The sequence below is a fragment of the Streptomyces sp. NPDC002076 genome (assembly GCF_053593835.1).
Genome location: NZ_JBSFDI010000009.1, coordinates 1 through 112,709, shown reverse-complemented (window position 1 = coordinate 112,709; position 112,709 = coordinate 1). Strand labels below are relative to the sequence as shown.

General features: G+C 71.4%; 104 protein-coding genes and 2 pseudogenes. 43 read left to right on the top strand and 63 right to left on the bottom strand.

Going from position 1 to position 112,709, the window contains the following annotated elements:
- Positions 1–435 precede the first annotated feature (435 nt).
- The 3 genes from ACWCQS_RS20610 to ACWCQS_RS20600 all read left to right on the top strand — a co-directional run bounded on the left by ACWCQS_RS20610 (position 436) and on the right by ACWCQS_RS20600 (position 3,254).
- Positions 436–2,232, top strand: coding sequence for a thiamine pyrophosphate-requiring protein (locus ACWCQS_RS20610; RefSeq protein ID WP_451005746.1), 1,797 nt, complete (start codon positions 436–438; stop codon positions 2,230–2,232).
- An 18-nt stretch (positions 2,233–2,250) separates the two neighbouring features.
- A complete protein-coding gene (locus ACWCQS_RS20605; protein ID WP_451005745.1) occupies positions 2,251–2,628 on the top strand; it encodes a DUF2795 domain-containing protein in 378 nt (125 codons plus the stop codon).
- Positions 2,629–2,711: 83 nt separating this feature from the next.
- Positions 2,712–3,254, top strand: coding sequence for a type 1 glutamine amidotransferase domain-containing protein (locus ACWCQS_RS20600; RefSeq protein ID WP_451005744.1), 543 nt, complete (start codon positions 2,712–2,714; stop codon positions 3,252–3,254).
- A gap of 94 nt (positions 3,255–3,348) precedes the next feature.
- Here the strand turns inward: ACWCQS_RS20600 and ACWCQS_RS20595 are convergent, their stop codons facing one another.
- Positions 3,349–3,606 carry a DUF6158 family protein gene (locus ACWCQS_RS20595; RefSeq protein WP_450984331.1) on the bottom strand — a complete coding sequence of 86 codons (258 nt, stop codon included), beginning with the start codon at positions 3,604–3,606 and terminating at the stop codon, positions 3,349–3,351.
- Positions 3,607–3,699: 93 nt separating this feature from the next.
- Between ACWCQS_RS20595 and ACWCQS_RS20590 the strand changes: the two are divergent.
- Positions 3,700–4,818 (top strand): annotated as a pseudogene (locus tag ACWCQS_RS20590) (baeRF2 domain-containing protein).
- Between the two features lie 352 nt (positions 4,819–5,170).
- Here ACWCQS_RS20590 and ACWCQS_RS20585 read toward each other — a convergent pair.
- Together ACWCQS_RS20585 and ACWCQS_RS20580 are read right to left on the bottom strand one after the other, a co-directional pair.
- Positions 5,171–6,790: an ABC-F family ATP-binding cassette domain-containing protein gene (locus ACWCQS_RS20585; RefSeq protein WP_451005743.1), complete on the bottom strand. Its 1,620-nt coding sequence runs from the start codon at positions 6,788–6,790 to the stop codon at positions 5,171–5,173.
- A gap of 53 nt (positions 6,791–6,843) precedes the next feature.
- The gene (locus ACWCQS_RS20580; protein ID WP_451005742.1) at positions 6,844–7,500 is read right to left on the bottom strand and encodes a histidine phosphatase family protein; all 657 of its coding nucleotides are present in this window, start codon (positions 7,498–7,500) and stop codon (positions 6,844–6,846) included.
- A gap of 79 nt (positions 7,501–7,579) precedes the next feature.
- Between ACWCQS_RS20580 and ACWCQS_RS20575 the strand changes: the two genes are divergently transcribed.
- The 3 genes from ACWCQS_RS20575 to ACWCQS_RS20565 all read left to right on the top strand — a co-directional run bounded on the left by ACWCQS_RS20575 (position 7,580) and on the right by ACWCQS_RS20565 (position 10,250).
- Positions 7,580–9,088 carry a phosphatase PAP2 family protein gene (locus tag ACWCQS_RS20575; protein WP_451005741.1) on the top strand — a complete coding sequence of 503 codons (1,509 nt, stop codon included), beginning with the start codon at positions 7,580–7,582 and terminating at the stop codon, positions 9,086–9,088.
- Between the two features lie 126 nt (positions 9,089–9,214).
- Positions 9,215–10,036 carry a class I SAM-dependent methyltransferase gene (locus ACWCQS_RS20570; RefSeq protein WP_451005740.1) on the top strand — a complete coding sequence of 274 codons (822 nt, stop codon included), beginning with the start codon at positions 9,215–9,217 and terminating at the stop codon, positions 10,034–10,036.
- 43 nt (positions 10,037–10,079) lie between these two features.
- Entirely contained in the window at positions 10,080–10,250 is a 171-nt protein-coding gene (locus ACWCQS_RS20565) for a hydrophobic protein (RefSeq protein WP_451005739.1), read from the top strand.
- Position 10,251: 1 nt separating this feature from the next.
- Here the strand turns inward: ACWCQS_RS20565 and ACWCQS_RS20560 are convergent, their stop codons facing one another.
- The 13 genes from ACWCQS_RS20560 to ACWCQS_RS20500 form a co-directional block, all read right to left on the bottom strand.
- The gene (locus ACWCQS_RS20560) at positions 10,252–10,533 is read right to left on the bottom strand and encodes a gas vesicle protein K (RefSeq protein WP_069777790.1); all 282 of its coding nucleotides are present in this window, start codon (positions 10,531–10,533) and stop codon (positions 10,252–10,254) included.
- Entirely contained in the window at positions 10,530–10,718 is a 189-nt protein-coding gene (locus ACWCQS_RS20555) for a gas vesicle protein (protein ID WP_451005738.1), read from the bottom strand. Before ACWCQS_RS20555 ends, ACWCQS_RS20560 begins: the two co-directional genes overlap by 4 nt.
- Complete coding sequence (locus ACWCQS_RS20550; protein WP_451005737.1) at positions 10,715–11,470, bottom strand: GvpL/GvpF family gas vesicle protein; 756 nt, start codon at positions 11,468–11,470, stop codon at positions 10,715–10,717. The genes ACWCQS_RS20555 and ACWCQS_RS20550 overlap by 4 nt, the downstream gene beginning before the upstream one ends.
- Positions 11,467–11,802, bottom strand: a complete 336-nt coding sequence (locus ACWCQS_RS20545) for a gas vesicle protein (RefSeq protein ID WP_451005736.1) — start codon at positions 11,800–11,802, stop codon at positions 11,467–11,469. Before ACWCQS_RS20545 ends, ACWCQS_RS20550 begins: the two co-directional genes overlap by 4 nt.
- Positions 11,799–12,884 carry an SRPBCC family protein gene (locus ACWCQS_RS20540; protein WP_451005735.1) on the bottom strand — a complete coding sequence of 362 codons (1,086 nt, stop codon included), beginning with the start codon at positions 12,882–12,884 and terminating at the stop codon, positions 11,799–11,801. The genes ACWCQS_RS20545 and ACWCQS_RS20540 overlap by 4 nt, the downstream gene beginning before the upstream one ends.
- Positions 12,881–13,489 carry a DNA primase gene (locus ACWCQS_RS20535; protein WP_451005916.1) on the bottom strand — a complete coding sequence of 203 codons (609 nt, stop codon included), beginning with the start codon at positions 13,487–13,489 and terminating at the stop codon, positions 12,881–12,883. Before ACWCQS_RS20535 ends, ACWCQS_RS20540 begins: the two co-directional genes overlap by 4 nt.
- On the bottom strand, positions 13,489–13,749 hold the full coding sequence (locus ACWCQS_RS20530) for a gas vesicle protein GvpG (protein WP_451005734.1): 261 nt from the start codon (positions 13,747–13,749) through the stop codon (positions 13,489–13,491). Before ACWCQS_RS20530 ends, ACWCQS_RS20535 begins: the two co-directional genes overlap by 1 nt.
- Before the next feature lie 29 nt (positions 13,750–13,778).
- Positions 13,779–14,549, bottom strand: a complete 771-nt coding sequence (locus ACWCQS_RS20525; RefSeq protein WP_451005733.1) for a GvpL/GvpF family gas vesicle protein — start codon at positions 14,547–14,549, stop codon at positions 13,779–13,781.
- A complete protein-coding gene (locus ACWCQS_RS20520; protein WP_451005732.1) occupies positions 14,546–14,959 on the bottom strand; it encodes a gas vesicle structural protein GvpA in 414 nt (137 codons plus the stop codon). Before ACWCQS_RS20520 ends, ACWCQS_RS20525 begins: the two co-directional genes overlap by 4 nt.
- Positions 14,960–15,026: 67 nt before the next feature.
- Entirely contained in the window at positions 15,027–15,401 is a 375-nt protein-coding gene (locus ACWCQS_RS20515) for a gas vesicle protein GvpO (protein ID WP_451005915.1), read from the bottom strand.
- 45 nt (positions 15,402–15,446) lie between these two features.
- A complete protein-coding gene (gene ligD, locus ACWCQS_RS20510; protein ID WP_451005731.1) occupies positions 15,447–16,382 on the bottom strand; it encodes a non-homologous end-joining DNA ligase in 936 nt (311 codons plus the stop codon).
- Complete coding sequence (locus ACWCQS_RS20505) at positions 16,379–18,226, bottom strand: transketolase (RefSeq protein WP_451005730.1); 1,848 nt, start codon at positions 18,224–18,226, stop codon at positions 16,379–16,381. The genes ligD and ACWCQS_RS20505 overlap by 4 nt, the downstream gene beginning before the upstream one ends.
- 40 nt (positions 18,227–18,266) lie before the next feature.
- Positions 18,267–19,859: an FAD-dependent oxidoreductase gene (locus ACWCQS_RS20500; protein ID WP_451005729.1), complete on the bottom strand. Its 1,593-nt coding sequence runs from the start codon at positions 19,857–19,859 to the stop codon at positions 18,267–18,269.
- Positions 19,860–20,062: 203 nt separating this feature from the next.
- Here ACWCQS_RS20500 and ACWCQS_RS20495 point away from each other — a divergent pair.
- Positions 20,063–20,408, top strand: a pseudogene (locus ACWCQS_RS20495) (LLM class flavin-dependent oxidoreductase); the annotation flags it as partial.
- Positions 20,409–20,484: 76 nt separating this feature from the next.
- Here ACWCQS_RS20495 and ACWCQS_RS20490 read toward each other — a convergent pair.
- Entirely contained in the window at positions 20,485–20,925 is a 441-nt protein-coding gene (locus ACWCQS_RS20490) for a phage holin family protein (RefSeq protein ID WP_451005728.1), read from the bottom strand.
- 81 nt (positions 20,926–21,006) lie between these two features.
- Here ACWCQS_RS20490 and ACWCQS_RS20485 point away from each other — a divergent pair, with 81 nt between their 5' ends.
- Positions 21,007–21,354, top strand: coding sequence for a VOC family protein (locus ACWCQS_RS20485; protein WP_451005727.1), 348 nt, complete (start codon positions 21,007–21,009; stop codon positions 21,352–21,354).
- Positions 21,355–21,359: 5 nt separating this feature from the next.
- On the opposite strand, the gene ACWCQS_RS20480 is transcribed toward ACWCQS_RS20485, so the two are convergent.
- From ACWCQS_RS20480 to ACWCQS_RS20420, 13 genes are all read right to left on the bottom strand, one after another.
- Complete coding sequence (locus ACWCQS_RS20480) at positions 21,360–23,321, bottom strand: DUF5107 domain-containing protein (protein WP_451005726.1); 1,962 nt, start codon at positions 23,319–23,321, stop codon at positions 21,360–21,362.
- Positions 23,322–23,390: 69 nt separating this feature from the next.
- Positions 23,391–23,942, bottom strand: a complete 552-nt coding sequence (locus ACWCQS_RS20475) for a GNAT family N-acetyltransferase (RefSeq protein ID WP_388633772.1) — start codon at positions 23,940–23,942, stop codon at positions 23,391–23,393.
- Positions 23,943–24,405: 463 nt separating this feature from the next.
- Positions 24,406–25,329 (bottom strand): S66 peptidase family protein, encoded by a 924-nt coding sequence (locus ACWCQS_RS20470; RefSeq protein ID WP_451005725.1) that lies wholly within the window; start codon positions 25,327–25,329, stop codon positions 24,406–24,408.
- A complete protein-coding gene (locus ACWCQS_RS20465; RefSeq protein ID WP_451005724.1) occupies positions 25,326–27,290 on the bottom strand; it encodes a prolyl oligopeptidase family serine peptidase in 1,965 nt (654 codons plus the stop codon). Before ACWCQS_RS20465 ends, ACWCQS_RS20470 begins: the two co-directional genes overlap by 4 nt.
- Positions 27,291–27,293: 3 nt before the next feature.
- Entirely contained in the window at positions 27,294–28,610 is a 1,317-nt protein-coding gene (locus tag ACWCQS_RS20460) for a M20/M25/M40 family metallo-hydrolase (RefSeq protein WP_451005723.1), read from the bottom strand.
- On the bottom strand, positions 28,603–29,436 hold the full coding sequence (locus ACWCQS_RS20455; protein ID WP_451005722.1) for a M55 family metallopeptidase: 834 nt from the start codon (positions 29,434–29,436) through the stop codon (positions 28,603–28,605). Before ACWCQS_RS20455 ends, ACWCQS_RS20460 begins: the two co-directional genes overlap by 8 nt.
- A 53-nt stretch (positions 29,437–29,489) precedes the next feature.
- On the bottom strand, positions 29,490–31,157 hold the full coding sequence (locus tag ACWCQS_RS20450; protein ID WP_451005721.1) for an ArnT family glycosyltransferase: 1,668 nt from the start codon (positions 31,155–31,157) through the stop codon (positions 29,490–29,492).
- A 13-nt stretch (positions 31,158–31,170) separates the two neighbouring features.
- Positions 31,171–32,187 carry a glycoside hydrolase family 26 protein gene (locus ACWCQS_RS20445; RefSeq protein ID WP_451005720.1) on the bottom strand — a complete coding sequence of 339 codons (1,017 nt, stop codon included), beginning with the start codon at positions 32,185–32,187 and terminating at the stop codon, positions 31,171–31,173.
- A complete protein-coding gene (locus ACWCQS_RS20440; protein WP_451005719.1) occupies positions 32,184–33,782 on the bottom strand; it encodes a glycosyltransferase family 2 protein in 1,599 nt (532 codons plus the stop codon). Before ACWCQS_RS20440 ends, ACWCQS_RS20445 begins: the two co-directional genes overlap by 4 nt.
- Before the next feature lie 173 nt (positions 33,783–33,955).
- Positions 33,956–34,678, bottom strand: coding sequence for a class I SAM-dependent methyltransferase (locus tag ACWCQS_RS20435; protein ID WP_451005718.1), 723 nt, complete (start codon positions 34,676–34,678; stop codon positions 33,956–33,958).
- A 139-nt stretch (positions 34,679–34,817) separates the two neighbouring features.
- On the bottom strand, positions 34,818–37,274 hold the full coding sequence (locus ACWCQS_RS20430) for a SpoIIE family protein phosphatase (protein ID WP_451005717.1): 2,457 nt from the start codon (positions 37,272–37,274) through the stop codon (positions 34,818–34,820).
- A gap of 167 nt (positions 37,275–37,441) precedes the next feature.
- Positions 37,442–39,838 carry an MFS transporter gene (locus ACWCQS_RS20425; protein WP_451005716.1) on the bottom strand — a complete coding sequence of 799 codons (2,397 nt, stop codon included), beginning with the start codon at positions 39,836–39,838 and terminating at the stop codon, positions 37,442–37,444.
- A gap of 152 nt (positions 39,839–39,990) precedes the next feature.
- Positions 39,991–40,434, bottom strand: coding sequence for an SRPBCC family protein (locus ACWCQS_RS20420; protein WP_451005715.1), 444 nt, complete (start codon positions 40,432–40,434; stop codon positions 39,991–39,993).
- A gap of 161 nt (positions 40,435–40,595) precedes the next feature.
- On the opposite strand from ACWCQS_RS20420, the gene ACWCQS_RS20415 reads away from it, so the two are divergent.
- The 4 genes from ACWCQS_RS20415 (at position 40,596) to ACWCQS_RS20400 (ending at position 44,533) form a co-directional block, all read left to right on the top strand.
- Positions 40,596–41,636, top strand: coding sequence for an Rv2578c family radical SAM protein (locus ACWCQS_RS20415; RefSeq protein WP_451005714.1), 1,041 nt, complete (start codon positions 40,596–40,598; stop codon positions 41,634–41,636).
- A 172-nt stretch (positions 41,637–41,808) separates the two neighbouring features.
- Positions 41,809–43,362, top strand: coding sequence for an alpha/beta fold hydrolase (locus ACWCQS_RS20410; RefSeq protein WP_451005713.1), 1,554 nt, complete (start codon positions 41,809–41,811; stop codon positions 43,360–43,362).
- A gap of 73 nt (positions 43,363–43,435) precedes the next feature.
- The gene (locus ACWCQS_RS20405) at positions 43,436–43,852 is read left to right on the top strand and encodes a RidA family protein (RefSeq protein WP_451005712.1); all 417 of its coding nucleotides are present in this window, start codon (positions 43,436–43,438) and stop codon (positions 43,850–43,852) included.
- A gap of 156 nt (positions 43,853–44,008) precedes the next feature.
- Complete coding sequence (locus ACWCQS_RS20400; RefSeq protein ID WP_451005711.1) at positions 44,009–44,533, top strand: N-acetyltransferase family protein; 525 nt, start codon at positions 44,009–44,011, stop codon at positions 44,531–44,533.
- A gap of 7 nt (positions 44,534–44,540) precedes the next feature.
- Here the strand turns inward: ACWCQS_RS20400 and ACWCQS_RS20395 are convergent, their stop codons facing one another.
- On the bottom strand, positions 44,541–45,125 hold the full coding sequence (locus tag ACWCQS_RS20395) for an adenylosuccinate lyase (protein ID WP_451005710.1): 585 nt from the start codon (positions 45,123–45,125) through the stop codon (positions 44,541–44,543).
- Positions 45,126–45,517: 392 nt separating this feature from the next.
- Between ACWCQS_RS20395 and ACWCQS_RS20390 the strand changes: the two genes are divergently transcribed.
- From ACWCQS_RS20390 to pssA, 9 genes are all read left to right on the top strand, one after another.
- A complete protein-coding gene (locus ACWCQS_RS20390; RefSeq protein WP_451005709.1) occupies positions 45,518–47,323 on the top strand; it encodes a 3-hydroxyacyl-CoA dehydrogenase family protein in 1,806 nt (601 codons plus the stop codon).
- A 154-nt stretch (positions 47,324–47,477) separates the two neighbouring features.
- A complete protein-coding gene (locus ACWCQS_RS20385; protein WP_451005708.1) occupies positions 47,478–48,296 on the top strand; it encodes a TetR family transcriptional regulator in 819 nt (272 codons plus the stop codon).
- A gap of 455 nt (positions 48,297–48,751) precedes the next feature.
- Positions 48,752–50,089, top strand: coding sequence for a crotonyl-CoA carboxylase/reductase (gene ccrA, locus ACWCQS_RS20380; protein ID WP_451005914.1), 1,338 nt, complete (start codon positions 48,752–48,754; stop codon positions 50,087–50,089).
- Between the two features lie 9 nt (positions 50,090–50,098).
- Positions 50,099–52,126 (top strand): protein meaA, encoded by a 2,028-nt coding sequence (locus ACWCQS_RS20375; RefSeq protein WP_451005707.1) that lies wholly within the window; start codon positions 50,099–50,101, stop codon positions 52,124–52,126.
- Entirely contained in the window at positions 52,123–53,088 is a 966-nt protein-coding gene (locus ACWCQS_RS20370; protein WP_388633718.1) for an HpcH/HpaI aldolase/citrate lyase family protein, read from the top strand. Before ACWCQS_RS20375 ends, ACWCQS_RS20370 begins: the two co-directional genes overlap by 4 nt.
- Before the next feature lie 15 nt (positions 53,089–53,103).
- Positions 53,104–53,616: a MaoC family dehydratase gene (locus ACWCQS_RS20365; protein ID WP_019757884.1), complete on the top strand. Its 513-nt coding sequence runs from the start codon at positions 53,104–53,106 to the stop codon at positions 53,614–53,616.
- A complete protein-coding gene (locus ACWCQS_RS20360; RefSeq protein ID WP_450985162.1) occupies positions 53,616–54,821 on the top strand; it encodes an acyl-CoA dehydrogenase family protein in 1,206 nt (401 codons plus the stop codon). The genes ACWCQS_RS20365 and ACWCQS_RS20360 overlap by 1 nt, the downstream gene beginning before the upstream one ends.
- A gap of 169 nt (positions 54,822–54,990) precedes the next feature.
- Positions 54,991–55,647: a phosphatidylserine decarboxylase gene (locus tag ACWCQS_RS20355; RefSeq protein ID WP_228620641.1), complete on the top strand. Its 657-nt coding sequence runs from the start codon at positions 54,991–54,993 to the stop codon at positions 55,645–55,647.
- Between the two features lie 22 nt (positions 55,648–55,669).
- Positions 55,670–56,491 carry a CDP-diacylglycerol--serine O-phosphatidyltransferase gene (gene pssA / locus ACWCQS_RS20350; protein ID WP_323377294.1) on the top strand — a complete coding sequence of 274 codons (822 nt, stop codon included), beginning with the start codon at positions 55,670–55,672 and terminating at the stop codon, positions 56,489–56,491.
- Between the two features lie 87 nt (positions 56,492–56,578).
- Here pssA and ACWCQS_RS20345 read toward each other — a convergent pair whose 3' ends face one another.
- Positions 56,579–57,715 carry a glycerate kinase gene (locus tag ACWCQS_RS20345; RefSeq protein ID WP_451005706.1) on the bottom strand — a complete coding sequence of 379 codons (1,137 nt, stop codon included), beginning with the start codon at positions 57,713–57,715 and terminating at the stop codon, positions 56,579–56,581.
- 165 nt (positions 57,716–57,880) lie between these two features.
- Here ACWCQS_RS20345 and ACWCQS_RS20340 point away from each other — a divergent pair, with 165 nt between their 5' ends.
- Both ACWCQS_RS20340 and ACWCQS_RS20335 read left to right on the top strand, forming a co-directional pair.
- Positions 57,881–58,966, top strand: coding sequence for an ADP-ribosylglycohydrolase family protein (locus tag ACWCQS_RS20340; RefSeq protein ID WP_451005705.1), 1,086 nt, complete (start codon positions 57,881–57,883; stop codon positions 58,964–58,966).
- 28 nt (positions 58,967–58,994) lie between these two features.
- Entirely contained in the window at positions 58,995–59,486 is a 492-nt protein-coding gene (locus ACWCQS_RS20335; protein WP_451005704.1) for an NUDIX domain-containing protein, read from the top strand.
- A 59-nt stretch (positions 59,487–59,545) separates the two neighbouring features.
- On the opposite strand, the gene ACWCQS_RS20330 is transcribed toward ACWCQS_RS20335, so the two are convergent.
- Entirely contained in the window at positions 59,546–60,064 is a 519-nt protein-coding gene (locus ACWCQS_RS20330; protein WP_451005703.1) for an ATP-binding protein, read from the bottom strand.
- A gap of 148 nt (positions 60,065–60,212) precedes the next feature.
- Between ACWCQS_RS20330 and ACWCQS_RS20325 the strand changes: the two genes are divergently transcribed.
- Both ACWCQS_RS20325 and ACWCQS_RS20320 read left to right on the top strand, forming a co-directional pair.
- Positions 60,213–60,812 (top strand): TetR/AcrR family transcriptional regulator, encoded by a 600-nt coding sequence (locus tag ACWCQS_RS20325; protein ID WP_451005702.1) that lies wholly within the window; start codon positions 60,213–60,215, stop codon positions 60,810–60,812.
- Between the two features lie 55 nt (positions 60,813–60,867).
- Entirely contained in the window at positions 60,868–61,605 is a 738-nt protein-coding gene (locus ACWCQS_RS20320; RefSeq protein ID WP_451005701.1) for an SIR2 family NAD-dependent protein deacylase, read from the top strand.
- 76 nt (positions 61,606–61,681) lie between these two features.
- Here the strand turns inward: ACWCQS_RS20320 and ACWCQS_RS20315 are convergent, their stop codons facing one another.
- From ACWCQS_RS20315 to ACWCQS_RS20305, 3 genes are all read right to left on the bottom strand, one after another.
- Entirely contained in the window at positions 61,682–62,170 is a 489-nt protein-coding gene (locus ACWCQS_RS20315; RefSeq protein ID WP_451005700.1) for a methylated-DNA--[protein]-cysteine S-methyltransferase, read from the bottom strand.
- Between the two features lie 12 nt (positions 62,171–62,182).
- On the bottom strand, positions 62,183–63,694 hold the full coding sequence (locus tag ACWCQS_RS20310; RefSeq protein ID WP_451005699.1) for an AlkA N-terminal domain-containing protein: 1,512 nt from the start codon (positions 63,692–63,694) through the stop codon (positions 62,183–62,185).
- Between the two features lie 106 nt (positions 63,695–63,800).
- A complete protein-coding gene (locus ACWCQS_RS20305) occupies positions 63,801–64,688 on the bottom strand; it encodes a methylenetetrahydrofolate reductase (protein WP_451005698.1) in 888 nt (295 codons plus the stop codon).
- A 176-nt stretch (positions 64,689–64,864) separates the two neighbouring features.
- On the opposite strand from ACWCQS_RS20305, the gene ACWCQS_RS20300 reads away from it, so the two are divergent.
- Both ACWCQS_RS20300 and ACWCQS_RS20295 read left to right on the top strand, forming a co-directional pair.
- On the top strand, positions 64,865–65,566 hold the full coding sequence (locus ACWCQS_RS20300; RefSeq protein WP_451005697.1) for a B3/B4 domain-containing protein: 702 nt from the start codon (positions 64,865–64,867) through the stop codon (positions 65,564–65,566).
- 17 nt (positions 65,567–65,583) lie between these two features.
- Complete coding sequence (locus ACWCQS_RS20295) at positions 65,584–67,233, top strand: aminotransferase-like domain-containing protein (protein WP_451005696.1); 1,650 nt, start codon at positions 65,584–65,586, stop codon at positions 67,231–67,233.
- A 41-nt stretch (positions 67,234–67,274) separates the two neighbouring features.
- Here ACWCQS_RS20295 and ACWCQS_RS20290 read toward each other — a convergent pair whose 3' ends face one another.
- The 4 genes from ACWCQS_RS20290 to ACWCQS_RS20275 form a co-directional block, all read right to left on the bottom strand.
- Complete coding sequence (locus ACWCQS_RS20290; RefSeq protein ID WP_451005695.1) at positions 67,275–67,784, bottom strand: O-acetyl-ADP-ribose deacetylase; 510 nt, start codon at positions 67,782–67,784, stop codon at positions 67,275–67,277.
- The gene (locus tag ACWCQS_RS20285; RefSeq protein WP_451005694.1) at positions 67,781–69,202 is read right to left on the bottom strand and encodes a phytoene desaturase family protein; all 1,422 of its coding nucleotides are present in this window, start codon (positions 69,200–69,202) and stop codon (positions 67,781–67,783) included. The genes ACWCQS_RS20290 and ACWCQS_RS20285 overlap by 4 nt, the downstream gene beginning before the upstream one ends.
- A 125-nt stretch (positions 69,203–69,327) precedes the next feature.
- Entirely contained in the window at positions 69,328–70,176 is an 849-nt protein-coding gene (locus ACWCQS_RS20280; protein ID WP_451005693.1) for an inositol monophosphatase family protein, read from the bottom strand.
- A gap of 91 nt (positions 70,177–70,267) precedes the next feature.
- Positions 70,268–72,085, bottom strand: a complete 1,818-nt coding sequence (locus ACWCQS_RS20275) for a gamma-glutamyltransferase family protein (protein WP_451005692.1) — start codon at positions 72,083–72,085, stop codon at positions 70,268–70,270.
- Positions 72,086–72,214: 129 nt separating this feature from the next.
- On the opposite strand from ACWCQS_RS20275, the gene ACWCQS_RS20270 reads away from it, so the two are divergent.
- From ACWCQS_RS20270 to ACWCQS_RS20240, 7 genes are all read left to right on the top strand, one after another.
- Positions 72,215–73,279 carry a lipoate--protein ligase family protein gene (locus ACWCQS_RS20270; RefSeq protein ID WP_451005691.1) on the top strand — a complete coding sequence of 355 codons (1,065 nt, stop codon included), beginning with the start codon at positions 72,215–72,217 and terminating at the stop codon, positions 73,277–73,279.
- Positions 73,280–73,467: 188 nt separating this feature from the next.
- Positions 73,468–73,974 (top strand): SAV_915 family protein, encoded by a 507-nt coding sequence (locus ACWCQS_RS20265; RefSeq protein ID WP_451005690.1) that lies wholly within the window; start codon positions 73,468–73,470, stop codon positions 73,972–73,974.
- Positions 73,971–74,261, top strand: coding sequence for a DUF6317 family protein (locus tag ACWCQS_RS20260; protein ID WP_451005689.1), 291 nt, complete (start codon positions 73,971–73,973; stop codon positions 74,259–74,261). Before ACWCQS_RS20265 ends, ACWCQS_RS20260 begins: the two co-directional genes overlap by 4 nt.
- A 6-nt stretch (positions 74,262–74,267) precedes the next feature.
- Entirely contained in the window at positions 74,268–75,566 is a 1,299-nt protein-coding gene (locus ACWCQS_RS20255) for a WXG100 family type VII secretion target (protein ID WP_451005688.1), read from the top strand.
- Complete coding sequence (locus ACWCQS_RS20250) at positions 75,544–76,080, top strand: hypothetical protein (protein ID WP_451005687.1); 537 nt, start codon at positions 75,544–75,546, stop codon at positions 76,078–76,080. Before ACWCQS_RS20255 ends, ACWCQS_RS20250 begins: the two co-directional genes overlap by 23 nt.
- Complete coding sequence (locus ACWCQS_RS20245; protein ID WP_451005686.1) at positions 76,077–76,667, top strand: hypothetical protein; 591 nt, start codon at positions 76,077–76,079, stop codon at positions 76,665–76,667. Before ACWCQS_RS20250 ends, ACWCQS_RS20245 begins: the two co-directional genes overlap by 4 nt.
- Before the next feature lie 64 nt (positions 76,668–76,731).
- On the top strand, positions 76,732–77,415 hold the full coding sequence (locus ACWCQS_RS20240) for a hypothetical protein (protein WP_451005685.1): 684 nt from the start codon (positions 76,732–76,734) through the stop codon (positions 77,413–77,415).
- 16 nt (positions 77,416–77,431) lie between these two features.
- Here the strand turns inward: ACWCQS_RS20240 and ACWCQS_RS20235 are convergent, their stop codons facing one another.
- The 9 genes from ACWCQS_RS20235 to ACWCQS_RS20195 all read right to left on the bottom strand — a co-directional run bounded on the left by ACWCQS_RS20235 (position 77,432) and on the right by ACWCQS_RS20195 (position 88,323).
- Positions 77,432–78,958 (bottom strand): NCS1 family nucleobase:cation symporter-1, encoded by a 1,527-nt coding sequence (locus ACWCQS_RS20235; RefSeq protein WP_451005684.1) that lies wholly within the window; start codon positions 78,956–78,958, stop codon positions 77,432–77,434.
- A gap of 116 nt (positions 78,959–79,074) precedes the next feature.
- The gene (locus ACWCQS_RS20230) at positions 79,075–80,097 is read right to left on the bottom strand and encodes a TIGR03842 family LLM class F420-dependent oxidoreductase (protein WP_451005683.1); all 1,023 of its coding nucleotides are present in this window, start codon (positions 80,095–80,097) and stop codon (positions 79,075–79,077) included.
- Between the two features lie 12 nt (positions 80,098–80,109).
- Positions 80,110–81,513, bottom strand: a complete 1,404-nt coding sequence (gene hydA / locus ACWCQS_RS20225; protein WP_451005682.1) for a dihydropyrimidinase — start codon at positions 81,511–81,513, stop codon at positions 80,110–80,112.
- 28 nt (positions 81,514–81,541) lie between these two features.
- Positions 81,542–82,384 carry a nitrilase-related carbon-nitrogen hydrolase gene (locus ACWCQS_RS20220; RefSeq protein ID WP_153545729.1) on the bottom strand — a complete coding sequence of 281 codons (843 nt, stop codon included), beginning with the start codon at positions 82,382–82,384 and terminating at the stop codon, positions 81,542–81,544.
- Between the two features lie 155 nt (positions 82,385–82,539).
- Complete coding sequence (locus ACWCQS_RS20215) at positions 82,540–84,105, bottom strand: PucR family transcriptional regulator (RefSeq protein ID WP_451005681.1); 1,566 nt, start codon at positions 84,103–84,105, stop codon at positions 82,540–82,542.
- 17 nt (positions 84,106–84,122) lie between these two features.
- Positions 84,123–85,406 carry an aspartate aminotransferase family protein gene (locus ACWCQS_RS20210; RefSeq protein WP_451005680.1) on the bottom strand — a complete coding sequence of 428 codons (1,284 nt, stop codon included), beginning with the start codon at positions 85,404–85,406 and terminating at the stop codon, positions 84,123–84,125.
- The gene (locus ACWCQS_RS20205; RefSeq protein ID WP_388633640.1) at positions 85,403–86,245 is read right to left on the bottom strand and encodes a nitrilase-related carbon-nitrogen hydrolase; all 843 of its coding nucleotides are present in this window, start codon (positions 86,243–86,245) and stop codon (positions 85,403–85,405) included. Before ACWCQS_RS20205 ends, ACWCQS_RS20210 begins: the two co-directional genes overlap by 4 nt.
- Before the next feature lie 205 nt (positions 86,246–86,450).
- Positions 86,451–87,971 (bottom strand): hypothetical protein, encoded by a 1,521-nt coding sequence (locus tag ACWCQS_RS20200; protein WP_451005679.1) that lies wholly within the window; start codon positions 87,969–87,971, stop codon positions 86,451–86,453.
- A gap of 100 nt (positions 87,972–88,071) precedes the next feature.
- Positions 88,072–88,323, bottom strand: a complete 252-nt coding sequence (locus ACWCQS_RS20195) for a helix-turn-helix domain-containing protein (RefSeq protein WP_451005678.1) — start codon at positions 88,321–88,323, stop codon at positions 88,072–88,074.
- 64 nt (positions 88,324–88,387) lie between these two features.
- Here ACWCQS_RS20195 and map point away from each other — a divergent pair, with 64 nt between their 5' ends.
- The gene (gene map, locus ACWCQS_RS20190; protein WP_451005677.1) at positions 88,388–89,164 is read left to right on the top strand and encodes a type I methionyl aminopeptidase; all 777 of its coding nucleotides are present in this window, start codon (positions 88,388–88,390) and stop codon (positions 89,162–89,164) included.
- A 117-nt stretch (positions 89,165–89,281) separates the two neighbouring features.
- Positions 89,282–91,846, top strand: a complete 2,565-nt coding sequence (locus tag ACWCQS_RS20185; protein WP_451005676.1) for an ATP-dependent Clp protease ATP-binding subunit — start codon at positions 89,282–89,284, stop codon at positions 91,844–91,846.
- 44 nt (positions 91,847–91,890) lie between these two features.
- Here the strand turns inward: ACWCQS_RS20185 and ggt are convergent, their stop codons facing one another.
- A complete protein-coding gene (ggt, locus tag ACWCQS_RS20180) occupies positions 91,891–93,693 on the bottom strand; it encodes a gamma-glutamyltransferase (RefSeq protein WP_451005675.1) in 1,803 nt (600 codons plus the stop codon).
- A gap of 142 nt (positions 93,694–93,835) precedes the next feature.
- On the opposite strand from ggt, the gene ACWCQS_RS20175 reads away from it, so the two are divergent.
- Both ACWCQS_RS20175 and ACWCQS_RS20170 read left to right on the top strand, forming a co-directional pair.
- Entirely contained in the window at positions 93,836–94,579 is a 744-nt protein-coding gene (locus ACWCQS_RS20175; protein WP_451005674.1) for a hypothetical protein, read from the top strand.
- Between the two features lie 108 nt (positions 94,580–94,687).
- Positions 94,688–96,256: a CocE/NonD family hydrolase gene (locus ACWCQS_RS20170; RefSeq protein WP_451005673.1), complete on the top strand. Its 1,569-nt coding sequence runs from the start codon at positions 94,688–94,690 to the stop codon at positions 96,254–96,256.
- Positions 96,257–96,448: 192 nt separating this feature from the next.
- Here ACWCQS_RS20170 and ACWCQS_RS20165 read toward each other — a convergent pair whose 3' ends face one another.
- The 5 genes from ACWCQS_RS20165 to ACWCQS_RS20145 are packed head-to-tail and all read right to left on the bottom strand — an operon-like array spanning position 96,449 to position 100,814.
- On the bottom strand, positions 96,449–96,868 hold the full coding sequence (locus ACWCQS_RS20165; protein WP_451005672.1) for a DUF6278 family protein: 420 nt from the start codon (positions 96,866–96,868) through the stop codon (positions 96,449–96,451).
- Between the two features lie 15 nt (positions 96,869–96,883).
- Positions 96,884–97,663, bottom strand: coding sequence for an exodeoxyribonuclease III (locus ACWCQS_RS20160; RefSeq protein ID WP_451005671.1), 780 nt, complete (start codon positions 97,661–97,663; stop codon positions 96,884–96,886).
- A gap of 35 nt (positions 97,664–97,698) precedes the next feature.
- The gene (locus ACWCQS_RS20155) at positions 97,699–98,334 is read right to left on the bottom strand and encodes an MBL fold metallo-hydrolase (RefSeq protein WP_451005670.1); all 636 of its coding nucleotides are present in this window, start codon (positions 98,332–98,334) and stop codon (positions 97,699–97,701) included.
- A gap of 51 nt (positions 98,335–98,385) precedes the next feature.
- Positions 98,386–99,675 (bottom strand): bifunctional 3-oxoadipate enol-lactonase/4-carboxymuconolactone decarboxylase PcaDC, encoded by a 1,290-nt coding sequence (gene pcaDC, locus ACWCQS_RS20150; RefSeq protein ID WP_451005669.1) that lies wholly within the window; start codon positions 99,673–99,675, stop codon positions 98,386–98,388.
- Positions 99,676–99,707: 32 nt separating this feature from the next.
- Positions 99,708–100,814, bottom strand: coding sequence for an IS110 family transposase (locus tag ACWCQS_RS20145; protein WP_451005668.1), 1,107 nt, complete (start codon positions 100,812–100,814; stop codon positions 99,708–99,710).
- 675 nt (positions 100,815–101,489) lie between these two features.
- Here ACWCQS_RS20145 and ACWCQS_RS20140 point away from each other — a divergent pair.
- Complete coding sequence (locus ACWCQS_RS20140) at positions 101,490–102,017, top strand: hypothetical protein (RefSeq protein ID WP_451005667.1); 528 nt, start codon at positions 101,490–101,492, stop codon at positions 102,015–102,017.
- A gap of 19 nt (positions 102,018–102,036) precedes the next feature.
- On the opposite strand, the gene ACWCQS_RS20135 is transcribed toward ACWCQS_RS20140, so the two are convergent.
- The 8 genes from ACWCQS_RS20135 to ACWCQS_RS20100 form a co-directional block, all read right to left on the bottom strand.
- Positions 102,037–103,131: a hypothetical protein gene (locus ACWCQS_RS20135; RefSeq protein WP_451005666.1), complete on the bottom strand. Its 1,095-nt coding sequence runs from the start codon at positions 103,129–103,131 to the stop codon at positions 102,037–102,039.
- A 64-nt stretch (positions 103,132–103,195) separates the two neighbouring features.
- On the bottom strand, positions 103,196–104,398 hold the full coding sequence (locus ACWCQS_RS20130) for an NAD(P)-dependent malic enzyme (RefSeq protein ID WP_451005665.1): 1,203 nt from the start codon (positions 104,396–104,398) through the stop codon (positions 103,196–103,198).
- 189 nt (positions 104,399–104,587) lie between these two features.
- Positions 104,588–105,376, bottom strand: coding sequence for an enoyl-CoA hydratase/isomerase family protein (locus tag ACWCQS_RS20125; RefSeq protein WP_451005664.1), 789 nt, complete (start codon positions 105,374–105,376; stop codon positions 104,588–104,590).
- A gap of 61 nt (positions 105,377–105,437) precedes the next feature.
- Positions 105,438–106,331 carry an alpha/beta hydrolase gene (locus tag ACWCQS_RS20120; protein ID WP_451005663.1) on the bottom strand — a complete coding sequence of 298 codons (894 nt, stop codon included), beginning with the start codon at positions 106,329–106,331 and terminating at the stop codon, positions 105,438–105,440.
- 27 nt (positions 106,332–106,358) lie between these two features.
- Positions 106,359–107,567, bottom strand: coding sequence for an alpha/beta fold hydrolase (locus ACWCQS_RS20115; RefSeq protein ID WP_451005662.1), 1,209 nt, complete (start codon positions 107,565–107,567; stop codon positions 106,359–106,361).
- 8 nt (positions 107,568–107,575) lie between these two features.
- Positions 107,576–108,301: a flavin reductase family protein gene (locus ACWCQS_RS20110; RefSeq protein ID WP_451005661.1), complete on the bottom strand. Its 726-nt coding sequence runs from the start codon at positions 108,299–108,301 to the stop codon at positions 107,576–107,578.
- A gap of 522 nt (positions 108,302–108,823) precedes the next feature.
- Positions 108,824–109,345 carry a hypothetical protein gene (locus tag ACWCQS_RS20105; RefSeq protein ID WP_451005660.1) on the bottom strand — a complete coding sequence of 174 codons (522 nt, stop codon included), beginning with the start codon at positions 109,343–109,345 and terminating at the stop codon, positions 108,824–108,826.
- A 45-nt stretch (positions 109,346–109,390) separates the two neighbouring features.
- On the bottom strand, positions 109,391–109,681 hold the full coding sequence (locus ACWCQS_RS20100) for an MBL fold metallo-hydrolase (protein ID WP_451005659.1): 291 nt from the start codon (positions 109,679–109,681) through the stop codon (positions 109,391–109,393).
- A gap of 264 nt (positions 109,682–109,945) precedes the next feature.
- On the opposite strand from ACWCQS_RS20100, the gene ACWCQS_RS20095 reads away from it, so the two are divergent.
- The 3 genes from ACWCQS_RS20095 (at position 109,946) to ACWCQS_RS20085 (ending at position 112,235) form a co-directional block, all read left to right on the top strand.
- Positions 109,946–110,794, top strand: coding sequence for an MBL fold metallo-hydrolase (locus ACWCQS_RS20095; protein ID WP_451005658.1), 849 nt, complete (start codon positions 109,946–109,948; stop codon positions 110,792–110,794).
- Between the two features lie 251 nt (positions 110,795–111,045).
- Positions 111,046–111,651: a CGNR zinc finger domain-containing protein gene (locus ACWCQS_RS20090; RefSeq protein ID WP_451005657.1), complete on the top strand. Its 606-nt coding sequence runs from the start codon at positions 111,046–111,048 to the stop codon at positions 111,649–111,651.
- Between the two features lie 29 nt (positions 111,652–111,680).
- Complete coding sequence (locus ACWCQS_RS20085) at positions 111,681–112,235, top strand: CGNR zinc finger domain-containing protein (RefSeq protein ID WP_451005656.1); 555 nt, start codon at positions 111,681–111,683, stop codon at positions 112,233–112,235.
- The last annotated feature ends 474 nt before the right edge of the window (positions 112,236–112,709 follow it).

The following is a 112,709-nucleotide window of genomic DNA, read 5'->3' as shown; positions in this document are numbered from 1 at the left end:
CGAGCACGGCCCCGGCGACGAAGGCGACGGACAGGGCACGGGCGGTGCGGCACATGGGACGGACTCCTCGGCGGGCGCGGCGGATCGGTCGGCGGTGGTACGCCGGACGCCGGTGCAGCGGGTGGTACGTCGAGCACCGGTACGGCGGTGCGGGGGCGCTGCCCTGCGGCGTCACGGGTACGGGGCACGGGCATGCCCTCGCTGCCATGACAGCCCGTGCGGCGCCGCGGCGCGCGCGGCCGGACCCCATTCGCGGGACGGGCGCGCCCGGCCGGGTGACAGAACCGGCCCCCGGTTTCGGCACCGCCGGCCTCGGCTGCCACCGCGGCGGGTATCGCGTCCGCACCGCCGGGGAGGTTTTCCGTCCCCGGTGCAGGTGACTCGGCAGGTGCAGACCGGATCGTCCGCTTCGCACCCCACCGGGGAGGTCCCTTCATGAGCACCAAGGTCTCCGACCACATCCTCGAGCGCCTGCGCGCCTGGGGCGTGGAACAGGTCTTCGGGTATCCGGGCGACGGGATCAACGGGCTGCTCGCCGCGTGGGGCCGGGCCGAGGACCGGCCGCGGTTCATCCAGTCCCGGCACGAGGAGATGTCCGCGTTCGAGGCGGTCGGATACGCGAAGTTCAGCGGCCGTATCGGGGTGTGCGCGGCGACGTCGGGACCGGGCGCCATCCATCTGCTCAACGGCCTGTACGACGCCAAGCTCGACCATGTGCCGGTGCTGGCGATCGTCGGCCAGACCGACCGGTCCGCGATGGGCGGCTCCTACCAGCAGGAAGTCGATCTGCACACGCTGTTCAAGGACGTCGCCTCGGACTTCCTGGAGACGGTGACGGTGCCCGAGCAACTGCCGAACGTGCTGGACCGGGCCATGCGCACCGCCCACGCCCGGCGCTGCCCGACCGCCCTGATCATCCCCGGTGACGTGCAGGAACTGGACTACTCGCCGCCGACGCACGAGTTCAAGATGGTGCCCTCCAGCATGGGCATGAGCGACTACACGGCGACCCCCACGGACGAGGCGCTGCGCCGCGCGGCGGACGTGCTGAACGCGGGCGACAAGGTGGCGATCCTGGTGGGCCAGGGCGCGGCCGCCGCGGTCGCGGAGGTGCGGGAGATCGCCGAGCTGCTCGGCGCCGGGGTCGCCAAGGCGCTGCTCGGCAAGGACGTCCTCAGCGACGAACTGCCTTACGTCACCGGGCCGATCGGCCTGCTGGGCAGCCGGCCGTCGTACGAGCTGATGCGGGACTGCGACACCCTGCTGACGATCGGGTCGTCGTTCCCGTACACGCAGTTCATGCCGGACTTCGGCAAGGCGCGGGGGGTGCAGATCGACATCGACCCGCACATGATCGGGATGCGCTTCCCCTACGAGGTGAATCTCGTCGGTGACGCGAGGGCGACGCTGCGTCGGCTGATCCCGCTGCTGACCAGCGACCGGGGCGGGCGCGAGTGGTACGACACGGTGTGCGCGAACGTGCGGCGCTGGCACGAGACGATGGAGCGGCGGGCCGGTCTGTCGGCCGATCCGATCAATCCCGAGTACGTGGCCCGGGCGCTGGATCCGCTGCTGCCGGAGAACGCGATCCTGACCTCCGACTCCGGTTCGGTGGCCAACTGGTACGCGCGGCACATCACGATGCGGCCGGGCATGCGCGGCTCGCTGTCCGGGACGCTGGCCACGATGGGGCCGGGCGTGCCGTACGCGATCGGCGCGAAGTTCGCGCATCCGGACCGGCCGGTGTTCGCGCTGGTCGGCGACGGCGCGATGCAGATGAACGGCCTGGCGGAGATGATCACGGCGGCGAAGTACCGGGACCGCTGGTCGGATCCGCGGCTGGTGGTCGGCGTGTGGAACAACCAGGACCTGAACCAGGTGACCTGGGAGATGCGCGCCATGGAGGGCGCCCCGTCGTTCCTGCCGTCGCAGTCGATACCGGACGTGCAGTACGCGGCGTTCGCCCGCTCGCTGGGTCTGACGGGCGTCCGGGTGGAGAAGCCGGAGGACGTGGAGGCGGGCTGGCGGGCGGCTCTGCAGGCCGACGGGCCGTGCGTGATCGAGTTCCTCACCGATCCCGCCGTGCCGCCGATCCCGCCGCACGCGACCTGGGAGCAGATGGAGGCGACAGCGGCGTCGATCCTGAAGGGGGACACCGACCGCAGGTCGGTGGTCAAGCAGGGCTTCAAGGCCAAGGTGCAGGAGTTCCTGCCCGGCAAGGACAAGGGCTAGCCCCCTGTGGAGGTTGACATGCAGCGAGGCAGTGACCGGCTGAACGTCCACCGGGACGATGAGATGAAACACGAGCTGAAGGGTCTGCTGAGGTCCGGCCACCCGACACGGGTGGAGGAGTGGCACGATCCGGAACCGGCCGCGGACGACGACCCCGAGGTGTGGAGCGGGCCCGTGGGCGGCCTGGGCTCACCGGCGTCGCTGGAGCGGGTGCGGTCGGAGCTGGCCCGCACCCTGAGCCGTGGCTCGTTCCCGGCGACCGCCCGTGACCTGGCCCGGATACTGCGCCGGCACAACGCGCCGGCCGCACTGGTCGACGCGGTGGCCGGGCTGCCCCACTCGGCGCGCTACGAGAACGTGCAGCAGCTGGCCGAGGCGCTGGCGAGCGGCGCATGAGCCGGGGTCGGGTGAGCCGGGGCCGGGCGGCCGATGTCGCGAGGGGTGCCGGCGAGAAGAGCACGAAAGGAGAGTGAGCAGTCATGCGCATCGCGTTTCTCGCGGCGCCCCAGGGTGTGGAGCAGGTCGAGCTGACCGAGCCGTGGAAGGCGGCCTCCGACGCCGGGCACGAGCCGGTGCTGGTGTCCACGAAGCCGGGGAAGATCCAGGCGTTCGACCATCTCGACAAGGGCGACACGTTCGACGTGGACGAGGTGGTGGGCGAGTCGTCGGCGGGGTCGTTCGGCGGTCTCGTCCTGCCCGGCGGGGTGGCCAATCCCGACTTCCTGCGGATGGATGACAAGGCCGTGGCGTTCGTGAAGGACTTCTTCGAGCAGGGCCGCCCGGTCGCCGCGATCTGCCACGCGCCGTGGACGCTGGTGGAGGCGGACGTCGTACGGGGCCGGGTGCTGACGTCCTGGCCGAGTCTGCGGACGGACATCCGCAACGCGGGCGGCACCTGGGTGGACGAGCAGGTGAAGATCTGCGACCACGGCTCCAACCAGCTGGTGACCAGCCGCAAGCCGGATGATCTGAAGGCGTTCTGCGACGCGTTCCTGCATGTGTTCGCCGGTGAGGCCGGCTGAGCCGCCGCCCGACCGTGAGGGCCGGCCTCGCGCGGGCCGGCCCTTTTCGTGTGCCGGCTTTCGTGTGCCGGCCCCGGTGGGCCGGTCCGGCCGCTCAGGTGCCGGACGCCTCCGGAGTCGCCGCCTCGCCGCACCGCCGTTCCCTGGCGCCCTCACGGGTGCGGCCCGCGCTGATCAGACGGCGCGGGTTGCGGCGCAGATACTCGCCCTCCAGCTGCGCCATACGCTCGTTGTGGGTCCGCAGCGCGTCGTTCGAGCCGTACAGGAGGGTGTCGTGGCGCGTGCGGTGGATCGTCTCCAGCTCCTTCATGAGCTGCTGGTCGTCCAGTCGGCTGGGCTCGACTCCGGTCATGTGGTGCCCCGCTCGTCGTATCCGTGTCCTTGGGTTCTGGCCCGGGTACCCGCCCCGCAGGCACTGCCCCCGAGGAGTTTCCGGGAGGAATCCATGGAGCTCGCGTTCCTGAATCCACTGTACGAACATCCGGGGTCCTGGGCCTCCGCATACATCGACACCTCTTTGCACACGGAGGACCAGCAGCAACGCGTCATCTGATCGCGGAAGCGGTCACCCGGGAGCTGGCCCGGCAGGGGGCGGACGAACCGACCTGCCGGGCGGTGCACGACGCTCTGGAGGCTCTGCGGCACGCCCCGGAGCCGTACGGCCGGGCCGTGTTCGCCCGGGACGGCGAGGTGGTCCTGGAGGTGCCGCTGACGCGGGGTCCCCAGGACGGCGAGGCGTACTGGGGTGCGCTGCCGCGGGTGACACCGCTGCTCGACCTCGCCGGTGAGGACCCGCTGTCGCTGGTGGCCTACATCGACCGGACCGGAGCCCGCATCGAACTGCGCAGCGCGCTGCTGCACGAGGAGGCCGGGCAGGTGACGGGCCAGCCGGCAGTGGCCGATGCACCGGTCGAAGGCTTCCGACTGGTCCGAGCGGCACTTCCAGCTGAAGGTGGAGGACACCTGGGAACACAACGCGCGTGAAGTCGCCGAGGCGCTGGCCGCGTGTCAGGCGGAGACCGGCGCCGATCTGCTGATCCTGTGCGGGGACGACCGGGGGCGCAGGTCGGTGCACGAGCAGCTGCCGAAGGCACTGCGGAGCCGTGCGGTGGAGACGTCGCGCGGCAAGGACAGCGAGCTGCTGCCGCAGGAAGTGGAGGAGATACGCGCCGAGCACGTACGGCAGCGCATCCTGGCGGAGGTGGACCGGTTCTGTGCGGCGCGTTCGCCGGACGAGGAGCGGCGGTCCGCGGCCGTCGAGGGGGTGCCGCAGCTGATCGAGGCGGCGCGCGAGCACCGGCTCGCCGAGCTGCTGATCCGCCCGGACGCGCCCGACACCGGCCGCGAGGTGTGGATCGGCGAGGACCCGGACCAGCTGGCGGCCCGCCGCGACGAGCTGCGGACCGTCGGCGAGCAGCAGGCGTGGCCGGCCCGGGCCGACGACGCGCTGGTACGGGCGGCCATGGTGACCGACGCACCGGTGGTGTCGCTGACCCCGGTGCTCCAGGACACCGGCGAGGAGATCGCCCCGGGCGGCATGGGCGCCCTGCTGCGCTGGAAGTGACGGCGAGAAGCCCTTGAGGGGCGCAGGCACACGCAGGACGACCCGAGCCCCTACAGCGAGACGCGCCTGATCCGGCGCCTCTAGGTCCTGTCGTCAAACTCCCTCCCCCAGCCTTCGGCCGGGCGGTGCCCCCAGCCCCACGACGCCATGCACGCTCCCCCAAAGGGGGCACCCCCACTCGCCGCACCGGGCCCGGGCCCAAGTACATCCAGTACGAGGGCCAGAGCCCGGCACTCCCCCAGCCTTCGGCCGGGGGGACCCCCAGAGCACGCACCTACTGCATACATCAGCCGCTCCGCGGCGGGCGCGAGGCCCGCCCTCCGGGCGGACGGCGGGAGTTTGACGACAGGGCCTAGCGCACGCGCTCCACCCGGCGCTCGTCCCAGACCGGCGCCGGCGTCTCGCGGACGCGGCCGTCGGCGCCGAAGACCAGGTAGCGGTCGAAGGAGCGGGCGAACCAGCGGTCGTGGGTGACCGCGAGGACCGTGCCCGCGAAGGCTTCCAGGCCCTCCTGCAGGGCCTCGGCCGACTCCAGGTCGAGGTTGTCGGTCGGCTCGTCCAGCAGCAGCGCGGTCGCGCCCGCCAGCTCCAGCAGCAGGATCTGGAAGCGGGCCTGCTGGCCGCCGGAGAGCCGGTCGAAGGACTGTTCGGCCTGCTGGGTCAGCTCGTAGCGGCGCAGCCGGGACATGGCGGCGCCGCGGTCCTGGGAGTGCTCCTTCCACAGGATGTCGAGGAGGGTACGGCCTTGGAGTTCGGGGTGCGCGTGGGTCTGTGCGAAGTGGCCGGGGACGACACGTGCGCCGAGCTTCCACTCCCCGGTGTGCGCGACGTCCTCGCCGGCCAGCAGGCGCAGGAAGTGCGACTTGCCGGAGCCGTTGGAGCCGAGGACGGCGACCCGTTCGCCGTAGAACACCTCCAGGTCGAACGGGCGCATGAGACCGGTCAGTTCGAGTTGCTTGCAGGTGACGGCCCGTACGCCGGTACGGCCGCCCTTCAGCCGCATGGTGATGTCCTGCTCGCGCGGCGGCTCCGGCGGCGGGCCGGCCTCCTCGAACTTGCGCAGCCTGGTCTGCGCGGCGCGATAGCGGGAGGCCATGTCGGCGCTGTTCTCGGCCGCCTGACGCAGCGTCAGCACGAGCTTCTTCAGCTGGGCGTGCTTCTCGTCCCAGCGACGGCGCAGTTCCTCGAAGCGGGCGAAGCGTTCCCGGCGCGCCTCGTGGTAGGTGGCGAAGCCGCCGCCGTGCACCCAGGCGTCGGCGCCCGCCGGGCCCGGCTCCACGGAGACGATCTTCTCGGCGGCGCGGGCGAGGAGTTCACGGTCGTGGGAGACGAACAGGACCGTCTTGCGGGTCTCCTTGAGCTGTTCCTCCAGCCAGCGTTTGCCGGGCACGTCGAGGTAGTTGTCCGGCTCGTCGAGCAGCAGCACCTCGTCGGTGCCGCGCAGCAGCGCCTCCAGCACGAGGCGTTTCTGCTCGCCGCCGGAGAGGGTGCGCACCTGGCGCCACTGGGCGCGCTCGTAGGGCGTGCCGAGGGCCGCCGTGGTGCAGATGTCCCACAGCGTCTCGGCCTCGTAGCCGCGCGCCTCGGCCCAGTCGGCGAGGGCCTGGGCGTAGGCCAGCTGGGCGGCCTCGTCGTCGACGGTCATGATGGCGTGCTCGGCCTCGTCGACCGCCCTGGCCGCCTCCCGGATGCGGGGCGGGGCGACGGACACGAGCAGGTCCCGTACGGTCGTCTCGTCCCGTACGGAGCCCACGAACTGGCGCATCACACCGAGGCCGCCGCTGACGGTGACGGTGCCGGCGTGCGGCTTCAGCTCGCCGGAGATCAGCCGGAGGAGGGTCGTCTTGCCGGCGCCGTTCGGGCCGACCAGGGCGACGGCGGCGCCTTCGCCGACCCGGAAGGACACGTCCCCGAGCAGGGTCCTCCCGTCGGGGAGGTGGTATTCGAGGTGCGCGGCTTCCAGATGTCCCATGGGCAGGCATTCTCCGGGGCGGCCCACGGCGGCGGCAAACGCTTATCCGGGCACTACCCCGCCGTGTCCACCGGCTCCCCCGCCGGGCCCGCCTCTCCAGCCGGCTCCACCGTGGCGCCCTCCCAGGACAGGGCCTTCCAGCCGTCGGACGGGGAGCCCTCCAGGACGACCACGCCGGTGTTGCCCAGGGGGCGGGCGGCGGCGAACGGGACGTCGACGTTGCCGGCGCGGGCGGAGGTCCACAGGCGGATCACGGCGCCGTGGCTGACCAGGGCGACCGTGCCGGCACCGCTCGCGGCGGCTTCGGCCACCACGGCGTCGTACCGGGCCAGGGCCTCCTCGCCGCTCTCCCCGCCGGGGATGCGCGGCGCGGTGTCGCCGGCCGCCCAGGCGAAGATCGTGCGCATGTACTCCCGGCCCTCGGCAGACTCGCCGGGCAGCATCTCCAGGTCGCCGGCGGACACCTCGCGGATGCCGTCGCGGACGATCATCTGAAGGCCCCGGGCGGCGGCCAGCGGGGCCGCGGTGAGCCGGGTGCGCAGCAGTGTGGAGGCGTAGACGGCCTCGATGTCCTCGTCGGCGAGCGCCTCGGGCAGTGCGGCGGCCTGCGCCTCGCCGAGCGGCGTCAGCCCCGGTCCGGGCACGGCGGTGTCCAGCAGGTGGTTCACGTTGGACGGGGTCTCACCGTGACGGACGAGGAGCAGGCGCATCCGGGGGACTCCTTACGCGCGGGCCGGCGCCCGGCGCGGACAGGCACAAGAAACGGGCACTTCAGGGTAACCGGACCCCATGAGCCCAGACCTGGACCTGACCGACCTGGACCCGGGGGCCCGCTCGGCCGCCCGGAGCGCGCTGTGCCGGCTGCTGGATCTCGACGGCCGGCTGTTCGAGACGGCGGCCGCCTGGCACTGGCCCGGCGCCGAGCGGGTGCTGCCCCGCCTCAGCCACAGCGCGAACCACGGGGTGCTGTGGTTCACGACGGCCGCCGCGATGGCCGCGAGCCGCACCCCGAGGGCCCGCCGGGCGGCCGCCCGGGGCCTGGCCTCCCTCAGCGTGGCCTCCCTGACCATCAACACGATCGGCAAGCGCTCGGTGCGCCGGGCCCGCCCGGTACTGGACCCGGTGCCGCTGGTGCGGCAGCTCAAGCGGCAGCCGATCACCACGTCGTTCCCGTCCGGGCACTCCGCGTCGGCCGCCGCGTTCGCGACCGGGGTCGCGCTGGAGTCCCCGGCCTGGGGCGCGGCGCTGGCACCGCTGGCGTTCTCGGTGGCGGCCTCCCGGGTGTACACGGGCGTGCACTTCCCGAGCGATGTGCTGGCCGGGGCGGCCCTCGGCGCGGGTGCGGCCTTCCTTGTACGGCGGCTGATGCCGACCCGCGCCCAGATGCGGCGGCGGCCCCGGCCGCGCGCGCAGGCGCCGGCGCTGCCGGAGGGCGAGGGTCTGGTGGTGGTCGCCAACCGGGGCTCGGGGACGGCCGACCGGGTCCGTGCGCTGCACGCCGCGCTGCCGCAGGCGGAGATCGTCGAGTGCGCGCCGGAGGAGATCGGCGACGAACTGGCGAAGGCGGCGGCCCGTGCCCGGGTGCTCGGCGTGTGCGGCGGCGACGGCACCGTGAACGCGGCCGCGAGCATCGCGCTCGGCCACGGGCTGCCGCTCGCGGTGCTGCCGGGGGGCACCCTCAACCACTTCGCCCTCGACCTGGGCGTGGAGGACGAACGCGATCTGGCCCGTGCGGTCCGGCACGGCGAGGCGGTGCGGGTGGACGCGGTCCGCTATGTCGCCGGTGAGCACGAGGGCCTGTTCCTGAACACGCTGAGCCTGGGTGTCTACCCGGAGCTGGTGCGCGTGCGGGACCGCTGGGCGCCCCGGATCGGCGGGTGGCCGGCCGGGCTGCTGGGCGCGCTGCGGGTGCTGCGCGCGGACCGGCATCCGCTGGAGGTGGAGCTGGGCGGTGAACGGCGGCCGCTGTGGCTGCTGTTCGTCGGCAACGGCGTCTACCACCGCATGGGGCTCGCGCCCGGCCGCCGTACCGATCTCGCGGACGGGCTGCTGGACGTGCGGGTGGTGCACGGCAGCCGCCGGCCCGCCCTGCGGCTGCTGGCCGCTGCCGCCGCGGGCCCCCTCACCCGCTCCCCCGCCCATTCGGCGGTGCAGGTGAACCGGCTCCGGCTGACCGGTGTCACGCCGGGCACCCCGATGGCGTACGACGGCGAGGTCAGAGCCGTGTCGGGCGAGGTGACCCTGGAGAAGCTGCCGGAGGCTCTGACGGTCTACCGCCCGCTGACCGCAGCTCCCTGACGAGCCGTCAGGACGGCATGCCCGGATCCCCTGTGAGGTCCAATATATGGAACCCCAGTCTCATCATTCGGCATGCGCGCGTACCGTGATGCGTACCAGCGGTGACGAAGGTGAAGGGGAACAGCCATGCCGAAAGCGCAGGAGACCGCCGTCTACACGCACGGGCACCACGAGTCGGTGCTGCGGTCGCACATCTGGCGGACCGCCGAGAACTCCGCGGCCTATCTGCTCGCTTCGCTGAAGCCCCACATGAAGATCCTGGATATCGGCTGCGGGCCGGGCACCATCACGGCCGACCTGGCGGAACGGGTGCCGGACGGCCAGGTCACCGGCGTCGACCACGCGCCGGGCATCCTGGAGCAGGCCCGGGCCACCGCCGCCGGGCGCGGCCTGACCAACGTGGACTTCGCGGTCGCCGACGTCCACGCCCTGGACTACGCGGACGACACCTTCTGCGTGGTCCACGCCCACCAGGTGCTGCAGCACGTCGGCGACCCGGTGCAGGCGCTGCGCGAGATGCGGCGCGTGACGAAGCCCGGCGGGTTCATCGCCGTACGCGACGCGGACTACGCGGCGATGACCTGGTACCCGGCGGTGCCCGGCCTGGAGGACTGGCTGGACCTGTACGAGCGGGTGGCCCGCGCCAACGGCGGGGAGCCCGACGCCGGTCGCCGGCTGAAGACGTGGGCGCTGGCCGCCGGGCTCACCGACATCACCGCCACGTCCAGCACCTGGACCTTCGCCACACCCGAGGAGCGGGCCTGGTGGAGCGGCCTGTGGGCGGACCGCACCCTGGCCTCCGGCTACGCGGAACGAGCCACACGGGGCGGTCACACGACGGAGGGCCAACTGCGGGCGGTGTCCGAGGCGTGGCGGGAATGGGGCCGCCGGGACGACGGCTGGTTCGCGGTGCTGCACGGAGAAATTCTGTGCCGTAAAGAAGCCTGATCCGCCGATTTCGGGAAACCCGGATCACAGGAGGTTTCACATTATGGTTCCCATCCTGCTGGTACTACTTCTGGCACTGATACTGTTCGGCGTCGGATTCGCGGTGAAAGTTCTCTGGTGGATTGCCCTGGTAGTTCTGGTCGTCTGGCTGCTGGGCTTTCTGGTACGCAGCACGACTGCCGCCGGCGGCAGGGGCCGCTGGTACCGGTGGTGAGCTAATCCCGGGGAAGCAGCGGTCCGAGCGGCCCGAGGTCCAGATTGAGGTCCTCGGGCCGCAGTCCGTAGCGCTCGCGCAGCTCGGCCATGCGCTCCTCCAGGAGCATCAGGGTGAGCCCGATGCGCTCCTCCTGCTCCTCGGTGAGCTCACCGGTGTCGAAGCGGCGCACGGCCTGGCGTTCCATCAGCTGACGGAGCAGTTCCACCACCGTGAGCACCAGTTTCACCAGGTCGCGCTCGACCGTGTCGGGTTCCAGGTCGAGCCGGTTGCGCGGGGTCACAGGATCTCCTCGAAGGGCGAGGGAACCGACTCGTTCACGGAGCTGATCAGCGCGTTCAGATCGATGCGGACGAGGTCGACGTCCGCGATCCGCAGGGTGACGTCTCCGGTGACGACGACTCCGCCGGCCAGCAGTCGGTCGAGCAGATCGACGAGGGCGATCTCGCGCCGTTCGACGACGGTCACGGCGTCGCCTCCCCCGTGAACGAATATGCGGCCCAGGGTCCGGTGAGTTCCACCCGGATTCCGGAAGTCTCGTCTTTCGTACGGTCCACTAGTTCCACGAATTCCTCAGAATGCGCACGGGGCACGAGATAAGCGGCGTTGAGAACGTTCCGGCCGGGTTCGGCGGAAAGTGCGGAAGTCTGCGGGGCATGCAGCCGGGAGTCCTCGGCGAGCCGGGAAAGACGCTCGTGCAGCGACCGGGCGAACGCCTCGGCCCGCTGCCACCGCTCCTCGGTCGCGTGGGTGCTCTCACGCCGCAGGCGCAGATAGTCCCTGCCACTCGCGGGCTGCGCGGCGGGGGCGGGCTCGGCGGGCTCGGCCTCGAGGTACACCTTCACTCCCCATTCCACCCGGCCCTCCAGCCGGTCCAGGATGCGCCCGAAGTCCTCCTCACGGGCCTCGATCATCATCCGCACCCCGCAGTCGTCCCGGAAGACGGTCGCGAGCCTCAGCGGCAGCGGGGTGGTGACCGTGGTGAGCGCGTCGATCACGCCCTGGTGCGCTCGGGCGGTGGCGGCCAGCCAGTCCAGGTTCTCCAGGTGCGCCTTCAGGGCCTCCTCGCTGAAGTCCGCCGCCGGGACCTGACTGACGACCGCGACAAGCCCGTGGTGGCGCAGCAGCGCCGGCGGGGCACCCCCGACGCCGGTGAGCTGCGATTGCAGGGGTGTCCCGAAGGGGCGGCAGACGGCGTAGACGTAGCGCAGTCCTGTCACGGTGCCTCCTTCGGCACGCGGCCCGGCTCCAGCTCCTCCAGCCGGGCCAGCCGCTCTCTGAGCTCGACGTTCTCCCGGGTCAGCGCGTCGCGGCGGGCCCGGGAGGAGAGCGCCGGGTCGCTCTCCCACCAGTCGATGCCCATCTCCTTGGCCTTGTCGACCGAGGCGACGATGAGCCGCAGCTTGACGGTCAGCAGTTCGATGTCGAGCAGATTGATCCGGATGTCACCCGCGATCACCACACCCTTGTCGAGCACGCGCTCCAGGATGTCGGCGAGGTTGGCCCCACCGCCCGAACCGTAGGGCTCGGGGAACCGGTTGGGCGTCGTCATCGACGGCTCCCGCGCTCGGCATAGTCGGGCTCCTCTTCCTCGTACTCCTCGGCACCCTCGGCTTCGTCCTCGTAAGGCCCTTCCTCCTCGTCCTCGTACTCCTCAGGCTCCTCCTCGCCTTCTTCCACCTCCTCATCCTCGTACTCCTCCGGCTCCCCCTCGCCCTCGTCCTCGTCACGGGGCTCTTCGGCCTCCTCCTCCGCCACCGCATCCTCGTGGCTGCGGGCCACCTCGCCGTCGCGGATCTCGCCGCGCCAGCCGTCCTCGGCCTCTCCCTTCAGGGTGATGAACCGGACGTAGTTCTTCAGATCCAGCCTCACCCGTCGGCCCTGTGCGCGCCACAGATTGCCGGTCTTCTCGAACAGGCCGCTCGGGTAGTACTCGATGACCAGCAGGATCCGGGTGAGACTCTCGCCCAGGGGGTGGAAGGTCACGACCCCCTTCGTGGTGCCCTTGGCTCCCTCCGAGGTCCACTGGATGCGCTGGTCGGGAAGCTGCTCGGTGGTGTGCGCCTTCCAGCTGCGGTTGGACCAGAAGATCTTCGCCTGCCAGTCGCTGTGGGTGTCGTCGGCGCGGTTCGCGCTCTTGACGCCCTTGGCGAAGGTGGAGAAGTCCTGGTACTGCGTCCACTGGTCATAGGCGGTGCGCAGCGGCACGCCGACGTCGACCGACTCCATGATGACCGTGGGCTTGTTGCCGCCCCTGCTCTTCTTCCTGCCCTTGCCGCCCCCGAGGTTCTTGACCGCTTGCGTGACGTTGTCCTTGACTCGCGAGGCGCCCAGCTCCAGGGCGGAGCGCAGCGGTCCCTTGCCCTCGGCGATCTTGCGGCCTGCGTCGAGCGCCAGCTTGGCGAAGCCGGGGCTGTTGCCCTCCGCGATGTCGTTGAGCTTGACGGTCGTCTCGCCGAGCTTGTGCCCGAGGCCGCTGAGCAGCCGTTCGGCCTGGGCGGCCAGGTATTCCTGTGCCTCTGCCTTCAGCCGGTCGGCGGCCTCGCTGTGGGCGAGCTCGGTGAGCGGGTTGTCCTGCGCGGCCTTCGTGGCCCGGCCGGCCGTGGACGCTGCGGATCCGAGTGTGTCGGTCATCGGTCATCGCCGCCCTTCGACGATCCGGCGCCACGGGCGTCGGCCGCCTTCTTCCCGGCCGTGCCGGTCTTCCTGCCCACCGCCCTTTTCGCGGGTGCCGTCTTCTTCGCCATGGCCTTCCGGCCGGCGGAGGCCTTCGTCGCGGCCTTCCCGGCCGCCTTCTTGCCGGAGGACTGCCGCCGGCGGGCCCGGCGGTCGTCGTCCTCCCGCTCCTTGCCGCCGCCCCGCCGCGCCTCGAGGTCCCGGTCGTCGTCCTCGGGCTCCTCGTCCGAGCCGACCGCGGGCAGCGCCCCGGACAGCTCGTCGCGGACGTGGGTGGTACGGTCGTGCAGCCGGTCGGCGAGCGCGCCCATCTGCCGCTCGACCATGGCCCCGGAAGCGGCCTTGCCGACGCCCCGCAGGTCCTCGCGCAGCTGATCGCCGATCTCCTTGAACTGCGGGTTGTCACGCAGCTGCTGCCGCGCCATGGTGGCGAGCGCGCCGGGGCCGAGGTTCAGCTTCTTGCCCGCGACCAGGGAGCCGACCGCGAGCGCCATTTTCAGCTTCTTCGTACGCCCCAAGAGATACCCGGCCCCTATGGCGAGGCCCAGTGCCGTTCGGTTCATCATTCCATCCCCTCGCCTGTGGTGGGGCCGGAGCGCAGTCCTGTCTCCAGCCGGTCGAGCAGTTCGTCCTCACACCGGTCGAACTCCTCCTCGGTGATCTCGCCCGCCTCCAGCCGCTCTTCCAGCCGCGCCAGTTCGGCCCGTACGGTGGCGGGGTCGTAGTAGATCCGTTCCGCCTCGCGGAGCACCTGGCCGATCGCCCACTTGGTGCCACGCACCGGTGCGAACGGCAGCAGCAGCACCTCACCGATCAGTCCCATGAACTCCTCCTTCCGTCCGGGCCGCCCGGTCAGTGCGCCCCGCTGTCCATGCCGACCGGCTCGGCCGCCGGCTGGGCGGGACCGGGCTCGACGAAGCTGTACGGGGGCAGCGGGCCGTTGACGCGCAGTTCGAGGTGGGGGTGGTCGGCGCGGACCCGGTCGACGGCCGCCAGGAAGTCGGTGGCGCCGTCCCGGGCGACCAGGAACGAGACGTTGAGCAGCCAGCCCGTGGACTGCGGGCCGGCGCTGACCGCGGCGGCGGCCGGCTCCAGCCAGGCCTGCACCGAGGCGGCGTCCTCGGCCTCCTTGGCCTTGACGGCGTTCGCGACCAGCTCGCCGAGGCGCAGCTTGTCGTCGTAGCTGCCGCCGCCCGCGCGCCGGTTGGCCTCGGCGAGGCTGCGCAAGTCCGTGTTCTCGGCCATCACGCGATGCAGCACGGCCTCTTCGACGTGGCTGGCCTTGACGTTGTACTCGACCTTGCCGTCGAGGGCCTTGAGCCGCTCCAGGTAGTGATCGGCGCGCTCCTCGAGCACATGGGCGACGGCATTGTCGTCGGGGGCCACGCTTCCGAACCGCATGGGGAGCACACATCCGGCCGCGCCGGCCTCGGCGAGGACGTTCTGGTGCGCGAGCAGGTCCCGGCGCTTGGCCCGCAGGTCCTCAGGGGCGTCGCTGACCACGGCGGCCAGCTCGCCGACCGTGAGGACCCGCACCGGGCGCGGTGGCTCCCCCACACCGGTCATGCCCTCGGGCAGGGCCTGGTGCGTCCGGGCGGTGATCCCGTAGACGTAGGTGCTCACTCCCGCTCCTCCTTCCGGTGGGCCGTGGCCTTACGGGGCCGGGTCCGTTCCTCGCCCTCCTCGCGGGCCTGCCTGAAGGCTTCGGAGATGGTCTCCGCGGCGCCGGTCAAGGCGCCCTTGGACTTGCCGCGCGCGCCGGACTCGGTGACCTCGCCGACGAGGTCGGGCAGCCCCGGGGTCTTGTGGGGTCCTGCCTCCAGGTCGAGACGGTTGCACGCCTCGGCGAAGCGCAGGTATGTGTCGACGCTGGCCACGACGACCCGCACGTCGATCTTCAGAATCTCGATGCCGACCAGGGAGACCCGCACGAACGCGTCGATCACGAGCCCCCTGTCCAGAACGAGTTCGAGTACGTCGTAGAGGCCGCTGGTGCCGCCTCCGCTTCCGGTCTGTGCCGGGACAACGGTCATGCCGGCCGTTCCTCCTCGTAATAGGTCGGTGTCACGGTGGTTCCGCGGGCGCGGCAAGTGAGGCGACCTAGCGGCCGCCGGGTCGGCGCGTGTCGGACCGCCCCCGTTCGTACCGGTGAACGCGCCGGTAGCCGGTGAGCCGGCCCTCCTGGTCGAGATCGACCTGGTAGCTCGCCATCAAGCTCATGGTGTCCGGGACCCGTGCGAGTTCAAGTACCTCCATCTCGAGCGCCCATCCGTCCTCGGTCTGCTCGAAAGAGGTCACCGATTCGGGAGCGAGCCCGGTGAGTTCTGCGAGCTGGGCACGCGCCTCGCGCAGCACCTCCATGGGTGCCGGCCGGCGCTCCTCCGCATTGCTCCGCTTCTCTTCCTTGTGCGACTCCTGTGAGTTCTGAGGTTTCTGTGAGCTCTGTGAACGGGATGTGTTGCCTGTGTTCAATATGGTCACCTCTTCCTGCGGGTGGCCGTTCGTCCCATGGCCAAACCTTCAGGAGCGAATCTCCGCGAGACGCCGCCGGGCCGGCCCCAGGGCGCGGCCCCGGCCCGGCAGTCCGGACCAGGGGTCGGTGCCGGCCTGGTCGACCGCGTCGGCGATGGTCCAGCGGCGCGCGTCGAGCCCGGGGGCGTCCAGCTGCTCCCAGGCGAGGGGTACGGCGACCGGGGCGCCGGGGCGGGCGCGGACGGTGTAGGGGGCGACGGCGGTCTGCGCGTAGGCGTTGCGCTGCACATCGAGGTAGAGACGATCGCCGCGGTCCTCCTTGCGGGCGGCGGTGGTGAGCCGGTCCGGATGCCGGGAGGCCAGCAACTCGGCCACATCGCGGGCGAATTCGCGGACCTCGTCGAAGTCGCTGCGGCCGTCGAGACGGACGATGAGATGGACTCCGCGCGATCCGGTGGTCATGGGGGCGGCGGGCAGTTCCAGTTCGTCCAGCAGCTCCCGCAGCAGGCCGGCCGCCTCGCACACGGGGGCGAAGTCGTCGCCGGGAGGATCGAGGTCGAAGACGAGCTGGTCGGGGTGGTCGGGGCCGCCGGAGCGGTCGGTGCGGGAGAGCCAGCGGTGCAGGGTGAGGCAGGCCTGGTCGGCGAGGTAGAGAAGGGTGGCGGTGTCGTCGCAGACGGCATGCGTGACCGTGCCGCCCTCCTTGGGGACCTCGACGCGGGTGATCCAGTCCGGATAGTGCTTCGGGACGTTCTTCTGCATGAACCGCTCCCCGTCGACGCCGTCCGGATACCGCTCCAGCATCAGCGGACGGCCCCGCAGGTGCGGCAGCATGTACGGCGCGACGGACCGGTAGTAGTCGGCGAGATCGCCCTTGGTGTACTCCTCGGCGCCGGCGCCGCCCGGGAAGAGCACCTTCCCGGGCCGCTGTATGTCCACCGTGCGGCGGCCCGCCCGTACGGTCCGGGCGTCCGTGTCGTTCATCGCACGACCGCCTCCTCCACCAGCAGCTTGGCCGCCGCCGCGATGCCCACGGCGTCGATGCCGGCCGCGTTCAGCTGCTCGTCGGGTGCGGCCGAGCCCGGCATGGTGCGCACCGCGAGCCGGACCAGCGGGGGCACGGGCCGGCCGTCGGCGAAGGCCTCCGCGACGGCGTCGCCGAGGCCGCCCTCGGCGTGGTGGTCCTCCACGGTGAGCAGACAGCCGGTCTCCTCGGCGGCCCGGTGCAGCGTCCGGGTGTCGACGGGCTTGACGGAGTACAGGTCGATCACCCGTACCCGGATGCCGTCCGCGGCGAGCCGGTCGGCCGCGGCGAGCGCCTCGGGCACGGTGACCCCGGCGGCGACGACCGTCAGCCGGTCCTCCTCACTGGAGAGGAGCGTCTTGCTGCCGCCCACCGGGAACTCCTCGTCGGGGCCGTAGATCACCGGCGTCTTGCCGCGCGAGGTGCGCAGATAGCGGATCCCTTCGAGGCCGGCCATGGCCGCGACCAGCCGGGCGGTCTGGTTGCCGTCGCACGGGTACAGCACGGTCGAGCCGTGCGCCGCGCGGAACATCGCCAGGTCCTCCAGGCCCATCTGCGAGGGCCCGTCCTGGCCGATGGCGACACCGGCGTGCGAGCCGACCAGGTTGATGCCGGAGCCGCTGATGGACGCCATCCGCACGAAATCGTGGGCACGGGTGAGGAACGCGGCGAACGTCGAGGCGTACGGCAGCCAGCCCCGCGCGGCCATGCCGACGGCCGCGGCGACCATCTGCTGCTCGGCGATGTAGCACTCGAAGAACCGGTCGGGGTGGGCCTTGGCGAACTCCTCGGTGCGGGTGGAGTCGCCGACCTCGCCGTCCAGGGCGACGACATCGCCCCGGGCGCTGCCGAGCGCGGCGAGGGCGGCGCCGAAGGCGTCCCGGGTCGCGACCTCGTCGCCCTCGTCGTAGCGCGGCAGCTGGAGCACCTCGGTCGTCAGGTCGCGCAGCGCGGCGGCGGCCGGCGGCTCGTGGACCCGGACGTGCAGCGAGCGCGGCCCGCCGAGCTCGGCGACGGCCTCCTTCGCGTCCGGCACCGGCTTTCCGTGATGGCCCTCCAGGTCCTCGACGGCGGCGACACCCTTGCCCTTGAGGGTGCGGGCGAGGATCGCCACGGGCTGCCCGGTCGTGGACAGCGCCTCGCCGTAGGCCCGGTCGATCTTGTCGACGTCGTGGCCGTCGATCTCGACCGTGTGCCAGTCGAAGGCCTGGAAGCGGCGGGCGTAGGCGTCCAGGTCGTGGCCGTGCCGGGTGGGGCCGCGCTGGCCGAGCCGGTTGACGTCCACGATCGCGATCAGATTGTCCAGGTGCTCATGTCCGGCGTGTTCGGCCGCCTCCCACACCGAGCCCTCCGCCAGCTCGCTGTCCCCGCACAGCACCCACACCCGGTATCCGGTGCGCTCAAGGCGCTTGCCGGCGAGGGCGATGCCGACCCCGACCGGCAGGCCCTGGCCGAGGGATCCGGTGGCCGTCTCCACCCAGGGCAGCCGCCGGGGCGTCGGGTGTCCTTCGAGCCGGCTGCCGAGCTTGCGGAAGGTGAGCAGCTCGCCGTCCTCGATGGCACCGGCCGCCTTGTACGCGGCGTACAGCAGGGGCGAGGCGTGTCCCTTGGACAGCACGAAGCGGTCGTTGGCGGGGTGCTCGGGACGTTCGAAGTCGTAGCGCAGATGGTTGGCGAGCAGCACGGCCATCAGATCGGCGGCGGACATCGAGGACGTGGGGTGCCCGGATCCCGCGGCGGCGGACGCCCGCACGCTGTCCACGCGCAACTGCTGTCCCAGTTCGGCGAGTTCGGCGGTGTTCATGAGTCTCCTTGCGGTGAGTGGAGGGGTACGGCCCGCGGGGTCACCCGGCGGCGGGGTCCGGGGGGGCGGTGCGCTTGACGGGGCCGGGGGCGGGGTGGTCCGGAGCGTCGGTGCGCTTGACGGGGCCGGGGGCCGGGTGGTCCCCGCGCCCGGCGGCCGGCGGTGCGCCGCCGGGTTCCGCTGCACCGGCCTGCTCGGCTGCTTCGGCTCGCTCCGGTCCGTCCGCCCGTTCCGCTGCTTCAGCTCGCTCCGGTCCGTCCGCCGGTTTCGCTGCTTCAGCTCGCTCCGGTCCGTCCGCCCGTTCCGGTGCACGCGCCCGCTCCGGCCCGCCCGGTACGCGTGCCAGCTCCGGGGAGGCCGTGTCCAGGGGGACCGACCAGGACCGTACGAGGCCCAACTGGACGCCCTGGCGTGGCAGAACGGCGTCCAGCATCCAGTCGGCGGCCACCCGCACGCGGTTGCCGGGCAGCGCCGCCAGGTGGTAGCCGCGGGTGACCGCACCGGCCGCCGGCCCGGACAGCGGGATGCCGAACGGGTTGGCGGCGGCCTGGATTCCGCCGAGGTCGACGGCGAAACCCAGGTCGCGGTGGCGGTAGGCCCGCCGGCGCCGACCGAGGCCGAGCGAGGCCGCCACGTTCTCCCCGGCCACCCGGCCCTGCCGCCACGCGTGCTGGGCCGTCATCGGCGTGAACTTCCCCGGGTGCTCCAGGTCCGGTACGGCGGCCGCGTCCCCGCAGCCGAACACCTCCGGCCGGCCCGGCACCTGGAGATACGGGTCGACGATCAGCCGGCCCCGCTCCAGCGGCTGTCCGACCGCCTCCACCAGCGGGTCGGGCCGTACTCCGACACACCACACCAGCGACCGGGACGCGACGAACTCGCCATTGGTGAGCAGCACCCCGTCATGGGTGGCCTCCTTCACCGACGTGCCCATCCGTACGTCGACACCGCGCGCCCGCAGCACCCGGTCGGCCGTGCGGGACAGCCGCTCGTCCATCTCCGGCAGTACGCGCGGCGCCACGTCCAGCAGGATCCAGCGCGGCCGGAACCCGGCGCACAGCGGATGCCGGCGGGCCAGCCGGTCGGTGAGCAGCTGCATCTGCGCGGCCACCTCGGTGCCGGTATAGCCGGCGCCGACCACGACGAAGGTGCAGCGGGCCGCGCAGGCCTTCGGGTCGTCCTCGCCGGCCGCCAGCTCCACCTGCCGGGTCACGTGGTCGCGCAGGTACAGCGCCTCGGGCAGCCCGCGGAAGCCGTGCGCGTGCTCGGCCACCCCGGGGACGGGCAGCAGCTTGTTCACGCTGCCGACACACAGCACCAGCCGGTCGTAGTTGAGGGTGCCGATGCCGCCCTCGGGGTCGGAGTAGTGGACCGTACGGCCGTCGAGGTCGACATGGTCCGCCTCGCCGAGCACCATCCGGACCCCGTGCAGGGTGCCCGGCAGCGACACGGTGACCCTGCGGGCCTCAAGGATGCCTGCGGCGACCTGGGGCAGCAGCGGCAGATACAGGAAGTAGTCGGTCGGGTTCAGCAAGGTGACGTCGGCCCGGTTCCGGGTCAGCCGGGCCACTGTGCGGGCAGCCCGGTACCCGGCGAAACCGGCGCCGACGATCACTACGTGAGGTCGGCTCACGGTGCGCCTCCGGCGGTGTGGCTCGTCCGAGGTTTTCCGCGTAACCGGGGCCGCGGCACCCAAACGCAGGGCCGGTCACCCGTACGCCGGTCGGAGCACCCGAACGCCGCGCCGCGCCCCCGCCGTTTCGCGCGCCCGGCGCCGGTTACCCGGCCCCGGACCGGATCACACGGCATCAGCGCCGCCCGCGCGGAGGTTCTCCCATGCCCGAGTACGGCTATTTCCTGGCGAGCGAGGAGCACGGCCCCGCCGACCTCGTCGAACAGGCCCGGATGGCCGAGCAGGCCGGATTCCGGGCGCTGTGGATCTCCGACCACTTCCACCCGTGGAACGACGCCCAGGGGCAGAGCGCCTTCGTGTGGGTCGGTGATCGGCGCCCTGTCGGAGGCGGTCTCGCGGCCCATCGAGACGGCGGTGACCTGCCCGACCGTGCGGATGCACCCGGCGGTGACGGCGCAGGCCGCGGCGACGAGCGCGGTGATGACCGAGGGCCGTTTCCGGCTGGGCGTCGGCACGGGTGAGGCGCTCAACGAGCACATCCTCGGCGACCGCTGATCGGGACCGAGCAGAGGGGGTTCTTCGACTTCTGCCGGACCAAGGTGCTGCCGCGGCTCGGCGGGTGAGGTCAGGGCTGGTTCGGTGGGTTGCCGGGTTCCTGGTGGCCGGTGCCCGGGGGCTCCTTCGGGACAGGGGGGTACGGCACGCCCAGGCCGCTCGGCGGGCCGGCCGGCGGGGTGCCGCCGATGACGTGGGACGGAGGCGAGGGGTGGCTGTGCCTCGGGTGGGCGGCGCCGCGCAGGGCGTAGGCCACCATGCCCATGATCGCCGCTGTGATCAGGGCGGCGCCCCAGCCGGGCAGGCCGGTTGCCAGGGCCAGGCCCACCGCGAGGGCCAGCGCGGCGCCCGCGTACAGGGCGGCGGCGCCGGACGCGGCGTAGAGCGTGGCGGTGCGGCGCTGCTTGCGGGTCTGCTCGCGCAGTTCGTCGCGTACCGTCTCGCGTGCCACCTGTGCCAGCTCTTCGACCAGCTGTTTGTCCAGATGTTCCAGGTGATCCAAACGGTCCATACGCTCCGAGTACCCGTCGGACACGGCGGGTAACGCGGGCGCCCCTGCACTCCCCCGTCCGCCCCAACTAGGCTCGGGCGCATGGAGATTCTGGGCGCCTCGCTGCGCATCTGCGTCGACGACCTCGAGACCGCGATCCCCTTCTACGAGCGGCTGGCCGGCGGCAGAGCCCTGCGCTTCGAGCGCGGCGGCGTCCAGGTCGCCGCGATCGGCTCCTTTCTGCTGATGAGCGGCCCGGAGGCGGAACTGGACATCCTGCGCAAAGTGGCGGCGACCATCGCCGTGGAGGACGTGGACGAGGCGCACCGGCTGCTGACCGACCTCGGCGCCCGGATCATCGCGGGTCCGGTGCCGACCCCGGTGGGCCGGAACCTGCTCGCGATGCATCCGGACGGGTCGGTGTTCGAGTACGTCGACCAGCGGGGCTGAGCCGGTCAGACCGCGTCGGGCCGCATCCGGAAGTCGTACCGGTCGGGCAGCGGCTCGTCGGTGAGCCGGGCCCAGAGGCGGCCCAGCGCCTCCTCTCCCTCCCGCAGGTCGGCGACCTCGAAACCCGCGTCGAAGACGGCTCGCGCCTCGGCGGTCCGTCCCTCGGCGAGCAGCAGCTCGGCCTCCAGCAGCCGGAAGCGTCCGCGCGCGCGGACGGCGGGCAGCAGCCGGTCCCAGACCGCCCGGGCGTCCGCCGTCCGCCGCACCGTCAGCAGTGCCCGCAGGGTCTCCCGGCCGAGCGCGGCCACGGCGGCGGTCCAGGTCTCGCCGTCGTCGCGCCGCTCGCGGCACAAGTCGTCGAAGGCGTCCGCGTACCGTTCGGCGGCCCGCTCGTGATGGCCGGACTCCTGGTCGGCGACGGCGAGGCAGCGCAGCAACGGCCAGAGCGACGGGGCGAGTTCGAGGCCGCGTTCCCAGCTGCGGACGGCCTGGGCCCGGTCTCCGGCGTGCCACTGGGCGACGCCGAGGTGGTACTCGGTGTGCGGGTCGGCGGGCGCGGTCTCCAGCATGTCCCGCCAGTGCGGGGCGACGAGGGTCTCGCCGGGCGGCCGTACCCGGCGCGGCTCGGGCAGGGAGCCGGTCCGCAGCAGTTCCCGCCAGGGTGCCTGCTCCGCGCCGAGGGTGGACTCGGGGAACGGGGTGCCGGGCAGTTTCCAGTCGGCGCGCAGCACTTCGAGCGCGCCCCAGCCGGATCCGGCGGCCAGGCTCTCGCCGGGCTCGGTGTCGGCGCACGGCTGCCATGCCGCGTACGCCTCCTCCACCCGGGCCCGCGGCAGGACCGACTCCAGGCGCTCCTCGGCGCCCCGGACCACCTGGGTCCACTCCCCCTCGGGCGGTGCGTCGAGCGGTCCGTACGCCTCCAGCCAGGACACCTCGCTCTCGGCCTCCAGCCGGACGTGTTCCAGCTGGGTGCGGGCGAGGCCGGCCTGGATCTCGCAGTAGCCGCCGGTGCCGGGTTCGGTCAGCCACTCCTGCCAGCGCCGGCCGCCGGGCAGGTGGCCCCACACGAAGAGCTTGCGGCCGCGCAGGGCGTCGGTGGAGGTCTGCACCAGTCCGTGGCCGTCTGCGTCCAGCGCGGCGATCCAGCGGCGGTGGCCGTCCGGCACCTCGTAGAAGTAGTCGGCGGCATAAGGGCTGTTGAGGGGGTGGGTGCGGTCGATGCCGTCGTACGACGGGACGGGCACCCGGCGCAGCCGGCGCTCGTAGCTGAAGTGCCAGGCCTCCTCAGCGGGGGCCAGGACCCGGCACTCCTCCGGCACCGCGATGTTGGACCACCAGTAGGTGGGTACCGGGCGCTCGTGGGGGTTGCGGACGCGGACGCCGACGTAGAGGAAGTCGGAGCCGTCGGGCAGCCACAGGTCGACCTGGAAGGGCAGGTCGCGCAGCCGCTCCCACTCCCACAGACGCAGCATCTCTCCGCCGTCCGGGGCGGGGACGCGGGCGGCGTGCAGGGGGGCGCAGGAGAGGGTGGTGTGGCCGGTGGCGCCGATGTTCCATTCGATGCCGCCGGAGTACCAGGCGCCGTTGAGGGCGAAGTTGGCGGGCTGGAACACCGGGTTGCGGTAGAGGAGTTCGCGCCCGGTGGGCAGGTGGAGCAGGGAGGCGATGCGACCGCCGAGGCCGGGCAGGACGGTGGCGCGCAGCCGGTCGTTCTCGATCACCAGGGCGTCGACGGCGCGAGGCTCGCGGGTTCTGTCGTAGCCGTCGCGGATGCGGACCGGGAGCAGGCTGCGCACTGGCTCGTACCCGAGCTGGCGGGCCATGTCCCGGGGCATGCCGTCCCGGTCGCGGTCGTCGATCCGGTGGACCTCGTCGAGCGGGCGCAGTGGGGGCAGGGGGTTGTCCGGGCCCAACCGCCCGGCGGGCAGCGTCAGTACCTCACGTCGGATCCTCGTCACGATCACCATGGAACCCGGCGGCGCGGCACTCGGCCAGGGGACCTGCTGGTCAGGATTGCGCAAAGGCGGCCGCGGCGGTCAGCGGGCAGGGCGCATCTCGGCGGTGAGCGCCCAGCGTTCGTGGTCGCGCCAGGCGCCGTCGATGTAGAGCATGGCCGGGGAGAACCCCTCCAGCCGGAAGCCGGCGCCGCGGGCCAGCGCGATGGACGCGGTGTTCTCGGGCTGCACGTTGATCTCCAGCCGGTGCAGCCCGAGCGGTCCGAAGGCGTACCCGATGACCAGGTCGAGGCCCTCGCGCATCAGTCCGCGCCCGGCGGCGTGCGCGAAGGCACCGTAGCCGAGGGCGCCGCACTGGAAGCCGCCGCGCACGATGTTGTTGATGTTGATGTACCCGGCGATGTCCCCGCTGTCCTTCTCGCACACCAGGAAGCCGGCCTTCGTCGGGTCCTCGATCAGCCGGCGCGCGTAGGCGGCGTAGGCCTCGTCGTTGTCCGGCGGGAACAGCCAGGGCCGGTGCAGGTCCTTGCTCTCCCGGGTCCGCGCGGTGAACTCGGGCCCGTCTTCGAGGGTGAAGTGACGGATGGCCACGCGGGGGCCCTCGGCGAGGTAGTGGGGTGCGGTGTGCGGCATCGGGCCAGGTTACGGCGTCCCCGCCGCTGCCGCCTCCGGAAATCCATCCGCGCCGCCTCCACGAACCCACCGGCGCCGACACCTCGCGCTCCCCGCCCCGGTGCCTGGCATCCGCTCCGGCCCGGCTCCAGCGGATCCGCCGGGACCGCCTCCAGCTGATCCGCCCGGGCCGCCTCCAGCTGATCCGCCCGGGCCGACACCTCGAACTCGCCCGGACCAGTACCTGGCATCCGCTCGGCCCGCCCCCAGCCGATCCGCCCGGCCCGCCTTCTCGACACCACCCCGACCAGCTCCGGAATCCACCCGACCCGCCCCCTCGACACCACCCCGACCAGCCCCGAAAGCCACCCAGCCGGGCGGAGCCGCCCACGACCGGCAATCGCCGCACCCCCGGTGCCCCCGGGCGCGCTCGCCACGGTCACCGGCCAATCCCACGGTTGCCGGAGGGAGTCGGTGGGCGGGCTCAGCGCAGCGCGGGCTCGTACAGGGTCAAGGTGCCCGCGTCCGCGTCGAGTTCGGCTGCCACCCCGAACGGGACGGTCAGCGCGCCCGCGCAGTGGCCGAACCCGAACTCCTCCACCACCGGTACGCGAAGCGCGCCGAGCCGGTCGGTCAGCAGTGGCCGTACCTCGGCGTAGTCCGGGCAGCGCTCCCAGGAGCCGAGCAGCACCCCGTGCACCCCCTCCAGCCAGCCCGCGCGCAGGAGCTGGGTGAGGTACCGGTCCAGCCGGTAGGTCTCCTCCCCCACGTCCTCCAGGCACAGCAACCCGCCCGCCGCCGAGGGACGCACGTGCGGCGTGCCGAGTTCCGCGGCGAGCAGGGACAGGCAACCGCCGAGGGTGACCCCGCGGGCCCGGCCGGGCACCAGGGCACGGCCGCCGGAGGCGATGGCGCGGACCGTCTCCGGGGCGAACAGCGTGGCCCGCAGATGCTCCTGAGCCCGGGCGTTCTTGATGAAGTCGATGCCGGCCGCCATCGGCCCGTGCAGCGTGGCGAGCCCAAGACGGCTGGCGAAGGCCTCGTGCAGGACCGTGATGTCGCTGAAGCCGACGAAGATCTTCGGCCCGGCCGCCCGCATGGCCGCCCAGTCCAGCAGGTCGACCATGCGTTGGGCGCCGTACCCGCCGCGGGCGCACAGCACCGCGGCGACGGACGGGTCGCACCAGGCGTTCTGCAGGTCGGCCGCGCGGTCGGCGTCCCGGCCGGCCAGATAGCCGAACTCCCCGTGCCGGTCCAGCACATGGGGCGCCACGACCGGATCCAGGTCCCAGCCGCGCAGCACGTCGAGCCCCGCCTGGAGCCGCTCCTCGGGCACCGGCCCGCTCGGGGCGACGACCGCCACCCGGGCGCCCGGGGCCAGCCGCTCCGGGCGCGTCAGCTCCTTCACGTGTGCAGCTCCAGTCTCGGGACACCGGGCACGTCCAGCTTGAACACCTGGGCGTACAGGGAGAGTTCGGCCTCCAGGGCACGCACCATGGTCTCGGCCCGCCGGAACCCGTGCCCCTCTCCCTCGAAGGTGAGGTAGGCGTGCGGCACGTCCCGGCCGGCGATCCGGGCGAGGAAGCGTTCGCACTGGGTGGGCGGGCAGATGACGTCGTCCAGGCCCTGGAGGAGCAGGAACGGCGCGGTGAGCCGGTCGGCATGGGTGGTCGGCGAGCGCTCGGCGTACCGGGCGGGCACCTCGGCGAGCGGGCCGATCAGCGACTCCAGGTAACGGGACTCGAAGTCGTGGGTCTCCCCCGGCCCCCAGGTGGCCAGGTCCAGGACGGGATAGATGATGGTGCCGCAGGCGTAGATGTCGGTCGTGGTCAGGGACGCGGCGGTGGTCCAGCCGCCCGCGCTGCCGCCCCGGATCGCGAGCCGGGCGGGATCGGCGGTGCCCTCGTCGGCGAGGGCGCGGGCGACGGCCGCGCAGTCCTCGACGTCGACCACGCCCCACTGCTCGCGCAGCCGCTCGCGGTAGGCCCGGCCGTATCCGGTGGAGCCGCCGTAGTTCACCTCGGCGACGCCGATGCCGCGCGAGGTGAAGTAGGCGATCTCCAGGTCCAGCACGAGCGGAACCCGGCCGGTGGGGCCGCCGTGCGCCCAGATGACGTAGGGCGGCAACTCGCCGTCGGGCGCGGTGTGCAGGGGGTGGTGCGGCGGGTAGACGTGGGCGTGCACCTCGCGGCCGTCGGGGCCGGTGAAGACGCGGATCTGCGGCTCCGGGTAGTACGCGGGGTCCACGGCGTCCCGGTGCCGGGCGCCGATCGCACGGGCCCGGCCGGTGACGGTGTCCAGCTCGACCACCTCACAGGCGGTGCGCGGGCTGGCGCCGACCGCGACCACCCGCGCGCCGTGGGCCGCGAGATGGGCCGAGAACTCGGTCCACGGTCCGGCGGCGTCGACGATCTCTCCGGATTCCGGATCCAGGATGCCGAGCACGGTCGACCCCTTGCCGTGCACGACCGCGATCAGACCGTTGTCCAGCGGCGCGAACCAGCGCAGGCCGAGCTGCCACAGGGGCCCGCCGAACTCCTCGTCGCGCGGGCACAGCGGGGTGCCGTCGCGGTAGAGGTTCCACCAGCCGCTGCGGTCGCTGCTGTACAGGAGCCTGCCGTCCGCGGCCCACTCCACCTGCGCGACGGCCTCGCCCGGTCCGCCGGCGACGGTTCGCGCGTCCCGCAGCGTGCCGTCGTCGGCGACGTCGGCCACGAGCAGTTCGGTGCCGTCCCACGGCATGCGCGGATGGTCCCAGGCGAGCCAGGCGGCGCGGCGGCCGTCGGGGGCGAGGCGCGCCCCGGTGACGAACCGGTGCCGGCCGTCGCTGAGGTCCCGGACGGCGCCGCGGTCCTCGGCGGCCGAGCCGTCCAGCGGTACGGCGGCGATCACGCGCCGCACGTCACCGGGACCGTCCCCGGTGAACTCCTCCAGCACGCACCACACTTCACCGCGCTCCAGGTCCACGCGCGGTTCGGCCCACCGCAGCCCGCCACCCACGGGCGACACCGGGGTCAGCGGGCGCGGCTCGCCGCCGGGTTCGTACCGGTAGAGCCGCTGGTCGGTGAAGTCCACGAAGACGACGAGGGGTTGCCCGTCGCTTACCACCCCGGCCCAGGGCCGGCCGCCGTACTCGATGACCCGGCTGCGCACGTTCCAGGGCGCGGGCAGCACGGACTCCTCGGTTCCGTCGGCGTGGCGCCGTATCAGGGCGCGACGGCCGCCCTCGGTCGGCCGGGGCTCGGTCCACCAGGTCTCGTCCCCGACGAAGCCCGGCCACTCCGCGCGGCCGTCGTGCGCGGCGGCCAGGGCCGCGTCGACGGGTGACGGCCAGGATCCGTACGGCGTCTTGAGCATCTCGTCCCCCATCGCCTACGCCGTCCGCAGGAACCGGTCGAGCACCCGGACGCCGAAGTGCAGCGCCTCGACCGGCACGCGTTCGTCCACGCCGTGGAACAGCGCCTGGTAGTCGAGGCCCTCGGGCAGCTTCAGCGGGGCGAAACCGTAGCCGGTGATGCCCAGCCGGGAGAACTGCTTGGCGTCCGTGCCGCCCGACATGCAGTACGGCACCACGTGTCCTTCGGGCGCGAACTCCTCGACGGCGGCCCGCATCCTCGCGTAGGTCGGCGAGTCCACCGGCGCCTGAAGGGCCACCTCGCGGTGCGCGAACTCCCAGCTCACGTCCGGGCCGGTGAGATGGTCGAGGGTGGCGGCGAACTCCTCCTCGCCGCCCGGCAGATAGCGCCCGTCGACGTAGGCGACGGCCTCGCCGGGGATCACGTTCAGCTTGTAACCGGCGTTCAGCATGGTCGGGTTGGCGCTGTTGCGCAGGGTGGCCTCGACCAGCTTGGCCGCCGGGCCGAGTTTCTCCAGCAGCAGGTCCACGTCCGTGAAGTCGGGCTCGACGCCGTACAGGGCGGCGAGTTCGGTGAGCGCGGCCCGTACGGTCGGGGTGAGTCTCAGGCGCCACTCGTGCTCGCCGATGCGGGTGACGGCGGCGGCCAGCCGGGTCACCGCGTTCTCCTTGTTCACCTTGGAGCCGTGCCCGGCCCGGCCGCGCGCGGTGAGCTTGAGCCAGCCGGTGCCCCGCTCCCCCGCCGCGATCGGGTAGAGCTGCCGGCCGGCGCCGTCGTGGAAGGTGAACGCGCCGGACTCGCTGATGCCCTCGGTGCAGCCCTCGAACAGCTCGGGATGCCGGTCGGCGAGGAACCCGGAGCCGTCCTCGGCGCTGGCCTCCTCGTCGGCGGTGAACGCGATGACGAGGTCCCGGCGCGGCCGTACGCCCTGCCGGGCCCAGGAACGGACGACCGCGAGGATCATCGCGTCCATGTTCTTCATGTCGACGGCGCCCCGCCCCCACACCACACCGTCGCGGATCTCGCCGGAGAAGGGGTGCACGCTCCAGTCGGCGGCCTCCGCGGGTACGACGTCGAGGTGACCGTGGACCAGCAGGGCGTCGGCGGAGGGGTCGGTGCCCTCGATCCGGGCGACCACATTGGTGCGGCCCGGCGTCCGCTCCAGCAGCAGGGGTTCCAGTCCGGCCCCGGCCAGCCGCTCGGCCGCGTACTCCGCGGCGGGGCGCTCCCGGCAGTCCCCGCCGCCTCGGTTGGTGGTGTCGATACGGATCAGACCGGAGGTGAACTCCACGACCTCGTCCAGCGCCTGCTGGTCGGCCGGCCTCTCACCCATACTGCTCCTCCACGGCGGCGGAGACGATCGTGGTGACCGCCTTGAACGTCCGGATCCCCTCGTACATCGTGGCGCTGGTGTACGCCACCTTCCGCTCCCCGATCCGGGCGACCCCGGGCACGACGGTCGCGGCCATCGCCAGGTGCTCGGCGTCGAACTCCACGGCGACCGTGAACGGCCCCGCGTCGACGGGCTCGTGGCGCACCGCCAGCCGAGCCGCCTCCTTGGCGGCGGCCCGGATGTCACCGGCCGTACGCGCGGGCGTCCGACATACCGCCGCATACCGGGACACATGGTCCTTCACCGCGACCTTCAGTGCCTCCGGCGCGTACCCGAGCGCGTCCTCGCAGGCCACGTCGTCGCCGGTGACCAGGACGACGGGGACGCCGTACTCGGCCACGACCCGCGCGTTGAGCAGGCCCTCGCTGGCGCGGACGTCGTTCAGCCACACCCCGGTGATCTGGTTGGCGAGGTAGGTGTGGGCGAGGACGCCCTCCATGCCGGCGCCCGCGTGGTAGCCGACGAACGCGATGCCGTCGACGTCGCCGTGCTGCACCCCGTCCACCATCGACAGCGACTTGTGCCGCCCGGTGAGCATCTCGACCCGCTCGTCGAGCCGCTCCAGCAGCAGGTTGCGCATGCTCCAGTGGGCCTCGTTGACGAGCACCTGGTCGGCGCCGCCGTCGAAGAAGCCCTCGACTGCGGCGTTCACGTCCGAGGTGAACATCGACCTGCACCGCTCCCACTGCGGCGTCCCCGGCAGCACGTCGGCCGGCCAGGTGACGCCCGTGGCCCCCTCCATGTCGGCACTGATGAGGATCTTCATGCTGGGTCACGTTACGCGCCGGAGAGCGGCCAGGCTACGACTGGAGCGACCGGTCACTGAGTGCTCTTCTGCCGGACCCAGATCTCGAAGTGCCCGGCGCCCGTGGAGGTGCGGTACGGCAGCGAGCTGGTGAGGCGGTAGCGGCCGGTGAGGCGCATCTCCTGGCGGACGGCCTCCTCGGCCGGGGCGAGGCCGCCGGAGTAGTCCAGCACCACGCCGTCGAAGTAGCCCTCGCGGACCGCCGCGCGATAGCCGGGGACGCCCGTCAGGTGGCGGCCGTCCTTGGTCTTGTAGTCGATGAAGAAGAAGGACAGCCAGTCCTGGTAGTGGGTCCTCCGCGCGCGGCTGAGGTAGTACACCGGGCCCTCCTTCGGATCGCCCAGCCAGTGCTGGCCGGGGCGCACGGTGTAGGAGAGCTGCGGGATCAGATAGCGGGTGTCGGGCCAGCTGCCGAAGGAGGACGCGGACTGCGACAGGCCCAGGGTGAGGGCGAACACACCGACCGCGATGACCCACTGGGGGAACTTGAAGTGGGCGCCCATCAGCCGGGTCACGCCGACGCCCGCCATCGGCGCGGCGAAGAACAGGCCGAAGCCGATGTGCTTCTGCAGGGAGGTCTCGGTCTGCAGATGGATCTGGTAGGCGGGCGCGAGCAGCGCGGTGCCGGTGAGCAGCACGCCCAGGCAGGTGCGCCAGCGGCGGCCCGGCACGGCCCGGCGCCAGCCGGGTACCTCGGCGAGCCGGGCGGTACGGGCGTAGGTGACCGTGCCGACCAGGGCGACGGCGACCAGCAGCCCCGCCCAGCGCGTGGAGTCCTGCAGGATCTGCCAGGCGGGGGTGTCGCCGTGCGCGCGGGCGGTGGTGGTGCTCTGGATCGCCGACAGATAGCCGCCGGCCACCAGTCCGCCGCCGAGCAGGGCGAGGGTGGCCGCGCTGAGCAGCGCGCCGCGCAGCAGGGCCCGGCGCATGTAGTGGTGCCGGTAGGCGGCGAGCACGTACAGCAGTACCAGGGTGGGCAGGAAGAGCGCGGAGGCGTACTTCACGCCGACGGCGAGCGCGGCGACCGGGGCGACGGCCGCGGCCCACGCCCAGTGCCGGGCCGCGATCACCATCAGCAGCCAGGCGGTCAGGGCCAGCAGGCAGACCGCCATCGCGTCGTAGGTGGCGAAGTGGCCGAGGAACAGCGTGGGCATGGAGACGGCGAACAGGGCGCTCGCGCACAGTCCCGCACGCTCGTTGAACAGCCGGCGGGTGAGCCCGTACAGACAGGCGGTGGCCGTCAGCATGAACAGCAGGCTGAGCGCGCGCACCCCGGCGAGGCCGAGCACGGAGTCCACGGCGGCGGCGAGCACCGGGTACAGCACGGGCGCACCGGAGAAGTAGCTGCCGAAACCGCCGTAGTTCGGCGCTCCGTGGAAGAGGCTGCCGATCTCCACGTGCCCGGCCCAGATGTACAGTGCCTCGTCCTCGAAGGCGGAGTTGGCGAGCCGCAGCGACAGGGCGGCCTGGACGACCAGGATGGCGGCGAGCATGGCGAGGGCGACCATGCGGCGGCGCCGGCCGGTGTCGGCGGCCCAGCCCATCAGGGCGGGCGGCGGCAGCGTCCAGCCCGGCAGCGGCTGTTCGACGAAGGAGAAGCCGGGGTCGGCCTCCGGCGGTGGCGGCGGCAGAACCCGCAGTTGCAGGGTCTCCTCGTGCACCGGGGGGTGCGTGTGGCTCATCGGCGTGTCTTGTCTACTTCAGGGCGGCGAGGTCGAGGTCGTAACGGGGGTTCCGGGCGGCCCGTCTGAACGCGGCGAGCGTCTCCGGGCTGCTGTCGACCCGCCAGTCCGTCTCCTTGTTCAGGTCGAACCAGATGAAGCCCACGACGTCCGTGCGGGAGGCGACGGTCTTCAGCAGCTCGGTGATCTGGGCGCTCTTGCGCGGGCCCGGCTGGGCACCGGTCTCGGCGAGCAGGAAGGGACGCCGGGTGAAGGTCCGGATCCGCCGGAAGGTGGGCCCGAACAGCGTCGCGAAGTCCTGGGCGCCGGTGCGGGCGTAGTAGCCGACCACGCCGACCCAGTCGACGTACCCGTCGCCGGGCCAGTACGGCTCGAGGGCCACCTGGGGCACGGGGTTGACGATGTTCGGGCTCCACACCCAGATGACCGTCGAGACGCCCTCGTCCTGGAAGACATCGTGCACATGGCGCCAGGCCTTGACGAACTGGGCGGCGGTGGCCTTGTTGTGGCCCCACGGGTACCAGTTGCCGTTCATCTCGTGCGCGAGGCTGATCGCGACGGGCACGTTGAGGGCGCGCAGGGCGTGGGCGGTGTCCTTGATGTACGCGTCCTGGCTGCCGTCGGCGATCTGGGCGAGGGTGGCCTTGTGCGGCTCCCAGGCGATGTAGGGCAGCTGGCCGTTCTCCCACACCGCGCGGGTCTGGTCGGTCTGCAGCTCGTCGCCCCAGCCGAGGTAGTACTCCAGCATGGTCGGAGTGCGGCCGACCTGGGAGGCGTACCGCCGCACGGGGCCGAGGTCCTTGGGGACGCCGTCGAAGGTGGCGCCGAAGTACTTGTTCCTCGGGTGCAGCAGCGGGGTGACGTCGTAGGGCTGTGCGGGGATGTACGTCGTGCCGCCGCCGGACGCGGACGCGGCGGGCTGGGCGCCGTTCCCGCCGGCGCCGATGGGGGCCGGGCCGGTGCTCGCGCAGCCGGCGAGACAGAGGACGGCGGCCGGCAGGACCGTCCACATCCTCATCAGGGCCTTCACGCGGTCACCTCCTTCGGCTGGAGCAGCACCCGGACGACCGCGACCGCGTAGAACAGGCCGGAGGCCAGCATCAGGGCGAAGTTCTCGGGGTGGGCACCGCTCATCCGCCACACGGCGAGGGCCGGCCACAGCACGGCCGTCGGCGCGCTCCACAGCCACATGCCGCCCCAGAAGCGGCGCGTCTTGTTCTTCTTCGCGCCGCTCGATCCGGTGGGCTGCCAGCCCATGGGGCGGCGGCGTACGACGTCCCAGATGGCGAAGACGTGCGCCCAGCCGTACAGCACGCGGGTCGCCCAGGCCTCCAGCCGGTACGGGTTGCGGTGCCACAGCGGGTAGACCACGGTCAGGTACAGCACGCTGGGCAGGACCATCCAGTAGTTGGTCGCCTGGAGCTGGTCGGGGTAGTGGATCAGCAGGGTCAGCGCGATCAGCGGGGTGGTGAAGGTGAGCAGGGCCGTCTCGATGTAGTAGACGAAGCCGGAGATGTAGCACAGGCGGCTGGCGAAGCGCATCTTCACCTGCCAGAAGTCCCGCAGGCTGCCGAGCATGCTCATCGAGGCCATGCACCAGCGGTACTGCTGGTTGTAGTAGGCGCCGATGGTGTCGGGGCAGATGCCGGTGGACAGCGCGAGGGGGACATAGCGCAGGTCCCAGCCGCGGGCGCGCAGGTCGAAGCCGGTGTGCATGTCCTCGGAGTGCTCGATGAGGCTGGTGCCGCCGATCTCGTCCAGGGCCGCGCGCCGGTACACCGCGCAGGAGCCGACGCAGATCGAGCCGTCGCTGCGCTGCCGGGAGACCTGCACCGAGCGGTAGAACAGCTCCTGCACGGCACCGGCGCCGCGCTCGATCCAGTTCTGCTGGTCCAGGACGCGGAAGTACTGCGGGGACTGGACGATGGCGCAGCGCGGGTCGTCGTCCAGGTACGGCAGCAGCTCGTGCAGCAGGTCGGAGCGCGGCACGAAGTCGGCGTCGAGGATGAGGATGGCCTCGCCGGAGGAGTTCTCGAAGCCGTGCCGGAGGTTGCCGGCCTTCTTCATCCAGCCCCGGTTGGGGCGGACCAGATGCCGGAAGCCGAAGTCGGCGGCCATGGCCGCGGCTTCCGCGCTGTCGCCGTCGTCCAGCACGAGGACCTCTACCTCGCCCGGGTAGGTGTCGGCGAGGATGCGCACATACCGCCAGGTGTTGTGAAGCACCTCGATGGGCTCGCCGCAGACGGGCAGGAAGACGTCGACGCTCGGGTAGTGGTCCGGCTGCCAGCGGCGCACGACACGGCGATGCGCCTTCAGGTCGAAACTGGGGGCGAACGCCTCCAGACGCATCGATATCAGAAAGCCGACCACGGCCAGCAGCAGGGTGGGCGCGAACACCCAGATCCAGGCACTGTGCCGGGCCGTGTCGGCCTGGCTGAGCAGCACACACACGAAACCGATGAAGGAGCTGGACGTCAGCACCCAGGTGTGGCGCTTGACGTAGCTGTACTTCTCGCGTTCGTCGGGCGGAGTGGGGAGCAGCCCTTCGGGAACCGCCTGCGGACGCCCCGAGCGCGGGGCACGCCGCCGCCCTCGGCTGCGTACTTCCGCCGTACGAACGGACACGGCTGAGGGCCCCCCTTGCACACCTTCGGGTGATCGAGCGAGGGGAATGCTATAGGAAGGATGTTCACGCGACGCACACAGCTTCGCCATATCCGGACCGTCCCGCTCCGGTGACGGCGACGGGGTGCGCGGGACGGCGGTCCCACGCACCCCGGAAAACTGCAAAAGGGCCCTTACTGCCCACCGGCGAGGACGAACCAGCGGGCCGGCAGGTCGATGCGGGTGCCGTCGGTCAGGTACTCGGTCTGCGGCAGGGTGGTCTCGCCCTCGGCGAGGATCTTCAGACCGGCCTCGCCGAGCAGGCGCGGGATCTCGGCGTCGTCGGCGTCGGCAGGCTTGAGCCCGTGGTGGAACACGCGCTGGAGCTTGGGCCCGGGGCCGCCGTCCTGGGTCGCGGCGCGCCGGAGCACGTCCCGGGAACCGGAGGTGAGTTCGACGACGAACGCGCGGCCCTCGGTGCCGAGGATAGCGGCGACGGCGGCGGCGATCGCGGGCCGCGCCTCGGGCTCGCTCTGGTGGATGACGGCCCGCATGTAGACGTTGACGTCGCCGAGGCGCTCGTGCAGGGCGCCCACGGCGTCCGCGTCGGTGAGGTCGAGCTGCTGGAACTCCACGGCGTCGTCCTGCGTGGCACGGCGGGCGTGCTCGACGGCGGCGTGCGAGAGGTCGACGCCGACCGCGCGCGCGAACCGGGTGGCGAGGTAGCGGGTCTGGGTGCCGTTGCCGCAGCCGAGGTCGACGATGGTGCGCGCCGGGTCCGCGTGGGGCAGGAGGAGGGCGGTGTACGGTTCGGCGGACAGGGCGGGATCGCAGTCCCAGATGGCGTCGCCCGTTTCGTCGGAGGTCTCGCTCCAGTAACTCTCCCAGTTGCTGCGGTACTTGTCCGAGACGTTCATGCGTTCTCCCCACGGTTCGGTTCCGTGATCGGGATATCGCGAGGGCCTGGAACGGGGCAAGGGGCAGGAGGCCACCTTCACCGGATGGACGGCCCCGGACAACCTGCAGGGGGCCCGCCGGCAGAGTGCCCGTCCCTTGTCATCCCCGTCCGGCGAGAGCCTGTTCGAACCACACGGTCTTGCGGTGCCCGCTGCCGCTGGCGCCCCACTCCCGGGCCAGCCGGCTGACCACGCGCAGTCCGCGGCCCGACTCGTCGTACGGCTCGGCGGCGAGCATCTCGGGCAGCCCGGGCTCGTCGTCGGTGACCTCGAACAGCAGGGCGTCGGTGCGGACCACGCGCAGCCCGACCGGCTCGCTCACGGCGTGCCGTACGGCATTGGTGACGACCTCGCTGACCAGCAATTCGGCGGTCTCCACGGCCTGCGGCAGACCCCAGGCGAGGAGCCGCTCGCGGACCAGGCGGCGGGCCCGGCCGACCTCCCGCGGGTCGGCGTCCAGCCGCCATTCGGCGACGTGGTCTTCGGGGATGCCGTTCAGCCGGGCCATCAGCAGGGCGACGTCGTCCTTGCGGCCGCCGCGCGTGTTCAGGGCGCGGATGATGGTGTCGCAGGCGTCGTCCATGGAGGCCGCGGGATGTGCGGCGGACTCGCAGAGCGCGGCGAGTCCCTCGCCGATGTCGGAACCGCGCACCTCGACCAGTCCGTCGGTGCACAGCACCAGCCGGTCGCCGGGCGAGACCTTGACCCGGGTGGCCTCGAAGGGCACGCCGCCGACGCCTATGGGGGCGCCGGTGGGCAGGTCGAGGAGTTCGCTGGAGCCGTCCTCGGCGCGGACCAGCACGGGCGGGATGTGTCCGGCGTTGGCGAGGTGCAGTTCGCCGCGGATCGGGTCGTAGACGGCGTACAGGCAGGTGGCGAGGTAGGTGTCGCCGAGCCGACGGGCCAGGTCGTCGAGATTGCGCAGCAGTTGGGCGGGCGGGGTCTCCATGGTGGCCATGGTCTGTACGGCGGTGCGCAACTGGCCCATCATCGCAGCCGAGTTGAGGCCGTGGCCCATGACGTCGCCGACCACGAGGGCGGTGCGCGAGCCGGGCAGTTTGATGGTGTCGAACCAGTCGCCGCCGATCCGCCCGAGCCGGGTGCCCGGCAGATAGCGGGTGGCGATGTCGCAGCCGGCCATCCGCGGGGTGACCTGCGGGAGCATGCTGTCCTGCAGGGTGTCGGCGACGTTCTCCTGGTAGGTGTACATACGGGCGTTGTCCAGCACGAGGCCCGCGCGGGCGGCGAGTTCGGCTCCGGTGGTGCGGTCCATGTCGTCGAAGGCCGGGCGGTCCGGGCGGCGCATCAGCACCATGAAGCCCAGCACGACGTTACGGGCCTTGAGCGGCACGATCAGCAGGGAGCGCCCGCCGATGAGGGGCCTGAGGTCCCGCTTCTCGAACTCGCCGGCGATGCGCTCGCTCAGCTCCTCGGTGACCCTGGGGACGAGGACCGGCTCGCCGGTGACCATGCACTTGTAGAACGGGGTGTGTTCGGGGAAGGCGAAGGCCTCGCCGACGGGCACGGTGTCGTCCCAGCGGCCCGGTTCGTCGTTGTGCTCGACCCACACCCGGAACATCACGGTCTGCGCGTCCGGCGGGCCGTCCGGAAAGCCCTCGCCCGCGAGGACGGCCGCGCGCAGATGGGTGCCGGCGAAGTCCGCGAACCGGGGTACGGCGGCGCTGGTGACCTCGCGGATGGTCTCGCCGAGGTCGAGGGAGGTGCCGATGGCGGAGCTGACCTCGTTGAGGAACTCCAGCCGCTCGCGCACGGCGGCGTACTCCAGGTCCTGCTCGGCGCCCTGCGGGACCAAGACGGCCGACGTGGTCCGCTGCCGGGGCACGACGGCCTCGGTGCGCTTGCGTCCGGGACGGCGGGGCACGCCCCAGTACGGGGTGACGGGCACCCGGTCGGACTGGCTGAACTCCAGGACCGGATAGCCCAGTTCCAGCATCTGGGAGACGATTCGGCCGCTCAGGCCCGGGCCCATGTTGGGCAGGATCTCGGGCAGCCGGCGTTCGAGTTCGTCGGAGGCGGGCAGCTCTGTGTGGCGGGCGAAACCGGGCGAGATGCGTTCGGCGGTCTCGTCGTCGTAGCCGCGTTCGTCGCGCAGCCGGGTGGCGTCGGCGGCGAGCACCAGCAGCCGGGACGGGCCCGGGCCGACCAGCGGATAGGCCCACCACAGCACGTCGAGCCGCTTGCCGTCGGGGGCCGGCTCGTGCGGGAAGAGCCGGGCGCGGCCGGCGGTGGCGTAGGCGGTGTGCCCGCCGAGGGAGGTCTCCAGGTCGGGGCCGAGCCCGTCGTACTCCTCGTGGGCGTCCGGCAGCGCGTCGCCGTGCAGGTCCTCTGGGAGGGCACCCGCGACGGGCAGCAGATCGGCGGCGGCGCGCCCGACGGCTTCCTCCCTGCCGACGCCGAACAGTCGCCGCGCGCCGCTGCTCCAGTGGGACACCATGCCGTCGCGGTCGACGACGACCACGGCCAGCGGAATCCGGCCCGCCGCCGCGTCGCCGACGCCGCGCCCGGGAGGTGTGTCCCGCTCGCTGCCACGGTCCATGGCCCAGGCCCTCTCTCCCCACGGCTGTACGCAAACGATCTGTGCCGCCCGCCACTACGGTACGGCGGCGGCCGGTCGCGATGTGTGGCAATCCTGGAATTGGTTTCACCGGATCGCACCGGCGCGCAGCTCAGCGGCCTGCGGGCGTCCCCGCCCCGCGCCCTCGCTCAGTCCTCGTGTCCCAACTGCAGGTCCCGCTCGGTACGGCCGCCGCCCGCGACCTGCAGCACGGTGGCGACCGGCGGGTAACCGGCGGCGATGACGGTGTACTCGCCGGAGGAGAGGTCGACGAACCGGAACGTTCCGTCCGCCCCGGTCGTGAGGGTGTCGACGACGTTCCCGGCGGCGTCGAGGAGCGTCACGCGCGCGTCCTCCACGGGCCGGCCGCCGCTCGCCCGGACCGTGCCCTTCAGCACGGCGCCGCCCGCGAGTTCGACGTCCTGCCGGGTCTCCCGGGCGGCCTGCACGGTGACCGGGAGCGCGGCCGGGCGGAAGGCGGGGGCGCTGGCGGCGAGGGTGTACTCGCCGGCGACCAGCTCGGTGATGACATAGCCGCCCTCGCGGCCGCTGCGGGTGGCGGCGACGACCTCGCCGTGCACGTTGGTGAGGGTGACGGTGGCCTCGCGCACGGGGCTGCCGTCGGCGGTGAGCACGCTGCCTGCGAGGCGTCCGGCGCCGCCGAGGACGACGTCGAGTTCGACGGGCCGTTCGCCGACGGTGACGGAGACGGCCTGCGGCTGGTGGCCGCCGGCGGCGGCGATCAGCACGTACGACCCGGAGCCGGGCGTGCTGAGCGCGTACCGTCCGTCCTCGCCGCTCGCGCCGCGCCCGATCTGCTGCCCGGCGACGTCGATGAGGGTGAGCGCCGCGCGGGGCACCACGGTGCCGTCGGGGTGCTGGACCGTGCCGCAGACGGGGATTCCGGCGGCGTAGGGCGAACGGGCCTGCGGGATCGGGGTGTTCATGGTCTCGGGTTCGGTTTCGGCGGTGGGGTGGGACACCAGGGGTTTCTCCTTGAGGAAGAAGGCGATGAGCAGGCCGAGGGCGAGCACCGGGACGAGGTAGAGGAAGATCCGGGGCATCGCGTCGGCGTAGGCGCGGATGTAGGCGTCACGCAGCGCCGGGGGCAGCGCGTGGACGAGCTGCGGGGTGATGGACTCGGGGTCGGGCAGCGCCGCGCCCGCGCGCGGGGGCAGCTCCTTGTGCAGCGAGGAGGTGAGCCGGCTGGCGAAGAGGGTGCCGAAGACCGCCGCGCCGACGCTGCCGCCGATCTGCCGGAAGTAGTTGTTGGCGCTGGTGGCGGTGCCGAGGTCGGCGGGCCGTACCGAGTTCTGAACGGCGAGGACGAGGACGGGCATCACCATGCCGATGCCGGCGCCGAGGACGGCCATCCAGATGCTGTACTGCAGCCGGGGCGTGTCCGCTTGGAGGCGGGACAGCAGCCACATGCCGGCGGCGGAGACGGCTCCGCCGAGCACGGGGAAGATCTTGTAGTGGCCGGTGTGGCTGATGAGCTGCCCGCCGATGATGGAGGCGCCGACGATCCCGGCCATCATGGGCAGCATCAGCAGCCCGGACTCGGTGGCGCTGGCCCCGTCGACCATCTGCAGGAAGGTCGGCAGATAGCTGGCGGCGCCGAACAGGGCGACGCCGATCACGAGGCCCACCAGGCCGCTGACGTTGAAGACGGAGTCGCGGAACAGCCTGAGCGGGATGAGGGGTTCGGCGGCGAACCGCTCGGCGACGAGGAAGAGGACGACGGAGGCGAACGCGCCGGCGCCGAGGGCGAGGATCTGCCGGGAGCCCCAGGCGTACTCGGTGCCGCCCCAGCTGGTCAGCAGGACCAGACAGGTGGAGGCGGCGGCGAGCAGCAGCGCGCCGAGGACGTCGAGGCGGCCGCGGCTCACCGGCTTGGGGAGTTTCAGGACGACGGTGACGACCGCGAGGGTGACCAGTCCGAAGGGGACGTTGGCATAGAAGCACCAGCGCCAGGAGAGGTGGTCGGTGAAGTAGCCGCCGAGCAGGGGTCCGGCCACGGAGGCGAGCCCGAAGGCGGCGCCGATCAGGCCCATGTAACGGCCGCGCTGCCGGGGCGGCACGATGTCGGCGATGATCGCCTGCACACCGATCATGAGCCCGCCCGCGCCGACGCCCTGGACCGCGCGGAAGGCGATCAGCTGGTCCATGGACTGCGCCCGGCCGGCGAGCGCGGAGCCGAGGACGAAGACGGCGATGGCGAACTGGAACACGCCTTTGCGGCCGAAGAGGTCACCGAGCTTGCCGTACAGCGGCAGGCCGATGGTGGAGGTGAGCAGATAGGCGGTGATGGCCCAGGACATCCGGTCCAGGCCGCGCAGTTCGCCGACGATCCTGGGCAGCGCGGTCGCGACGATCATCTGGTCGAGCGCCGCGAGCAGCAGGGCGAGCATCAGCCCGAAGAACACCAACCGCACGCGCTGTGCGCCGAGTTCGGCGGCCGGTGCGGGGGCCTGCGGCGCGGCAGCGGTCACTTTCCGGGCCGGTGTCACCACCGGCTCCTGCTCCACGAGTGTCGTGCCGCCCACGTACCGCTCCCCTCGTCACACCTGTCACAAATCCCGCGTAAAGCGTCAACTGTGAACAACTGCGGTGAGTTACGGCATCGTTCCGGACGAAGGGGAGATCCACCCGAACCGGTGAAGGGGCACAACACCCCTTCACCGGTGGAGCCTTGGCCCTACTTCTCGACCTCGGCGGCGAGCCTGGCGAGCACGGCGTCGTAGATCCGGCCGAGGCCCTTGGGGGCGAACGTCTTCTCGAAGAAGCCGCCGATGCCGCCGGCGCCCTTCCAGGTAGCGGTGACGACGACCCGGGACTTCCCCTCGCCGGCGGGGGTGACGCGCCAGGTGGTGACCATGGAGGAGTTGCGGTCCTTCTCGACCAGTTCGCCGTCGGTGGGCTCGCTGACCTCCAGGAGGCAGTCGCGCACCCGCTTGCTGGTGGCCTGCAGCTTCCAGTGGACGAGGGTGCCCTCGCCGTCGCCGCCTTCGCGGACCTCGTACTCACTGAAGTGCTCGGGCAGCAGCTTCTGCCGCGTGTCGCGGTAGTCGGCGAGGGCGTCGAACACCTTCTCCGCGTCCGCCGCGACGACCCGCTCCGTAGTGGCCTCGACCTGCGCCATTGCGTTCCTCCAGGACCTGGTTTCTCGGGGTTGGGGAAAGCCAACCACCCCGGTGCCCGGCCACCCAAATTGGGGGGGTGCCGTCAAGGCTTCTCACCAGCGGCCGCACGATCATGGGAACACATGTTCTATTGTGTGCGCAGTGCTAGCGAGGAGGCGTCATGCGCTGGGAGAACCTCACGGGCGAGGGCGAACACGGCCGGGCCGAGACCGCGCTGTTCGGCGCCGACGCCGTCACCACCCGCACCTTCGACATGCCGGAATTCCGCGGGATCACCTTCCACGAGGTCCGGGCGCGCTCGGTGCTCAACCGGGTGCCGGGCGCCTCGCGCATGCCGTTCGAGTGGACCGTCAACCCGTACCGGGGCTGCACACACGCGTGCGTCTACTGTTTCGCGAGGAAGACGCACAGCTATCTGGACCTCGACACCGGCATCGGCTTCGACACCCAGATCGTCGTCAAGGTGAACGCGCCCGAGGTGCTGCGCCGCCAGCTCGCTTCCCGCCGCTGGCAGGGCGATCACGTGGCGATGGGCACGAACGTCGACTGCTACCAGCGCGCCGAGGGCCGCTACCGCCTGATGCCGGGCATCATCTCCGCCCTGACCGAACACGCCAACCCGTTCTCGATCCTCACCAAGGGCACCCTGATCCTGCGCGACCTGGACCTGCTGGTGCGCGCGGCCGAGGTGACGGACATCGGCATCTCGGTCTCCGTCGGCTTCCTCGACGCCGAGCTGTGGCGCACGGTGGAGCCGGGCACGCCCGCACCGGAGCGCCGCCTGGACGTCGTGCGCATCCTGGGCGAGCACGGCATCGGCTGCGGGGTGCTGATGGCGCCGGTCATCCCGTTCCTGAGCGACCATCCGGACCGGCTGCGGGCCACGGTACGGGCGATCGCGGCGGCCGGGGCCACCTCCGTCACCCCGTTGGTGCTGCATCTGCGGCCCGGCGCCCGGGAGTGGTTCATGGCGTGGCTCGCGCAGCACCATCCGTACCTGGTGCGGCGCTACGAGCGGCTGTACGCGGAGGGTGCCTACGCACCCAAGTGGTACCAGCGCCGGATTACCCGTCAGGTGCACGAGCTGGCACAGGAGTACGGCATCGGGCCCAGCCGTCCGGGCCTGGCCCGCCGGATCCGCCCGGAGCAGCCGGCCGAGCCCGAGGCCGTGGCCGAACCGACCCAGCTCACCCTCATGTGAGGGCTCACCGGGGGGCGTTGCCCACCCTCGCGTGAGGGCGTTCGACGGCTTCGCTCGACCCAATCGGGTCATCTCTGCCTATAACGTGTTCTTCTGAGCGCCGATTCCGGGACGATACGGCGGAAGATGTGGACCTTCGCAGTCCACCGACACCGCCGTCCCGGGAGGACGCATGAGAACACGCGCAGCCGTGCTGTGCGCGGCCGCCGCCGTGCTGGCGGGCTCGGTCACCGCCGTTCCCGCGCACGCCGCCCCCTCGGCACACCTCAGCTGGAAGGAGTGCGGCACCGGCAGATATCCGACGCTCCAGTGCGCCTCCCTGAAGGTGCCGTTGGACCATGCGAACCCGTCCGGCCGGCAGATCACGCTCGCCCTCTCGCGCGTCCCGCACACCGCGCAGACCTCCCAGGGACCGCTGCTGGTCAACCCCGGCGGGCCCGGCGGCAGCGGACTGACCCTCGCCGGCTTCGTCGCCTCGGCCCTCCCCCGGAGCGTGGCCGCGCAGTACGACATCGTCGGCTTCGACCCGCGCGGGGTGGGCCGTAGCAGCCCGTCCCTGAACTGCGCGCCGGGCCACTTCAGGACGGTGCGCCCGGACACCGTGCCCGCCACGGCCGCGCTGGAGCGAACCAACCTCGTACGCGCCAGGTCCTTCGCCGCCGCCTGCGGTCGCAAGTACGCCGACGTGCTGCCGTACATCGACACCGTCAGCGCCGCACGAGACATGGACTTCATCCGCCGGGCGCTCGGCGCGCCGAGGATCAGCTACTTCGGCTACTCCTACGGCACCTACCTCGGCGCTGTCTACGCGAAGCTGTACCCGGAGCGGGTCCGCCGCCTGGTGCTGGACTCGGTCGTCGACCCGGTCGGCGTCTGGTACGAGGACAACCTCGCCCAGGACTACGCGTTCAACGACCGCCATCGCGCGCTGATGGCCTGGATCGCCCGGTACGACTCCACGTACCACCTCGGCAAGGACCCCGAGAAGATCGAGGCCGAGTGGTACGCGATGCGGGCGGCCCTGGCGAAGAAGCCGGCCGGCGGCAAGGTGGGCGCCTCCGAGTTGGAGGACACCTTCATCCCCGGCGGCTACTACGACGGTTACTGGCCCTACCTCGCCAGGGCGTTCGCGGCGTACACGCGCGCGAAGAACACCGGGCCGCTGGTGGAGGCCTACCAGAACTTCGCGGCCGTGGGCGGCTCCGGGGAGAACGGCTACAGCGTCTACTCGGCGGTGCAGTGCCATGACGCCTCCTGGCCGGACAGCTGGAACCGGTGGCGCGCGGAGACCTGGGACGTGTACGACAAGGCGCCCTTCATGGCCTGGAACAACGCCTGGTACAACGCGCCGTGCGCGTTCTGGCCGACCGCGCGGCGCACGCGGCTGAACATCGCCAACGCCGAGCTGCCGCCGGTGCTGCTGTTCCAGGCGACGGACGACGCGGCCACGCCGTACCCCGGCGGTGTCACGGTCCACCAGCTGCTCGCCCGATCCAGCCTGGTGGTCGAGGAGGGCGGCGGCAACCACGGCATCACGCTGAGCGGCAACGCCTGCCTGGACAAGTACCTGGCCGCGTATCTGACGAACGGCCGGGTGCCGCGCGGCGCGGGTGTCGCCGACGCGGTCTGCGCGAAGTCGCCCGACCCGAAACCACTGGCGGCGAAGGCGGCGTCGACGTCGTCAGGCGGCTCGGCGCTGCACGGCCTGCTGGGCTTCCGACGGTAGGGACGGCGTCCGCCGGCAGGGCGAATCCGCGACCGGTCGGGGCGTTGTCAGTGGCGTGCGCCACCATGGAGCCATGACCGAACCGACCCGTATCACCGCCCCCGAGGGCGTGGCCCCCGCGACCCAGTACAGCCATGTCGTCTCGGCGACCGGCCGCTTCGTCGCCGTCTCCGGCCAGCTCGCCCTGGACGGGCACGGCAAGCTGGTCGGCGAGGGCGACCCCGCGGCCCAGGCCCGCCAGGTCTTCGAGAACCTCAGGCGCTGTCTGGCCGCGGCGGGCGCCGGATTCGAACACGTGGTGAAACTGACCTACTTCGTCACGGACACGGCCCACCTCCCGGCCATCCGCGCGGCCCGCGCCGCCCACATACCCGACGATCGCCTCCCGGCGTCCTCCGCGGTCCAGGTGGCCGGGCTGGTGGCACCGGAGTTCCTGATGGAGATCGAGGCGCTGGCAGTGGTGGGCGACCGGCCGGGCCAGGGCTCCTAGGCGGGCAGCGGCCAGACCGGCTGCCCCGACGGTGTGTTCGCCGACGAGCTCTTCACCAGTCATCGGGGCCAGACGACCGTCTTCGGTCGGCGCGGCACGTCCGAAGGCTCGCGATGGCGGAACGAGGTCTGCCGGCCGCCGCATTAGGGTGCGGGCATGGATGATCAGCCGACTTTCGTACGCCCCATGAGTCTCGCCGACTGCGACCGCGTCTCCGAGATCCGCATCCACGGCTGGCAGCACGCCTACCAGGGGATCATGCCGCAGTCGTACTTCGACGGGCTCAGCATCGCGGCGGACGCCGAGCGGCGGCGGGCGTGGTTGGCGCAAGGGGACGGCTCGGTGGTGAACCTGGTCGCCGAGCGGGCGGGCAAGGTCCTCGGCTGGGCGGCGTACGGCCCGTACCGGGACGGTGAAGTGCGCACCGGCGACGCCGAGTTGTACGCGATCTACGTCGATCCGGCGCACCTCGGCGCGGGTGTCGGCCGGGCCCTGCTCGCCGAGGCGGTCGAGCGGTGCTCGTCGTACCCGCGCATGTATCTGTGGGTCGTGCGGGAGAGCACCTCCGCCCGCCGCTTCTACGAGCGCGCCGGGTTCCGGCCGGACGGTGCCGAGGAGCCCTTCGAGGCGGGCGGCGTGTCGGTGCCCGAGGTGCGGTACGTCAGGGAACTGCCCGGCTGACGGGGCCTCATCCGACCTCGTCCTGCTGCGGGATGAGGGCCAGCGCCCGCACCGCCGCCTCCGCGAGCGCCGGATGGGCGAAGGCCTCCTTGAGGACGCGGCGGGCACGGGGGTCGCCGAGGGTGCCGAGGCCGTCCACGCAGGCGAGGGCGACGCGGTGGTAGGGGTCGTGCGGGCGCAGCCGGCGTTCCAGAGCGGTGATCAGGGCGGGCACGGACTCCGGGGCGCGCAGGTCGGTCAGCAGCCGTACCGGGTGCAGGGCGTAGGCGACGCGGAGTTCGTTGGTGGCGAGGGCCGCCGCGGCGCGGGCGGTGCGGGGGTCGCCCAGGCGGGCGAGGGCATGGGCGGCGGAGGCACAGCGCGGGGGGTCACGGTGGTTGAGGAGGAGCACCAGGGACTCGAAGGCACGCCGGTCGCCGGCGCGGCCGAGCCGGAACGCGGCCAGTTCCCTGGCCCACAGCGGCTGTCCGGGCGCGGTGAGCACCTCCGCGAGTTCGTCGTGGTCCTCGGTCGCCAGCAGCCGGTCGAACGCCGCCGAACCGTGCGACTCCTGCCGTAAGCGCTCCGTGAGCGATCGCAACTCTTCGTCCACGAAGCCCAGCGTAGGCGGGTCGCGGAGCGTGCGGGAGCTACATCACAAAGTCGGGCCGGACTCAGATCTGGCGCGCTCGTTACTCACGGGTTAAGCTCAGACGAGCGAGTTACCCACTCGCGCTTCCGCTGACGACGGTTTGGTGACGCAGCCGTTGTGAGCGTTGTCGGTTCGGTACGACGTACCGCAATACGACCCGGCTCCGGGACAGGGCCGGTCGGATTCGCCGCCGTTTGCCGTTCACGGGCGTGTGCAGCGCCCGTGGCATCCGGCAGCACCGGGCGTGTGCGCTCAGCAGCCCGGCAACACCCGCATCCCTTTCCGCTCCGCGGTGCGCCCCTCGGCGCACCCGGCGCGCTCCTCGTCGTCACCCTCATTCCTGGAGTCCCGCGATGGCCACTCCCCTTTCCGACTCAAGCCTGTCCCCGCTCAAGACGATCGCCGTCGTCGGCCTCGGCACCATGGGCACCGGCATCACCGAGGTCCTCGCCAAGGCGGGCCGCGAGGTGATCGGCATCGACATCAGCGAGGCCCAGGCGGCGAAGTGCGTCGCCGCCCTGGAGGCCCGCACCGCCGGCTGCGTGGAGCGCGGCCGGCTCACCGAGCAGGAGCGCGCCGACACCCTGGCCCGCGTGCGCACCGCCACCGACCTCGCGGCGGCGGCCGACGCCGACCTCGTCATCGAGGTGGTCCCGGAGTCGTACGAGGTCAAGCACCAGATCTTCCGTGAGCTGGACGGCATCGTCCGCCCGGAGACGATCCTCGCGACCGGCACCAACGCGCTGTCCGTCACCCGCCTCGCCGCCGACTCGGCCCGCCCCGAGCGGGTGCTCGGCCTGCACTTCTTCAACCCGGCGCCGGCCATGAAGCTGGTCGAGATCGTCTCCTCGGTGCTGACCGCGCCGGGCGCCGTCGCCGCCGTCACCGACCTCGCGATCGAGCTGGGCAAGGAGCCGGTCGCGGTCGGCGACCGCCCCGGCTTCGTCGCCGACGGCCTGCTCTTCGGCTACCTCAACCAGGCCGCCGCGATGTACGAGGCACGCTACGCCTCCCGCGAGGACATCGACGCGGCGATGCGGCTCGGCTGCGGCCTGCCGATGGGCCCGCTCGCGCTGCTGGACCTGATCGGCATCGACACCGCGCGCACGGTCCTGGAGGCCATGTACGCCGAGTCCCGCGACCGGCTGCACGCTCCGGCCCCGATCCTGAAGCAGCTCAGCGAGGCGGGCCTGACCGGCCGCAAGTCCGGGCGCGGCTTCTACACCTACGAGGCTCCGGGCAGCGCCACGGTCGTGCCGGACGCGCTGACCCCGGCGGCGGACGCCGCGACCGCGCAGGGGCGGGAGGTCCGCTCCGTCGGCGTCGCCGGCTCCGGCACCATGGCCTCCGGCATCGCCGAGGTGTTCGCCAAGGCGGGCTACGACGTCGTGCTGGCCGCCCGCAGCGAGGAGAAGGCCCAGGCAGCCAAGGCCCGGATCGGCAAGTCGCTTGCGCGCTCTGTCGACAAGGGCCGGCTGACCGCCGAGGCCGCCGCGCAGATCCTGGACCGGATCACCCCGGCCGGGTCCTACGACTCCTTCGCCGAGGTCGACCTTGCCGTCGAGGCGATCGCCGAGGACCTGGAGATCAAGCGGCAGCTGTTCGCCACGCTGGACAAGGTCTGCAAGCCCGGCGCGGTCCTCGCCACCACCACCTCCTCGCTGCCCGTCGTCGCCTGCGCCCGCGCCACCTCGCGCCCGCAGGACGTGATCGGCATGCACTTCTTCAACCCGGCGCCGGCCATGAAGCTGGTCGAGGTCGTGCGGACCGTGCTGACCGCCGACGACGTCCACGCGACCGTCCGCGAGGTCTGCGCGAAGATCAAGAAGCACGCGGTGGACTGCGGGGACCGGGCCGGCTTCATCGTGAACGCGCTGCTGTTCCCGTACCTGAACAACGCGATCAAGATGGTCGAGGAGCACTACGCGTCCCTGGACGACATCGACGCGGCGATGAAGCTCGGCGGCGGCTACCCGATGGGCCCGTTCGAGCTGCTGGACGTGGTCGGCCTGGACGTCTCGCTGGCCATCGAGAAGGTGCTGCACCGAGAGTTCCGCGACCCGGGCCTGGCCCCGGCCCCGCTGCTGGAGCACCTGGTGGCCGCGGGCTGCCTCGGCCGCAAGACCGGCCGCGGCTTCCGCGAGTATGCCCGCCGCTGACGGCGCAGGCGACTGGTCGCGCGCGGAGACGGACTGGGGCGGACTGCTCGACCCGGTGGACGCTCCCCCGCCCTCCTGGGGCGGGGGCGGCTCCCAGGGCGGGGGAAACCCCTCACCCGCGCACCGAACTGCGCACATGCAGTACGTTCGGGTCATGTCCCAGCCCGCCAAGTCCTCACGTACACCAGCTACGCCCGACGCGCCGGAAAGTGCCGCAGGCAGTCGCGCCGCCGCCCAGCGGCTCAAGATGCGCCGAGAACTGGCGGCCGCAGCCATGGAGCTGTTCGCGACCAAGGGGTACGAGGCAACCACCGTCGACGAGATCGCGGCCGCCGCCGGAGTCGCCCGCCGCACCTTCTTCCGCCACTTCCGCTCCAAGGAAGAGGCGATCTTCCCGGACCACGACGACACCCTGATCCGTGCCGAGGCGGTGCTCAACGCCGCCCCCGCGCACGAGCACCCGCTCGACACCGTGTGCCGTGGCATCAAGGAGGTCATGAGGATGTACGCGGCGGCCCCGGAGATCTCGGTCGCCCGCTACAAGCTCACCCGCGAGGTGCCCACCCTCCGGGAGGCCGAGATCGCCTCGGTGGCCCGCTACGAGCGCCTGTTCACCCGCTATCTCCTGGGCCACTTCGACGAGCACGCGCACGCCGACGACGCCAACGACGACCCGTTGCTGGCCGAGGTGGCCGCCTCCGCCGTCGTCACCGCCCACAACCACGTCCTGCGGCGCTGGCTGCGGGCGGGCGGCCAGGGCGACGTGGAGGCGCAGCTCGACCACGCCTTCGCGATCGTCCGCAAGACCTTCGGCACCGGCATCGGCGCCGGACGCAGCTCGTCCCCCAAGCCGGCCACCACCGCCCCGGCGACGGCCTCCGCGCACGGCGAGGTGCTCGTCACGGTCGCCCGTACCGACGCGCCGCTGGACGAGGTCATGCGGACCATCGAGGAAGCGCTGAAGGAGCGCTGAGCGAGGCTCGGTAGCAGCGCCGAGCCCACTCCCCCGCTGTGACAACGGCCACCCGACCGGGTGGCCGTTTTGCCATGTCAGGGCCCGTTTTCGAAGAGATTTCAGGCGCCGTTCGATCGATCATCGCTCATTTGTTACGTAAAGATTTCACCTGAGCCCAACTTCTGGCACTCAGTGCCTTGCAGGCTGACACGCGGTGTCATACGTTGAAGATGTCCGGGCGGCCGGCGAGCAGAGACCGTTCGCTCGCCGGCTGTCCCCAAAGGCCCACGGCCCGCGCGCCCGGACGCCTGCGTCACAGGCAACCTCCTGCGCCACAAAGCGCTGCCGAAGCACCACCCAGCCGAACCGACGGCACCTTCCCCAAACCCTCAGCAGCACTCCCAGCAGCAGCACCGACGAACCCTCAGCGCCCCTCCCTCAGGGCGCTCACCGCCGGAGGCAACACCGTGACCGTGAAGGACATCCTGGACGCGATCCAGTCGAAGGACGCCACGTCCGCCGACTTCGCCGCCCTGCCGCTCCCCGAGTCGTACCGCGCGATCACCGTGCACAAGGACGAGACGGAGATGTTCGCGGGCCTGGAGACCCGCGACAAGGACCCCCGCAAGTCGATCCACCTGGACGACGTTCCCGTGCCCGAGCTGGGCCCGGGCGAGGCCCTGGTGGCCGTCATGGCCTCCTCGGTCAACTACAACTCTGTGTGGACCTCGATCTTCGAGCCCCTGCCGACCTTCGGCTTCCTGGAGCGCTACGGCAAGCTCAGCGAGCTGACCAGGCGGCACGACCTGCCGTACCACATCATCGGCTCCGACCTCGCGGGCGTGGTCCTGCGCACCGGCCCGGGCGTCAACGCCTGGAAGCCCGGTGACGAGGTCGTCGCCCACTGTCTGTCCGTCGAGCTGGAGTCCTCCGACGGCCACAACGACACCATGCTCGACCCCGAGCAGCGCATCTGGGGCTTCGAGACCAACTTCGGCGGCCTCGCCGAGATCGCGCTGGTCAAGTCCAACCAGCTGATGCCGAAGCCGGCGCACCTGAGCTGGGAGGAGGCCGCGGCCCCGGGCCTGGTCAACTCCACCGCCTACCGCCAGCTGGTCTCCCGCAACGGCGCCCAGATGAAGCAGGGCGACAACGTCCTGATCTGGGGCGCGAGCGGCGGCCTCGGCTCCTACGCGACCCAGTTCGCGCTCGCCGGCGGCGCCACCCCGATCTGCGTGGTCTCCAGCGAGCAGAAGGCCGAGATCTGCCGGAAGATGGGCGCCGAGCTGATCATCGACCGCAGCGCCGAGGACTACAAGTTCTGGAAGGACGAGCACACCCAGGACCCCAAGGAGTGGAAGCGCTTCGGCAAGCGCATCCGCGAGCTGACCGGCGGCGAGGACGTCGACATCGTCTTCGAGCACCCCGGCCGCGAGACCTTCGGCGCCTCCGTCTACGTCACCCGCAAGGGCGGCACGATCGTCACCTGCGCCTCGACCTCCGGGTACAACCACGAGTACGACAACCGCTACCTGTGGATGTCCCTGAAGCGGATCATCGGCTCCCACTTCGCCAACTACCGCGAGGCCTGGGAGGCCAACCGCCTGATCTCCAAGGGCAAGATCCACCCGACCCTTTCGAAGGTCTACTCCCTGGAGGACACCGGCCAGGCCGCGTACGACGTCCACCGCAATCTGCACCAGGGCAAGGTCGGCGTGCTCTGTCTCGCCCCCGAGGAAGGCCTCGGCGTGCGCGACGAGGAGATGCGCGCCCGGCACATCGACGCCATCAACCGCTTCCGGAACGTCTGAGGGCCATAGATGACAGAGCGCCAGAAGGACCGTCCGTGGCTCATGCGGACGTACGCCGGCCACTCCACGGCCGAGGCGTCCAACGAGCTGTACCGGCGCAACCTCGCCAAGGGCCAGACCGGTCTGTCGGTGGCCTTCGACCTGCCGACGCAGACCGGCTACGACCCCGACCACATCCTCGCCCGCGGCGAGGTCGGCCGGGTGGGCGTGCCCGTCGCGCACCTCGGTGACATGCGCCGGCTGTTCCAGGACATCCCCCTGGAGCAGATGAACACCTCGATGACGATCAACGCCACCGCCATGTGGCTGCTGGCGCTCTACCAGGTCGTCGCCGAGGAGCAGGGCGCGGACATCACCAAGCTCCAGGGCACGACCCAGAACGACATCGTCAAGGAGTACCTGTCCCGCGGGACGCACGTCTTCCCGCCGGGGCCCTCGCTCCGCCTGACGACGGACATGATCGCGTACACGGTCTCCCACATCCCGAAGTGGAACCCGATCAACATCTGCAGCTACCACCTGCAGGAGGCCGGGGCCACGCCGGTGCAGGAGATCGCGTACGCGATGTCCACCGCGATCGCCGTCCTCGACGCCGTGCGCGACTCCGGCCAGGTGCCGCAGGAGCGCATGGGTGACGTGGTCGCCCGCATCTCCTTCTTCGTGAACGCGGGTGTCCGCTTCATCGAGGAGATGTGCAAGATGCGGGCGTTCGGCCGCATCTGGGACAAGGTCACCCGTGAGCGGTACGGCATCCAGGACCCCAAGCAGCGCCGGTTCCGCTACGGCGTCCAGGTCAACTCCCTCGGCCTGACGGAGGCTCAGCCGGAGAACAACGTCCAGCGGATCGTGCTGGAGATGCTGGCCGTGACCCTCTCCAAGGACGCACGCGCGCGTGCCGTTCAGCTGCCCGCCTGGAACGAGGCCCTCGGCCTGCCCCGCCCCTGGGACCAGCAGTGGTCGCTGCGCATCCAGCAGGTGCTGGCCTACGAGAGCGACCTGCTGGAGTACGAGGACATCTTCGAGGGCTCGAAGGTGATCGAGGCGAAGGTGGACCAGCTGGTCGCGGACTCCCTCGCGGAGATCGACCGCATCCAGGAGATGGGCGGCGCGATGGCCGCCGTGGAGTCCGGCTATCTGAAGTCCCAGCTGGTCTCCTCGCACGCCGAGCGCCGGGCCCGGATCGAGTCCGGCCAGGAGAAGATCGTCGGCGTCAACGCCTTCGAGGGCACCGAGCCCAACCCGCTCACGGCCGACCTGGACACCGCGATCATGACGGTCGACCCGGCGGTCGAGGCCCGGGTCATCGCCGGGCTTCAGAACTGGCGCGACACCCGCTACCAGCCGCCCTTCAACCACCCGCGCCCGTGCAAGGCGCTGGAGCGGCTGAAGGAGGCCGCCAAGGGCACGGACAACCTGATGGAGGCCACGCTGCAGTGCGCCCGCGCCGGGGTCACGACCGGCGAGTGGGCGGGCGCGCTGCGCGAGGTGTTCGGCGAGTACCGGGCGCCCACCGGGGTCTCCTCCGCGCCGGTGGCGGTCGCCGCCGAGCCGGGTTCCGCGCTCGCCGAGGTGCGCGCCAAGGTGGACGCCACGGCCCGCGAACTCGGCGTCGGCAAGCTGCGCTTCCTGGTCGGCAAGCCGGGCCTGGACGGGCACTCCAACGGCGCCGAGCAGATCGCCGTACGCGCGCGTGACGCCGGCTTCGAGGTGGTCTACCAGGGCATCCGGCTGACGCCCGAACAGATCGTGGACGCCGCCCTCGCCGAGGACGTGCACGCGGTGGGCCTGTCGATCCTGTCCGGCTCGCACGCCCAGCTGGTGCCGGACGTACTCCAGCGGCTGCGTGTGGCCGGTGCCACAGATATACCGGTGATCGCCGGTGGCATCATCCCGAATGGTGACGCCGAGCAGCTCAGGGCCGCCGGTGTCGCCGCGGTGTTCACCCCGAAGGACTTCGACATCACCGGAATCATCGGCCGCATCGTCGACGAGATCCGTAAAGCGAACAAGCTCGACCCCCTGGAGGTCCCCGCATGACCACGCCTGTCAACCGCCTTCGACCGCGGCGCTCCTGCCTGGCCGTGCCGGGCTCGAACCCGCGCTTCCTGGAGAAGGCGCAGGGCCTCCCGGCGGACCAGGTCTTCCTCGACCTGGAGGACGCCTGCGCGCCGCTCGCCAAGCCCGAGGCGCGGCACACCATCGTCAAGTTCCTCAACGAGGGTGACTGGACGGGCAAGACGCGCGTCGTGCGCGTGAACGACTGGACGACCGAGTGGACGTACCGGGACGTCGTCACGGTCGTCGAGGGCGCCGGCCAGAACCTCGACTGCATCATGCTGCCGAAGGTCCAGAACGCCGAGCAGATCGTGGCCCTGGACCTCCTGCTGACCCAGATCGAGAAGACGATGGGCTTCGAGGTCGGCAAGATCGGCATCGAGGCGCAGATCGAGAACGCGCAGGGCCTGAACAACGTCAACGCGATCGCGCAGGCCTCGCCGCGCGTGGAGACCATCATCTTCGGCCCGGCCGACTTCATGGCGTCCATCAACATGAAGTCCCTCGTCGTGGGCGAGCAGCCGCCCGGCTACCCGGCGGACGCCTACCACTACATCCTGATGAAGATCCTGATGGCCGCCCGCGCCAACAACCTGCAGGCGATCGACGGCCCCTACCTGCAGATCCGCAACATCGACGGCTACCGCGAGGTCGCGCAGCGCGCCGCCGCCCTCGGCTTCGACGGCAAGTGGGTGCTGCACCCGGGCCAGGTCGAGGCCTCCAACGAGATCTTCTCGCCGTCCCAGGAGGACTACGACCACGCCGAGCTGATCCTGGACGCGTACGACTACTACACGTCCGAGGCGGGCGGCAAGAAGGGCTCCGCGATGCTCGGCGACGAGATGATCGACGAGGCCAGCCGCAAGATGGCCCTGGTCATCTCCGGCAAGGGCCGGGCCGCCGGCATGCAGCGCACGTCCAAGTTCGAGATTCCCGCCGGCTAAGGAGCCCTGAGCACGATGCAGTTCGGACGCACCTACGAGGAGTTCGAGGTCGGGGCGACGTACAAGCACTGGCCGGGCAAGACGGTCACGGAGTACGACGACCACCTGTTCTGTCTCCTCACCATGAACCACCACCCGCTCCACATGGACACGAACTATGCGGAGAAGACGACGGACTTCGGCAAGAACGTCGTCGTCGGCAACTACATCTACTCCCTGCTGCTCGGCATGTCCGTGCCGGACATCTCCGGCAAGGCGATCGCCAACCTGGAGATCGAGTCGCTCAAGCACGTGGCGCCGACCTTCCACGGCGACACGATCTACGGCGAGACGACCGTGCTGGACAAGTGGCCGTCGAAGTCGAAGAACGACCGCGGGATCGTCTACGTCGAGACCAAGGGCTACAAGCAGGACGGCACGCTCGTGTGCGTATTCCGCCGCAAGGTGATGGTGCCGACCGAGACGTACATCAAGGAGCGCGGCGGCGAGCAGCCGGGCCGCCCGGAGCTGAAGCAGCAGGAGAAGTAATGGCCCGTCTCGCCCAGACCGCCGGTCTGACCGACGTCCAGCAGGAGATCCTCTCCACCGTGCGGGACTTTGTCGACAAGGAGATCATTCCTGTCGCGACCGAGCTGGAGCACCGCGACGAGTACCCGCAGCAGATCGTGGACGGCCTGAAGGAACTCGGCCTGTTCGGTCTGATGATCCCCGAGGAGTACGGGGGTCTGGGCGAGTCGCTCCTGACCTACGCGCTGTGCGTGGAGGAGATCGCCCGCGGTTGGATGTCGGTGTCCGGCATCATCAACACCCACTTCATCGTCGCGTACATGCTCAAGCAGCACGGCACGCAGGAGCAGAAGGACCACTTCCTGCCGAGGATGGCGGCCGGCGACATCCGGGGCGCGTTCTCCATGTCGGAGCCGGGCCTGGGCTCCGATGTGTCGGCGATCACGTCGAAGGCGGTCAAGGACGGCGACGAGTACGTCCTGAACGGCCAGAAGATGTGGCTGACGAACGGCGGTACGTCCTCCCTCGTGGCCGTCCTCGTCCGGAGTGACGAAGGACACCCCGAGGGCACCGCGCCCCACAAGTCGATGACGACCTTCCTGGTCGAGAAGGAGCCGGGCTTCGGCGAGGTCCGCCCGGGGCTGACGATCCCCGGCAAGATCGACAAGATGGGCTACAAGGGCGTCGACACCACCGAGCTGATCATGGACGGCCTGCGGGTACCGGCCGATCGGGTGCTCGGCGGCGTCACCGGCCGAGGTTTTTACCAAATGATGGACGGCGTCGAGGTCGGCCGGGTCAACGTGGCCGCGCGTGGCTGTGGCGTCGCCCAGCGCGCCTTCGAGCTCGGCATCCAGTACGCCCAGCAGCGGCACACCTTCGGCAAGCCGATCGCCCAGCACCAGGCCATCCAGTTCAAGCTGGCGGAGATGGCCACCAAGGTCGAGGCCGCTCATGCAATGATGGTCAACGCGGCCCGCAAAAAGGACTCCGGCCAGCGAAACGACCTTGAGGCCGGGATGGCGAAGTACCTGGCCTCGGAGTACTGCAAGGAGGTCGTGGAGGACGCCTTCCGGATCCACGGCGGCTACGGCTTCTCCAAGGAGTACGAGATCGAGCGCCTCTACCGGGAGGCTCCGATGCTGCTCATCGGTGAAGGTACCGCCGAGATCCAGAAAATGATCATCGGCCGCAGGCTGCTCGAAGAGTATCGATTCCAGGGCTGATTGTCCGTATACGGGGTGTTTTCTTCGAGAAGAAGATCACACCCCGTAGATGTAGTTCGGCCGTCGACTCGGCAGCCTGGCTTGCCCAGTTGCGGCCCGCGACCGGTACGATCCCGGGAAAGCCGCCGTCCCCCGTCTTGCGCGGCATCATCCGCTACGAAGGTCATCCATGCCCCACAGCCAAACCTCTGCACCTCGCGACAGCCGAGCCGGCGTACGCCTCGCGCGCGGAGCATCGCCGTGGCTTCTCCCGACCGTCGCCACCGCAGCACTCAGCCTGGCCCGCGCCCGCCGCTCCGGCGCGGCCAAGGCCGTGGCCGTGCCCGCCACCGCGCTCGCCGCGGGCATGCTGTGGTTCTTCCGCGACCCCGAGCGCGAGATCGGCTCCGGCCGGGTGATCTCGCCCGCCGACGGTGTGGTGCAGAGCATCATGCCGTGGAAGGACGGGCGCACCCGCGTCGCGATCTTCATGAGCCCGCTGAACGTCCACGTCAACCGCGCGCCCCTCGCGGGCACGGTGACATCCGTCGAGCACATCCCCGGCGGCTTTGTTCCTGCTTTCAACAAGGAGAGCGAGAACAACGAGCGCGTAGTCTGGCATTTCGACACCGAACTCGGCGACATCGAGATGATCCAGATCGCCGGCGCGGTGGCCCGCCGCATCGTGCCCTACATCCCCGCGGGCACGAAGGTCGAGCAGGGCGACCGTATCGGTCTGATCCGCTTCGGCTCGCGTGTCGACCTCTACCTGCCCGAGGGCGTGGAGGTCGCGGTCGAGGTCGGCCAGAAGACCGTGGCTGGGGTGACTCGCATTGACCGTGATTGATCCGGAGACCCAGGCCGGCTGGGTGCCCGAGGCCGACGAGGTGGACGACGAGGAGGAGATGCCCCTCTCTCTCCGTCTGTCGATAGCGGACACCCTCACCCTGGGCAACGCCACGTGCGGGTTCATGGCGGTGTACTTCACCACCACCGGCATCCTGATCCCGCACCTGACCGGGAACGACGAGTCCGCGGGCATGGCGCGGCACAGCGCCGCCACGGCCGTCATCCTGATGCTCTGCGCGGCCGTCTTCGACCTGTTCGACGGGCTGGTGGCCCGCAAGCTGCGCTCGTCGCCGATGGGCGCGGAGCTGGACAACCTCTCCGACCTGATCAGCTTCGGGCTCGCGCCCGCGTACTTCGTCCTCGTCTACGGCATGGTCGCGGACGACGCACACCAGAGAATGGCGGCGCTAGGGGCAATCGTGGTGCTCCTGGCGGTCGTCCTCCGGCTGGCGCGCTTCTCCTGCGTGACCATGAAGGACGGCATGTTCCAGGGCATGCCCAGCCCCTTCGGGGCGCTGACGGTGGTCTCCATCGTCCTGCTGGAGCTGCCCTTCGTGGCGACGCTGCTGGCGATTCTCGGTACGGCGTGGCTGATGGTGAGCCGGGTGGAGTACCCGAAGCCCAGGGGCCGCCTGGCGGGGGCCATGCTCGCGTGGATCGTCCTGTCGATGGGCCTGCTGGCGGCCTGGGCCTTCGACGCGCCCAGCGGGCAGCTGCTGCTCCAGACGGGCTGCGCGCTCCAGCTGGTCATGGGCGCGGTGATTCCGTTGTTCGCCACGGCTCGGCGGGTGAACAACTTCCGCGACAACCGGCGCGAGGCGCGGGCGGCGCAGTTGCCGTAGCGGCGCTTTGGCAGGGGCCCCGGACCAGGGAACGGTTCGGGGCCCCTCGCTTGTGTGGCCCACCTGGGGGCTCCGCCCCCAGGGGCCTCAGCCCAGGTGGTCCTCGGCGATCCGCACGGCGACCCGCTCGAGAATCGGCCCCGCATCCGCGATGCACCTGGCCACGTCCGGCTCGACGGAGGTCAACGGGTACGCCCTCTCGATCCCCGCCCGCAGCAACGCCTCCGGCGACAGAGCGAGCCGTCCGCACACAGCCACCACGGTCCTTCCCGCGGAGCGAGCCGCGGCAGCCACCCCCGCCGGCGCCTTCCCGTGCAGCGTCTGCTCGTCCAGCGAGCCCTCACCGGTGATCACCAGCGAGGCCCGCTCCAGTGCGGGCGCGAAGCCCAGGACGTCCAGCATGACCTCGATCCCGGGCCGGAAACGGGCGCCGAGGAGCAGCGCGCCGTACCCGATGCCGCCCGCCGCGCCCGCGCCCGGCGACGCCGCGTACTCCGCCGCGCGCGGCCCGACCTCGGCCTCCAGCACCTTGGCGAAGTGGGCGAGGGCCGCGTCCAGGGTCTCCACGTCGTCCGGGGAGGCGCCCTTCTGCGGGCCGTACACCGCCGGCGCGCCCTTCGGCCCGGTCAGCGGATTGTCGACGTCGCTCGCCAGCACCAGCTCCACCGACGACAGCCGCGGGTCCAGGCCGGACAGATCGGTGCGGGCGAGCTCCACCAGCCCGCCGCCGCCCGGCGCCACCGGCTCGCCGTCCTCGTTCAGGAAGCGCGCGCCCAGCGCGGACAGCATGCCCGCGCCGCCGTCCGTCGTGGCGCTGCCACCGACGCCGAACACGATCGTCCGCGCGCCCGCGTCCAGCGCGGCCCGCAGCAGCTCGCCGGAGCCGTACGTTGAGGCGGTCAGGGGCGCGAAGACCCCGGCCGGGAGGCGCTGGAGGCCGCTCGCCTCGGCCATCTCCACGACCGCGGTCCCACCGCGCAGCGCGAACGCGGCGGTCACCTCCTGGCCCAGCGGCCCGGCGACCCGTACCTCGCGGCGCTCGAAACCGGCCGCGACCGCCGCGTCCACCGTCCCGTCGCCGCCGTCGGCCACGGGCAGCGCCTCGATGCGAAGATCCGGCACGACCCGGCGCAGCCCGGCCGTCACCCGCTCGGCGACCTGCACGGCCGTCAGCGAGCCCTTGAACTTGTCCGCGGCGATGAGCACCCGACGGGTCTCGTTCACTGCAGCGTCCGCCACCTTGCTTTCCCCTTGCTCTCCGGGCCCCGCGCACGTCAGGGCCAGTCGCGCCGCTGCGACCTTAACCGGACGAGACCTCCCTCGTCATGCCCCGACCGAAGGCTGGGAACCGGCTGGGAACACCCCGGGTAAAACGGGTAGACCCCAGCCATGACCAGCCAGCGCCCGCAGCCCGCTGACCTCCCGACCCTCGCCGACCGCATCCACGGCGGCTGGCTCGGCCGGATCGCGGGCAACATGCTCGGCAAGCCGGTGGAGCAGGGCGAGGTGTGGACCCGCGAGCGCATCGACCGCTATCTGCGTACCGCCGAGGCGCTGCCGCTCACCGACTATCTGCCCGAACCCGCCGACCCGGCCGAGACCGCCGTACTGCGTCCGGAGTGGCGGGACTGCGTGCGCGGCCGGATCCACGGCAGTGTGCGCGACGACGACGTCGACTACGCCATCCTCGGCCTGCACCTGCTGGAGACGTACGGCTTCGAATTCAGCACCGAGCAGGTCGGCGACCTGTGGCTGCTGCGGCTGCCGTATCTGCAGACCTTCACCGCGGAACGGGCCGCGTACCGCAATCTCGCCAACGGGCTGAAGCCACCGCTGACGGCGACGTACGACAACCCGTACCAGGAGTGGATCGGCGCGCTGATCCGCGCCGACGTCCACGGCTGGACCCATCCCGGAGACCCCGTGGCCGCCGCCGGGCTCGCGCGCCGGGACGCGGTGCTCTCGCACACCGGGAACGGCGTGTACGGCGCCATGTGGGCGGCCGCGCTGATCGCCGCCGCCTTCACCGCCCCCACGGTGCGGGACGCACTCGACACGGCGCTCGGCGTGATCCCGGCGAGCAGCCGGCTCGCCCGTACCGTACGGCGGGTCATGACGCTGCACGAGACACGGCTGCCCTGGGAGGAGACCCTGGCCACGCTGGCCGCGGAGACCGCCGGGCTCGGCTGGATCCACACCGTCCCGAACGCCGCCGTCCTCACCGCCGGACTGCTGTACGGCGACGGCGACTTCACCCGGACCATCGCCCTGACCGTGCGCGGCGGCCTGGACACCGACTCCAACGGGGCTACGGCGGGCTCGGTGGCCGGGGTCCTCACCGGCGCGGACGCGATCCCGGCCCAGTGGAGGGACCCGCTTCAGGACACGGTACGGAGCGCGGTGTTCGGCTTCGACTCCGTACGGATCAGTGCGCTGGCGGAACGCACCCTGCGCCTGGCGACGGCGGGCCGGTAGCCGCCCCGCGCCTGGTTACCCTTCCCCAATGACGACTCCTGACTTCGCCACGTACATCGCGAGCCTGCCCCGAGTCCTCGCCGGCGCGGCCGCGCTCTTCCGGGACACCGAAGGGCGCGTGCTGCTGGTCGAGCCCAACTACCGCGAGGGCTGGGCGCTGCCCGGCGGCACGATCGAGTCGGACGACGGGGAGACCCCGCGCCGGGGCGCGCGCCGGGAGACGCTGGAGGAGATCGGGCTCGACCGGGAGCCGGGCCGGCTGCTTGCCGTGGACTGGGTGCATGGCACGGGCCGGCCCCCGCTGGTGGCGTACCTGTACGACGGCGGAGTCCTCACCGAGGCCGAGCTGAAGGCGATCCGCCTCCAGGAGGAGGAGCTGCTGTCCTGGCGCCTGGTCCCGCGCGAGGAGATCACCGACCACCTCCCCGGCGCCCTCGGCCGCCGCGTCCTGACCGCCCTGGACGTCCTCGCGGACGGCTCCGGCACCGCGGAGCTGGAGAACGGCCACCGGGTGGCGTGACCGGCCTTTCACCGGCCGCGGTCGCGGCGGGGCGCCGGGCGTGGCTCGGCCGAAGGTGCTCAGGCCGCCATCAAGCCGTTCTCGGTGCTTGCCACGGCCGGGTGCTCGGATCGCAGTTCGAACCAGATGGTCTTGCCCGTGGCGGTCTCCGTGCTGCCCCAGGCATCGGCGAGCAGATCGAGGAGTTCCGTGCCGCGCCCGCCTTCCGCGTCGGTGTCGACGACGCTGCGCAGGGGGCCGGCGGACTCGGTGTCCTCCACCTCGCACGCCAGTCGGGAGTCACGCACCCGCAGGTTGAGCCTGAGCGGCCCGCGGGTGTGCCGCAGGGCGTTGGTGACCACCTCGCTGACCAGGAGCTCGGCGGTGTCGGCCAGGTCGGCCAAGGACCAGTCGCTCAGCTGAGCGGTCACCAGCCGTCGTGCTCGGCCCGCCGAGGTCAGTTCCCGGGGCAGGGGCCAGGAGGCGTCCCAGACGGTGGCGCGGCCACGGGGAGCGTCCAGCGGTCGTATCGGTGCGAGCGTACGGGACCAGAGGGCCCACTGCCGGGTGGCCCAGGAGAGCGCGGCGTGTGTGGCCATGGGAATCAGTCCTTCGGAGCGAGACCGTACATGTAGCAGTCGCTACACCTCAAATATAGACGTAGCGGGTGCTACGGTAAAGACATCACCAAAGGTTCTTATAAGGGACATATAGCCCGAGCTTCCCTCACCGGATTCAGGAGCCCTCATGCCGCGGCCGCCCGACCCGGCCAAACGACGCGATCTGCTCGACCGGGTTCGCGCATACGTCCTCCGCCACGGGCTGACGGACCTCTCCCTGCGGCCCCTGGCCCGTGCGCTGGGCACCAGCGACCGCATGCTCCTGTACTACTTCGGCTCCAAGGAGCGGATGGTCGCCGAGGCCCTCGCCGGCTACGAACGTCGGCCTCTTCTGCGCACCCGCGAGCTCCTGGAGGCCTTCGGCCCACCGAGGGACGCGGCGAGCCTCCGCCGCTTCATGGAGGAGGTGTGGCATCAGTTCAGCGACCCCGACGTACGTGCCTCGCTCCCCCTGTATCTCGAGGTCATGAGCGCCAGCCTGCTCCACCCGGACCGGTACGGGCCCGTCCTGCACGACATCGTCACCGAGTGGACGGACCTGCTCACCAGCGTCTTCCGCGATCTCGGCATGGACCAGGACCGGGCCCGCACCCAGGCCGCCCTGCTGGCGGACGCCTCCTTCGGCCTCGTGATCGCCCCGCTGGCGAACGGCCACTGGGACCGGGCGGACAAGGCCTTTCACGCCCTCCTCGACATCCTCGAACCCGGATGGCGGACCCAGGCGTGACGCTCGGCCCCGATATCCGCTCGCCCCGATCGCACGGGCGTCCTACTCTCGGCCCATGGACAAGCCTTTCCTTGCCCTTCTCAGCGGCGCGGGTATCTCCACCGACTCCGGAATCCCGGACTACCGCGGGCCGAACGGGCTGTGGCGGCGGGATCCGGCGGCGGAAAAGCTCGTGACGTACGAGTACTACATGGCGGACCCGGAGATCCGGCGCCGCTCGTGGCAGATGCGGCGCAAGAACCGCACGCTCAAGGCCGAGCCGAACGCCGCGCACCGGGCCGTCGCCGAGCTGGAGAAGTCCGGCATCCCGGTGCGGGTCATCACCCAGAACGTGGACGGACTGCACCAGCTCGCGGGCATGCCCGCCCGCAAGGTGCTCGAACTGCACGGCAGCGCACGCAGTGTCGTCTGCACCCGGTGCCACGCCCGCGGACCGATGGAGGACGCCCTCGCCCGCGTCGAGGCCGGCGAGGAGGACCCGGCCTGCCTGGAATGCGGCGGCATCCTCAAGTCCGCGACCGTGATGTTCGGCGAGCGCCTGGACCCGGTCGTCCTCGGCGAGGCGATGGCCATCAGCAAGGCGTGCACCCTGTTCATCGCCGTCGGCAGCAGCCTCCAGGTGCAGCCCGCCGCCGGCCTCGTCGGCATCGCCGCCGACCACGGCGCCCACCTGACCATCGTCAACGCCGAAGCGACCCCGTACGACGACCGCGCCGACGAAGTCGTACGCGAGCCGATCGGCACCGCCCTGCCCGCACTGCTCGACCGCATCCGGACCGAAAGCGGCACATAGGATCCGTGCGCCTCAGGAGGGCCTCCCCCACCAGCTACTGCTGCGGCTTGCCTTCGAGTGCCATCGCTGGAGCGGGCTAGAACAGCGCGGTGTCCCGTTCGAAGTCCAGCAGGCGGCGCTTGCGGTCGAGGCCGCCGCCGTAGCCGGTGAGGTCGCCGGACGCGCCAATGACGCGGTGGCAGGGGACGATGATGCCGATGGGGTTCTTGCCGTTGGCGAGGCCGACGGCGCGGGATGCCCCGGGGTTGCCGAGGGCGTCTGCGAGTTGGCCGTAGGTGCGGGTCTCGCCGTACGGGATGCGGGTGAGCTGTTCCCAGACGCTGCGCTGGAACGGGGTTCCCTTCAAGGCGAGTTCGAGGGTGAACTGCTTCAACTCACCCGCGAAGTAGGCCGTCAGCTGCTCCCGCGCCGCGGCGAAGGAGGGCAGGCTGTCGTCCCAGTGGCCGAAGTTCTCCTCGGGCGGGCGGTGTCGCTGGCCGGCCATGTAGAGGCCGCACAGGGTGCCGTCGGCGTCGGCGACCAGGGTGAGCGGGCCGTACGGGCTGTCGATCAGGGTGCGGGTCATCGGAGAACCTTCTTACACGGGCAGGAAGTTGATCGGGTGGCTGTCGGTCGCCCACAGGTACTGCACGGCGTACGCACGCCAGGGCCGCCATGCCTCCGCCCGGGCGGTGAGCGCGGCCGGGGTGGAGGGCAGGCCCAGCTCCCCTGCCGCGCGCCGGATGCCGAGGTCGGTGGGGAGGAAGGCGTCGGGGTCGCCGAGGGCGCGCATGGCGATGACGTCGACGGTCCACGGTCCGAAGCCGGGCAGGGCCAGGAGCCGGGCGCGGGCTTCCGCCCAGTCGGACTCGACTCCCAGGTGGAGGGTGCCCTCGGCGAGTTCGCGGACCAGGGTGGTGAACGTGGTGCGCCGGGTGCGGGGCATCGCCAGGGTCTCTGGATTCACGGCGGCGAGGGCCTCGGGGGAAGGGAAGAGATGCGTGAGGCCGCCCTCGGGGTCGTCGAGGGGTTTGCCGTGCGCGGTGACCAGGCGGGCCGCGTGGGTGCGAGCGGCCGCCGTGGAGACCTGCTGTCCGAGGACGGCGCGGACGGCGAACTCGGCCTCGTCGACCGTGCGCGGCACCCGCCGGCCGGGCGCCTTGTCGACCAGGGGCGCGAGCAGCGGGTCGGTGCGCAGCCGCTCGTCCACGGCGACAGGGTCGGCGTCCAGGTCGAGCATGCGGCGGCACCGGCTGATCGCCACGGGCAGGTCGCGCAGATCGCTCAGCGTGAGGCGGCAGGCGATGTGGTCGGGGCAGGGCGTGAGGGAGACGATCCCATGGCCGTACGGCAGGCGCAGCGTGCGCCGGTACGCGCCGGTGGGGGTACCTCCCACGCCGTTCGGGCAGTGGGGGAGCCACTCCTCGACGCCGGGTACGGCGGTGGCGGCGAGGTGGCCGAAGAGGTTGGACGGGTTGAGCGGGGCACGGAACGGCAGCCGCAGGCTCAGCACGCCCGGGGTACCGGCCCCGGACTTCGGGGCGCGGGCGCGCAACTCGCTCGGGGTCAGGGCGAACACCTCGCGGACGGTGTCGTTGAAGGTGCGGATGGAGGCGAAGCCGGCCGCGAAGGCGATCTCCGTCATGGGCAGCGGCGTGGTCTCGATGAGCAGTCGCGCGGTCTGGGCGCGCTGGGCGCGGGCGAGCGCGAGGGGGCCCGCGCCCAGCTCGGCGAGCAGCTGCCGCTCCACCTGGCGGGTGCTGTAGCCGAGCCGGTCGGCGAGTCCGGGCACGCCCTCGCGGTCCACGACGCCGTCGGCGATGAGCCGCATGGCGCGGGCCACCAGGTCGGCGCGCTGGTTCCACTCCGGGGAGCCGGGGCTGGTGTCCGGGCGGCAGCGCTTGCAGGCCCGGAACCCGGCCTGCTGGCAGGCGGCCGCGCTCGGGTAGAACGTCATGTTCTCCGGCTTGGGCGGGACGACGGGACAGCTGGGGCGGCAGTAGATCCGGGTGGTCAGGACGGCCGTGAAGAACCACCCGTCGAACCGCGCGTCCTTGGACTGCACGGCGCGTACGCAGTGCTCCCGGTCGAGGTGCGTCGCTGTCTGCATGCGTCCAGCATCGGCCACCCAGGGCGCCGACCGCTGGCGGAAATCCGACAGCAGCGTCCGCGGGCCTGGTGGGGTGCCGATCCGGGCGGGCGTGGCCGGGGAGGCATCACGACGCGTGTGTGCCGAGGGCGGCCGTCTGCCGGAACCCGGCGATCCAGTCGGCGGTGTGGCGCAGCCCGCCGAACGTGTAGAAGTGGACCTTCACCGCGCCGTGCCGCTCGGGGTCGTAGCGGTGGGCGAGCGCGTGCAGGAAGCGGTCCGGGCCGGTCGTACCCATGAGGTTGGTCAGCGAGAAGCCGTACTTGCGGGCGACGGAGGCGCTGGTGGCGACGCCGAACCGGGTGGCGTATCCGAGCAGCCGGCGTACGCCCGCCGGTCCGGGCACGCCGATGCGGACGGGCAGGTGCACGCCCCGGGCGCGGGCGGCCTCCAGCCAGCCGAGCACGGGGTCGGCGTCGAAGCCGAACTGGGTGATGACATCGCCGCCGAACCGGTGCGCCCCGATGGCCGCCGCCTTGTCGGTGAGCGCGGACCACAGCGTGCCGTCGGCTATCGCCGGGTGGCCCTCCGGGTAGCCGCTGATGCCGACGTGCCGGACGCCGTGGCGCTGGAGCAGGCCGGTGCGCAGGACGGCGAGGGCGTCCGGGTAGGGGCCCTCGGGGCGGGCGGGGTCGCCGCCGACGACGAAGACGTTCTCGGCGGTGCCGGCCTCGGCCAGCCCGGACAGGAACTCCTCCAGGGCGGCTCGGGAGGGCAGGCGGCGTGCCGAGATGTGGGGCACGGGGACGAAACCGAGCCGTTTGACCGCGCGGGCGGCCGCCAGCCGCATGCCGAGGTCCTCCCCGGCGAGGAAGGTGATGTTGATCCGGGTGCCCCGCGGGATGCTGCCTTGCGCTTCCTCCAGCCGGGGCACGTCCTTGCCGGTCATCTCCAGCGAGAAGTCGTCCAGCAGCGCGGCACCGACCGCCGGGGTGGCGGTGAGAGCGGGGTTCATCGTGCTCCTCGTACGACGGCGTTCGGGACCCCGGCCGATGATGCCACGCGGGCTGCGGGTCCGCGGCCCGGGGGTCGGCCGGTTATGGACCGGCCACCCGCACCGGCTTTGGCCCTGGTGACCGGACCACAGCCCGGGCAAGGTGGTGGCTCCCGAACCCGAGGAGGTCCCTGACCATGCGATTCCGGCACGCGGACACCATCTGGGCCAGATTTCCCGAACTGGCCTCCGGCGCGCTGTACGCCGACGGCGTCGGCGCCGGTGCGGACACCGGGCCGCGCGCCGCCGAGTACACCGCCCGCGCTCTGGCCCGGCTGTCCGGCGCCACCGAGGGCGAGTTCCCCGAGGTGCTGGCCTGGCGGCGGACGTTCAGCCGGACGGGGCTCAGGCCGACGCAGTACCGGTGCGCCGCGGAGTCGCTGCTGCGGCGGCTGCGGAAGGAGGGCGCGCTGCCGCGCATCCATCCGCTGGTCGACCTGTGCAACGCGCTGTCCGTGGCGTACGCGATCCCGGTGGCGGTCCTCGACGTCGACCGGATCTCCGGGCCGCTGCTGGAGGTGCGGCCGGCCGGCGGCGACGAGGCGTACACGGCGTTCGGCGGCGGCGTGGAGCATCCCGCGCCCGGCGAGGTGACCTTCGTCGACTCCGCCGGACGCGCGCACGCACGGCGCTGGACCCACCGGCAGAGCGGCCACTCGGCGGTCGGCGAGCACACCCACCGGGTGCTGGTGGTGGCGGAGGCCATGCACGACGGCGGCGCGGAGATCGTGCCCGAGCTGCTGAAGGCGGCCGAGGCCGAGGTGGCGGCCCACTGGGGGATCGGCACCAAGACGGCCACACTCACCCGGGCCGCGCCGGACTTCGTCTTCGGCGGCTGAACCCGGCGCATGACAGCATGAGCACGGTGGACGAGGAGCGAGGGGTGCCGGCCGGCGCGGGTGAACTCCGTGGTCGTGGCTCGGACTTCCTGCAGCTGGCGGCCGGTGATGTGCCTGTCGGCGGGAAGGCCGAGTGGCTGGCCGGACGGCTGCGGCAGGCGATAGCGGACGGCCGCCTGGCGGTGGGCAGCAGGCTCCCGCCCACCCGGGTGCTGGCCACCGAACTCCATGTGTCCCGAGGGGTGATCACCGAGGCCTACCGCCGGCTCGCCGAGGACGGCCATCTGGAGGGCCGCCGCCGCGGGGGCACGGTGGTGGTGGCAGCGCCGTTCGCCGCGGCACGGGGCGTCCGCCGGGGCGGGGGACCAGGACGCGAGGAGTCTCGGAAGGCCAGAGAGGATGCGGCACTCGTCAGCCCCGGCGCAGAGTGCCCGCCGGCGACCCCTCGCGCACCCCGCCCCCCGCAACCAGCCGCCGGCCGCACCTCCCCCACGAGCCCTGAGCGCCCCACAGGCCCCACCACACCCGCGACCCCGTTCCTGCGGCCCCCGGGTGCCGACGTCTTCGACGCCTTGCGGGAGGTGCCGGCCGCCGTCGATCTCACTCCCGGGCGGCCCGACCTCGCCGCCTTTCCGCGTACCGCCTGGCTGCGCGCCGAGCGTGCCGTGCTCGCGGAGCTGTCCGCCGAGCACCTCGGCTACGGCGACCCCCGTGGCGCTCCCGCGCTGCGGCGGGCCGTGGCCGACTGGCTCGCGCGGATGCGGGGCGTACGGGTGGAGCCGGACGAGGTGCTGATCGTGGCGGGCACCGCCCAGGCGCTCACGCTGCTGCACCAGGTGCTGCGGGCGGACGGCATCGACGCCGTCGCGGTGGAGGACCCCGGCTCGCTCGGCGGCCGCCAGCATCTGCGCAACGGGGGCCTCGGCACCCCGCCGGTGCCGGTCGACGGGGACGGGGTGCGGGTGGACGCGTTGCGCGCGACCGGTGCCCGCGCGGTGCTGCTCACGCCGGCCCACCAGTTCCCGACCGGCGTGGTGACCAGCGGCGAGCGCCGGCGTGAGCTGCTGGGCTGGGCCCGGGACGGCGGGCTGATCCTGGAGGACGACTACGACGCGGAGCACCGCTACGACCGGCCGCCGGTCCCCGCGCTGCGGGCGCTGCTGGCCGACCGGGTGTGCTACATGGGCAGCGTGTCGAAGCTGCTCGCTCCGGCGTTGCGCATCGGCTGGCTGGTGGTCCCGCCCCGCTATCGCACGAGCCTGGTCGACGCCAAGCGGTTCAACGACCTGGGCAACGCGGTGCTGCCGCAGCTGGTGCTCGCCCGGCTGATGGAGTCCGGTGGACTGGAGCGGCAACTGCGGCTGCTGCGGCGGCGGCACCGCGACCGCCGCGACGCGATGATCGCCGCACTCGCCGAGCATCTGCCCGGTGGGACCGTGCACGGCGCCGCGGCGGGCCTGCATCTGACGGTCACGTACACCGCGGACGTGCCCGACACCGAGCTCGCCGCCGCCGCGCTGGGCCGGGGCGTGAAGTGCCAACCCCTGTCCTGGCACCGGCAGTTGCCCGGCCCGCCCGGTCTCGTCCTCGGCTACGCGGCCGCCGCGCCGGGAGTCATCGCCGAGGGAGTGGCGCTGCTCGGCAGGACCCTGCGTCAGCTGTCCTGACGGCTACTCCTGGCCGTGCGCATCCCCAACGGCCGTGCTGATCAGCCGACTTGGCGGGCGAACGCCTCGTACGCCCGCTCGTCGAAGAGCACGAAGCGCACCTCCTCGACCGCCGTCGCCGTGTTCCGCACGGTCTCCACGGCGATCCGTGCCGCGTCCTGCATCGGCCACCGGTACACGCCCGTGGAGACGGCCGGGAACGCGACCGTGCGGGCGCCGAGTTCGTCGGCGGTCCTCAAGGACTCGCGGTAGCAGGAGGCGAGCAGATCGGAGCGGTCCTCGCTCTCGCTGTACACCGGGCCCACCGTGTGGATGACCCAGCGCGCGTCGAGTTCACCCGCCGTGGTGGCGACCGCCTGGCCGGTGGGCAGGCCCTTGCCGTACCGGGAGGCGCGCAGGGCGCGGCATTCCTCCAGGATGGCGGGGCCGCCGCGCCGGTGGATCGCGCCGTCGACTCCGCCGCCGCCGAGGAGGGAGGAGTTGGCCGCGTTGACGATCGCGTCGGCGCTCTCCCGGGTGATGTCGCCCTGGACGAGGGTGATGGTGGTCATGTCTGCTGCCTCAGTCTTCGCCATACGGCCTTGGCCGCGTTGTGCCCCGACATACCGTGCACGCCGGGTCCCGGCGGGGTGGCCGAGGAGCAGATGAAGACGGCCGGATGAGGGGTGTGGTACGGGAACAGGGACAGTCTGGGGCGCAGCAGCAGCTGGAGTCCGGACGCCGCGCCGCAGGCGATGTCGCCGCCGACGTAGTTGGCGTTGTGGGCGGCCAGCTCGGCGGGGCCGGCGACGGCGCGGGCGAGCACGCGGTCGCGGAACCCGGGGGCGAAGCGCTCCAGTTGGCGCTCCATGGCGTCGGTGAGGTCGCCGGACCAGCCGTTCGGGACATGGCCGTACGCCCAGAAGACCTGCTTGCCCTGGGGGGCGCGGGTCGGGTCGACGATGCTGGGCTGCACGGTGATCAGGAACGGCCGGCCTGGGGCGCGGCCCTCGCGGGAGGCGGCGCGCAGGGCGGTGGAGATCTCGCCCTTGCTCGCGCCGATCTGCACGGTCGTGGCGGCGCGGGCCTCGGGCGCGGTCCAGGGCACGGGGCCGTCCAGCGCATAGTCGATCTTGAAGACGCTCGGGCCGTAGCGGTAGTGCGCGTAGTGGTTCCCGAAGCCGGCGATGCGGGCCAGCGCGGTGGGCGAGGTGTCGAAGACGTACGCCCGCGCGGGGGGCAGGTCGTCCAGGCGCTTGACCTCGTAGTCGGTGTGCACGGCGCCGCCGAGGTCCTTGAGGTAGTCGGCGAGGGCGTCGGAAATGGCCTGGGAGCCGCCGCGGGGCACCGGCCAGCCGCGGGCGTGGGCGGCCAGGGCGAAGACCAGGCCGATGGCGCCGGTGGCCAGGCCGCTGAGCGGCGCGATCACATGGGCGACCAGGCCGGCGAACAACGCCTTGGCCCGCTCGTCCTTGAAACGGCGCAGCAGCCAGGTGGACGGCGGCAGCCCGGCCAGGCCGAAGCGGGCCAGGGTGACGGGGTCGCGTGGGAGGGCGGTCAGCGGCAGGGACATGAAGTCCCGTACGAGAGTGTCCCAGTGGGCGAGGAACGGCTCGACCAGTCTGCGGTACGCGCCCGCGTCCCGGGGGCCGAAGGAGGCGGCCGTCTCGGCCACCGAGCGGGACAGCACGGCCGCGGTGCCGTCGGGGAAGGGATGCGCCATCGGCAGCTCGGAGTGCAGCCACTGCAGGCCGTAGCGGTCGAGGGGCAGGGCGCGGAACGCCGGTGAGTTGATGCCCAGGGGGTGGGCGGCCGAGCACGGGTCGTGCCGGAAGCCGGGCAGGGTCAGTTCCTCGGTGCGGGCGCCGCCGCCCACGGTGGACTTCGCCTCGAACAGCGCGACGGAGAAGCCTCGGCGGGCCAGCTCCACGGCAGCGGTCAGTCCGTTCGGCCCCGCACCCACCACGACCGCATCGAGCATCGACGGCACCTTCGGACCCCTTCGTCAGCCGATGGCCACTCGGGGTCAGGATATGCCGCGGGAATGACATTCCCTCGGGCCGGGTGGCCGGGCGGACCGGCAGACGGAGCCCGGCGGGATTCCGCCGGTCGGATTCAGGCCACCGTGCGCAGCAGGTCGGCCACCCGGCGGGCGGTCGTGGTGTCCCGGGCCGCGGTGAAGGGCAGGGCGTTGCCGCCGGTCACCCGGAACGGTTCGCCGGCGCGGGTGAGGTGCGTGCCGCCCGCCTCCTCGACGAGAAGCAGCCCGGCCGCGTGGTCCCAGGCCGCCTCCCAGGAGAACGCGACGGCGTCCAACTCCCCCCGGGCTATGGCGAGATACTCCAGGCCCGCCGAACCGCAGGGGCGGGGGGCGAGGCCGTCGGTCCACAGGACGCTCAGCGCGCGCTTCTGCTCGTCGGTGGTGTAGTCCGGGTGGGACGTGGCGACGACGAGGTCGCGGCCGGGCGCGGGCGGGCCCGCGAACAGCCGCTCGCCGTCGAGGAAGGCGCCCTGACCACGGACCGCGGTGGCGAGCTGGTCGCGCGCCGCGGCATAGGTCCAGGAGGCGAGGACGACGCCCCGCTGGACGAGGGCGACCAGGGTGCAGAACCCGTCGTCGCCGTGCACGAACTGGCGGGTGCCGTCGACCGGGTCGACGATCCAGACCGGCGCGTCGCCCTGGAGCGCCGCGTAGGTGGCCGGGTCGGCGTGCACGGCCTCCTCGCCGACCACGACCGAGCCGGGCAGCAGGGCGCCGAGGTCCGCGGTGAGCCGCAGCTCGGCGAGCCGGTCGGCGTCCGTCACCAGGTCGTGCGGGCCGCTCTTCTGGTCCACCTCGTGCTCGGCGAGGCGGCGGAAGCGGGGCAGGATCTCGGCCGCGGCGGCCTTGCGGACCGCTTCCTCCACGTCGGCCGAGCAGCGGGCGAGAAACTCTTCGATGGTTTCCGTCATTGCTTCGATCATGCCTCCATGAGAGCACGTCCCTCTGACAATCCCCGCCCGCCCGGTGCACAGCGGGTGGAATCGGGATGAAGAACAGGTTCCGGATGATCAGTCAGCGGCCGACGGCGTACCCCTGCATCCCGCGCGGGTTCGCCGCCGCCGAGAGCACGCCGGTCTCCGGGTCCCGGGCCACCGCACACAGGCGCCCCTCGGACCAGGCGGGGCCGACGGTGACGTCGTGGCCGCGCCGCCGCAGCTCCTCGATCACGTCCGCGTCCATGCGGGACTCGACGGTCACGCTCCCGGGGCGGCGGCCGCGCGGGTGGAAGGAGCTGAGGAAGCTGTCGTTGTGCCAGTTCGGGGCGTCGATCGCGCCCTGGAGGTCGAGGCCGCCGCGTACCGGGGCGCGCAGGGCGGCGGCGAGGAAGAAGTGCAGCTGCCACTGGTCCTGCTGGTCGCCACCGGGCGTGCCGAACGCCAGGACCGGCACGCCGTCGCGGAGCGCGAGGGACGGGGTGAGGGTGGTGCGCGGGCGGCGGCCCGGAGTGAGGGAGTTCGGGTGGCCCTCCTCCAGCCAGGTCATCTGCAGGCGCGTGCCGAGCGGGAAGCCCAGCTCGGGCACGACCGGGTTGGACTGCAGCCAGCCGCCGCTGGGCGTGGCGGCGATCATGTTGCCCCAGCGGTCGACGACGTCCAGATGGCAGGTGTCGCCACGGGTCGTGCCGTCGGCGGCCACCTGCGGGTCGCCGGGGAACTCGGCGACCGTCGGCTCACCGGCGCCCATCGGGTCGAAGCCGCGGTCCTTGCCGGTCTCCACGCGCGCGTACACCTGCGCCGGGAGCCGCGGGGTGCGCCCGCCGGGGCTGCCGGGCCGCAGCTCGAAGGAGGCCTTGGCACCGACCAGGGCCCGCCGCCCGGCGTTGTAGCCGTCCGACAGCAGCTCGGCGACCGGCACCTCGGCCGCGTCTCCGTACCAGGCCTCGCGGTCGGCCATGGCGAGCTTGCAGCCCTCGATCAGCAGGTGGACGTACTCGGCGGAGCCGTAGGCGGGCAGCTCGGGCGGGAGCAGGGCGAGCTGCTGCAGGAGGGCGGGGCCCTGGCTCCAGGGGCCGGCCTTGCACACGGTCCAGCCGTTCCAGTCGTAGGTCACCGGGGTCTCGTAGGTGGCCGACCAGCCGGCGAGGTCGGACTCGGTGAGCGTGCCGGTGTGCCGTGCGCCGCTGGTGTCCATGGTGGGCCGCCGGGACTGCCGTACCAGCGCCTCGGCGATGAACCCGGAGCGCCACACCTCGCGGGCCGCGTCGATCCGGGCCTCCCGGTCGCCGCTGCCCGCGGTCTCCGCGAGCAGCCGCTTCCAGGTCGCGGCGAGGGCGGGGTTGCGGAAGAGCTCACCGGGCCGGGGCGCCCGGCCGCCGGGCAGGTACACCTCGGCCGACGAGGTCCATTCGGTCGCGAACAGCTCCCGTACGGCGTCCACGGTCGCGCCGAGCTTCTCCACGGGCGCGTGCCCGTGCTCGGCGTAGCCGATGGCGTACTTCAGCACGTCCTCCAAGGACCTGGTGCCGTGGTCGCGCAGGAGCAGCAGCCAGGCGTCGAAGGCGCCGGGCACGGCGGCCGCGAGCGGTCCGGTGCCGGGTACGAGGTCCAGCCCGAGCCCCCGGTAGTGGGCGACGGTGGCACCGGCCGGGGCGACCCCCTGGCCGCACAGCACCTGCACCTCGCCGCCCGCCGCGGCGAGCAGGATCGGTACCTCGCCCGCGGGCCCGTTGAGATGCGGCTCCACCACGTGCAGCACGAACGCGCCCGCCACGGCGGCGTCGAAGGCGTTGCCACCGTCCTCCAGGACCGCCATCGCCGACTGGGAGGCCAGCCAGTGGGTGGAGGACACCATGCCGAAGGTGCCCTGCAGGGTGGGCCGGGTGGTGAACACGGCAGACGCCTCCTCGGCTCGGGTACCTCGTCCGGGTGATCGTACGAGCGTGATCGCGGTCCGGGGAACACGGCGACGACCTGCGCCGTTGATCTCGTGCGGGAGGCGGCAGGGACGGAGGCCCAGGCAGTGCACGGTGAGTACAAGGTGCCCGGCGGCAAGCTCGTCGTCGTGGACGTGGACGTCGAGGACGGCGTGCTGCGGCACGTGCGCGTGTCGGGCGACTTCTTCCTGGAGCCGGACGAGGCGCTGGACGCGGTGGACCGTGCGCTGGAGGGCGCCCCGGCGGACACCGACGCGGCGGGCCTGGCCGCCCGGATCGAGGGGGCGCTGCCCGCGGGGACGGTGATGTACGGCCTCACGTCGGAGGGCGTGGCGATCGCGGTGCGGCGCGCGCTCGCGCACGCCACGGACTGGACCGACTACGACTGGCAGCTGATCCACGAGGGCCCGCAGCCGCCCGCGCTGCACATGGCGCTGGACGAGGTGCTGACCGCCGAGGTCGCCGCGGGCCGGCGGCCGCCGACGCTGCGGGTGTGGGAGTGGGGCGCCCCGGCGGTGATCATCGGCAGCTTCCAGTCGCTGCGCAACGAGGTGGACCCGGAGGGCGCCGCGCGGCACGGCATCGAGGTGGTGCGACGGATCTCCGGCGGTGGCGCGATGTTCGTGGAGCCCGGCAACACGATCACCTACTCGCTGTCGGTGCCCGAGTCCCTCGTCCACGGCCTGTCCTTCCAGGACAGCTATGCCTACCTGGACGACTGGGTGCTGGGCGCCCTCGGGGAGATGGGCATCCGGGCCTGGTACCAGCCGCTGAACGACATCGCGACCGACCAGGGCAAGATCGCGGGTGCGGCACAGAAGCGGATCGTCGGACCCGGCGGGGGCCCGGGCGCCGTACTGCACCACGTGACCATGTCGTACGACATCGACGCCGACAAGATGGTCGAGGTGCTGCGCATCGGGCGGGAGAAGCTGTCCGACAAGGGGACGAGATCCGCGAAGAAGCGGGTCGATCCCCTGCGGCGGCAGACCGGTCTGCCGCGTGAGGCGGTCATCGACCGGATGATCGAGTCGTTCCGCGTGCGGTACGGCCTGGCGCCGGGCAAGATCACGGACGAGGAGCTGGCGCGCGCGGAGGAGCTGGCCCGGGCCAAGTTCACGTCGGCGGAGTGGACCGCTCGGGTCCCCTAGCCACCGCGCAGGCCGGACGCCCTGGTTCAGCAACGGGTCAAGCGCTGTCATGCCGTCGGCCAAGCGGGCGTATGGGTTCCGTGTACGGCCGACACCAGGTCACGACATGGCCGGATTTGCCCTCTTGCCCGCTGGCTAACGTAGTCGCGCCCGATCGGCCACGCACGCACGGGGAAGAGGTGACGGCGATGGGGGCGCCGATACGTTCACGACTGCTCGATTTCGCTGAGCCGGATCCGCCCGGGACCGGCCTTCCGCAGCACACTCCGCAGTCGCTCCGCTCGGCGCTGCGGGACCTCGTGGAGGCCGCGCCGCCCCCGCGCACGGCCACGGACGACCGGCCCGGCCCGAAGCCCGGGGTGCCCGCGTACCACACTCCGGTGTGCGTGCCGGCACATCCGCGGTCCGTCACCGGCACCGGCACCGACGGCCGCCCCGCGCGCGTGCCCTTCATCGTCCTCGAACTCTTTGAGCACCCCGCACACGGCACCGTGGCGTTCGCGTTCACCTCGCCGGCCAGGCTGGTGCAGGCCCTCGGCGAGTCCCAACCGTGGGTCGCCGCCTCCCTCGGCCCGCTGGCCGAGGGCGTGCGCGAGCAGGGTGTCACGGTCCTGCTGGACCCCCGGGTCGCGCCCGGGGAACCCAATTGGCGGCCTGCCGACCTGGCCGCCCATGTGCGGGAGGTGCGCCGGTGAGCGACTTCAAGGCGGTCTACGACGACCTCGCCGCCATGGCGAAGACCTTCCACGACCAGGCCGGCGACTACCGCAAGCTGCACCCCGACGTGGCACCGCCGGTCGTCAGCGGCGGCGACCCCGGCCTCGACTCGGCCATCAAGGAGGTCGCGGACCTCATCATCGCGCTGCACACCGGCATGGCCGACCGGCTCGACGACCACGGGGACAAGGTCGCCTACGCGCGGGACTCCTTCCACCGGCACGACGTGGACGTCCACGGCGTCTTCGAAGACCTGATCAAGTGAGAGCCGATGAGTGACAGCTGGGTCGGCGGCGACATCGGCGGTCTGCGCACGATGGCCGAGACGTACAAGAACGCCAAGGACAAACTCGACGGCGTGGTCAAGCCGCTCGGCAGCGCCGTCGACAAACTGGTCGGCGACGCCGGCTGGCAGGGCGAGGCGGCCGAGAGCTTCCGCGGCAAGTGGAGCGAGGACGCGCTGGCCGCCGGCGGCTTCGCCGAACTGGTGCACGCGGCGGGCGAGATCCTCGAGACCCTCGCGGGCGCGCTGTCCACGTGCGAGTCGTCCCTGCAGAACGCACAGCACATCGCGGCCGGCAAGGGCGTGCCGACGGACGCCGAGGGCGCGCCGCTGCCGGTCATGACGGCGAATCCGCCGAGCGCGGACGACCAGAAGACCATCTCGGCGATGAACGACTACGCCACGGCGCGCGACGAGATCCTGCACACCGCCCAGCACGCACGACTGGTGGCGGCGAAGGACTTGCAGGGGCTGTACGACAAGGTGACGTCGAAGGACGACTCGGTGTCCCCGGGAGACAAGGTCACCCTGTACGACGCGCTGCGCGGCCTGTACGCGTACGACGCCGAGGACGCCCGCGCCGGGGGTATCGAGGCCCGCCGGCACATCGACGCGGCCAGGGCCGAGGCACAGGCGGCCAAGAAGCAACTCCGCGATGAGCGCAAGGTGTTCCAGCAGCAGGGTCGCAAGTTGCCGGACGATCTTCCGGCCAAGAGTGCCTACCGCGACGCGGTCACCAAGGTGGACTCGCTGGAGGCGGACATCGCGCGTGCCGACAACGGCAGCACCGCGTTGCCGTACGACCGTGCGCTGAACGTCAAGCTGGCGGACGCCGCGGACGCGCTGCGCATGGGCAAGGGGCTGGAAGCCCTGCCGGACGTCCTCAAGGAGTTGCCTGTTCTGGATGTCGTGGCAGCCGGCGCCTGCGGCGTCCTGGAGGCTTCCGACGACCATGACAAGGGCTGGTCCTGGCAGCACTCGGTCGCTGTCGACGAAGGCGCGAACCTGGGTGGCCTGGCCGCAGGAGCGGCCGTCACAGCAGGTATCGTGGCCACCGCTCCCATCGACCTGACCGCGGGCACCGTGGCTGCGGTCGGGGTCGGCTCGGTGATCATCGCGACCTCCGTTCTCGACCACACCTTCCACGAGCACTGGAGCGAGGACATCCACGATCACGGGGTGGTCGGTGGGGTGCTGACCGGGGCCGGACACGTGGCCTCCGCGACCGTCGATGACGGGAAACGACTGGTGAAGGACGTCTGGCATGGTGTCACGAGCATCTTCTGAAGCACCGGCCGGAGGACTTCCTGTCGACGTCCCCAAGCTTCCGGGCCTCGGCACCACCTGGTACGAACGCGGCACACGCTACTGGCTCCGCCGCGTCTTGACGGCCGCCAACATGCTCGTCGCCGCCGCCATCGTGTGCTTCATGGCGGTGGCCTTCTACTCGGGGTTCCGCGACCTCCTGCCGTCTGACGCGCGTGTGGTGTGGGACGGCGTGCAGGTGGCCGCGTCCGTCGTGACCTTGGCGTGGGGCTGGGTGTCGCAGCGCAGGGGCCACCGCGAGGCACTTCTGAATCCCCCTGCTCCCGGCGAAAGCATCCGGGCCAAACGCGACCGCGCCAGGCGTGTCCCGGGCTTGATCGCCGTGGGCCGTGGGCTCATGCTGCTCGCTGCTCCTGTCATGCCGGCGTTCGCCGCATGGTGCGTCGGCTGGTTCGCCGCCGCGATCGCCGTCCGGGAGTACCCCAGCGAAGTCGGCGCCCGCCGCTGGCTGGAGGAGCACCGGTCCGGAGCATGACGACAACTTCGACGCCCGTCGGCATCCCGTCCCTGCCGGGGCTCGGCACCACGTGGTACGAGCGCGGTCCGCGCTACTGGCTGCGCCGCGCCCTCGGCGCCACGCTGTGGCTGGCGGTGCTGGCCTTCTGCGTCTACATCGCGCTCGTCCTGTACGCAAGCTTCCGCGGCGCCCTGCCGCCGGCGGTCCGCCCGGTGTGGGACTGGGCGCAGGCGGCGGCGTCCGTCGTGGCCCTGGTGTGGGGCTGGCTGGTGCAGCGCCGGGACCACCGCGGGAAGCTCCTGGACCCGCCTGCCCCCGACGCGTTCCGTGCCGCCAAGCGGGACGAGCGCCGCCGCTCCACCGGTGCGGCCCTCGCCGCTCGTGCCCTCTGGCTGATCGCCGCACCCGTCCTGCCCGCACTGGCCGCCTGGGCCGTCGGCTGGTCGGTCGCCGCCTTCACCGTCCGCGAGTACCCCAGCGAAGTCGGCGCGCGCCGCCGGCTTGAGGTGCAAAAAGGGGGCAGAACGGTACGCCGTGAGTCCACGGCCGTGACCGCCCGGGCACACAGCGGAGTTCCTACTTCCGCCCCACAGGGAGTCGTGTGACACTGGCGTCCCATGTCCACCAAACGGACCCTTCCGTAGCCCTCCCCCACACGAGAAGTGAGCCGTGCGTTCCCTTCCTCTGCCGCTCGCCCTCACCGCGCGGATCTCGCCGGTCGCGGTTCTCGCCTGTGCCGGCTGGGCGCTGACGTCCGGCCCGGCCGCGCCGTCGGCTTCCGCCGGGCACCAGACGACCCAGCAGACGTCCACCCAGTCCTCGTCGTCCTCCTCCGACCCGTCGTCCACCGCGACGGCGAAGGCGTACAGCGCCGCGCCCTCCCCCTGCACCAGTGTGCCCGCGGCGACCGTCAAGTCCCTGGTGCCGGGGGCGAAGACGACCGGCAAGGAGATCCCCTCGACCGACACCAAGCTGCGCCGCACCTGCTCCTGGAACGCACTTCAGGGGTACGACTACCGCTGGCTCGACGTGTCCTTCGAGATCAGCGGGTCGGACCAGGAGGCCACGCAGGAGTACCAGCAGAGGGTGAAGGAGAAGAGCGGCGGCGGGGAGGTGCCCGGGCTCGGGAACAGCGCCTACTCCGTCGTCAACCTCACCACGCAGGACAAGCAGCAGACGCGCGAGGGCGTGGTGATGGTCCGGGTGTCCAACGCCCTGGTGATCGTCACCTACAACGGCAGCAACTTCGACACGAAGAAGGCGCCCGGCACGGACGAGATCAACAAGGGGGCCATCCAGGCGGCGCGGGCCGCGGTGGGCGCGCTCGGGGGCGGGCAGTCGCAGACCGGCTGACCGCCCCCGGACTCCCTTACGCGTAGGCCCCCTTGCGGCCGGTCAGCAGCGTGAGGGCCAGGTACAGGACCAGGGACGTGCCGAGGCCCACGGCCCAACCGTAGTCGGCGAGGGAGGACAGGGCGGGGATGGGGCGGCCGTCGATCAGGGGTTTGAAGCTGGCGCCGCCGATCGCCAGGACGCCGCCGGACAGGAAGGCCACGACCGCGCGCCAGTTCCAGCCGCCCGCGTACCAGTAGCGGCCACCGGTGCGGTACAGGTCGGCGAGGTCCAGGCGGGTACGGCGCAGCAGCCAGTAGTCGGCGACGAGGATGCCCGCGACGGTGCCGAGCAGACCGCCGACCAGGCCGAGCCAGGTGAAGATGTAGCCCTGCGGGTCGGAGTACAGCTTCCAGGGGAAGATCAGGACGGCGAGGGCCGCGGTGATCAGGGCCCCGGCGCGGAAACTCACCTTCCGCGGCGCCACGTTGGAGAAGTCGAAGGCCGGCGAGACCAGGTTGGCCGCGATGTTCACGGACAGGGTGGCCACCAGGACCGTCACGAGTGCGTAGAGCAGTCCGACCACGTTGTCCGTCTTCGCCGCCAGCTGGACCGGGTCCCAGACCGGCCGGCCGTACACCGCCTGGGAGCCGGAGGTGACCAGGACGGACAGGAAGGCGAAGAGGGTCATCGTCGTCGGCAGGCCGAGGGCCTGGCCCCAGGTCTGGGCCCGCTGGCTTCTGCCGTAGCGGGTGAAGTCCGGGATGTTCAGCGACAGCGTCGACCAAAAGCCGATCATGCCCATCAACGAGGGCCAGAAGATCTTCCAGAAGCCGCCGCCCCAGCCGAGCTTGGAGGGCTGGTCGAACAGCGGGCCGACCCCGCCGGCCTTGCTGCTCATCCACCACAGCATCACGAACGCGCCGACGAGCACGAAGGGCGCGGCCCAGTTCTCGAAGCGGCGGATGGTGTCCATGCCGCGGTAGATGATCGCGACCTGGATCACCCAGAAGATCGCGAAGGACAGCCACATGGTCCAGGCGTAGCCGCCGATGTGCGCCGCGTTCGACCAGCTGTCGCCGATCAGCTTTCCGGCAAGGAAGTAGATCGCCTCGCCGCCGATCCAGGTCTGGATGCCGAACCAGCCGCACGCCACCAACGCCCGTACGACGGCGGGCAGGTTGGCGCCGCGCACGCCGAACGAGGCGCGGGCGAAGACGGGGAAGGGGATGCCGTACTTGGGGCCGGCGTGTCCGGTCAGCAGCATCGGCACCAGCACGATCAGGTTGGCGAGGGCGATGGTGAACACCGCCTGCTTCCAGTCCATGCCGACGGCGATCAGCCCGGAGGCCAGCGTCCAGGAGGCCGTGTTGTGGGCCATGCCGACCCACAGGGCGGAGAAGTTGTACGTGGTCCAGGTGCGCCTTACGGCAGGGACCGGGAGCAGGTCCTCGTTGGCGTAGGGACCACTGGGCGGCGGGGTGCCAGGAGCGAGTTCCACGCGCCCGTCGGGGAGGGTGACTTGGCCGGACAGGGGTATGGCCGTGGGAGCGGTGTCGGTCATGGGCTGGCCAATCGGGGTGAGGTGGGTCGGGAGTGGCCGTGCGGGCACCAGCCCCCTCCCCGGGGCGGGGAGGGGAGACCAAGTGGGGCGTGGGGGGTTGAACTCGAAGGGGCGGATCAGGAATTGACGGCCGGGATCACCTTCGTGCCGTAGGCGTCGATGGTGGCCTCCTGCGCATCGTGCATGTCGTACACCGCGAACTGGTCGACGCCCAGGGCGCGGAGCGCGGTCAGCTTCTCGATGTGCTTCTCGGCCGGCCCGATGACGCAGAACCGGTCGACGATCTCGTCGGGCACGAACTGGGTGTCCGGGTTGCCGCTGCGCCCGTGGTGGGCGTAGTCGTAGCCCTGTCGTGCCTTGATGTAGTCGGTGAGTGCTTCGGGGACCTGGGCCGAGTGCTCGCCGTACTTGGCGACCAGGTCGGCGACATGGTTGCCGACCATGCCGCCGAACCAGCGGCACTGCTCACGGGCGTGGGCGAGGGCCTCCGGCGAGTCGTCGGCGGTGACGTACGCGGGGGCCGCCACGCAGATGGTGACCTCGGACGGGTCGCGTCCGGCGGCCGCCGCCGCGTCCTTGACGGCCTTCACCATGTACTCGGTCAGATACAGGTCGGACAGCTGGAGGATGAACCCGTCGGCCTCCTCGCCGGTCATCTTCAGCGCCTTGGGGCCGTACGCGGCCATCCAGACGGGCAGCTCGGCGCCCGGCTTGATCCACGGGAACTTCACGACCGTGCCGCCGCCGAGGTCGGCGGCCTCGCCCCGGCCGAGGGCCCGGATGACCTTCATCGCCTCGCTGATGCGCGCGAGGGTGTTGGGTTTACGGCCCGCGACCCGCATCGCCGAGTCGCCGCGGCCGATGCCGCAGACGGTGCGGTTGCCAAACATGTCGTTGAGGGTGGCGAAGGTGGAGGCGGTGACCTCCCAGGTGCGGGTGCCCGGGTTGGTGACCATCGGGCCGACCTTCAGCTTCGAGGTGTTGGCCAGGATCTGGCTGTAGATCACGAACGGCTCCTGCCAGAGCACGGCGGAGTCGAACGTCCAGCCGTACCTGAACCCGTTGCGCTCGGCCCTTTTCATCAGGCTGATGACGCGGGAGGCCGGCGGGTCAGTCTGCAGGACGAGTCCGAAGTCCATAGTGCGCCACTCCTAGTTGAGGTACTGACAGGTGGAGCGCGGGGTGAAGGCGCCGTGCCCGGCGCGCCCGGTGTACTCGCGCTCGGTGATGACCGGCTCGCCGCGCGAGAGCACGGTCTCGACCCGGCCGGTGGTGCGCTTGCCCTCGTAGGCCGAGTAGTCGACGTTCATGTGGTGGGTCTCGGCCGACATGACCTGCTCGGCGTGCGGGTCGTAGATCACGATGTCGGCGTCGGCGCCCGGGGCGATGGTGCCCTTCTTCGGGTACAGCCCGAACATCCGGGCCGGGGTCGCGCAGGCGATCTCGATCCAGCGCCGGCGGGAGATGTGCCCGTCGACGACGGCCTGATGCAGCAGGTCCATACGGTTCTCCACGCCCGGCAGGCCGTTGGGGATCTTGGAGAAGTCGCCGCGGCCCAGTTCCTTCTGGCCGGTGAAGCAGAACGGGCAGTGGTCGGTGGAGACGACCTGGAGGTCGTTGGTGCGCAGTCCCTTCCAGAGCGCGGCCTGGTGCTCCTTCGGCCTCAGCGGCGTGCTGCACACGTACTTGGCGCCCTCGAAGTCCGGCTCGGCGAGGTTGTCGGTGGAAAGGAACAGATACTGCGGGCAGGTCTCGCCGAAGACGTTCAGCCCCTCGTCCCGGGCCCGCGCCAGCTCGGCCACCGCCTCCATGGCCGAGACGTGGACGACGTACAGCGGGGCGCCCGCGACCTGGGCGAGCCGGATGGCGCGGTGGGTGGCCTCGGCCTCCAGCAGGGCCTTGCGGACCTCGCCGTGGTAGCGCGGGTCGGTCTCGCCGCGGGCGAGGGCCTGCTCGACCAGGACGTCGATGGCGATGCCGTTCTCGGCGTGCATCATGATCAGCCCGCCGTTCTCGGCGGAACGCTGCATGGCGCGCAGGATCTGACCGTCGTCGCTGTAGAAGACGCCGGGGTAGGCCATGAACTGCTTGAAGGAGGTCACGCCTTCCTCGATCAGCAGGTCCATCTCCTTGAGGGTCTCCTGGTTCACATCGGAGACGATCATGTGGAAGGCGTAGTCGATCGCGCAGTTGCCCTCGGCCTTGGCGTGCCAGGTGTCCAGGCCCTCGCGCAGGGTGTGGCCGACGCTCTGCACCGCGAAGTCGACGATCGTCGTCGTACCGCCCCAGGCGGCGGCCCTGGTGCCGGTCTCGAAGGTGTCGGAGGCGAAGGTGCCGCCGAACGGCAGCTCCATGTGGGTGTGCGCGTCCACGCCGCCCGGGATGACGTACTTGCCGGTGGCGTCGATGACCCGGTCGGCGGTGAACGCCTCGGCGGCGGGGGTGCCGGAGGCGGCGAGGGCGGCGACGCGGCCGTCCTCGATCAGGACGTCGGCGTGGATCTCGTCCGACGCGGTGATGACGAGTCCACCACGGATGACGGTACGGCTGCTCATGCTGCTCCCTCGGTCAACAGTGCTGCGGTCAGGGTGCGGTCAGCGGTGTGTACGCCCCCGGTGCCCGGTCCCGGTAGAACTGCCAGCGGTCGCGGACCTCGCGGAGTTTCGCCAGGTCCAGGTCCCGTACGACGAGTTCGGTCTCCTTGTCGCTCGCCACCTCGCCGACGAACTGGGCCTCGGGGTCCACGAAGTACGTCGTGCCGTAGAAGTCGTTGTCGCCCAGGTCCTCCACGCCGACCCGGTTGATCGCGCCGACGAAGTACTCGTTGGCGACGGCCGCCGCCGGCTGCTCCAGCTGCCAGAGGTAGCGGGACAGACCGCGCGAGGTGGCCGAGGGGTTGAAGACGATCTCGGCGCCCGCGAGGCCCAGCGCCCGCCAGCCCTCCGGGAAGTGGCGGTCGTAGCAGATGTAGACGCCGATCCGGCCGACGGCCGTGTCGAAGACCGGCCAGCCGCTGTTGCCCGGGCGGAAGTAGAACTTCTCCCAGAATCCCTGCACTTGGGGGATGTGGGTCTTGCGGTACTTGCCGAGGTAGGAGCCGTCCGCGTCGATCACGGCGGCGGTGTTGTACAGCACGCCCGGCTGCTCCTCCTCGTACATCGGCAGCACGAGGACGATGCCCAGCTCGCGGGCGAGGGACTGGAAGCGCTGGACGGTCGGCCCCTCGGGGATCCGCTCGGCGTACTCGTAGAAGGCCTTGTCCTGGACCTGGCAGAAGTAGGGGCCGTAGAACAGCTCCTGGAAGCAGAGGACTTGGGCGCCCTGCGCGGCCGCGTCGCGGGCCGCCTGCTCGTGGACCTGGATCATGGATTCCTTGTCGCCGGTCCACGCGGTCTGGAACAGGGCGGCACGGATCACTCGGCTCATCGGGACCTCCGGTAGCTCGGTGTGCCGTGAGCGTAGAAAGCCCGCGCGGGCCGTTCGATTGGCAGCGTGTCACGTCTGCGGGCCGTGCGCGTGCCACCGTGTCACGTGTGCCGGATCCCATGTTTCACCGCCGTTTTCGCAGGTCGTCGCATGTTTCACCCCTGTTGCGCGTCATGCGCGAGGAGCGCGATGTGCACGGAGGCCGCCTGTTCGAAGTCGTCCAGGTCGACGCCGAGGCGGGACTGTATGGCCTCCAGGCGGCGGTAGAGGGCGGGCCGCGAGACATGGTGGAGCTGGGCGGTGCGGGACTTGTTGCGGCCGGTCGCGAGATAGGTCCGCAGGACGTTCAGCAGCTCCGGTTCGGATTCGCAGAGCAGCCCGTCCAGTTCCCGCTCGGCGAAGGACTGCACCTGCGGGTCGTCGCGCAGCAGCCGGACCAGCCCGCGCAGGTGGACGTCCTTCAGGCGGACCACGTCCGGCAGGTCGAGGGCGGCCGAGGAGTCGGCGACGGCGTCGGCGACATGCCGGGCCTCGCGCAGCCCGGCGGGCACGTCGTCCCAGCCGGTACGGGGGGCGCTGGCGGCGACCACGGCCCCTGACCCGGCGCGCAGCCGGGCCGCGAAGTGGGCGGTGAGGGCGTCGGCGTCCTGGTCGCGGGCGAGGCTGAGCAGTACGGCGGCCCGGCCGTCGGCGAGTTCGGCGACCAGCCCGGACATCCCCAACAGGCGCAGCACCCGGTCGAGTTCGTCCGGTGCGCGGCCGAGCACGACGAGCGGGACGAAGGTGCGCCGGTTGACCGGCAGCCCGGCCGCGCGCGCCCTGGGCAGCAGCCGGCACGCCGGTACGACTCCGGAGAGCAGGTCGGTGAGCAGGCTCTGCGCGGACTCCTCCTCCCAGGAGTGTGCGGAGCCGCCGCCCAGCATGCGGTGCAGGACCAGCGCCTCGGCGGCCCGGTCGGCGAGCAGCCGTCCGGTGGCGGTGTCGCCCCGGTAGCCGCACAGCAGCAGCCGGCCCCAGCGCTCCCCGCGGCCGCCGAGTTCGGCGCTGATCCAGCCGCCTTCGGCGCCGGCGCCGGCCTGCCGGGAGACCCTCTCCCAGTCGCGCAGCACGTCGTCCACCGCGGACCGCTCCCCTGCCGTGGCGAGGACGCGGTGGGCGAGGTTGGTGACCACGACCGGGCAGCCGCTGTGCCGGGCGACCTCGTCCAGCAGGCGTTGCAGCGGGGCACCGGTCGTGATCAGGGCGGTGAGTTCGGTCCGTACGGTCTCCGAGAGGCTGACGGCGGCGAACTTCCGCCGTACCAGCCGGGACTGGACCTCCTCGGTGAGCTCGGCGAACGGGAACGGCCGGTGCAGGACGACCATCGGCAGTCCGCACCGCTCGGCGGCCCGGCGCATCACCTCGGGCGGCGCCGGGAAGGCCCGCCCGAGGCCGAGCACGACGGCGGCGGCCTCCGCCCGGTGCAGCGACTGGATGTACTCGGCCTGCTTGGCCTCGTCGCCGGCCAGGAGCACGCCGGTGGTGAGCACCATCTCGCCGCCGCTGAGCATCACCCCGACGTCGGCGGCCTCGGCGACATGCACCCAGCGCACCGGCCGGTCGAGCTGCCCGGCACCGGCGACCACCTCGGGTTCTCCGGCGAGCACCCGTTCCAGGGTGAGCACCTGGCGGACGGAGAGGGCGGGTTCCCAGCCGTACCGGGTCTCCGAGGTGGTGGTCATGGCCGTACCGCCGTTCTCTAGTACGTACTCCTGAGCGCGCGTTCCAGGATCGCCGCGCCCTCCTCGGCCTCCGCGACGGTGAGCGACAGCGGTGGGGCGATGCGCAGGGCGCTGGTGTTGTGGCCGCCGCCCTTGCCGATGAGCAGCCCGCCCTCGCGGGCCGTCTCCAGCACGGCGGCGGCGGCATGCGGATCGGCCTCGTCGGTGCCGGGCTTCACCAGCTCGATGCCGATCATCAGTCCTCGGCCCCGCACTTCCCGGACTCCCGGCAGCTGTGCGGCGACGGCCCGCAGCCGCTCGATGAGCAGGCCGCCGGCCCGGCGGGCGTTGCCCTGGAGGTCGTGTTCGAGGAGGTAGGTGAGGTTGGCGAGACCGGCGGCCATGGTGAGCTGGGTGCCGCCGAACGTCGAAATGCTGTTGGCGTCCAGGCAGTTCATGATCTCGGCGCGGGCGATCACCCCGCCGATCGAGGCGCCGTTGCCGATGCCCTTGGCGAAGGTGACGATGTCCGGCGGGCCGCTGCGGGCGTGTGCCTGCCAGCCCCAGAAGTGCTCGCCGGTGCGGCCCCAGCCGGTCTGCACCTCGTCGGCGATCCACAGGATGCCGTGCTCCTTCAGGACCTCGCGGAAGGCGGCGTAGAGCCCGTCGGGCGGGGAGGTGAAGCCGCCGACGCCCTGGATCGGCTCGGCGATCAGCGCGGCGGGCGGGCGGGTGTGCCCCAGGATGTCCTTCAGGTCGGCGACACAGGCGTCGATGAACGCGCGGTCGTCCAGCTCGGCGAACGGGCCCCGGGTGCGCACGCCGCCGTGGACGTACAGGGTCTGCAGCGGGGACAGCGAGGTCGGCGACCAGCTGCGGTTGCCGGTGATGCCCACGGTGCTGAAGGAGCGGCCGTGGTAGCTGTTGCGCATCGCCAGGATCGTGTTGCTGCGCCGGTGGGCCGTGGCGAGCAGCAGGGCGGTGTCGTTGGCCTCGGTGCCGGAGGTGGTGAAGAAGACCCGGGCGTCCGGGATGCCGCTCACCTGGGCGATGCGCTCGGCGAGTTCGACCATCGGCCGGTTGAGGTAGAGGGTCGAGGAGTGGATGATCCGCCCGGCCTGCTCGCTGACCGCCTTGGTCACCTCGGGCAGCGCGTGCGCGGTCATGGTCGTCAGGATGCCGCCGAAGAAGTCCAGGTACTTGTTGCCGGCGGAGTCCCAGACATGGCGGCCCTCGCCGTGGGTGATCTCGATCGGCTCGTCGTAGTAGAGGGCGAGCCAGTCGGGCATGACCTGGCGGTGGCGGGAGTAGAGATCGTTCACGGCTGCACCAGCCCTTCGTAGGCGTCGGGGCGGCGGTCGCGGTAGAAGGCCCACTGCTGCCGCACTTCCTCGATCAGGTCGAAGTCGAGGTCGCGGACGAGGAGTTCCTCGGACTTGTCGCTCGCGACCTCGCCGACGAACTGCCCGCGGGGATCGACGAAGTAACTGGTCCCGTAGAAGTCGTTGTCGCCGTACTCCTCCCGGCCGACCCGGTTGATGGCGGCGATGAAGTACTCGTTGGCGACGGCGGCGGCGGGCTGCTCCAGCTGCCACAGATAGCCGGACAGCCCGCGGTGGGTGGCGGACGGGTTGTAGACCAACTGGGCGCCATTGAGCCCGAGTTGCCGCCAGCCCTCCGGGAAGTGGCGGTCGTAGCAGATGTAGACGCCGACCTTGCCGACGGCGGTCTCGAAGACGGGCCACCCCAGATTGCCGGGCTTGAAGTAGTACTTCTCCCAGAAGCCCTTGACCTGCGGGATGTGGTGCTTGCGGTACTTGCCGAGGTAGGTCCCGTCGGCGTCGATCACGGCGGCGGTGTTGTAGTAGAAGCCGGACTGCTCGACCTCGAAGACGGGGACGACGATCACCATCCCGGTCTCGCGCGCGAGGTCCCGCATCCGCCGCACGGTCGGCCCGTCGGGCACCGGCTCGGCCCAGCGGTAGTGCTCCGGCTCCTGCACCTGGCAGAAGTAGGGCGAGTTGAAGACTTCCTGGAACCCGATGACCCTGGCACCCTGCCGGGCCGCCGCACGGGCGTGCTCCTCGTGTTTCGCCACCATGGACTCGGTGTCGCCGGTCCAGGTGGCCTGGACCAGGGCGGCTCGTACGACGTTGGCCATGAGCTGCTCCTTCGACGGGACCCTCAGAGCCTCTACGCCCGTAGAGGGGCCGTAGAGGGACGAAAGTAAGCCTCCGGGAGGCCCTTGCCAAGACCATCGTCGTCAACCCGCGGAGTCGATCACGTTTCACACTCCGGTGGGTGAGCGAGGGCATCGCTCGAAGGGGTGAAACGGAGCATACCGGGATGACTCCATGGATTGCCGGTCACGTCGCGTGCCCGGCCACCCGCAGTGCGTGCACGAGATCCCAGTGCCGCTCGTCGGAGACGGCCTGCGCGGCGCGGAGCAGTAACGGCACGAGCCGGGGCGGATCGGGTACGACACTCCGGGCGGCCTCTTCCGCCGGACGGACCCGCACACAGGCATCGAGCAGGGCCTCCGCCTCGCGTCGGCGACCCTCCCCCGCCAGCCGGAGCACCGCCGCGCCGATCTGCTCCGCCGGGCGGGCCACGCCCTGCCGCAGCATCTGCCGCCCGTCGGCCTCCCGTCCGGCGGCGGCGAGCGCGTCGGCGGCCGCGGCCAGCCGCTCCGCGGGCAGCGAGGCGGCCTCCCACAGCAGCGTCGCCCAGTCGGCGCCGAGCCCGGCGCGGTGCAGCGCGTCCGCGAGCGCGGGGAACCGCCCGGCGGGCCACTGCACGATCTCGACGAGCAGCACATGCGCCTCCCCGGTGCGCCCCTCGCCCCGCAACCGCGCGAGCCGCTCCACGACGCCGGCCACCGCCGCTCCCGTCTCGGCGTCCACCACTTCGGCGGGGGCCGCCACGGGCTCGGCCGCCGGCACGCCCCCGGCGAACCGCGCCCCACGCGGCGCACGACGCGCGCTCGCCTCCGGCACGACCGCCGGCGCTGCGCCCGCCTCGGCCACGTCCCCCTCCCCCACCATCCCGGCGAACCGAGCACTGCCACGGCGTCGCTTGCGGGCCTTGGCGGGGGTGCGGGGAGGTTCGGGGGCGACTGGGGGTGGGGTGGTGGCTTGGTTATGGGGTGAGGGCGGGCCGCCGGCTTGGTTATGGGGTGAGGGCGGGCCGCCGGCTTGGCTACGCGGCGAGGATTGGGTGGCTCGCGGGGGCTGCGGTACGGCGTGGGGAGCGGGGGCGGCGGCCTGCCGGGGCAAGTCGACGCCGGAAGGGGTGGCTTGCCCGGCCCCGGCCGCAGCGCCCTCGGCGCGCCGGGGTCCGGGCTCGCCGCCGTGCCGTAGTGCGTCCGCGTCCGGCGCTCCCCGGCGGTCCAGCTCCGTCAGCCGGGCCTGGAGTTCGGTGCACCTCGCGGTGGCGCGCTCGTGGTCGTCCTGGGCCCAGGCGAGGTCGAGGCGGAGGGACTCGGCCTGTTCCGCGGATGCCGGCGCGGACAGCAGACGGGTGAGTTCGGCCTGGCGTTCGGCGGCGTAGCGCTGTTCGCGGAGCATCACGTCGAGGCGGTCGAGCAGGGTGTCCCGCGCGCCGGGGCGGGCGTCGCACGCCGTGAGCGCGGCCCGGTACAGGGCGCGGGCCCGTTCCCGCTCGGCGGCAGCGGCGGCGGGGCCGTACGCCGCGGCAAGGTCCTCCAGCAGGGCCTCCACCACGTCCCACGGCGGCACCTCGCGTCCGTCTATGCAGGCCCGCATCCCGTCGGGGTCGCGCTGCCAGAAGACCCCGCTCCACCCTCCGCCCTGGTCCAGGCGCGCCAGCAGACCGTCCAGGTAGCTCGCGAACTCCCGCACTCCACCGGGGAGTCGATCCACCGCCATCGCTCAGCTCCCGCCCGACCGCCGGCCCTTCCGGTGGGTAGGCAACACGAGTCGTGTTACGGCACTGCTACACAGAGTTTTCCGGCAGAGCGCGGGCGCCTCACGCGGCCACCAGCGCACACCGCGCGACCAGCTCGTCCATCGACAGCCCGAGGGCCCCGGCCAGCGCGGCCACGGTGAAGAAGGCGGGTGTCGGTGCCCGGCCCGTCTCGATCTTGCGGAGCGTCTCGGCGGAGACACCCGCCTGCGCGGCGACGTCGGTCATGCTCCGGCCACCGCGGGCCTCGCGCAGCAACCGCCCGAGCCGCTCGCCGCGTTCGTGCTCTTCGGGGGTGAGAGGGGTGCGCACCATGCGCCCATTCTAATACCGGCCCACACCACGACCCGCCCATTAAAATACCGGTATAGTAATTGGCATGATGGAGCTGAAGACAGACGAGTCGATCGACGCGATGCACGCGGCGGGCCAGGTCGTCGGGCGGGCCCTGACGGCCGTACGACGGGCCGCGGACGTCGGTGTCTCCCTGCTGGAGCTGGACGAGGTGGCACGGGAGGTGCTGCGCGAGGCCGGGGCCTCCTCGCCGTTCCTCGGCTACCGCCCCTCCTTCGCCCCGACCCCCTTTCCCGCCGTGATCTGCGCCTCGGTGAACGACGCGATCGTGCACGGCATCCCCACCCGCTACCGGCTCCGCGACGGCGACCTGGTCTCGATCGACTGCGGCGCCACCCTGGACGGCTGGGCCGGCGACTCGGCGATCAGCTTCACGGTGGGCCGCCCGCGCCCGGCCGACCTCCGCCTGGTCGAGACGGCCGAGCGGGCGCTGGCGGCGGGCATCGAGGCGGCCGTCGTGGGCAACCGCATCGGCGACATCGCCCATGCCGTCGGCCGGACCTGCCGTACGGCCGGTTACGGCATCCCGGACGGCTTCGGCGGCCACGGCGTGGGCCGCCGTATGCACGAGGACCCCGAGGTCCCGAACGAGGGCCGCCCCGGGCGAGGGCTGCCGTTGCGTCCCGGCATGGTCCTCGCCATCGAGCCCATGCTCATCGCGAGCGGCAAGGACGCCTACTACGCGGCGGACGACGGCTGGACCCTGAGGACGAGCGACGGCTCCCGCGCGGCGCACGTCGAGCACACGGTGGCGATCACGGACTCCGGTCCCAGGATCCTCACGGCCAGGGAAACCGCCTGAGGAGTGCGGGCCGCGGGCGAACGTGCCCACCCCCACAGATCGTGACATCGTGGGCATGAGCAACCCACTCCGGGTTACCCGGCCGCTCCGTATGTCGTCAGCGAAGGAGCCCATGCCATGACCGACGGCTACCCTCCTGACCCCTTCGGTGAATTCCTGGCCCGCTTCTTCGGCGGATCCGGCGGAGCCCGTGGCGCGCCGCGCCACATCGACATCGGGCGCCTGCTCAGCCAACCGGCCCGCGAGCTGGTCAGAGGGGCCGCCCTGTACGCCGCCGAGCACGGCAGCCGGGACCTGGACACCCAGCACCTGCTGCGCGCCGCCGTGGCCGCCGAGCCCACCCGGAGCCTGCTGAGCCGGGCGGGCGCGGACCCGGACTCGCTCGCGTCCGAGATCGACGACCGGGCCGGCCCGGTCCAGCACCCGCCGGGCGAGGTGCCCCCGCCGACCTCGCTGTCGCTGACCCCGGCCGTCAAGCGCGCCCTGCTGGACGCGCACGACCTGGCGCGGGCGAGCGGCGCCGGGTACATCGGCCCGGAGCATGTGCTCAGCGCGCTGGCGGCCAATCCGGACTCGGCGGCCGGCCACATCCTGAACGCGGCCCGCTTCTCGGCGGGCTCCCTGCCCACCGAGGCCCCCGAGAGCACCCCGGTCCGGGTGGAGCGGCAGCGCGCCACCGGCACGCCCACGCTGGACAAGTACGGCCGTGACCTGACCGAGCTGGCCCGGCAGGGCCGGATCGACCCGGTCATCGGCCGGGACACCGAGATCGAGCAGACCATCGAGGTGCTGTCCCGGCGCGGCAAGAACAACCCGGTGCTGATCGGGGACGCGGGCGTCGGCAAGACGGCCATCGTGGAAGGCCTCGCCGAGCGCATCGCCGACTCGGACGTCCCGGACGTCCTGGCGGGCCGCCGCGTCGTCGCCCTGGACCTGACCAGTGTCGTCGCCGGCACCCGCTACCGGGGCGACTTCGAGGAGCGCCTGAACAACATCGTGGAGGAGATCCGCGCCCACTCGGACAAGCTGATCGTGTTCATCGACGAGCTGCACACGGTCGTGGGCGCGGGCTCCGGCGGCGAGGGCGGCTCGATGGACGCGGGCAACATCCTCAAGCCCGCCCTGGCCCGCGGCGAGCTGCACATCGTGGGCGCGACCACGCTGGAGGAGTTCCGGCGGATCGAGAAGGACGCGGCGCTGGCCCGCCGGTTCCAGCCGATCCTGGTGCCCGAGCCCACGGCCGAGGACACCATCGAGATCCTGCGCGGCCTGCGCGACCGGTACGAGGCCCACCACCAGGTCCGCTACACCGACGAGGCGCTGGTCGCCGCCGTGGAGCTGTCCGACCGGTATCTGACCGACCGGCGGCTGCCGGACAAGGCGATCGACCTGATCGACCAGGCGGGTGCGCGGGTCCGGCTCGGTGCCCGGACGAAGGGCGCGGACGTGCGTGCGCTGGAGCGCGAGGTGGAGCAGCTGGTCTGCGACAAGGACCAGGCGGTCGCGGGCGAGGACTACGACAAGGCCAAGGAACTCCGCGACCGGATCGGCGAGCTGAAGCAGCGCATCGCCGAGGCGAGCGACGAGGACAAGGCCGACGAGGGGCTGGACCTGGAGGTGACGGCGGAGGCCATCGCCGAGGTGGTGTCCCGGCAGACCGGCATCCCGGTCAGCCGGCTCACCCAGGAGGAGAAGGAACGGCTGCTCGGCCTGGAGGAACACCTGCACCAGCGGGTCATCGGCCAGGAGGACGCGGTCGCCGTGGTCTCGGAGGCCGTGCTGCGCTCCCGTGCGGGGCTCGCGAGCCCGAACCGGCCGATCGGCAGCTTCCTGTTCCTCGGCCCGACCGGCGTCGGCAAGACCGAGCTGGCCCGGGCGCTCGCCGAGGCGCTGTTCGGCAGCGAGGACCGCATGGTCCGGCTGGACATGAGCGAGTACCAGGAGCGGCACACCGTCTCCCGGCTGGTCGGCGCCCCGCCCGGGTACGTCGGCCACGAGGAGGCCGGTCAGCTGACCGAGGTGGTGCGCCGGCACCCCTACTCGCTGCTCCTGCTGGACGAGGTGGAGAAGGCGCACCCGGATGTCTTCAACATCCTGTTGCAGGTGCTCGACGACGGCCGTCTCACCGACTCCCAGGGCCGGACCGTGGACTTCACCAACACGGTGATCGTGATGACCAGCAACCTCGGCTCGGAGGCGATCACCCGGCGCGGTGCCGGGATCGGGTTCGGGCCGGGCGGCGCGGCGGCGGACGAGGAGGCGCGGCGCGAACAGATCCTGCGGCCGCTGCGCGAGCACTTCCGGCCGGAGTTCCTCAACCGCATCGACGAGATCGTGGTCTTCAAGCAGCTGACCGGTGGGCAACTGCGGCAGATCACCGACCTGTTGCTGGAGAGCACCCGGCGGCTGCTGGACGGCCAGGGCGTCTCGGTCGCGTTCACGGACGCGGCTGTGGACTGGATCGCCGAGCGCGGCTATCAGCCGGAGTACGGCGCCCGGCCGCTGCGCCGCACCATCCAGCGCGAGGTGGACAACCAGATGTCCCGGCTGCTGCTGAACGGCACGATCTCCGAGGGCAGCCGGGTGACGGTGGACGTCCGGGACGGACGGCTGGACTTCCGCACTCAGGAGACCCCGCCGCCCGCCACCGAGGAAACCGAGCCGCCCGCACCGGAGTTGTAGGCCTGCGCCGCGTCACGAGTCGCAGGCCTGCGACACGCTGCGGCCTACGGTGCCGGGTCCACGACCATCGCCGAGCCGCCGCCGCGGCGTACCTTCTCGGCGGCGGCCAGCCACTTGCCGCCCGGCAGCCGCTGTACGCCGGTCGCCGCGCCGATCTCGGGGTTGAGCTTGAAGGAGTGCCCGAGGGCCTCCAGCTGCTTCCTCAAGTCGCCGTTGTACAGGGCGGGTTCGAGTTCCGTCTGGGCCGCGTTGCGCTGGCTGGCGCGGGGTGCGGCGATGGCGTCGACCAGCGGCAGATGCCGGTCCAGGAACTCGGTGAGGGTCTGCAGCACGGTGGTGATGATGGTCGCGCCACCTGGCGAACCGAGCGCCACCACGGGCCGGTTGTTCTTGTCCAGCACGATCGTCGGGGAGATCGAGGAGCGGGGCCGCTTGCCCGGGCCCGGCAGGTTCGGGTCGTGCACGGCCGGGTTGGCCGGGGTGAAGGAGAAGTCGGTCAGCTCGTTGTTGAGCAGGAAGCCCCGGCCGGGCACGGTGATGCCGCTGCCGCCGGTCTGCTCGATGGTGAGCGTGTAGGAGACGACGTTGCCCCACTTGTCGGCCACGGTCAGATGCGTGGTGTTCTGCCCCTCGTACGTCGTCGGGGCCGCCGTACCGCCCTTGCCGCAGGCCGCCGGGTGGCGCGGGTCGCCGGGGGCGAGCGGGCTGGTCAGGACCGCGTCGTCCTTGATCAGGCAGGCGCGCGAGTCGGCGTACTCCTGCGACAGCAGCTGTTTGGTCGGTACGTCCTCGAAGGCGGGGTCGCCGACCCAGCGCCCGCGGTCGGCGAAGGCGATGCGGCTGGCCTCGATGAAGTGGTGCAGGTACTGCACCTCGCTCGCCTTCGAAAGGTCGGTGTTCTCCAGGATGTTGAGGGCCTCGCCGACCGTGGTGCCGCCCGAGGAGGAGGGGGCGATGGAGTACACGTTCAGGCCGCGGTACGACGTCCTGGTGGGCGCCTGGAACTTGGCCCGGTAGACGGCGAGGTCCTTCTCCTCCAGCTTGCCGGGGCGGGCGTTCCAGCCGGAGGCGGGGTCCACGGGCGGGTGCTCGACCGTGTTGACGATGTCGTCGCCGATGTCCCCGCGGTAGACGGCGCCGACGCCCTCGCGGCCCAGCTCCTCGTAGGTGCGGGCCAGTTCGGGGTTCTTGAAGGTGGAACCGACGACCGGCAGCTGTCCGTTCGGCAGGAACAGCCTCGCGGTGTCCGGGAAGTAGCGGAACCGGGTCTCGTTGGAGGCGGTCTGCGAGCGGAAGGTGTCGTCCACCGTGAAGCCGTCACGGGCGATCCGCTCGGCCGGCTTCAGGACCGTGCCGAGCCGTTTGCTGCCCCACTCGTCCAGCGCGGTCTGCCAGGTCGCGGGCGTGCCGGGAGTGCCGACACTCAGGCCGCTGCTGACGGCGTCGGCGAAGGCGAGCGGCTTGCCCTTCTCCACGAACAGGTCGGAGTCGGCGCTGAGCGGCGCCGTCTCGCGGCCGTCGATGGTGTGCACCGTGCGGGACTTGGCGTCGTAGTAGACGAAGTAGCCGCCGCCACCGATGCCGGAGGAGTAGGGCTCGGTGACGCCGAGCGCGGCGGCGGTGGCGACGGCCGCGTCGACCGCGTTGCCGCCGTGTCTGAGTACCTCGATGCCGGCGGCGGAGGCGTCGGCGTCGACGCTGGCGACCGCGCCGCCGTAGCCCACCGCCACGGGAACCTTGGTGGGAGTGCCGCTCGTCGTGGCGGCGGGTGGCGCCGCCGCCCCTACCGACACCAGCGCGGCCGAGACCGCGACAACCGCCAGTTTCCGCGTGCCAGGACGACCCATCCGAACCTCCCGTCGGGACAGTCCGCGCAGCGTAGCCAGATTGCCGTAGTACCGACAGTACGCCTCGGCCACTCGCCATACGACCGTCACAGATCGAACACGGGTACGTAGCCGTTCCCCGGGCCCGCTACCATGCCCGGCCATGAACGACGACGTGCGCAACATCGTCCTGGGCCTGGTGGCGACCGCGATATCGGCCTCGCTGGGCTGGCTCGCCCGTACCTATCTGTGGCGCCGCAAACTGCGGCGCAAGCAGGCGTTCTTCGGGCTGCCGGAGAACTCGGAGTCGCTGCTCGTGGTCAACCGTGACGCGGGCGGAACGGAACTGGCGGTGATGCGGCACGACGTGTTCGCGCTGCTGGAACTCTCCGCCCTGATCAAGGATTGCCACGCGAACGCCCGGGTCGTTGCGCACGACGTGGCACAGCAGGGCTTCGGCGAGCGCACCGAGTTCTGCCTCGGCGGTCCGGCCTCCAACCGCCGGATGGCCGCCCATCTCGCCTCGATGCTGCCGGGTGTGCGGGTGAACAAGGGCGCAGAACCCGGCCCGGACCGCGGTGCGTTCCGCATCGGCGCCGAGAACTACCGGCTGGAGAAGGGGCAGAGCGAGTACGTGTTGCTCGCCCGGCTCGCCCTGGGGCGGGACGCCCGGCCCGTGTTCCTTTTCTGCGGCCAGCGCGCCATCAACAACCAGGCCGCCACCCGCTATCTCGCCCGCCACCACGAGCGGCTGGCCCGCAAGTACGGCACGGGTTCCTTCGTGCTGCTGCTCAAGGTGCTCAACTCGGAGGCGTACGGCCCGGACGTGGTCGAGCTGGTGGCGGACGTGACGCGGGCGGCGCGCACTCCCCTGCCCGAGGCGACCTCGGCCGACACGGCCGCTTAGCCGTTCAACAAACTTTACTGGCACGTAACTTACCGACGGGTTACTTACGGTAAGAGGTGACGGTTACCGTCGGGTCACTTTGCACTGGACCAGTGAAGGAGTGACCCCATGGGACATGGTCGCACCGCTCTGCGCACCGCCGCCGCAGGAGCCGTCTCGGCCGCGCTCATCGCCGGCAGCGTCGTCGGCCTCGCGCCCGCCGCTCAAGCCGGCACGCCCTCCGTCCGGTTCGTCGACATCACCGGCGACGGCGGCACCGTACTGAAGGCGAACGTCGTCACGCCCGCGGGCACCGACGGCTCGCACAGCTACCCGCTCATCGTGCTGCCCACGAGCTGGGGCCTGCCCCAGGTGGAGTACCTCGCCCAGGCGCAGAAGCTCGCCGACGCCGGCTATGTGGTGCTCACCTACAACGTGCGCGGTTTCTGGCAGTCCGGCGGACAGATAGAAGTGGCCGGTCCGCCGGACATAGCGGACGCCTCCAAGGTCATCGACTGGGCCCTCGCCAACACCCCGGCCGACCCGCGCCACGTGGGCATGGCCGGGGTGTCGTACGGCGCCGGGATCAGCCTGCTCGCCGCCGCGCACGACAAGCGCATCAAGGCCGTGGCCGCGCTGAGCGGCTGGTCGGACCTGATCGACTCGATCTACTCGGGCCGCACCCAGCACGTCCAGGCCGCCGCCGTACTGGACGGCGCCGCCACCCTCACCGGCCGGGAGAGCCCCGAAGTCCGGGACATCTTCGACCACTTCTACGCCTCGGACCTGTCCAGGGAACAGGAGATGATCGACTGGGGGCGGAAGCGTTCCGCCGCGACCTATGTCGACCAGCTGAACAAGAACGGCGCGGCCCTCATGCTCGCCAACGCCTGGGGCGACACGGTCTTCCCGGCCAACCAGTACGCCGACTTCTACCAGAAGCTGACCGTGCCCAAGCGGCTCGAACTGCGCCCCGGCGACCACGCGACCGCCGAGCTGACCGGCCTGTTCGGGCTGCCCAACGACGTCTGGACGGACACCGAGCGCTGGCTCGACCACTACCTGAAGGGCGCCGACAACGGCATCGACCGTGAACAGCCGGTCCAGTTGAAGTCCCGTAGCGCGGGGGGATACGAGGGCTACCCGGACTGGAAGTCGGTCGAGGCGACACGGCGGAAGTTCGCGCTCCCGGGTTCCACCACCATCCACGCGAACGTCGACTCCGGCGCGGACGGCGGGATCGTCTTCCTCTCCAGCATCCTCGACCAGGTCGCCCAGCTGCCGCCGATGGCCGCCATCCCGCTGCTGCCGCGCCGTTGGGCGGCCGTGTGGCAGTCGGAGCGGTACGGCAGCACCCAGCAGGTGCGCGGCACGGCCACCCTGCACACCACGCTGACCCCGACCGCGGAGAGCGGCACGTTCGTCGCCTACCTGTACGACGTGGGTCCGCTCGGTATCGGCAAGCTCGTCACCAACGCGCCGTACACCTGGCACGGGCGGACGCCCGGCGAGCCGTTCGACGTCGACCTGGACCTGTTCTCCACGGCCTACGACGTACCCGCCGGGCACCGCCTCGCGCTGGTGGTCGACACGGTCGACCCGCTGTACATCGAGCACAACCCGTCCGGCGCGCAGCTGACCTTCTCCTCGCTCCCGGACGACCCGTCGTACGTGTCCGTCCCCGTGCGCGAGCAGTGATCTCCGGCTGCCGCCGGACGAGCATGGCCCGTGTGAACTGCCGCCCCCTGGGGTCTCGCAGCATGCAGAACGGCACATCTTAGTCGAGGGTCGGCGGCGATGGGCCTCCCGGCAGGAAGGAACTCCTCCGCGCGCAAAGGGGCGTCCGCGTGGAGTACGTGAACTGGCCGGTGTCCAGGGGGAGATACCGGCTCAGTTCTCGGCGATCTCCGCGTACAGCTGGGACAGCTCGGGGACGCCGCTCGCGGCCCAGTCCTGCCCCGCGCCCGCCACCTCGACCTCACGGCCGGAGGCCAGCCGTACGACGGGCTCGCCGTCGGGGCGGATCAGCCAGGCGGCGCCGGGCACGGTGCGCACCACGACCGTGCCCAGATACAGTCCCGCGTCGTTGCCCAGCCAGGGCAGGGTCTCGGCGTCGTCGCGCCAGCGCGGGACCAGCTGGTCCAGGGCCTCCAGGGAGGCCGGGGTGTCGTCGAGGCGGACGCCCGCCCGGGCCGCCTGCGAGCGGAGCAGTTCGCACTCGGACAGCAGCGCGGCGATCCCCTCGGGGTCGGCGGGGAGCGCCGGGTCGCCGTTCTTCTTGTGCCGGTGGCCCAGGAACGGAAGGTTCATGGACCCAGCGTGGCATCAGACGTCGAGGTCGACCACCACCGGAGCGTGATCGGAGGCACCCTTTCCCTTGCGCTCCTCGCGGTCGACGTAGGAGTCCTTGACGGCCTTGGCGAAGGGTTCGTTGCCGTACACCAGGTCGATGCGCATGCCGCGGTTCTTCGGGAAGCAGAGCTGGCGGTAGTCCCAGTACGTGAACGGGTGGTCGTACTTCAGCGGGCGCGGCACCACGTCGTTCAGGCCGGCCTCGCGCAGGGAGGCGAGGGCGGCGCGCTCGGCCGGGGTGACATGGGTGGAGCCCTCGAAGGCGGCCACGTCGTAGACGTCGTCGTCCGTCGGTGCCACGTTGTAGTCGCCCATGACCGCGAAGGGGCGGCCGCCCTGCGCGTCGCCGTACACGGCCGCCTTCAGGGCCTCGAACCACTGGAGCTTGTAGGCGTAGTGCGGGTGCTCCACCTCGCGGCCGTTCGGAACGTACACCGACCAGACCCGGACCGGGCCGCAGGTCGCCGAGATGGCGCGCGGCTCGGTCACGCCCTCGAAGCCGGGGTCGCCGGGCAGTCCCTTGACGACGTCCTCGATGCCGACGCGGGAGAGCACCGCCACGCCATTCCACCGGCCGGTGGCGTGGACCGCTGACTCGTAGCCCAGCTCGCGCAGCTGTTCGAACGGGAACTGCTCCTCGGCGACCTTGGCCTCCTGCAGGCAGAGCACGTCGGTGCCGCTGCTCTCCAGCCAGGCCAGCAGCCTCGGAAGGCGGGCGGTGATCGAGTTCACGTTCCAGGTAGCGATGCGCATGCCTCACAACCTACCCGGAGCCACTGACAACGGACTCAGACCTCTGCGGACGCCCCTGGGGTCAGCCGCCGGTGGTCCGTGCCGCCCAGGGCGCCGATCTGGCGGTCGTAGATCGGGCGGGCCAGGTCGGTCAGCAGGGCGTCGTGGACGTCGTAGGCGCGCCGCGGCCGCACCTCGCGGACGTAGTCGATGACCTCGGAGATCTTGTTCCACGGGGCCATCACCGGGAGCATCAGCGTCTCCACCGGATGGGCGGGGACGGTGAGGGCGTCGCCGGGATGGAAGACCTTGCCGCCGTCGATGAGATAGCCGACGTTGGTGATCCGCGGGATGTCCGGGTGGATCACCGCGTGCAGTTCGCCGTGGACCTGCACGTCGAAGCCGGCCGCGGTGAAGGTGTCGCCGTGGCCGACGGTGTGCACCCGGCCCGGGAAGGCCGCCGTGATCCGTTCGGCGACGGACCTCAGCGTCCAGATCCGGGCCGCGGGGTTGTTCTCCATGGCGGCCCGGAGCCGGAACTCGTCGAAGTGGTCCGGGTGCTCGTGCGTGATCAGGATGGCGTCGGCGCCGAGCGCGGCGTCCTCCTCGCTGAAGCCGCCGGGGTCGATGACGAGCGTCTGACCGCCCTTGTCGAGGCGGACACAGGCGTGGGACTTCTTCGTGAGCTTCATGTCACACCATCCTGCCGGACCGACCGTCCGCCTCGCGCGGCACGGCACGGCTCACTCGGCGGGCGTGGTCTCCTCCTGGATGACCTGCCGGGCCACCCGGAACGCGCTGTTCGCGGCCGGCACCCCGCAGTACACGGCGGCCTGGAGCAGCACCTCCTTGATCTCGTCCGGGGTGAGCCCGTTGCGCAGGGCGGCCCGGACGTGGCCGGCCAGCTCCTCCAGATGGCCGCCCGCGACCAGCGCGGTCAGGGTGATGCAGCTGCGGGTACGGCGGTCCAGGCCCGGCCGGTCCCAGATCTCGCCCCAGGCGTAGCGGGTGATGAACTCCTGGAACTCCCCGGCGAACCTGTCGGCCTCGGCCAGCGCCCGGTCCACGTGCGCGTCGCCGAGCACCTCCCGGCGGATCTTGAGCCCGGTCTGGTACCGGTCGCCCTGCGCGGCCGGCTGCGCCGGTACGGCGGCCGGGGCGATCTCGGCGACCGGCGTGACGTGCGGCGCCGCGGCGATGGCCGGGCTGACCGGGGCGGCCGGCAGGGCGATCTGGCCGGTGTCGTAGGGCTGCTGCCAGGCGGTGGAGAAGTGGTGCACCAGGAGGTCGGTGACGGCCGCCGGCTGCTCGACCGGGACCAGGTGCGAGGCGCCCGGGACGACCGCGAGCCGGGCGTCCGGGATGCCGGCGACCAGGGTGCGGGCCTCGGCGGGCCCGGTGACCTGGTCGTCGGACCCGACGAGCACGAGCGTCGGCACGCCGACCCGGCCCAGCTCGCTCCGTACGTCGAACGAGGCGAGCGCCTCGCAGGCGGCTATGTAGCAGCCCGGGTCGGTGGTGCGCACCATCTGCACCGCCCACTCGGTGATGGCCGGCTGGGCCGCGGCGAACCCTCCGGTGAACCAGCGGTCCGGCGAGGTCCGGGCGATCGGGTCGAGCCCGTTCGTACGGACGATCACCCCGCGCTGGCGGAACTCGTCGGCGGTCCCGAACCGGGGCGAGGCCGCGACCAGCGCCAGCGAGGCGAGCCGCTCGGGGTGGCGCAGGGCCAGCTCGATACCGATGGCACCGCCGAGCGCGCAGCCCGCGTAGCCGAACCGCTGCACGCCGATGGAGTCCAGCGTGGCCAGCAGCCGGGTGGCCAGCTCGGCGACGGATCCGGCCGGGTGGGCGGGGGCCCCGCCGTGACCGGGCAGGTCGAAGCGCAGGACCCGCCACTGCTTGGTCAGCTCCGGCACCTGGCGGTCCCACATGTGCCATGTGGTACCCAGTGAGGGACCCAAGATCAGGACCGGAGCGTCTTCTGGCCCGTCAAAGCGGTATTGCAGGGTGTTCGGGGGTGTCTCACTCACGCCCCAGACCCTCTCACGTCTCACGACTGCCCCTATGACGAGGGTTGCGGCTGCACAGGTCTGACCAGGTGGAAGACCTCCCGGGCCGCATAGCGCTTGAGACTTCGGACTATCTCCCGCCGGGTCTTGCCCTCCTTGCTGCGGCGTTCGTAGTACTCCTGGGTACGTGGGTCGACGCGCAGGCGAGTCTGCACGATCCGGTGCAGGGCCGCGTTAGCTTGCCGGTCGCCGCCGCGGTTGAGGCGACGGTACTGCCGACTGCCCGAGGAACGCTCGACGGGGCTGACCCCGCACAGCGCCGCGAAGGACGCCTCACTGCCCAGGCGTTCCGGGTTGTCCCCCACCGTGATCAGCAAAGTGACGGCCGTATCCGGACCGATGCCCACCACCTCAAGCAGCTGCGGAGCGTGGCGCTCCACCAGCCGGGTCAGGCGGCCTTCCAGGCCCTGGATCTCTTCGCTGAGCTGACTGATGCGCCTGGCCAGCAGGCACAGGGTGATGTGCGTAGCGTGGAGCACCGCCCCTTCGTCGGCCTCGTGGTTCGAGCTGTCGTCGACGAGCCGTGCGCAGGTGCGGAAGAGTTCTGCATTGCCCAGCCCGGCAAGTTCCTCTCTCAGCTGCGGATCCGCACGGATGAGGACGGCCTTGAGCTGGTTGATCGCCTGCGTGCGGGCCTTGACCGCCGAGTCCTTGGCCAATTTGTACATCCGGGCGATCTCCACCGGCCCGTCGCCAGTCTTGGCCTGGGCGCGCGCTCGCCCGCTCAGCACCGCCCGGGCCGCGTTCTCGGCATCGAGCGGGTCGGACTTGCCGCGCCGTCGGCGGTCGGCCCGGTCGAACCGGTTCACATCGAAAACGTCCACGCCCTGGGCCAGCAGGTAGCGGGACAGGGCCGCCCCGAAGGAACCGGTCCCTTCCACTCCGGCCCGGCGCACCGTACCCGAAGCCCTGGCCCACCCCAGCAGGTCTCGGTATCCAGCCGCGGTGGCCGGAAACTCGTCGGTGCCGATCACCTCCCCCACCAGGGACAGCACAGCGGCCACATGGGCATCCCGGTGCGTGTCCACTCCCAGGACCACCTCCGCCGCCGGCCGGCGCCGACGAGGACGCGAAGCGGAAGACATGCCGATCACGCTCATGACCTCTCAGGCCGACGGCTTATCGCGTAGCCGGCACCAGACCGTGCGGACGGTCGGAATCGTGATGACGCCTGTCCGGCAAGCCCCTATCGAGACACGCCCGGTCAGCCCGAGACCAGCAACGCACTGTCCCCAGCCGGTGGTCGACACAGTGTGATCAGGACACCCCGGTCAGAGATCTCAGGAGTCAGACCCTCCGTAGGACAGCGCCCACCTACTCTTTTCCGTCTATCCGGCTTCCATCCACGTCAGCCCGCTCGTTCGAGCGAATTAACTCGAAGCGCCCGCCGTCGACGAACAGACCTGGCACCATGCCGCCGTCGTACGTCACTGCGAGTCGAAGGCGGGCCATTGGAACGGCAGGTCAATGAGCGGCAGCTGTCGGTGTTGCAGTGGGTGGGAGCCGGGTGCCCTGCAGGCGTATGGAACACCAGCTCCTACAAGACCACCTGCCAGGCACTCCACAACCGAAGCCTCGTGACGGTCTCCTGGAAGGCCGGGCAGTGGAGCGTCGCCCTGACAAGCGCCGGCCGGCACTACCTGGCACACGGCACGTACCCTCCCCGCGGATCACGCCCGCGGAACACTCAGACCGCCGCTCCACGACCCCAGTCCGCCCGAGGGCAGGCGACTCCGGCCGCCGGGCGGAAACCGGACCCTCCATCACAGCCTCGTGTGACGTTCACGGAACAGCTGTTGCAGGAGCTCGCGGAAACCGGCGGCAGGATCGTCAAGAGGGGCAGTGGTCCCGACTTGGAGAAGTGGCCGTCCCGCGTCGCCGCGGCACGCAGGTCCGGAAGGATTCCGGAGACGAAGGAGCTGTACGGAAGCTGGTGCCGTGACGGGTACGAGATCAAGCTCGTCGACATCCCCGCCTGGCGCCTTGCCGTCCTCGACCCCGTCCCCGTCCCCTCGCGGCTCGCTCGGCCGCACGCCGTGGTCCGGGCCATGCAGGACGAACGCCAGCCGCTCGGCCTGACCAAGCCCGTCCAAGGACGCGCTCTCCGGCTCATCCAGGCACTGATCACCGCCGCCGAGGCCGACGGACACACCTGCTCGGCCGGGCAGACCGGCTTCGCACCCCCGTCTCATCGCCGCCGCAGGGCAAACCCTCACTTCACCATCACCGCACAGGGCCAGCCCGTGGGGTTTCCTCGGCGCTGTATGCGTACTCCTCGGTGTCGAGCCGCATCTCGTCGATGAACTTCCCGCGGACGCAATCTCACTTCCTGGATAGAGCATCGTCCGCACCCGGCCGGAGCGGGAGGCTCCGCTCTTTCATGGCATCAGTGGAGGGCGCTGGTTCCAGAAGGCCATCCGGCGGTCCGTCAGGCAGCCTGAGGGCTGGGGCCGGGCGGTTGGTACGAATGGCCAGCAGGAGCGCGGCACCTGCAGCCCACAACGTGAGCGTCGCCAGCGGGGCGAGGACATGGGAACCCTGGAAGTAGCTGAGGTCGGCGACGCCTCGGACGGCGGCACCGGGAGGCAGCAGTGCCGAAAGTGTTCGGGCTCCACCGGGCATCAGGTCGCTGCCGACCGTTGCGCCGCTGGTGGAGTTGCCGACAGTCAGGAGCAGCAGCGTGGCGACGGGAATGCCCATGGGGCCGAGGTATGTGGCCAGCAATTTCGTGGTGAACGCTGCTGCAGCGGCCAGCAGGGCCAGTACGAAGGCGAGAGGAAGGAACGGTGCGGGGATGGAGCCGAGGAGGGGGCCGGCTATGGCGGCGGCGACAAGGCCTGACGCCGCGGAGAAGACGGCCATGAGGGTGAAGCGGTGCCGCAGATGCAGCAGACTGCTCAACCCCACCACGTTCTGGGCGAGGACGAAGCCGGAGAGGGTCACTCCGAAGGAGACGTAGAACCCTGCCATGCCGCGTGCGTCGTACCGGGTGAGCGGCACGACGTCAGAGACAGTGACGCGCTGGCCGGCCCCGTTCCCGTAGGCCGTGACGAGCTTGGTGACCGCAGTTGTCGTTGACAGGCCGTTCGCGCTCGCGACGTCGAGCTTTAGAGCCTTGTCATGATGTTCCGCGCCGAGTGCGGCCACCACGTCGCGATGCCGGACTGCGTCGCGTGCCTCGTCAGGCGAGTCGGCGCGCCGGACGTCGATCGAATCACCCAGGACCTGCTGGACCCTGTTCGCGAGCTCAGGCCCCGTGACCGCCACTGGCATCCGGTGCGGTTGGGGATCGCGCATGAGGCCGATGTAGCAGCTGACGAACGCGGAGACGATGACCAGGCCTATGAGGAACGGTTGCAGCCAGGCGCGGACGGGAATGCGGCGCCTGTGGTGCGGGGCCTGATGCTGGGGATGCACTGCGAATTTCTCCGTGAATTATTGACGACCATATGACTGCCTGTGGTGACGCCGCCCGAATGGCTCAGCGCCGGGCCACCCCTTCGAGCCTGGCGGCGGTGGCGACGCCCTCGGCGACCGCGGGGGCCACCCGCGGGTCGAAGGGGGAGGGGATGATGTGGTCGGGACGCAGTTCGTCGACGACCACGGAGGCGAGAGCATGCGCCGCGGCGAGTTTCATGCCGGGGGTGATGCGGGAGGCGCGGACGCGGAGGGCTCCGGCGAAGATGCCGGGAAAAGCGAGGACGTTGTTGATCTGGTTCGGGTAGTCGCTTCGGCCGGTCGCCACGACGGCCGCGTATCTGCGGGCGACGTCGGGGTGGATTTCCGGCGTGGGGTTCGCCATGGCGAAGATGAACGCTCCCTCTGCCATGGTGGCGACCGCCGATTCGGGGACCGTGCCGCCGGAGACGCCGATGAAGACGTCGGCGCCCGCCAGGGCCTCCCGCAAGGTGCCGGTGAGCCCGGCCCGGTTGGTGTGGAGGGCGATGTCACGCTTGGCGGCGGTGAGGTCGCCACGGTCACGGTGTACGACGCCCTGACGATCGGTTACCGCGACGTCCCCGATGCCCGCCTCCACAAGGATCATGGCGATCGCGACACCGGCCGCCCCGGCGCCGGAGACGACCACGCGGAGATCGGCGAGCCGGCGGCCGGTCAGCCGGGCGGCGTTACGCAGGGCTGCGAGGGTGACCACGGCTGTGCCGTGCTGATCGTCGTGAAAGACCGGGATGTCGAGACGGTCCTGGAGCTTGCGTTCGATCTCGAAGCACCGCGGAGCGGAGATGTCCTCGAGATTGATGCCACCGAAGGAGGGCGCGATTTGGGCGACAGTTTCCACTATCTCGTCCACATCCGTGGTCGCCAGCACGATCGGTACGGCATCCACCGCGCCGAACTGCTTGAACAGGACCGCCTTGCCCTCCATGACGGGCAGTGAAGCCTTGGGCCCTATGTCGCCCAGGCCGAGCACCGCGGTGCCGTCCGAAACCACCGCGACGGTGTGCGAGGCCCAGGTGTAGTCGTGCGCGAGCTCGGGCTGCTGAGCGATGGCTGAACACACCTCGGCGACGCCGGGCGTGTAGGCGAGGGAGAGGTCCTCGCTGCCCCGCAGCGGCACCGTTGCGGCGATTTCCATCTTGCCGCCGCGATGAAGTGTGAAGACCGGTTCTGTTGCGCGGTCGCCGGTTGCCGGACGCTCTGCTGATGCAGGGCCCTGTGTGTCCATGAATGATCCCTTTGCTGGCGCGCCAAGTCGGCTCGCTTATACGGTCGTTGGCGCGGAGGTCGGCGTCAGTGCGGCGTGATGTCTTCGCGTCGACGGAGTGGGCTTTGTGCAGGCCGGAAAGAGGCGTGTGATCCTGAGCCCTGGGAGTCCGGCGTCGCGTTGACGGTGACGCCCCATGAGTTTGGGCCGTCAGTGGCCCCGGAAGTCGACTCCGGGGCGGGGAAGCCCGGCCTTGAATGCCGTGACCGCCGAGTCCAGGCCGGACTTGACGTCAACTGTTTCGAAGAGAGGCATGGCGATGTCGAACATGGCCTCGTCCGCCGCCGAGACCCCGCCGATGGCCCAGGCGCGCAGCAGGGCCTTGTGTGCGGCGTAGGCGCGGGTGGGGCCCTTGGCCACCTTGCGGGCGAAAGCCGTTGCCTCGGTCAGCAGGGCGTCGTCGGCGACCACCCGGTTGACCACGCCGGCGTCGGCCATGACCCTGGCGGGCACCTGCTCGGAGGTGAGGGCCCATTCCGCGGCGCGTGCCCGTCCAGCCCGTTCGGCCACCCGGTAGATCCCGCCGAGCAGCGTGACGATGCCCAGCGTCTGCTCGGGGTGGCCGAAGCGGGCCGTCTCGGCGGCGAAGATCACGTCGGCGCGGAGCGCGAGTTCGAGACCGCCGCCGAAACACAGCCCGTGGATGGCGGCGATCACCGGGATCGGCAGCCTTTCGAGCCGGTTGAAGACCTGCATGTAGCGTTCGAAGAGGGCGCGCAGTTCCCGTACGTCCGTCTCGGGCCAGTCGACGATGTCGCCTCCGAAGCTGAAGTCCGGGCCCTCGGCTCGTACGAGGACGGCGCGGGCGCCGCTGTGTCCGATCGCGTCGAGGGCCTCGGTGAGTTCGGTGGCCATCTGCGGATCGATGCGGTTCTGCGGCGGGTTCGTCAGAACGAGTGTGGCGAGACCGTCATCAAGGGAGTACGTCAGATGAGGCATGGCTGTTCCTGCGTCTCGGGCCGGTCATACCGGCGGTGTGGCTCTGGCCCCTGTCGGCCTGTCAGGCGAGGTGCTGACGGAACCAGGCGAGGGCCGCGGCGCCGGCCTGGTCGAACTGAGTGGTGTACGGGTCGAAGTGGCCACCCGGGATCAGCTGCAGGCGCTTGGGCTCCAGCGCACGCTCGTAGGCGGCGAGCGCCAGGTCGGTGAGGGTCACCGTGTCGTTCAGGGCGACCACCATGAGCAGCGGGGTGGGGGAGATCCGGGTGATCCAGGTCCCGGGTTCGTACATGCGGGCCGCGCGGGTGGAGCGGACCGTGACCTCGTTCTGCCACACGCCGTCGGGCTTGGGTCGCAGGTAGAAGTCGATGGCATCCTGTGACCGGTAGGCCGCGGGTACGGCCGGGTCGCTGCCGACGACGGCCTGGGTGCGAGGAACCGCACCCCGGAACTGGGCCCGCTCGTCCTCGGCGAGGGATTCCTCGAGGGCCGCTACGGCGTCCGGTGCGACGCGGCGCAGCCCCTGCTCGTAGCCGCTGATGGTCGGCACCTGGGAGACCACGGCGCGCAGCCGGCGGTCGGTCGCGCCCAGCACGAGGGCATGGCCGCCGGCATAGCTCGTACCCCACAGCCCGATCCGGTCGGGGGCGACCTCGGGCCGGCTCTCCAGATAGGAGATGGCCCGCCGCCAATCGGCGATCTGCTGCCACGGGTCGACGTCCTGCCGCGGCAGCCCGTCGCTGGCCCCGAAAGTGCGGTGGTCGTGCAGCAGGACGACGAACCCGTCCTCGGCGAAAGCGCGCGCGAACGGTTCGAGTCCGTGGTCCCTGACTCCGGCGTAGCCATGAGCCATGGTGATCGCCGGATGCGGGCCCGGCCCGTGCGGCCGGAAGAGCCATCCGCGCAGCGTCACACCGCCGTCGGCCTCGAATTCGACATCCTCGCGTTCAACCATCGTCAACCTCCTCGATGAGCCCGGGACTCAGCCCTGGTGGAAATGTTCGGTGTCGACCACGCCGCGCAGCCGCTCGCGCAGCTCGGCCGAGAATCGCTTGACCGCGTCGAGCGGCCGGTGATGGATGGCGATGCGAACGATCTGCCCGTCCTCGTCCCTGGTCAGGATCGTCACGCCGTCGAGGTGCACGCCCCCGAACGCCTTGGCTTCCCACTCCAGGTAGGTGCGGCGCCCGTTGACGGCCTCCTGGGTGAAGGCGAGGAACTCGTAGACGGCACTCGCCGCGCCCATCACCTCTTTGACCTGGCCCCGGCCTTCGACGGGACGAGTGAGCACGCTGGCCTCCAGCACCACGTCGGCAGCGAAAACCTCGCCGAACGCGTCCGACGACTTCGCCGCGAAAGCGTTCGTCCAACCCTGCGTAGGCACGATCCCTGACGGGGTCTTGCGATCGGAGGGGAGCACGCCGGTCAGGAAGTCATCGAGGTGGCCGGCAACCCTGGCCGGCTGCTCGATGTGCGACCAGTGCCCGGCCTCGCCGACCGGCACCGAGCGCACCGATCCGAACCGCGGCAGGACGTGCCTACTCACCAGCTCCTCGGTGACGAATCCGTCATCCTCGCCGAGCACCACCAGGGTGGGCCCCTCGAAGCGACTGGGCCGCCTGCCCGCGGGGTGGCCCGTGTTCCAGCAGTCGGCCAGGCCACGCACAACCTCAGGACGTGTGCGCGCCCCGCTGACCACCAGACGGTCGAGTTCGGCCGCCGGCCAGGCGGGCGACAACTGCATCCTCAACGCGCGCTGTGCCGCGGGATCGCCTCCCAGGGAACGGAACCGGTCGACCACTTCATCGGGCACGTGCGTGCCTGCGAGCGGTACTGGGTTCACCAGCACCAGGCCCGCAGCCCTCTCGGGCCGTTCGGCGGCGACTAGTTCGGCGACCGCCGCTCCCATGCTCTGCCCGACCACCACGAAGCGCTTGGCGAGAGCGTCGACCACGGAGCCCACCTCGGCCGCGAACCGGTCGTAATCGAATGGTCCGCTCGCCTCCGTTCGATCGCCGCAGCCGGCCAGGTCGAGCGTGACCCATTCGACGCCGGACGTGGTGAGCGCGGAGATCATGCCATCCCAGACGTACTGGTCATCCAGGAAGCCATGCACGCACACCACGGCGAGTTCGCCCTCGCCCTGGCTCCGGAACCGCACATCGCTGTGCCCGATGCGCTCCGTCTTCATCCTCGTTCTCACTTTCCGGGAGCCGACGTCGAGCCCGAGGGGGTCCATTCCTCGGTGTCGATCGGGGACCAGTCGGTCGGGTTCGCGTCCAGGCGCTTCATCCGGCGTCCGCGTCGGGCTTCCAGTAGTTCCTTGTCAAGGGGTGTGGTGAAGATGTTGTCGACCACGGTGTATTCGGCGGCGAGTCGGCCGACGGCCGGCAGCGCGGCGGTGTCGATGCGTCCGCGCTCCAGGTACACGTCGTCCCTGACGTGGAACCGCACCACCCTGCCCCACACCACGTGATCGACCCCGTCGTCGCCGACCGGAATGATGCGGTCAACGACGCACTCGAAGGAGATCGGAGCCCCCTTGACCCGGGGCGCGCGCACTACCACGGACGGTTCCTTCTCCAGCCCGAGCACTTCGAACTCGTCCACACCGGGCTCGAACTCGAACGCCGAACTGTGCATGGCGTCGGCCTGCGGCAGCGTCACCATGTTGGTGACGAACTCTCCGGTCTCACGGATGTTGTAGTACGTGTCCTTCAGCGTCTGCCCGTCCGCCTGCGGCTGGAGCGTCAGCGAGACCATGGGCGGCTTCCGCCCGACCGCGGTGAAGAAGGAGACGGGTGCCAGGTTGGCGACGCCCTCCGTGGAGACCGTGCTGACCCAGGCCACAGCACGCGGAATGATGCTGCCGATCAGCAGTTTGTACGCGTGAGTGGAGTCGAGTTCCGCAGCGTCAATGATCATTTGGAGACCTCCATCGGTTGCGACACGGCACGTGAAGTCAGTTGCCGACTCGTCGAGCCCTCTACGAAAGAAGCATATGCGCTTCACCTATGTCGAACGAGTCGAGGGGTGGGGGACATTCCCGGACACAGGGAGCAAATCGTGAGAATTGAGCGAACAGTGGGGATGGTGCGCTGCCGGTGACAGATGATGCGACTGCCCTGATGTGCCGTACCGGAGGCCGGCCCGCAGGGGGCGGCGAGGAGCGGATCGGAGGCGACGGCGCTCAGGGGTGGATTGCGAAGTGTCGGGACAGCGCGCGAAGAGGCGTTCCCGCTTCCCGTGCGGTGATGTCCTCGACCGCGTCCCGACAGAAGGCCTCATGTGGATACCGGCCCACGTAACCGATATGCGGCGTCACCACAGCGTTGTCGAGCACACCCAAAGGGTGATCGATCGGCAAGGGTCCACGATCGACACTCTCGGCGTGGCGGCATCGCCCGAATCATTCGCCGCACTGTCGCTACGAAGGGCGTTGCCGGGTCACTTTCCCAGCAGCCCGACCGCTCCGTACCACGCGGGCCCCGGGTTGAGCAGATCCGGGTGAAGCCCTGTCATCCGGTCGAAGAACTCGCGGGCAGTGGGGTTTTGGTCGAGAAGCCGCATGACGTCCAGCAAATATTGCCGGGTTCGGTCGAGAATGGCGGGATCGTCCGGGAGGTCTTTGTTGTTGTGGCCGGCCACAACGTTGCGCGGCTCGAGCGCGGCGACGCGATCGATGGCCGTGAGCCACTTCCGCAGGCCGCCGTCGCCGCCTTCGAGGATGTACTGGTGCACCACGTTGTAGGCGACGTCCCCGGCCACTACGAGGCTGATGGACGGTACGTGCAGGACGGACGTCTCGTCGGTGTCCGGGTGCCCGACCTCGACGGCCTGGATGAGGGCGCGCTCCAGCAGGAAGCCCTCGGCGGGAATGGGCTGGGCCAGAACCGGGCTGTCGGGGATCAGGTCGGGGAAGCGCCTGTCCCACATTTCAACGCGCCCCTCGGTGGCCTGCTGGTGCATGACCTCGATGGTGCCGCGGGGCGCGTAGACGGTGACGCCGCGGAATCACTTCACGAGTTCTGCGGTGCCGAACCAGTGATCGCCATGCCCATGGGTTGAGTAGATGCGGGTCAGGCGCTTGCCCGACCTCTCCACCCAGTCACCGACCCGCTCGGTCTGTTCACGGGTGAAAGGCGGATCGACCAGGACGGCATCGTCGTCCCCGTAGATCAGCGTCGACGTCACCGGTGAGGAAACGAGCCGGTCACCATTCGGCAGACGTGCCTCGCCGGCCCAGGGTGTTCCGTCCGAAACGAAGGTCTCGTACGCCAGGGAGCTGGGGGTGGACGCGGTCATGATGACGCCTCCCTCGACGGGCGATGTGCGGCTCGCACGGTCGTCCGGTCATGCACACGGTTGCGTACCGCCGCCGCGTGGGCCATGGGAATGTGGCGCCTACGCAACAACAATACGACATAGGCATATGGATTTTGACTCTGCCGCTGGGGCGACGTACCTTCGGCTGGAGAAGTACGAAGGCCAGGCAGCACGCACAGGTACCGAAACGGCTGAGCGGTCACAGCTCCGTCGAGGCTGCCTCTGAGTCCCAAGGAAGCGATCATGTCCGGAGCGCAGTTGAGCTGGAGTGTCCACGTAGCGCCGTCGATCCCCACCGAGATCGCGGACCTGCCACCCGACCTCCCCCGGCGCATGTGGTCGCCCATCACGGCCACACTGATCTCGGGCGAGCGTGATGCGGTTCTCGTCGACGCGCTGATGACGGCCGAGCAGGCCGACCGGCTGGCCGACTGGGTGGCGGCGAGCGGCAAGAACCTCACCACAGTCTTCGTGACCCACGGGCACGGCGACCACTGGTTCGGGCTGGGCACCCTTCTCGAACGCTTCCCCGGGGCGCGCGCGGTGGCGACGCCGGCGGTGGTGGAGCAGATGAAGAAGCAGATGGCAGCGGAGTTCGTCGCGTCGTTCTGGGACAAGCGCTTCCCAGGGCAGATCCCGGACAGGCTCGTCGCCGCGGAGCCGTTGGCCGGCGATCGGCTGGAGCTGGAGGGTCACGACCTCGTCGTCGTGGGACTCGGGCACACGGACACCGACGACACCACATGTCTGCACGTGCCGTCGATCGGCTTGGTCGTGGCCGGAGACGCCGTCTACAACGATGTGCACCTCTACCTCGCCGAATCGTCCGCCGAGGGCCGCCGAGCCTGGCTTGACGCGCTGGACACCATCGCCGCACTGCAGCCTGAAGCGGTAGTCGCGGGACACAAGAACCCCGAGCGGCCTGACGACCCGAAGACGATCGGCGAGACCCGGCGCTACATCGACGACTTCGAGGCAGTGGCAGAGCGCACCACGACCACCCTCGACCTCTACCGCGGCATGCTGGAACTGCATCCTGGCCGGATCAACCAGGGAGCCCTGTGGGGCTCGGCCAGGTCCGCCAAGGGCTGAGCTGTCGGCCCTGGCTGCCCATGAACGGGGGCGAAGCGGATGGTGCCGCCGGCAGAGGCGCATACGACATTCAGATGCTTCTGTTCGTGGACTCACCCAAGCTATACGGCCTGCACGGACAAACCGGCCGCAGCTTGCGCCATTCTTCGGGAAGCTGGCACCTGCACGCGGAGAGTTAGACTTTTTAGCGTAACAAGCAAATATGCTACGGGTATATTGCCCTAGCTGTTGTCACGGAAAGAGATCCGAGAATGTCCTGGACTGCGACAGCCCGATACGGCCTGGAGCCCGCCCCGGGCGGGCTGGCCTTCGTACAGGACCTGCTCAACACACTGTCCGCCGGCAAGCCACGCGAGCCCGACCTTCTGCAGTCCGTCGAGGGCGCCCGTACTTGGCTTGACCAGGCATTGAAGAGTTGGAGTGGCGCGACCAACCAGCCCGCACCCGGCATCGAACTCACAGCCGAGGACGTACGGGGCCTTCGCGACTTCCGTGACGATCTGGGCCAGATCCTGCAGTATCAGGCCGGCGACTCGGTACCGGAGCCCGGCCCCGCGGCGTCACTGATAACCCTGCCCACCGCCCTGCGGCTCGACGAGCACGGGCACATTCAGGCTGAGGCCCGCGGTACGGGATGGCGACAGGTGGCGTCACTCGCCCTCATCGAGGCCTACCGTGCGCAGTTCACCGACATGCTGCGCCGCTTGAAGTCCTGCCGTAACACGCGCTGCATGACTGCCTTCTACGACCGGTCCCGCAACAACAGCGGCGTCTGGCACGACGTTCGCGTCTGCGGCAACGCCGCCAACTTGCGCAACTATCGGGCGCGCAAGAAGGCCGGCGCCGACCAGGTCTGACAGCCATCTCCTGGGTGCGGTCCGCGCACGTGTGCCTCGAGGCGTACCTGCGCCGCTATCAGGACACGCCGATCGCGTCCGAACTCCAGCTCGACCGCGACGACCTGTCCCCCGTCGAGCGGCTCCTCGCCATCTTCGATCCGCTTGAAACGGACCCGTCCGCCGTCCAGCGCGGCTGCCCGTTCCACAACGCGGCCATCGAAGCCGCGGGTGAAATCCCCGACATTGCTCAGCTGGTCGAGCGGCACAAGCGTGACTTCCGGGACCGTCTCATCGTCACCGCCGCCGAAGCCGGCGCCCCCGATCCGGACGGTCTGGCCCGGCAGCTGGCCGTGATCTTCGTTGAGCCTCGCGGTACGGGATGGCGGCAGGTGGCGTCCCTCGCCCTCATGGAGGCCTACCAGGCGCAGTACACCGACACTCTGCGGCGCCTGAAGTCCTGCCGAAACACGCGCTGCCTGACTGCCTTCTACGATCGCTCGCGCAACAACAGCGGCGTCTGGCACGACGTCCGCGTCTGCGGCAACGCGGCCAACCTGCGCAACTATCGTGCGCGCAAGCGGGCCGGCGCCGACCAGGTCTGACAACCGACTCTCCGGCGCGTCGCGCGCATGTACGGTGCCGTCCTTGCCGGCCCGTACCCCGCGTTCCACAGTGTTGCCCAGCTTGTCAGGGCCATATGGGGCGGCCACGTCGAACTGTTGGCGGGCGCCGGAACGGCCTGAGAACGCGGCATTGCCGACTGTCCCGAACGGTTCGACGCCCTGTCCCGCGCCCGCGAATGTCATCGGACTTGAGATCTTCCGCCTCGGCACGGCGCCCTGTCGCGGGTACCAACGCCCTGTCTCCGGCACCCGCGACCGGTGTCTTGTGCGGTCACTTGCGCCTGATCGGGGGCTTCGCGTCAGCGGGCCGGGGAGGTGTCGCGCTGCCCGACCCAGTCGAGCACCGCGTCGGCGACTTAGAAGTCATCTCATTTGGTGAGTCTGCGATAGCAGATGAGGGTGCAAGCGATGCTGGTGAAGGCCAGGAAGTGTTCGGCTTTGCGTTCGTAGCGG

Bases quoted from the DNA above. Each gene is read 5' to 3' on its own strand.
- ACWCQS_RS20405 (WP_451005712.1), top strand. From the start codon at position 43,436: ATGACCGAACCGACCCGTATCACCGCCCCCGAGGGCGTGGCCCCCGCG.
- ACWCQS_RS20200 (WP_451005679.1), bottom strand. From the start codon at position 87,971: ATGGCGGTGGATCGACTCCCCGGTGGAGTGCGGGAGTTCGCGAGCTAC.
- ACWCQS_RS20265 (WP_451005690.1), top strand. From the start codon at position 73,468: ATGGGGGCGCCGATACGTTCACGACTGCTCGATTTCGCTGAGCCGGAT.
- ACWCQS_RS20090 (WP_451005657.1), top strand. From the start codon at position 111,046: ATGTCCTGGACTGCGACAGCCCGATACGGCCTGGAGCCCGCCCCGGGC.
- ACWCQS_RS20145 (WP_451005668.1), bottom strand. From the start codon at position 100,814: ATGAGCGTGATCGGCATGTCTTCCGCTTCGCGTCCTCGTCGGCGCCGG.
- ACWCQS_RS20325 (WP_451005702.1), top strand. From the start codon at position 60,213: ATGCCGCGGCCGCCCGACCCGGCCAAACGACGCGATCTGCTCGACCGG.
- ACWCQS_RS20250 (WP_451005687.1), top strand. From the start codon at position 75,544: ATGGTGTCACGAGCATCTTCTGAAGCACCGGCCGGAGGACTTCCTGTC.
- ACWCQS_RS20605 (WP_451005745.1), top strand. From the start codon at position 2,251: ATGCAGCGAGGCAGTGACCGGCTGAACGTCCACCGGGACGATGAGATG.
- ACWCQS_RS20255 (WP_451005688.1), top strand. From the start codon at position 74,268: ATGAGTGACAGCTGGGTCGGCGGCGACATCGGCGGTCTGCGCACGATG.
- ACWCQS_RS20485 (WP_451005727.1), top strand. From the start codon at position 21,007: ATGGAGATTCTGGGCGCCTCGCTGCGCATCTGCGTCGACGACCTCGAG.
- ACWCQS_RS20160 (WP_451005671.1), bottom strand. From the start codon at position 97,663: ATGCGCATCGCTACCTGGAACGTGAACTCGATCACCGCCCGCCTTCCG.
- ACWCQS_RS20155 (WP_451005670.1), bottom strand. From the start codon at position 98,334: ATGAAGCTCACGAAGAAGTCCCACGCCTGTGTCCGCCTCGACAAGGGC.
- ACWCQS_RS20125 (WP_451005664.1), bottom strand. From the start codon at position 105,376: ATGCCTCATCTGACGTACTCCCTTGATGACGGTCTCGCCACACTCGTT.
- ACWCQS_RS20310 (WP_451005699.1), bottom strand. From the start codon at position 63,694: ATGCAGACAGCGACGCACCTCGACCGGGAGCACTGCGTACGCGCCGTG.
- ACWCQS_RS20245 (WP_451005686.1), top strand. From the start codon at position 76,077: ATGACGACAACTTCGACGCCCGTCGGCATCCCGTCCCTGCCGGGGCTC.
- ACWCQS_RS20220 (WP_153545729.1), bottom strand. From the start codon at position 82,384: ATGAGCCGAGTGATCCGTGCCGCCCTGTTCCAGACCGCGTGGACCGGC.
- ACWCQS_RS20545 (WP_451005736.1), bottom strand. From the start codon at position 11,802: ATGACGACGCCCAACCGGTTCCCCGAGCCCTACGGTTCGGGCGGTGGG.
- ACWCQS_RS20460 (WP_451005723.1), bottom strand. From the start codon at position 28,610: ATGGGTGAGAGGCCGGCCGACCAGCAGGCGCTGGACGAGGTCGTGGAG.
- ACWCQS_RS20475 (WP_388633772.1), bottom strand. From the start codon at position 23,942: ATGCCGCACACCGCACCCCACTACCTCGCCGAGGGCCCCCGCGTGGCC.
- ACWCQS_RS20195 (WP_451005678.1), bottom strand. From the start codon at position 88,323: ATGGTGCGCACCCCTCTCACCCCCGAAGAGCACGAACGCGGCGAGCGG.
- ACWCQS_RS20100 (WP_451005659.1), bottom strand. From the start codon at position 109,681: ATGACCGCGTCCACCCCCAGCTCCCTGGCGTACGAGACCTTCGTTTCG.
- ACWCQS_RS20300 (WP_451005697.1), top strand. From the start codon at position 64,865: ATGCGATTCCGGCACGCGGACACCATCTGGGCCAGATTTCCCGAACTG.
- ACWCQS_RS20305 (WP_451005698.1), bottom strand. From the start codon at position 64,688: ATGAACCCCGCTCTCACCGCCACCCCGGCGGTCGGTGCCGCGCTGCTG.
- ACWCQS_RS20410 (WP_451005713.1), top strand. From the start codon at position 41,809: ATGAGAACACGCGCAGCCGTGCTGTGCGCGGCCGCCGCCGTGCTGGCG.
- ACWCQS_RS20365 (WP_019757884.1), top strand. From the start codon at position 53,104: ATGCAGTTCGGACGCACCTACGAGGAGTTCGAGGTCGGGGCGACGTAC.
- ACWCQS_RS20490 (WP_451005728.1), bottom strand. From the start codon at position 20,925: ATGGACCGTTTGGATCACCTGGAACATCTGGACAAACAGCTGGTCGAA.
- ACWCQS_RS20215 (WP_451005681.1), bottom strand. From the start codon at position 84,105: ATGACCACCACCTCGGAGACCCGGTACGGCTGGGAACCCGCCCTCTCC.
- ACWCQS_RS20370 (WP_388633718.1), top strand. From the start codon at position 52,123: ATGACCACGCCTGTCAACCGCCTTCGACCGCGGCGCTCCTGCCTGGCC.
- ACWCQS_RS20390 (WP_451005709.1), top strand. From the start codon at position 45,518: ATGGCCACTCCCCTTTCCGACTCAAGCCTGTCCCCGCTCAAGACGATC.
- ACWCQS_RS20530 (WP_451005734.1), bottom strand. From the start codon at position 13,749: ATGGGACTGATCGGTGAGGTGCTGCTGCTGCCGTTCGCACCGGTGCGT.
- ACWCQS_RS20320 (WP_451005701.1), top strand. From the start codon at position 60,868: ATGGACAAGCCTTTCCTTGCCCTTCTCAGCGGCGCGGGTATCTCCACC.
- ACWCQS_RS20105 (WP_451005660.1), bottom strand. From the start codon at position 109,345: ATGCACCAGCAGGCCACCGAGGGGCGCGTTGAAATGTGGGACAGGCGC.
- ACWCQS_RS20595 (WP_450984331.1), bottom strand. From the start codon at position 3,606: ATGACCGGAGTCGAGCCCAGCCGACTGGACGACCAGCAGCTCATGAAG.
- ACWCQS_RS20420 (WP_451005715.1), bottom strand. From the start codon at position 40,434: ATGGCGCAGGTCGAGGCCACTACGGAGCGGGTCGTCGCGGCGGACGCG.
- ACWCQS_RS20355 (WP_228620641.1), top strand. From the start codon at position 54,991: ATGCCCCACAGCCAAACCTCTGCACCTCGCGACAGCCGAGCCGGCGTA.
- ACWCQS_RS20400 (WP_451005711.1), top strand. From the start codon at position 44,009: ATGGATGATCAGCCGACTTTCGTACGCCCCATGAGTCTCGCCGACTGC.
- ACWCQS_RS20415 (WP_451005714.1), top strand. From the start codon at position 40,596: ATGCGCTGGGAGAACCTCACGGGCGAGGGCGAACACGGCCGGGCCGAG.
- ACWCQS_RS20205 (WP_388633640.1), bottom strand. From the start codon at position 86,245: ATGGCCAACGTCGTACGAGCCGCCCTGGTCCAGGCCACCTGGACCGGC.
- ACWCQS_RS20435 (WP_451005718.1), bottom strand. From the start codon at position 34,678: ATGAACGTCTCGGACAAGTACCGCAGCAACTGGGAGAGTTACTGGAGC.
- ACWCQS_RS20290 (WP_451005695.1), bottom strand. From the start codon at position 67,784: ATGACCACCATCACCCTCGTCCAGGGCGACATCACCCGGGAGAGCGCC.
- ACWCQS_RS20175 (WP_451005674.1), top strand. From the start codon at position 93,836: ATGAACGACGACGTGCGCAACATCGTCCTGGGCCTGGTGGCGACCGCG.
- ACWCQS_RS20115 (WP_451005662.1), bottom strand. From the start codon at position 107,567: ATGAAGACGGAGCGCATCGGGCACAGCGATGTGCGGTTCCGGAGCCAG.
- ACWCQS_RS20585 (WP_451005743.1), bottom strand. From the start codon at position 6,790: ATGGGACATCTGGAAGCCGCGCACCTCGAATACCACCTCCCCGACGGG.
- ACWCQS_RS20505 (WP_451005730.1), bottom strand. From the start codon at position 18,226: ATGAACACCGCCGAACTCGCCGAACTGGGACAGCAGTTGCGCGTGGAC.
- ACWCQS_RS20430 (WP_451005717.1), bottom strand. From the start codon at position 37,274: ATGGACCGTGGCAGCGAGCGGGACACACCTCCCGGGCGCGGCGTCGGC.
- ACWCQS_RS20110 (WP_451005661.1), bottom strand. From the start codon at position 108,301: ATGATCATTGACGCTGCGGAACTCGACTCCACTCACGCGTACAAACTG.
- ACWCQS_RS20165 (WP_451005672.1), bottom strand. From the start codon at position 96,868: ATGAACCTTCCGTTCCTGGGCCACCGGCACAAGAAGAACGGCGACCCG.
- ACWCQS_RS20450 (WP_451005721.1), bottom strand. From the start codon at position 31,157: ATGAGCCACACGCACCCCCCGGTGCACGAGGAGACCCTGCAACTGCGG.
- ACWCQS_RS20360 (WP_450985162.1), top strand. From the start codon at position 53,616: ATGGCCCGTCTCGCCCAGACCGCCGGTCTGACCGACGTCCAGCAGGAG.
- ACWCQS_RS20170 (WP_451005673.1), top strand. From the start codon at position 94,688: ATGGGACATGGTCGCACCGCTCTGCGCACCGCCGCCGCAGGAGCCGTC.
- ACWCQS_RS20375 (WP_451005707.1), top strand. From the start codon at position 50,099: ATGACAGAGCGCCAGAAGGACCGTCCGTGGCTCATGCGGACGTACGCC.
- ACWCQS_RS20335 (WP_451005704.1), top strand. From the start codon at position 58,995: ATGACGACTCCTGACTTCGCCACGTACATCGCGAGCCTGCCCCGAGTC.
- ACWCQS_RS20565 (WP_451005739.1), top strand. From the start codon at position 10,080: ATGGTTCCCATCCTGCTGGTACTACTTCTGGCACTGATACTGTTCGGC.
- ACWCQS_RS20480 (WP_451005726.1), bottom strand. From the start codon at position 23,321: ATGGTGATCGTGACGAGGATCCGACGTGAGGTACTGACGCTGCCCGCC.
- ACWCQS_RS20535 (WP_451005916.1), bottom strand. From the start codon at position 13,489: ATGAACCGAACGGCACTGGGCCTCGCCATAGGGGCCGGGTATCTCTTG.
- ACWCQS_RS20600 (WP_451005744.1), top strand. From the start codon at position 2,712: ATGCGCATCGCGTTTCTCGCGGCGCCCCAGGGTGTGGAGCAGGTCGAG.
- ACWCQS_RS20385 (WP_451005708.1), top strand. From the start codon at position 47,478: ATGTCCCAGCCCGCCAAGTCCTCACGTACACCAGCTACGCCCGACGCG.
- ACWCQS_RS20330 (WP_451005703.1), bottom strand. From the start codon at position 60,064: ATGGCCACACACGCCGCGCTCTCCTGGGCCACCCGGCAGTGGGCCCTC.
- ACWCQS_RS20315 (WP_451005700.1), bottom strand. From the start codon at position 62,170: ATGACCCGCACCCTGATCGACAGCCCGTACGGCCCGCTCACCCTGGTC.
- ggt (WP_451005675.1), bottom strand. From the start codon at position 93,693: ATGGGTCGTCCTGGCACGCGGAAACTGGCGGTTGTCGCGGTCTCGGCC.
- ACWCQS_RS20295 (WP_451005696.1), top strand. From the start codon at position 65,584: ATGAGCACGGTGGACGAGGAGCGAGGGGTGCCGGCCGGCGCGGGTGAA.
- ACWCQS_RS20130 (WP_451005665.1), bottom strand. From the start codon at position 104,398: ATGGACACACAGGGCCCTGCATCAGCAGAGCGTCCGGCAACCGGCGAC.
- ACWCQS_RS20095 (WP_451005658.1), top strand. From the start codon at position 109,946: ATGTCCGGAGCGCAGTTGAGCTGGAGTGTCCACGTAGCGCCGTCGATC.
- ACWCQS_RS20580 (WP_451005742.1), bottom strand. From the start codon at position 7,500: ATGCGCCTGCTCCTCGTCCGTCACGGTGAGACCCCGTCCAACGTGAAC.
- ACWCQS_RS20280 (WP_451005693.1), bottom strand. From the start codon at position 70,176: ATGATCGAAGCAATGACGGAAACCATCGAAGAGTTTCTCGCCCGCTGC.
- ACWCQS_RS20120 (WP_451005663.1), bottom strand. From the start codon at position 106,331: ATGGTTGAACGCGAGGATGTCGAATTCGAGGCCGACGGCGGTGTGACG.
- ACWCQS_RS20520 (WP_451005732.1), bottom strand. From the start codon at position 14,959: ATGACCGTTGTCCCGGCACAGACCGGAAGCGGAGGCGGCACCAGCGGC.
- map (WP_451005677.1), top strand. From the start codon at position 88,388: ATGATGGAGCTGAAGACAGACGAGTCGATCGACGCGATGCACGCGGCG.
- ACWCQS_RS20455 (WP_451005722.1), bottom strand. From the start codon at position 29,436: ATGAAGATCCTCATCAGTGCCGACATGGAGGGGGCCACGGGCGTCACC.
- ACWCQS_RS20185 (WP_451005676.1), top strand. From the start codon at position 89,282: ATGACCGACGGCTACCCTCCTGACCCCTTCGGTGAATTCCTGGCCCGC.
- ACWCQS_RS20465 (WP_451005724.1), bottom strand. From the start codon at position 27,290: ATGGGGGACGAGATGCTCAAGACGCCGTACGGATCCTGGCCGTCACCC.
- ACWCQS_RS20575 (WP_451005741.1), top strand. From the start codon at position 7,580: ATGAGCCCAGACCTGGACCTGACCGACCTGGACCCGGGGGCCCGCTCG.
- ACWCQS_RS20570 (WP_451005740.1), top strand. From the start codon at position 9,215: ATGCCGAAAGCGCAGGAGACCGCCGTCTACACGCACGGGCACCACGAG.
- ACWCQS_RS20540 (WP_451005735.1), bottom strand. From the start codon at position 12,884: ATGACCGACACACTCGGATCCGCAGCGTCCACGGCCGGCCGGGCCACG.
- ligD (WP_451005731.1), bottom strand. From the start codon at position 16,382: ATGAACGACACGGACGCCCGGACCGTACGGGCGGGCCGCCGCACGGTG.
- ACWCQS_RS20340 (WP_451005705.1), top strand. From the start codon at position 57,881: ATGACCAGCCAGCGCCCGCAGCCCGCTGACCTCCCGACCCTCGCCGAC.
- ACWCQS_RS20610 (WP_451005746.1), top strand. From the start codon at position 436: ATGAGCACCAAGGTCTCCGACCACATCCTCGAGCGCCTGCGCGCCTGG.
- ACWCQS_RS20230 (WP_451005683.1), bottom strand. From the start codon at position 80,097: ATGGACTTCGGACTCGTCCTGCAGACTGACCCGCCGGCCTCCCGCGTC.
- hydA (WP_451005682.1), bottom strand. From the start codon at position 81,513: ATGAGCAGCCGTACCGTCATCCGTGGTGGACTCGTCATCACCGCGTCG.
- ACWCQS_RS20235 (WP_451005684.1), bottom strand. From the start codon at position 78,958: ATGACCGACACCGCTCCCACGGCCATACCCCTGTCCGGCCAAGTCACC.